The organism is Rhodococcus sp. G6(2025), assembly GCF_058628105.1.
The window spans coordinates 622,634-725,000 of sequence record NZ_CP179750.1 but is presented as its reverse complement, the minus strand read 5'-3'; the positions used below and the strand labels follow the sequence as shown (position 1 = coordinate 725,000).

At 67.7% G+C, this 102,367-nt stretch carries 92 protein-coding genes, 1 tRNA gene and 2 pseudogenes (2 of these 95 cut by a window edge); 41 read left to right on the top strand and 54 right to left on the bottom strand.

Annotated features, from left to right (window positions below):
• The 4 genes from ACLIVD_RS03510 to ACLIVD_RS03495 all read right to left on the bottom strand — a co-directional run.
• Window positions 1-1,002, bottom strand: the 5' portion of a protein-coding gene (locus tag ACLIVD_RS03510) for a DNA polymerase III subunit delta' (RefSeq protein WP_280782883.1). 213 nt of this gene lie to the left of the window's left edge; 1,002 of the gene's 1,215 nt are visible here — the first part of the coding sequence; the start codon lies at window positions 1,000-1,002; its stop codon lies off the left edge, out of view.
• A gap of 52 nt (window positions 1,003-1,054) precedes the next feature.
• Window positions 1,055-3,976 (bottom strand): type I DNA topoisomerase, encoded by a 2,922-nt coding sequence (topA, locus tag ACLIVD_RS03505; protein WP_283354206.1) that lies wholly within the window; start codon window positions 3,974-3,976, stop codon window positions 1,055-1,057.
• A 137-nt stretch (window positions 3,977-4,113) separates the two neighbouring features.
• A complete protein-coding gene (locus ACLIVD_RS03500; RefSeq protein WP_491931959.1) occupies window positions 4,114-4,698 on the bottom strand; it encodes a hypothetical protein in 585 nt (194 codons plus the stop codon).
• Between the two features lie 141 nt (window positions 4,699-4,839).
• Window positions 4,840-5,043 carry a cold-shock protein gene (locus ACLIVD_RS03495; RefSeq protein WP_005248460.1) on the bottom strand — a complete coding sequence of 68 codons (204 nt, stop codon included), beginning with the start codon at window positions 5,041-5,043 and terminating at the stop codon, window positions 4,840-4,842.
• 397 nt (window positions 5,044-5,440) lie between these two features.
• Here ACLIVD_RS03495 and ACLIVD_RS03490 point away from each other — a divergent pair, with 397 nt between their 5' ends.
• Window positions 5,441-7,804: a DEAD/DEAH box helicase gene (locus ACLIVD_RS03490; RefSeq protein ID WP_491931958.1), complete on the top strand. Its 2,364-nt coding sequence runs from the start codon at window positions 5,441-5,443 to the stop codon at window positions 7,802-7,804.
• Window positions 7,805-7,808: 4 nt separating this feature from the next.
• Here ACLIVD_RS03490 and ACLIVD_RS03485 read toward each other — a convergent pair whose 3' ends face one another.
• Both ACLIVD_RS03485 and ACLIVD_RS03480 read right to left on the bottom strand, forming a co-directional pair.
• Window positions 7,809-8,591, bottom strand: a complete 783-nt coding sequence (locus ACLIVD_RS03485; RefSeq protein WP_491931957.1) for a CoA-transferase subunit beta — start codon at window positions 8,589-8,591, stop codon at window positions 7,809-7,811.
• Window positions 8,588-9,508 carry a CoA transferase subunit A gene (locus ACLIVD_RS03480; protein WP_005248463.1) on the bottom strand — a complete coding sequence of 307 codons (921 nt, stop codon included), beginning with the start codon at window positions 9,506-9,508 and terminating at the stop codon, window positions 8,588-8,590. The genes ACLIVD_RS03485 and ACLIVD_RS03480 overlap by 4 nt, the downstream gene beginning before the upstream one ends.
• A gap of 110 nt (window positions 9,509-9,618) precedes the next feature.
• Here ACLIVD_RS03480 and ACLIVD_RS03475 point away from each other — a divergent pair, with 110 nt between their 5' ends.
• On the top strand, window positions 9,619-10,515 hold the full coding sequence (locus ACLIVD_RS03475; protein WP_280782888.1) for a LysR family transcriptional regulator: 897 nt from the start codon (window positions 9,619-9,621) through the stop codon (window positions 10,513-10,515).
• 9 nt (window positions 10,516-10,524) lie between these two features.
• On the opposite strand, the gene ACLIVD_RS03470 is transcribed toward ACLIVD_RS03475, so the two are convergent.
• From ACLIVD_RS03470 to ssd, 8 genes are all read right to left on the bottom strand, one after another.
• Window positions 10,525-11,934 carry an MFS transporter gene (locus ACLIVD_RS03470; RefSeq protein WP_105421745.1) on the bottom strand — a complete coding sequence of 470 codons (1,410 nt, stop codon included), beginning with the start codon at window positions 11,932-11,934 and terminating at the stop codon, window positions 10,525-10,527.
• Window positions 11,935-12,123: 189 nt separating this feature from the next.
• Window positions 12,124-12,480 carry an Rv3654c family TadE-like protein gene (locus tag ACLIVD_RS03465; RefSeq protein WP_491931956.1) on the bottom strand — a complete coding sequence of 119 codons (357 nt, stop codon included), beginning with the start codon at window positions 12,478-12,480 and terminating at the stop codon, window positions 12,124-12,126.
• A complete protein-coding gene (locus tag ACLIVD_RS03460) occupies window positions 12,477-12,851 on the bottom strand; it encodes a TadE family type IV pilus minor pilin (RefSeq protein ID WP_491931955.1) in 375 nt (124 codons plus the stop codon). The genes ACLIVD_RS03465 and ACLIVD_RS03460 overlap by 4 nt, the downstream gene beginning before the upstream one ends.
• Entirely contained in the window at window positions 12,851-13,069 is a 219-nt protein-coding gene (locus tag ACLIVD_RS03455; protein WP_105421752.1) for a DUF4244 domain-containing protein, read from the bottom strand. Before ACLIVD_RS03455 ends, ACLIVD_RS03460 begins: the two co-directional genes overlap by 1 nt.
• Before the next feature lie 57 nt (window positions 13,070-13,126).
• Entirely contained in the window at window positions 13,127-13,717 is a 591-nt protein-coding gene (locus tag ACLIVD_RS03450; RefSeq protein WP_477956298.1) for a type II secretion system F family protein, read from the bottom strand.
• On the bottom strand, window positions 13,714-14,505 hold the full coding sequence (locus ACLIVD_RS03445; RefSeq protein ID WP_491931953.1) for a type II secretion system F family protein: 792 nt from the start codon (window positions 14,503-14,505) through the stop codon (window positions 13,714-13,716). The genes ACLIVD_RS03450 and ACLIVD_RS03445 overlap by 4 nt, the downstream gene beginning before the upstream one ends.
• Window positions 14,502-15,704, bottom strand: a complete 1,203-nt coding sequence (locus ACLIVD_RS03440) for a TadA family conjugal transfer-associated ATPase (RefSeq protein ID WP_491931952.1) — start codon at window positions 15,702-15,704, stop codon at window positions 14,502-14,504. The genes ACLIVD_RS03445 and ACLIVD_RS03440 overlap by 4 nt, the downstream gene beginning before the upstream one ends.
• Window positions 15,701-16,786 carry a septum site-determining protein Ssd gene (gene ssd / locus ACLIVD_RS03435; RefSeq protein WP_491931951.1) on the bottom strand — a complete coding sequence of 362 codons (1,086 nt, stop codon included), beginning with the start codon at window positions 16,784-16,786 and terminating at the stop codon, window positions 15,701-15,703. Before ssd ends, ACLIVD_RS03440 begins: the two co-directional genes overlap by 4 nt.
• Before the next feature lie 381 nt (window positions 16,787-17,167).
• Between ssd and ACLIVD_RS03430 the strand changes: the two genes are divergently transcribed.
• A complete protein-coding gene (locus ACLIVD_RS03430; RefSeq protein WP_009477389.1) occupies window positions 17,168-18,004 on the top strand; it encodes an HAD-IB family hydrolase in 837 nt (278 codons plus the stop codon).
• Window positions 18,005-18,417: 413 nt separating this feature from the next.
• On the opposite strand, the gene ACLIVD_RS03425 is transcribed toward ACLIVD_RS03430, so the two are convergent.
• The 5 genes from ACLIVD_RS03425 to ACLIVD_RS03405 all read right to left on the bottom strand — a co-directional run bounded on the left by ACLIVD_RS03425 (window position 18,418) and on the right by ACLIVD_RS03405 (window position 24,575).
• The gene (locus ACLIVD_RS03425) at window positions 18,418-19,167 is read right to left on the bottom strand and encodes an oxidoreductase (RefSeq protein WP_283332837.1); all 750 of its coding nucleotides are present in this window, start codon (window positions 19,165-19,167) and stop codon (window positions 18,418-18,420) included.
• A 31-nt stretch (window positions 19,168-19,198) separates the two neighbouring features.
• Complete coding sequence (locus ACLIVD_RS03420) at window positions 19,199-20,944, bottom strand: dipeptide ABC transporter ATP-binding protein (RefSeq protein WP_283354200.1); 1,746 nt, start codon at window positions 20,942-20,944, stop codon at window positions 19,199-19,201.
• A complete protein-coding gene (locus tag ACLIVD_RS03415) occupies window positions 20,941-21,915 on the bottom strand; it encodes an ABC transporter permease (protein ID WP_491931950.1) in 975 nt (324 codons plus the stop codon). Before ACLIVD_RS03415 ends, ACLIVD_RS03420 begins: the two co-directional genes overlap by 4 nt.
• The gene (locus ACLIVD_RS03410; RefSeq protein ID WP_280782898.1) at window positions 21,908-22,834 is read right to left on the bottom strand and encodes an ABC transporter permease; all 927 of its coding nucleotides are present in this window, start codon (window positions 22,832-22,834) and stop codon (window positions 21,908-21,910) included. The genes ACLIVD_RS03415 and ACLIVD_RS03410 overlap by 8 nt, the downstream gene beginning before the upstream one ends.
• A 124-nt stretch (window positions 22,835-22,958) precedes the next feature.
• Window positions 22,959-24,575, bottom strand: coding sequence for a peptide ABC transporter substrate-binding protein (locus ACLIVD_RS03405; RefSeq protein ID WP_491931949.1), 1,617 nt, complete (start codon window positions 24,573-24,575; stop codon window positions 22,959-22,961).
• Window positions 24,576-24,891: 316 nt separating this feature from the next.
• Here ACLIVD_RS03405 and acs point away from each other — a divergent pair, with 316 nt between their 5' ends.
• Window positions 24,892-26,856: an acetate--CoA ligase gene (acs, locus tag ACLIVD_RS03400; RefSeq protein WP_283332835.1), complete on the top strand. Its 1,965-nt coding sequence runs from the start codon at window positions 24,892-24,894 to the stop codon at window positions 26,854-26,856.
• Window positions 26,857-26,907: 51 nt separating this feature from the next.
• Here the strand turns inward: acs and ACLIVD_RS03395 are convergent, their stop codons facing one another.
• Entirely contained in the window at window positions 26,908-28,725 is a 1,818-nt protein-coding gene (locus tag ACLIVD_RS03395) for an adenylate/guanylate cyclase domain-containing protein (RefSeq protein WP_283354196.1), read from the bottom strand.
• 67 nt (window positions 28,726-28,792) lie between these two features.
• Window positions 28,793-30,178 (bottom strand): MFS transporter, encoded by a 1,386-nt coding sequence (locus tag ACLIVD_RS03390; protein ID WP_283332833.1) that lies wholly within the window; start codon window positions 30,176-30,178, stop codon window positions 28,793-28,795.
• Between the two features lie 176 nt (window positions 30,179-30,354).
• On the opposite strand from ACLIVD_RS03390, the gene nhaA reads away from it, so the two are divergent.
• From nhaA to ACLIVD_RS03375, 3 genes are read left to right on the top strand one after another with little or no spacing between them, the layout of a single operon-like run.
• Window positions 30,355-31,590: a Na+/H+ antiporter NhaA gene (gene nhaA / locus ACLIVD_RS03385; protein ID WP_283354195.1), complete on the top strand. Its 1,236-nt coding sequence runs from the start codon at window positions 30,355-30,357 to the stop codon at window positions 31,588-31,590.
• A complete protein-coding gene (locus ACLIVD_RS03380) occupies window positions 31,587-32,111 on the top strand; it encodes a phage holin family protein (RefSeq protein WP_280782904.1) in 525 nt (174 codons plus the stop codon). The genes nhaA and ACLIVD_RS03380 overlap by 4 nt, the downstream gene beginning before the upstream one ends.
• Before the next feature lie 9 nt (window positions 32,112-32,120).
• On the top strand, window positions 32,121-33,059 hold the full coding sequence (locus ACLIVD_RS03375) for an alpha/beta fold hydrolase (protein WP_283354194.1): 939 nt from the start codon (window positions 32,121-32,123) through the stop codon (window positions 33,057-33,059).
• Between the two features lie 7 nt (window positions 33,060-33,066).
• On the opposite strand, the gene marP is transcribed toward ACLIVD_RS03375, so the two are convergent.
• The 4 genes from marP to nth are packed head-to-tail and all read right to left on the bottom strand — an operon-like array spanning window position 33,067 to window position 36,532.
• Window positions 33,067-34,257, bottom strand: a complete 1,191-nt coding sequence (gene marP, locus ACLIVD_RS03370; RefSeq protein ID WP_283332829.1) for an acid resistance serine protease MarP — start codon at window positions 34,255-34,257, stop codon at window positions 33,067-33,069.
• Window positions 34,254-35,015 (bottom strand): NUDIX hydrolase, encoded by a 762-nt coding sequence (locus ACLIVD_RS03365; RefSeq protein ID WP_283332828.1) that lies wholly within the window; start codon window positions 35,013-35,015, stop codon window positions 34,254-34,256. Before ACLIVD_RS03365 ends, marP begins: the two co-directional genes overlap by 4 nt.
• The gene (locus ACLIVD_RS03360; RefSeq protein ID WP_280782908.1) at window positions 35,012-35,674 is read right to left on the bottom strand and encodes a TlpA family protein disulfide reductase; all 663 of its coding nucleotides are present in this window, start codon (window positions 35,672-35,674) and stop codon (window positions 35,012-35,014) included. The genes ACLIVD_RS03365 and ACLIVD_RS03360 overlap by 4 nt, the downstream gene beginning before the upstream one ends.
• A 12-nt stretch (window positions 35,675-35,686) precedes the next feature.
• Window positions 35,687-36,532, bottom strand: coding sequence for an endonuclease III (nth, locus tag ACLIVD_RS03355; RefSeq protein ID WP_011596762.1), 846 nt, complete (start codon window positions 36,530-36,532; stop codon window positions 35,687-35,689).
• A gap of 21 nt (window positions 36,533-36,553) precedes the next feature.
• On the opposite strand from nth, the gene ACLIVD_RS03350 reads away from it, so the two are divergent.
• Together ACLIVD_RS03350 and ACLIVD_RS03345 are read left to right on the top strand one after the other, a co-directional pair.
• Entirely contained in the window at window positions 36,554-36,826 is a 273-nt protein-coding gene (locus ACLIVD_RS03350; protein WP_005248489.1) for a hypothetical protein, read from the top strand.
• Between the two features lie 219 nt (window positions 36,827-37,045).
• Complete coding sequence (locus ACLIVD_RS03345) at window positions 37,046-37,720, top strand: Crp/Fnr family transcriptional regulator (protein ID WP_005256089.1); 675 nt, start codon at window positions 37,046-37,048, stop codon at window positions 37,718-37,720.
• A 64-nt stretch (window positions 37,721-37,784) separates the two neighbouring features.
• Here ACLIVD_RS03345 and ACLIVD_RS03340 read toward each other — a convergent pair whose 3' ends face one another.
• Genes ACLIVD_RS03340 through sp36 form a run of 3 tightly spaced genes read right to left on the bottom strand, consistent with a single transcriptional unit; the run spans window position 37,785 to window position 39,227 of the window.
• Entirely contained in the window at window positions 37,785-38,576 is a 792-nt protein-coding gene (locus tag ACLIVD_RS03340) for an MBL fold metallo-hydrolase (RefSeq protein ID WP_491931948.1), read from the bottom strand.
• 4 nt (window positions 38,577-38,580) lie between these two features.
• Window positions 38,581-39,057: a RidA family protein gene (locus ACLIVD_RS03335; protein WP_009477371.1), complete on the bottom strand. Its 477-nt coding sequence runs from the start codon at window positions 39,055-39,057 to the stop codon at window positions 38,581-38,583.
• A 5-nt stretch (window positions 39,058-39,062) separates the two neighbouring features.
• Window positions 39,063-39,227, bottom strand: coding sequence for a Sp36 family protein (gene sp36, locus ACLIVD_RS03330; protein WP_005248493.1), 165 nt, complete (start codon window positions 39,225-39,227; stop codon window positions 39,063-39,065).
• A gap of 54 nt (window positions 39,228-39,281) precedes the next feature.
• Here sp36 and bagA point away from each other — a divergent pair, with 54 nt between their 5' ends.
• Entirely contained in the window at window positions 39,282-40,298 is a 1,017-nt protein-coding gene (bagA, locus tag ACLIVD_RS03325) for an ATPase BagA (protein ID WP_283332826.1), read from the top strand.
• Window positions 40,295-41,434: an ATPase BagB gene (bagB, locus tag ACLIVD_RS03320; RefSeq protein ID WP_105421794.1), complete on the top strand. Its 1,140-nt coding sequence runs from the start codon at window positions 40,295-40,297 to the stop codon at window positions 41,432-41,434. The genes bagA and bagB overlap by 4 nt, the downstream gene beginning before the upstream one ends.
• Before the next feature lie 63 nt (window positions 41,435-41,497).
• Here bagB and ACLIVD_RS03315 read toward each other — a convergent pair whose 3' ends face one another.
• The gene (locus ACLIVD_RS03315; RefSeq protein ID WP_005248496.1) at window positions 41,498-41,821 is read right to left on the bottom strand and encodes a WhiB family transcriptional regulator; all 324 of its coding nucleotides are present in this window, start codon (window positions 41,819-41,821) and stop codon (window positions 41,498-41,500) included.
• Between the two features lie 258 nt (window positions 41,822-42,079).
• On the opposite strand from ACLIVD_RS03315, the gene ACLIVD_RS03310 reads away from it, so the two are divergent.
• Window positions 42,080-44,425: a penicillin-binding protein gene (locus ACLIVD_RS03310; RefSeq protein WP_491931947.1), complete on the top strand. Its 2,346-nt coding sequence runs from the start codon at window positions 42,080-42,082 to the stop codon at window positions 44,423-44,425.
• A gap of 54 nt (window positions 44,426-44,479) precedes the next feature.
• Here ACLIVD_RS03310 and ACLIVD_RS03305 read toward each other — a convergent pair whose 3' ends face one another.
• Window positions 44,480-44,947, bottom strand: coding sequence for a GatB/YqeY domain-containing protein (locus tag ACLIVD_RS03305; protein WP_005248498.1), 468 nt, complete (start codon window positions 44,945-44,947; stop codon window positions 44,480-44,482).
• Window positions 44,948-45,014: 67 nt separating this feature from the next.
• On the opposite strand from ACLIVD_RS03305, the gene ACLIVD_RS03300 reads away from it, so the two are divergent.
• The 3 genes from ACLIVD_RS03300 to ACLIVD_RS03290 all read left to right on the top strand — a co-directional run bounded on the left by ACLIVD_RS03300 (window position 45,015) and on the right by ACLIVD_RS03290 (window position 47,250).
• Window positions 45,015-45,986, top strand: coding sequence for a metallophosphoesterase (locus ACLIVD_RS03300; protein WP_280782912.1), 972 nt, complete (start codon window positions 45,015-45,017; stop codon window positions 45,984-45,986).
• Window positions 45,987-46,040: 54 nt separating this feature from the next.
• Window positions 46,041-46,114 (top strand) — tRNA-Pro (locus ACLIVD_RS03295).
• 128 nt (window positions 46,115-46,242) lie between these two features.
• Complete coding sequence (locus tag ACLIVD_RS03290; protein ID WP_491931946.1) at window positions 46,243-47,250, top strand: ABC transporter substrate-binding protein; 1,008 nt, start codon at window positions 46,243-46,245, stop codon at window positions 47,248-47,250.
• Between the two features lies 1 nt (window position 47,251).
• Here the strand turns inward: ACLIVD_RS03290 and ACLIVD_RS03285 are convergent, their stop codons facing one another.
• From ACLIVD_RS03285 to ACLIVD_RS03275, 3 genes are all read right to left on the bottom strand, one after another.
• On the bottom strand, window positions 47,252-48,055 hold the full coding sequence (locus ACLIVD_RS03285) for a metal-dependent hydrolase (RefSeq protein ID WP_280782914.1): 804 nt from the start codon (window positions 48,053-48,055) through the stop codon (window positions 47,252-47,254).
• A 307-nt stretch (window positions 48,056-48,362) separates the two neighbouring features.
• Entirely contained in the window at window positions 48,363-49,832 is a 1,470-nt protein-coding gene (locus ACLIVD_RS03280) for a catalase (protein ID WP_491931945.1), read from the bottom strand.
• Between the two features lie 55 nt (window positions 49,833-49,887).
• Window positions 49,888-50,346 (bottom strand): Fur family transcriptional regulator, encoded by a 459-nt coding sequence (locus tag ACLIVD_RS03275; RefSeq protein ID WP_005256074.1) that lies wholly within the window; start codon window positions 50,344-50,346, stop codon window positions 49,888-49,890.
• Between the two features lie 93 nt (window positions 50,347-50,439).
• On the opposite strand from ACLIVD_RS03275, the gene ACLIVD_RS03270 reads away from it, so the two are divergent.
• A complete protein-coding gene (locus ACLIVD_RS03270; RefSeq protein WP_105421809.1) occupies window positions 50,440-50,751 on the top strand; it encodes an ArsR/SmtB family transcription factor in 312 nt (103 codons plus the stop codon).
• Window positions 50,748-51,170: an SRPBCC family protein gene (locus ACLIVD_RS03265; protein WP_280782918.1), complete on the top strand. Its 423-nt coding sequence runs from the start codon at window positions 50,748-50,750 to the stop codon at window positions 51,168-51,170. The genes ACLIVD_RS03270 and ACLIVD_RS03265 overlap by 4 nt, the downstream gene beginning before the upstream one ends.
• 5 nt (window positions 51,171-51,175) lie before the next feature.
• On the opposite strand, the gene ACLIVD_RS03260 is transcribed toward ACLIVD_RS03265, so the two are convergent.
• From ACLIVD_RS03260 to ACLIVD_RS03240, 5 genes are all read right to left on the bottom strand, one after another.
• Entirely contained in the window at window positions 51,176-51,820 is a 645-nt protein-coding gene (locus ACLIVD_RS03260) for a hypothetical protein (protein WP_491931944.1), read from the bottom strand.
• Window positions 51,804-53,516: an FAD-dependent oxidoreductase gene (locus tag ACLIVD_RS03255; RefSeq protein WP_491931943.1), complete on the bottom strand. Its 1,713-nt coding sequence runs from the start codon at window positions 53,514-53,516 to the stop codon at window positions 51,804-51,806. Before ACLIVD_RS03255 ends, ACLIVD_RS03260 begins: the two co-directional genes overlap by 17 nt.
• Window positions 53,513-55,003, bottom strand: coding sequence for a flavin-containing monooxygenase (locus tag ACLIVD_RS03250; protein ID WP_491931942.1), 1,491 nt, complete (start codon window positions 55,001-55,003; stop codon window positions 53,513-53,515). Before ACLIVD_RS03250 ends, ACLIVD_RS03255 begins: the two co-directional genes overlap by 4 nt.
• Window positions 55,000-55,593: a TetR/AcrR family transcriptional regulator gene (locus tag ACLIVD_RS03245; RefSeq protein ID WP_491931941.1), complete on the bottom strand. Its 594-nt coding sequence runs from the start codon at window positions 55,591-55,593 to the stop codon at window positions 55,000-55,002. The genes ACLIVD_RS03250 and ACLIVD_RS03245 overlap by 4 nt, the downstream gene beginning before the upstream one ends.
• 92 nt (window positions 55,594-55,685) lie before the next feature.
• Window positions 55,686-57,512, bottom strand: coding sequence for a multicopper oxidase family protein (locus ACLIVD_RS03240; protein ID WP_491931940.1), 1,827 nt, complete (start codon window positions 57,510-57,512; stop codon window positions 55,686-55,688).
• A gap of 100 nt (window positions 57,513-57,612) precedes the next feature.
• Here ACLIVD_RS03240 and ACLIVD_RS03235 point away from each other — a divergent pair, with 100 nt between their 5' ends.
• Both ACLIVD_RS03235 and ACLIVD_RS03230 read left to right on the top strand, forming a co-directional pair.
• On the top strand, window positions 57,613-58,551 hold the full coding sequence (locus ACLIVD_RS03235) for a formylglycine-generating enzyme family protein (protein WP_280782925.1): 939 nt from the start codon (window positions 57,613-57,615) through the stop codon (window positions 58,549-58,551).
• Window positions 58,552-58,632: 81 nt separating this feature from the next.
• Window positions 58,633-59,538 carry a hypothetical protein gene (locus tag ACLIVD_RS03230; RefSeq protein WP_491931939.1) on the top strand — a complete coding sequence of 302 codons (906 nt, stop codon included), beginning with the start codon at window positions 58,633-58,635 and terminating at the stop codon, window positions 59,536-59,538.
• Here the strand turns inward: ACLIVD_RS03230 and ACLIVD_RS03225 are convergent.
• From ACLIVD_RS03225 to ACLIVD_RS03205, 5 genes are all read right to left on the bottom strand, one after another.
• Window positions 59,485-60,150, bottom strand: coding sequence for a GAP family protein (locus tag ACLIVD_RS03225; RefSeq protein ID WP_491931938.1), 666 nt, complete (start codon window positions 60,148-60,150; stop codon window positions 59,485-59,487). The genes ACLIVD_RS03230 and ACLIVD_RS03225 overlap by 54 nt on opposite strands.
• A gap of 94 nt (window positions 60,151-60,244) precedes the next feature.
• Window positions 60,245-61,363, bottom strand: coding sequence for an alpha/beta hydrolase family protein (locus ACLIVD_RS03220; RefSeq protein ID WP_283332815.1), 1,119 nt, complete (start codon window positions 61,361-61,363; stop codon window positions 60,245-60,247).
• 79 nt (window positions 61,364-61,442) lie between these two features.
• Window positions 61,443-62,474 carry an aspartate-semialdehyde dehydrogenase gene (locus ACLIVD_RS03215; RefSeq protein ID WP_011596739.1) on the bottom strand — a complete coding sequence of 344 codons (1,032 nt, stop codon included), beginning with the start codon at window positions 62,472-62,474 and terminating at the stop codon, window positions 61,443-61,445.
• Between the two features lie 3 nt (window positions 62,475-62,477).
• Complete coding sequence (locus ACLIVD_RS03210; RefSeq protein WP_012691385.1) at window positions 62,478-63,743, bottom strand: aspartate kinase; 1,266 nt, start codon at window positions 63,741-63,743, stop codon at window positions 62,478-62,480.
• 95 nt (window positions 63,744-63,838) lie between these two features.
• Entirely contained in the window at window positions 63,839-64,810 is a 972-nt protein-coding gene (locus ACLIVD_RS03205) for a hypothetical protein (protein ID WP_283332814.1), read from the bottom strand.
• A 299-nt stretch (window positions 64,811-65,109) separates the two neighbouring features.
• Between ACLIVD_RS03205 and ACLIVD_RS03200 the strand changes: the two genes are divergently transcribed.
• Window positions 65,110-66,096, top strand: a complete 987-nt coding sequence (locus ACLIVD_RS03200) for a DUF2254 family protein (RefSeq protein ID WP_283332813.1) — start codon at window positions 65,110-65,112, stop codon at window positions 66,094-66,096.
• Between the two features lie 57 nt (window positions 66,097-66,153).
• On the opposite strand, the gene ACLIVD_RS03195 is transcribed toward ACLIVD_RS03200, so the two are convergent.
• The 3 genes from ACLIVD_RS03195 to ACLIVD_RS03185 form a co-directional block, all read right to left on the bottom strand.
• Window positions 66,154-67,491: a DUF1254 domain-containing protein gene (locus ACLIVD_RS03195; RefSeq protein ID WP_491931937.1), complete on the bottom strand. Its 1,338-nt coding sequence runs from the start codon at window positions 67,489-67,491 to the stop codon at window positions 66,154-66,156.
• A gap of 86 nt (window positions 67,492-67,577) precedes the next feature.
• A complete protein-coding gene (locus ACLIVD_RS03190) occupies window positions 67,578-69,272 on the bottom strand; it encodes a SulP family inorganic anion transporter (protein ID WP_283332810.1) in 1,695 nt (564 codons plus the stop codon).
• 12 nt (window positions 69,273-69,284) lie between these two features.
• The gene (locus tag ACLIVD_RS03185; protein ID WP_491931936.1) at window positions 69,285-69,707 is read right to left on the bottom strand and encodes a DUF7144 family membrane protein; all 423 of its coding nucleotides are present in this window, start codon (window positions 69,705-69,707) and stop codon (window positions 69,285-69,287) included.
• 172 nt (window positions 69,708-69,879) lie between these two features.
• Here ACLIVD_RS03185 and ACLIVD_RS03180 point away from each other — a divergent pair, with 172 nt between their 5' ends.
• Window positions 69,880-71,004: an AI-2E family transporter gene (locus ACLIVD_RS03180; RefSeq protein ID WP_491931935.1), complete on the top strand. Its 1,125-nt coding sequence runs from the start codon at window positions 69,880-69,882 to the stop codon at window positions 71,002-71,004.
• The gene (locus tag ACLIVD_RS03175) at window positions 71,001-72,809 is read left to right on the top strand and encodes an alkyl/aryl-sulfatase (protein ID WP_491931934.1); all 1,809 of its coding nucleotides are present in this window, start codon (window positions 71,001-71,003) and stop codon (window positions 72,807-72,809) included. Before ACLIVD_RS03180 ends, ACLIVD_RS03175 begins: the two co-directional genes overlap by 4 nt.
• A gap of 181 nt (window positions 72,810-72,990) precedes the next feature.
• Here ACLIVD_RS03175 and ACLIVD_RS03170 read toward each other — a convergent pair.
• A pseudogene (locus ACLIVD_RS03170) lies at window positions 72,991-74,019 on the bottom strand (acyl-CoA dehydrogenase family protein).
• Window positions 74,020-74,407: 388 nt separating this feature from the next.
• On the opposite strand from ACLIVD_RS03170, the gene ACLIVD_RS03165 reads away from it, so the two are divergent.
• From ACLIVD_RS03165 to ACLIVD_RS03155, 3 genes are all read left to right on the top strand, one after another.
• Window positions 74,408-76,960 (top strand): winged helix-turn-helix domain-containing protein, encoded by a 2,553-nt coding sequence (locus tag ACLIVD_RS03165; protein ID WP_491931933.1) that lies wholly within the window; start codon window positions 74,408-74,410, stop codon window positions 76,958-76,960.
• 90 nt (window positions 76,961-77,050) lie between these two features.
• Window positions 77,051-77,299, top strand: coding sequence for a DUF8691 family protein (locus tag ACLIVD_RS03160; protein WP_005253439.1), 249 nt, complete (start codon window positions 77,051-77,053; stop codon window positions 77,297-77,299).
• A gap of 52 nt (window positions 77,300-77,351) precedes the next feature.
• Entirely contained in the window at window positions 77,352-79,160 is a 1,809-nt protein-coding gene (locus tag ACLIVD_RS03155) for a serine/threonine-protein kinase PknD (RefSeq protein WP_491931932.1), read from the top strand.
• Window positions 79,161-79,170: 10 nt separating this feature from the next.
• Here the strand turns inward: ACLIVD_RS03155 and ACLIVD_RS03150 are convergent, their stop codons facing one another.
• Together ACLIVD_RS03150 and ACLIVD_RS03145 are read right to left on the bottom strand one after the other, a co-directional pair.
• On the bottom strand, window positions 79,171-79,506 hold the full coding sequence (locus ACLIVD_RS03150) for a WhiB family transcriptional regulator (RefSeq protein WP_005253437.1): 336 nt from the start codon (window positions 79,504-79,506) through the stop codon (window positions 79,171-79,173).
• Window positions 79,491-80,495: an ROK family glucokinase gene (locus tag ACLIVD_RS03145; protein ID WP_477952566.1), complete on the bottom strand. Its 1,005-nt coding sequence runs from the start codon at window positions 80,493-80,495 to the stop codon at window positions 79,491-79,493. Before ACLIVD_RS03145 ends, ACLIVD_RS03150 begins: the two co-directional genes overlap by 16 nt.
• 229 nt (window positions 80,496-80,724) lie before the next feature.
• Here ACLIVD_RS03145 and ACLIVD_RS03140 point away from each other — a divergent pair, with 229 nt between their 5' ends.
• A complete protein-coding gene (locus tag ACLIVD_RS03140) occupies window positions 80,725-81,807 on the top strand; it encodes an ABC transporter ATP-binding protein (protein ID WP_283332801.1) in 1,083 nt (360 codons plus the stop codon).
• Window positions 81,808-81,809: 2 nt separating this feature from the next.
• On the opposite strand, the gene ACLIVD_RS03135 is transcribed toward ACLIVD_RS03140, so the two are convergent.
• Window positions 81,810-82,826 carry a LacI family DNA-binding transcriptional regulator gene (locus ACLIVD_RS03135; RefSeq protein ID WP_283332800.1) on the bottom strand — a complete coding sequence of 339 codons (1,017 nt, stop codon included), beginning with the start codon at window positions 82,824-82,826 and terminating at the stop codon, window positions 81,810-81,812.
• Window positions 82,827-83,008: 182 nt separating this feature from the next.
• Here ACLIVD_RS03135 and ACLIVD_RS03130 point away from each other — a divergent pair, with 182 nt between their 5' ends.
• Genes ACLIVD_RS03130 through ACLIVD_RS03115 form a run of 4 tightly spaced genes read left to right on the top strand, consistent with a single transcriptional unit; the run spans window position 83,009 to window position 87,897 of the window.
• Window positions 83,009-84,694: a glycoside hydrolase family 13 protein gene (locus ACLIVD_RS03130; RefSeq protein WP_491931931.1), complete on the top strand. Its 1,686-nt coding sequence runs from the start codon at window positions 83,009-83,011 to the stop codon at window positions 84,692-84,694.
• Window positions 84,691-85,956 carry an ABC transporter substrate-binding protein gene (locus ACLIVD_RS03125; protein WP_491931930.1) on the top strand — a complete coding sequence of 422 codons (1,266 nt, stop codon included), beginning with the start codon at window positions 84,691-84,693 and terminating at the stop codon, window positions 85,954-85,956. Before ACLIVD_RS03130 ends, ACLIVD_RS03125 begins: the two co-directional genes overlap by 4 nt.
• A 12-nt stretch (window positions 85,957-85,968) precedes the next feature.
• Window positions 85,969-87,006 carry a carbohydrate ABC transporter permease gene (locus ACLIVD_RS03120; protein ID WP_491931929.1) on the top strand — a complete coding sequence of 346 codons (1,038 nt, stop codon included), beginning with the start codon at window positions 85,969-85,971 and terminating at the stop codon, window positions 87,004-87,006.
• Between the two features lie 3 nt (window positions 87,007-87,009).
• On the top strand, window positions 87,010-87,897 hold the full coding sequence (locus ACLIVD_RS03115) for a carbohydrate ABC transporter permease (RefSeq protein ID WP_005562109.1): 888 nt from the start codon (window positions 87,010-87,012) through the stop codon (window positions 87,895-87,897).
• Window positions 87,898-87,953: 56 nt separating this feature from the next.
• Here the strand turns inward: ACLIVD_RS03115 and ACLIVD_RS03110 are convergent, their stop codons facing one another.
• Window positions 87,954-88,910 (bottom strand): AraC family transcriptional regulator, encoded by a 957-nt coding sequence (locus tag ACLIVD_RS03110; protein WP_283332855.1) that lies wholly within the window; start codon window positions 88,908-88,910, stop codon window positions 87,954-87,956.
• A gap of 192 nt (window positions 88,911-89,102) precedes the next feature.
• On the opposite strand from ACLIVD_RS03110, the gene ACLIVD_RS03105 reads away from it, so the two are divergent.
• The 3 genes and pseudogenes from ACLIVD_RS03105 (at window position 89,103) to ACLIVD_RS03095 (ending at window position 92,317) form a co-directional block, all read left to right on the top strand.
• Window positions 89,103-90,563 (top strand): flavin-containing monooxygenase, encoded by a 1,461-nt coding sequence (locus ACLIVD_RS03105; RefSeq protein WP_491931928.1) that lies wholly within the window; start codon window positions 89,103-89,105, stop codon window positions 90,561-90,563.
• A pseudogene (locus tag ACLIVD_RS03100) lies at window positions 90,560-91,490 on the top strand (alpha/beta hydrolase). Before ACLIVD_RS03105 ends, ACLIVD_RS03100 begins: the two are co-directional and overlap by 4 nt.
• The gene (locus ACLIVD_RS03095; protein WP_283332791.1) at window positions 91,487-92,317 is read left to right on the top strand and encodes an SDR family NAD(P)-dependent oxidoreductase; all 831 of its coding nucleotides are present in this window, start codon (window positions 91,487-91,489) and stop codon (window positions 92,315-92,317) included. Before ACLIVD_RS03100 ends, ACLIVD_RS03095 begins: the two are co-directional and overlap by 4 nt.
• 18 nt (window positions 92,318-92,335) lie before the next feature.
• On the opposite strand, the gene ACLIVD_RS03090 is transcribed toward ACLIVD_RS03095, so the two are convergent.
• Both ACLIVD_RS03090 and ACLIVD_RS03085 read right to left on the bottom strand, forming a co-directional pair.
• Entirely contained in the window at window positions 92,336-92,665 is a 330-nt protein-coding gene (locus ACLIVD_RS03090; RefSeq protein ID WP_317570831.1) for an SHOCT domain-containing protein, read from the bottom strand.
• 16 nt (window positions 92,666-92,681) lie between these two features.
• Window positions 92,682-93,131 (bottom strand): DUF6325 family protein, encoded by a 450-nt coding sequence (locus ACLIVD_RS03085; RefSeq protein ID WP_283332789.1) that lies wholly within the window; start codon window positions 93,129-93,131, stop codon window positions 92,682-92,684.
• 264 nt (window positions 93,132-93,395) lie between these two features.
• On the opposite strand from ACLIVD_RS03085, the gene ACLIVD_RS03080 reads away from it, so the two are divergent.
• From ACLIVD_RS03080 to ACLIVD_RS03055, 6 genes are all read left to right on the top strand, one after another.
• A complete protein-coding gene (locus ACLIVD_RS03080) occupies window positions 93,396-95,042 on the top strand; it encodes an MFS transporter (RefSeq protein WP_283332788.1) in 1,647 nt (548 codons plus the stop codon).
• 39 nt (window positions 95,043-95,081) lie between these two features.
• A complete protein-coding gene (locus ACLIVD_RS03075; RefSeq protein WP_283332787.1) occupies window positions 95,082-96,290 on the top strand; it encodes a low temperature requirement protein A in 1,209 nt (402 codons plus the stop codon).
• Window positions 96,291-96,406: 116 nt separating this feature from the next.
• A complete protein-coding gene (locus ACLIVD_RS03070) occupies window positions 96,407-97,657 on the top strand; it encodes a molybdopterin-dependent oxidoreductase (RefSeq protein WP_491931927.1) in 1,251 nt (416 codons plus the stop codon).
• Window position 97,658: 1 nt separating this feature from the next.
• Window positions 97,659-98,171, top strand: a complete 513-nt coding sequence (locus ACLIVD_RS03065; RefSeq protein WP_283332785.1) for a hypothetical protein — start codon at window positions 97,659-97,661, stop codon at window positions 98,169-98,171.
• On the top strand, window positions 98,168-98,827 hold the full coding sequence (locus ACLIVD_RS03060; RefSeq protein WP_491931926.1) for a methyltransferase domain-containing protein: 660 nt from the start codon (window positions 98,168-98,170) through the stop codon (window positions 98,825-98,827). Before ACLIVD_RS03065 ends, ACLIVD_RS03060 begins: the two co-directional genes overlap by 4 nt.
• An 86-nt stretch (window positions 98,828-98,913) precedes the next feature.
• Window positions 98,914-99,582, top strand: a complete 669-nt coding sequence (locus ACLIVD_RS03055) for a hypothetical protein (RefSeq protein WP_283332783.1) — start codon at window positions 98,914-98,916, stop codon at window positions 99,580-99,582.
• A 38-nt stretch (window positions 99,583-99,620) separates the two neighbouring features.
• On the opposite strand, the gene ACLIVD_RS03050 is transcribed toward ACLIVD_RS03055, so the two are convergent.
• Entirely contained in the window at window positions 99,621-101,033 is a 1,413-nt protein-coding gene (locus tag ACLIVD_RS03050) for a hypothetical protein (RefSeq protein WP_491931925.1), read from the bottom strand.
• A gap of 20 nt (window positions 101,034-101,053) precedes the next feature.
• Between ACLIVD_RS03050 and ACLIVD_RS03045 the strand changes: the two genes are divergently transcribed.
• Together ACLIVD_RS03045 and ACLIVD_RS03040 are read left to right on the top strand one after the other, a co-directional pair.
• Window positions 101,054-101,860 (top strand): S-methyl-5'-thioadenosine phosphorylase, encoded by an 807-nt coding sequence (locus tag ACLIVD_RS03045; protein ID WP_491931924.1) that lies wholly within the window; start codon window positions 101,054-101,056, stop codon window positions 101,858-101,860.
• Window positions 101,857-102,367 carry the 5' end (the start) of an NAD-dependent epimerase/dehydratase family protein gene (locus tag ACLIVD_RS03040; protein ID WP_491931923.1) on the top strand. Its footprint extends 557 nt past the window's final position, so the window shows 511 of its 1,068 coding nt (coding positions 1-511); the start codon lies at window positions 101,857-101,859; its stop codon lies off the right edge, out of view. The genes ACLIVD_RS03045 and ACLIVD_RS03040 overlap by 4 nt, the downstream gene beginning before the upstream one ends.

The following is a 102,367-nucleotide window of genomic DNA, read 5'->3' as shown; positions in this document are numbered from 1 at the left end:
TTTCCATGCGACGGCGAGCGCGTCGCGGTAGAGACCGGCCAGATCGATCAATGCACGGTCGAGTGCGTCACGGCCCGTGCGAGTGGCCCTGGACTTCTGGCGCTTCTCGAGATCCTTCAGCACGCCGGCCGAGCCTCGCAGAGCTCCGGCAGCACCCTTGCCGGTGCCGCCCGCCCCCAGCGCGGTGCGCAACTCCTCGGTCTCCTGCTCGTCCCTGGACGCGCTCATCTCCTTCGCCTCCGCATCGGCCGAACGCACCAGTTCCTCCGCCGCGGCGAACGCGGTGGCGGGTCGCAGTGCCGCGACAGCGAGATCCAGAGCGTCCTTACGACGCACTTTGGCATTGAGATCTGTCGCAAGACGTCGGGCGCGCCCGACGTGACCGCCGCTGATCGAGGCTGCCAGTCGCGCATCGGCGGGATCCAGGCCGTCCCGCTCGCGCAGGACCTTGGCGATGGAATCAGCCGACGGGGTCACGAGATGGACGTGCCGGCAGCGCGACCGCAGCGTCACGGAGATGTCCTGCGGGTCGACGGAGGGCGCACACAACAGGAACACGGTGCGATCCGGCGGCTCCTCCACCACTTTCAGGAGGGCGTTGGCCGCCCCCTCGGTGAGCCGGTCCGCGTCCTCGACGACCACGATCTGCCAGCGCCCGGTGCTCGGCCGTCGGGCGGCGGTCTGCACGATGGCGCGCATCTCCTTGACGCTGATGCTCAGGCCCTCGGGGACGACCTGCCGGACGTCGCCGTGGGTACCGGCCATCGCTGTGGTGCAGGCGTGGCAGACGCCGCAGCCCGGAACGCCGTCGCTGGTGCATTGGAGTGCTGCGGCGAAACACTGCGCGGCCACCGACCTACCCGATCCGGGCGGGCCGGTGAACAGCCACGAATGCGTCATCGAGGAGCCCATCGCACCGACTCCGCGACGGGCCGCGGTCGCCGCGGCCGTCAGCTCGGCCTCGACGTCCTCTTGGCCCACCAACCGGTCGAATACCGTCACCGCGCCAGCCTAACCGGCACATGCGACAGCACGACCGGCCCGAGGTACCGGCTCACGCCTTCTTGTCCGCTGCCTTCTTCGAGGCCGCCTTCTTGGCCGGCGCCTTCTTGGCGGCGGTCTTCTTTGCCGCCTTCTTGGCCGGCGCCTTCTTCGCGGTCGCCTTCTTCTTGACGGGACCGCGGGCACGCCGATCCGCCAGCAGTTCCGAAGCGCGGGCGTCGGTGATGGACTCCACCTCGTCGCCCTTGCGGAGGCTGGCGTTGGTTTCACCGTCGGTCACGTACGGCCCGAACCGGCCGTCCTTGATCACCATCGGCTTCTCGCTGACCGCGTCGACGCCCAGCTCACGCAGCGGCGGGGTGGCCGCGGCCTGACGACCGCGGCGCTTGGGCTCCGCGTAGATCTTCAGAGCCTCGTCGAGGGTCACCGTGAACATCTGGTCCTCGGTGGCGAGGGACCGCGAATCCGTCCCCTTCTTCAGGTACGGGCCGTAGCGACCGTTCTGCGCGGTGATCTCTTCCTTGGACTCCGGATCGACACCCACGACGCGCGGCAGCGACAGCAGCTTGAGGGCGTCGTCGAGGGTCACCGTAGCCAGGTCCATCGACTTGAGCAGCGAACCCGTCCGTGGCTTCGGACCGGTGGCCTTCTTCGCCGCCGCCTTCTTCGCGGGCGCCTTCTTGGCAGCTGTCTTCGTCTTGGTCGTCCCGTCGCCGGATTCGTCCGTCACCGGCACCACTGCCGGTTCGGGCTCCGGTTCCGGCTCGGGAAGGATCTCGGTGACGTAGGGGCCGAAGCGGCCTTCCTTCGCGACGATCTCGTGGCCGGTGAGCGGGTCGACGCCCAGCTTGCGACCCTCCTGCGGCGTCGAGAACAGCTTCTCCGCGTACTCCGGTGTCAGCTCGTCCGGCGGAAGGTCGTCGGGCAGGTTGGCCCGCTGGGAGATGAGGTCGCCCTCGGGATCGTCCGGGTTCTGGACCATCCGCTCGAGGTACGGACCGAACCGTCCGACGCGGACGTGCACTTCCCGTCCCTCGGCGTCGTCGAAGAGCCTGATCGAGTTGACCTCGCGAGCGTCGATCTCCTCGAGGTTGACGCCGACCATCTTCTTCAGGCCGCCCTCACGGGCAACCGAACCCTCGGCGCCGTGATCGCCGCCGAAGTAGAAACTGCTCAGCCAGTTGCCGCGCTGTTCCCGGCCACCGGCGATCGCGTCGAGGTCGTCTTCCATCCCGGCGGTGAAGTCGAAGTCGACCAACCGCCCGAAGTGCATCTCGAGGAGACCGATGACGGCGAACGCCACCCAGGACGGGACCAGCGCGCTGCCGCGTTTGTAGACGTATCCGCGATCGAGAATGGTCTTGATGATCGACGAATAGGTGGACGGGCGGCCGATGCCCAGCTCTTCGAGGGTCTTGATCAGGCTCGCCTCGGTGTAGCGGGCGGGCGGGTTGGTGGTGTGGCCGTCGGGGTCGAGCTTGGTGGCGGTGACCGCCTGGCCCTCGACGAGCACCGGCAGGCGCGACTCGGCGTCGTCGGACTGGCCGCCGGCCTCCTCGTCGACGCTCTCCACGTAGGCCTTCAGGAATCCGGCGAACGTGATGGTGCGGCCCGAGGAGGAGAAGGTGCATTCCTCGCCGGTGCCCGCGGTTCCGGTGATCCGCAGGGTCAGCGTCGTGCCCCGCGCGTCCGCCATCTGCGACGCCACGGTCCGCTGCCAGATCAGCTCGTACAGGCGGAACTCGTCGGTGTCGAGGCGGGAGTGCAGCTGACCAGGGGTCTGGAACACGTCACCGGCCGGGCGGATGGCCTCGTGCGCCTCCTGCGCGTTCTTGACCTTGCGCGTGTACTGGCGCGGTGTGTCGTGCACATACTCGGCGCCGTACAACTCGGTGGCCTGCGCGCGGGCGGCAGCGATCGCCGACGACGACAAGGTCGTCGAGTCGGTACGCATGTAAGTGATGTAGCCGTTCTCGTACAGCCGCTGCGCGATGCGCATGGTCCGCTCGGACGTGAAGCGGAGCTTGCGGCCCGCCTCCTGCTGCAACGTCGACGTCATGAACGGCGCGTACGGCTTGCGGGTGTACGGCTTGCTCTCGGCGGAGGAGACGGTGAGGTCGACACCGGCGAGGGACTCGGCCAGACGCTGCGCCCGCGCCTCGTCCAGAACCGTGACGGTGCTCGTCTTCAGCTGGCCGTCCGCGCCGAAGTCGCGGCCGGTGGCCACCCGGGAGCCGTCGACGCTCACCAGACGCGCCCCGAAACTGCGGGGGCTGGCCTCGGCGCCGGCGTCGAGGGTGGCGGAGATGTCCCAGTAGGACGCCGAACGGAAGGCCATCCGCTCGCGTTCGCGCTGCACGATGACGCGGGTGGCGACGGATTGCACGCGGCCCGCCGACAGCCTCGGCATGACCTTCTTCCACAGCACGGGGCTGACCTCGTAGCCGTACAGACGGTCGAGGATGCGGCGGGTCTCCTGAGCGTCGACCAAGTCGGTGTCGAGTTCACGGGTGTCCTCGGCCGCGGCGCGGATGGCCGGCTCGGTGATCTCGTGGAAGACCATCCGGCGAACCGGGATCTTCGGCTTGAGCGTCTCGAGGAGGTGCCAGGCGATCGCTTCGCCCTCGCGGTCGGGGTCGGTGGCCAGGAAGAGTTCGTCGGCGTCCTTGAGGAGACTCTTCAGCTCCGTGACCTTGGACTTCTTCTCCGGACTGACCACGTAGAGCGGTTCGAAATCATGGTCGACGTTGACGCCGAGCCGCGCCCACGACTCACCCTTGTACTTGGCCGGGACGTCTGCGGCTCCGCGCGGAAGGTCACGAATGTGGCCGACCGACGCCTCGACGACATAGTTCTTTCCGAGGTACGGGGCGATCTTGCGGGCCTTGGTCGGCGACTCGACGATCACGAGGCGGCGAGGCTGGCCGGACGCTCCCGCCGCACCCTGTGCACTGCCGTTGTCCCCTTTAGCCACCTGTAGCCCGAGCCTTCCTGAAGTCGATCGCTGCCACTCGACAGTTGTGCAGACAAACCCTTTTATACCCGGTTCGCCTATTACTAGAGTGACATACCCGGAACCCATCCTCGCAGATCAGTACCGTCTACGCGGCTCTACACGTGGGGCCAACCGGTACGGTCGTCCAAATTTCCGGGCGCCTCGCCGATGCTCTCGACGAGTCTGCCGAGCCTACGCCGACCCGAGATTCGGAGCCCCGGACCGGAGCCACGGGTGCCGATCAGCGTCGGCGCGATGCCCGCTCTCATCAATGCCTGAGCCAACGGCGCGTAGGTATCCGGGGCGTGCGGATCGAGTCCGAGGACGAACCGTTCCCTCTCTGCTTCGCTCCTGCCCGACGCGAGAGCCCACACCCTCAGCTGACGCCCCGACGGCACCCAGCCGGAGGGCACCGCCTTGACCGCTCCCCTCGTCCACTGGTCCGCGAGCGGCCGCAAGTCGACGACCGACGCGGTGCGGACCAGAGGGCTTCCCTCGTCGCTGCGCGTGATCTCGACCTCGAGTCCGGCCTCGGTGATCAACTCCGCAATCGCCTCTGCCCGCCACTGCGCGTCGACCACGATCGAGATGCGCGCACGCCCGGCCGATGTGACCACCTGCCCCGTCGCGGCGAGAAGACCGCACAGATCGGTGACTGCCGGCGGCATCGCCTCCGCGGAGAAGAAGGAGAGCTGGCTCACTGAAGTACCCCCTTATGCCACGGCACCGTTGCCGTGAAAACGACTCGTCCCCCACCGCCTCAGGCGATGGGGGACGAATCAGACGCGGTCACGAGGACCCCGCCTATCTGATTTACGTGTTCACGAATGTGAACGGCAGAATCAGACTGCGCGAACGCCGGTAGCCTGGGGGCCCTTGGTGCCCTGGCCGACCTCGAACTCCACGCGCTGGTTCTCCTCGAGGGTGCGGAAGCCGCTGCCCTGGATCTCGGAGTAGTGAACGAAGACGTCAGCGGAGCCGTCTTCGGGTGCGATGAAGCCGAAGCCCTTTTCCGCGTTGAACCACTTCACAGTGCCCTGTGCCATGCTTTTCCTTCTCTTTCTAACCACCGGATTCGGCGGACAGCACATACAGTCCGCCGGGCCGGTTCCGACCGCTGTACTTCTAGATTTCCCCCTCAGGAAAAGCAGAGCACCGCGTTCGCAACATCGATCCTGCGAGCGTTCACTCTTTCAAGCCTACGAACACAGAAGCTGCGACCAGTTGTAGTCAACCATGAACTCCGCGAACGCAACAGTCGAAATCCGAACAATTCACACAAAAAGTTGATCTTGTAGCGAACAGGCACGAAACAGTGGATTGACGCGGGGGGCACGACACCCCGGGCGACAGCCCCGGAGAGGCACTCGTTATCATCAAATGCGCAGGTCGTGGCGGTGGGGAAGCTACTCGCCCGTCCCCTACGACAGCCCGGAGACATCAGTGAGCACACCGTTTTCACCACGTGACGACAGTGGAAATACGGGCGAAACATACGGCCGGGCGCTGCTGAACCGAGTCCTCGAGGGCGTTCCCCGAGACGAAAACCCGCTCACTTTCGCCGCCGAAATGCCTGCCCGGACTTCTCAGCTGTCGGAATGGCCCGCGTGGGCGCACCCGAGCGTCGTCCGGGCCATGCAGGAGAACGGGATCCCCCGTCCCTGGACGCACCAGGCCGCCGCCGCCGACCTGGCACATCACGGGACGAACGTCGTGGTGTCGACCGGCACCGCCTCGGGCAAGTCCCTGGCCTACCAGCTTCCGGTACTCACCACTCTGGCAACGGATCCGCGGGCTACCGCCCTTTACCTCTCGCCGACCAAGGCGCTGGGAGCAGACCAGCTGCGGGCCGTGACCTCGCTCATCGACTCGGAAGTCCTGGACGCCGGGGACGACCTCCGGGGCGTGTGCCCGTGCGTGTTCGACGGCGACACCCCACTCGAAGTGCGGCACTGGGCACGGGAGAACTCGCGGTGGCTCTTCACGAACCCCGACATGCTGCACATCTCCCTCCTCCGGACCCATCAGCGATGGGCGCACTTCTTCCGGAACCTGGCCTACGTGGTGATCGACGAATGCCACTCCTACCGTGGTGTCTTCGGCTCGAATGTCGCGCTCGTGCTGCGGCGGCTCCGGCGCATCGCGGCACGGTACGGCGCCGAACCCGTCTTCGTCCTCGCGTCCGCGACGACGGCGGACCCCGGGGCGGCGGCGTCACGGCTGATCGGAGCGCCCTGCGCCGAGGTAGTGGAAGACGGTTCACCACACGGTCCCCGGACGGTCGCGCTGTGGGAACCCCCGCTCATGCGGGAGGTCACCGGGGAGAACGGAAGCCCCGTTCGACGGCCCGCCGGTTCGGAGGCCGCGCGCATCATGGCCGACCTGATGGTCGAGGGGGCCCGCACGCTCACCTTCGTGCGCTCCCGTAGGGGCGCGGAACTGACCGCGATGGCGACCAAACGCCTACTCGGGGAGATCGATCCCGAACTCTCGTCGCGAGTCGCGTCGTATCGAGCCGGGTACCTCGCCGAGGATCGGCGTGAGCTCGAGACCGCACTCGCGGACGGCACACTACTGGGGGCGGCGACGACGAATGCGCTGGAACTCGGCGTCGACATCGCCGGCCTCGACGCCGTCGTGGTCGCCGGGTTCCCCGGCACGGTGGCGTCGTTCTGGCAGCAGGGAGGCCGGTCCGGGCGACGAGGCGAAGGATCGCTCGTAGTCCTGGTCGCGCGTGACGACCCTCTCGACACCTACCTCGTCCACCACCCGTCCGCGCTGCTCGACAAACCCGTCGAGGCGACCGTCACGGACCCGAGCAATCCGTACGTCCTCGGCCCGCAGTTGCTCTGCGCGGCAATGGAACTACCACTGTCCGACGCCGAGGCCGAGGCGTTCGGGGCGATCGACGTTCTCGGAAAGCTGGCCGAGCAAGGCCTGATCCGCCGGCGGGCACACGGCTGGTTCGTCACCGCCGGCACAAATCCTCATGGCGCAGTGGATATCCGGGGTGGAATCGGAACCCAGGTGGCAATTGTCGTGTCGGAATCCGGACGCATGCTCGGAACTGTCGACACGGGCCGCGCTCCCGCCACGGCACATCCCGGCGCCGTCCACATCCATCAGGGTGAGTCGTACGTCGTCGACGAACTCGACCTCGACCAGGGACTCGCCCTGGTGCACGCGGAGGACCCGGACTGGACGACGTCGGCCCGCGAGACCACCGAGATCACCGTCACCTCGGTGCTCGAGCAGAAGCAGTTCGGCGACGTCGAGGTGGCGCTCGTCGAGGTGGAGGTGACCCATCAGGTGATCGGGTACCTGCGACGGCTGCCTTCGGGCGAGGTCCTCGACGCGGTCGAACTGGACATGCCGAAGCAGACCCTCCCCACCCGCGCCGTGATGTACACCGTCACCCCGGAACTTCTGGTGCGGGCCGGTGTTCCGGCCGACCGCGTGCCCGGTTCGCTCCACGCCGCCGAACATGCCGCGATCGGGCTCCTGCCGCTCGTCGCGGTGTGCGATCGAGGCGACATCGGCGGCGTCTCGACGGCGGTGCACGCCGACACCGGACTTCCCACCGTGTTCGTCTACGACGGTCATGCAGGCGGCGCCGGATTCGCCGACCGGGGTCACGCCGAACTCACCCGATGGCTCGGCGCGACCCGGGAAGCGATCGAATCGTGCGAATGCACGTCAGGGTGCCCGTCCTGCGTGTACTCACCGAAGTGCGGAAACGGCAACGACCCCCTCGACAAGGACGGCGCGATCCGGGTCCTGACGGCGGTACTGGACTCGCTCGGCTGACGGGTCAGCGCAGATACAGCCGAACCTTGTCGATCACATCGCGGAGCAGGTGAATCTCCATGCGGGTCGGCGGGGCGGTGACGGTGAGATCGTCCGCGACCTTCAGCTCCCAGCCGGTCTGGGCTCGCACGTCGTCGACGGTGACCCCCTCGTGCACGCTGACCAGTTCGAGTTCGTCGAACGGGCCCTGCCGCGACAGCACCCCGAGGTTCGTGAACACCTTCGTCACCCCTCGGCCACGAGGCATGATCCCGTCACCTTCAGCCCGGGCCCGGACGGGACTCGGCGACGTGCAGAAGTCGAGTTCCGCGGGGAAAGCGCTGGGGTCGTGTCGGCGCATCACCACGAAGATCTCGCCGGCGTTGGGCATGATCTCCACGGCGCCACCGGCACCGGGCAACCGGACCGTCGGCTTGCCCCAGTCTCCGATGATGCTGGTGTTGAGGCTGCCGTACCGGTCGATCTGGGCCGCGCCGAGGAATCCGACGTCGACGTTGCCGCCCTGCAGCACGTAGCCGAACAACGCTGACATCGACACCACCGACTCCGCGCCCGACACGACGACCGAGTCGGCGATGCCCTCGGCCATCGCGGCGGGGTGGGCGCCGCACACTCCCGATTCGTAGATCAATTCGACGTCCGGGTTACTTGTCCTCTTGGCGAGATCGACGGCGAGAGTCGGCAAGCCGACGCCGGCGAAGACGCGCCCCTTCCCGGCGAGTTCGCGGGCGGCGACGGACACGATGATCTCCGTCGCCGAGACCGCTCCGAGTGGTGCTGTGCTCATTTCCGGCTCCCGTAGTCGACTGGTTCGGAGAATCGAGGCTCGACGGCGAGGTCGTTCCAGTAGTCGCCGCCGAGTTTGTCCAGGTACTCGTCGTGATTCGCGGTGCCATGGATCCACTCCTTCAGCCACGCCTGCAGGAGTGCGGAGTCCTTGCTGATCGCGGTCCAGCGTCGGTAGAACGCGCAGTCCCGGTCGTAGTAGCCCTGCACGTAGGACGGATGCGCCCCGCGCGGACAGACGACGACGGCATCGACCGCGTGAGAAGGGATCAGCGTGCGGCTGGGGTCGGAGCGGACGACCTCGTCGTCGACGATCTCCTCGACGACCACGATCGCCTTCCCCGCGGCGTACACCGCTTCCTGCTGAACCCCGGAGATACCCCAGATCTGCACGTTGCCGTGACGGTCGGCGCGCTGCGCGTGAACGATGGTGACGTCCGGGTTCAGCGGAGGCACGACGTACACGGTGCCCTCCCCGTAGGGATCGTCGACGAGTCGAATTCGCGGGTTGAGCCGCGGAAGGTCGCTTCCGGCATAGGAGCGCAGCGGAAAGAACGGGAGGCGCGCGGCGCCCGCCTGATAGCGGCAGACCATTCCGTAGTGGCTGTACTCCTCGACCTCGAGGGCAACCGGATCGTGGTGCTCGATACGGCGTCGCAACTCGTGCAGGGATCCGGCGGATCCGCTCGCGAAGAACGAGGCCACGAGCTTGGTGACACAACCGGCGGCCACGAGTTGATCCGACACGATGTCGGGCGTCATCCGGCACAGCGTGAGGTTCTGCCGCTGCTGCCGGATGATCTCGTGGGCGGCCGCGAACGAGATGAGATGCGAGAAGCCCTCGAGGCACACGGTCATGCCGTCTTCGACGTACGTTCCTATGGCTTCCGCCATGCTGACCACTTTGCTCATCGCCATGCCCTTCTCCGGGACGACGGGACGTCGCCTCGGGACCTTCCCCACCGGATTACCGCCGTTTGACTCAATAGTGTTGACAAATCTGTTGCCGGAACTGCAATAGTTCTCCCGTGGAGATTTCTCAGATCACTGCCTTTCTCGCGGTCGCCGAGGAGTTGCACTTCGGCCGCGCCGCACAGCGCCTGCACTCGGCCCAGCCGCCGCTGAGCCGCACGATTCGGCAACTGGAAAAGCAGCTCGGGGCAACTCTTTTCGAAAGAAACACGCGGAACGTGCGGTTGACCTCCGCCGGTGAGGCACTGCTCGGCCCGGCACGCGAGATCCTGGACGCCTGCCGGCTCGCGGAAATCGCCGTCGCCGCCGCCGGGCGCGGACAGGTCGGCCGGGTCCGCATCGGCTTCGCCGGAGTCTCGTCCCACCTGCTCATCGGGCGGTGGGCGAAACTCGTCCGGCACACCCATCCGGGTATCGAATTCGTTCTGGACAGTTCCGCTTTCGCGAGCGAAGCACTGAACAAGCTCCTCGACGGAACCCTCGACATCGGTCTGGTCCGGTGGATCTTCACCCCGCCGGGCATCGCGTCTCGCGTCATCCTCAACGAGGAATTCGTGGTGGCCCTGCCCACCGACCACCCGCTCGCGGGCAGGGACGGCGTTCGCATCGAGGAACTGGCCACCGAGCCGTGGGTGACGCTGCCCGCCGATCCCGGATCGGCGCTGCGCGACTCCCTGCAGAGGGCGGCCCACGACGCCGGTTTCACGCCCCGGATCGTGCAGAGCGCCCCGGACTCGATGGCGTTGATGGCGTTGGTGTCCGCGGAGGTCGGCTGCGCGTTGACCGTCTCCTCCGTGGCCGAGAACGTGAACAACCCGGATGTCGTGTTCCTCCCGCTGGTCGGCGGTCCCAGCACCCTGCAACTGCGGATCGCGTGGCGAGCGGACGACGACAACGCCGCCTTGCGGGAAGTCCTCCGGCTGTCCGAGGAGGCATTGCCCACGCCAGAATGACCTGCGCGGTCAGGTGTGGGCTGTCGCACGGGCCTGCCCTGCACTGGGAGCGGTGTCCACCGCATCGTCCTCATCGATGTCGAGCTGCAGTTCGTCCGCGTCGGATTGCTCCGCGGTCGACAACCGGCGCGCGTCGAATCCGGTCCGGTTCAGCAACAACAGCGTGCAGACCAGGGAGACGGCGGCATAGCCGGCCGACACGAACGCAACGCCGACGATGTTTCCGGACGAGTTGAGCATCCACTGCGCCAGCACCGGGGTGCCGCCGCCGACGACCAGCGAACACAGCTGGTAGGCCGCGGAAAGACCGGTGTAGCGGATGTTGGCGGGGAAGGCACGCGCGAGCACTCCGGCGATGGCGCCGTAGAACATCGAGTGCGGAATGGTCGCGAGGCACATCGCGACGACGGCAATGGCGAAGTTCTCGGTCCGGATCGCGAAGAACATTGCCGGCATCAGGACGAACTCGGGAATCACCATGATGCACATGGCTTTCCGCATGTCGATCCGGGACACCAGGACGGCGCCGAACGGCTGCACGATGAACTGGACCACGAGGGCGATGGCGATGGCGCCGAGGAACGTGCCCCGGTCGTAGCCGAGTTCGCTGGTGGCCCAGGACAACGCGAAGGTGTTCTTGAAGTACGTCACCTGGGCCAGGGGCAGCGCGCCTGCACCGAGGAGGACGAGGACCCAATGCTTGCGCAGCACCTCACCGATCGGCAGTGCGACGGTCTTCTTGCGCTTCAGCACGGTCTTCATCGCGTCCGACTCTTCGAGCTTGAGACGGATGATCATGCCGACGATCACCAGGGCCGCGGAGATCAGGAACGGGATGCGCCAGCCGTAGAGCACGAACGCCGGGGTGGGCATGGCGGAGAGCAGGAAGAACGCCATCGTCGCCAGGAGGTTTCCGGCGGGCGACCCCTGCTGGGCGAACGCCGAGTACAGAATCCCCTTCCCCTTGGGTGCGTTCTCACTGGCGATCAGGACAGCCCCGCCCCATTCACCGCCCACTGCCACACCCTGGACGACCCGGAGGAACACCAGGGCAGCGGGCGCCCATATTCCGATCTGCGCGTAGGAGGGCAGGAGTCCGATTCCGACGGTGGCGGTGCCCATCATCATGAGCGTGATGACCAGCGTGTTCTTCCGACCGATCTTGTCGCCGAGATGGCCGAAGACGATGCCGCCGATGGGACGGGCGAGGAACCCGGCCCACAACGTGACGAACGCGAGGAGCGTTCCCATGCCCGCCGGCAGGGTGTCGGAGAAGAACACCTGACCGAAGACCAGCGCCGACGCAGTGCCGTAGATGTAGAAGTCGTACCACTCGATCGTGGTGCCGATGAACGAGGCGATACCCGCCCTCCGCGCCTTTGTCTCTGCCTCGGTCCGCTTCGGTGGTGCCGTGGTCATGTAATGCCCTCTCTCGCCAAAGGGAGTGGTGTGGATGAAAACCAGCTCGCATCAGTGAGACTCGCATCACAGGATCCATGCCGTCCAATACTTCCTGAGCGGCGGATTATTCCGAATCTGGTCATAGTTGCCGAAACCTCCGACACGCTGGCGTGATGCGAGTCACCGGCCCGCCTCTTCGCTTCGATGTCACTCCGCGGGACCTGCCCTCGCCACGGCGCGGGCATCCCGGACACCCAGCGAGGACAGAAGCACGGGTGCGGTGACCGCGACCTCGACGTCCCAGTCGTCGACCTCACAGGACACGACTTCGGTGCGCATTCGCCCCGCGACCTCCCGGGCCGCGGCACACGCCGCGTCGGTGCCGCGGTCCAGCCCGACGGCCGCGGCGAGGGCGGCCAGATCTGCGGCGGACTGCGCCCGGTGCCGCACCGACACCGCCGAGCCGACGTGCACCAGCATCGCCGTGAGCACCACCAGCGCCGCGAGCGCACAGCACGCCGTCACGGTCACGGAACCGCGATCGTCGCTGATCCCCGAACTCACCGCCCTCCCCCGCTCCACCCCGGCACCGTGGGTTCGAGAACCGCCACCGCCTCCGCGGAGATGTTCACGAGCGGAAGGAGTGGACTGCGTGCCCGCACGGTCGCGACGACGAACTCCCCCTCGGTTCGGACCGACACGTCGGCGCCGTCGGGTGCCACCTTCGCCGCCGTGGAGATCGCCGACTCGCGATCTCCACGGGCAGCGAGCCGTGCTGCCTCGCGGGCCGAGTCGACGCACCGGACGTGCAGTGTCGCCGCGGTGATCGCGCCGACACACAGCGCGACCACCGCCACGATCGACGCGATCGCGATGGCAGCCTCGACCGTCACGCCGCCGGCCTCGGACCGGCGCAGGTTCTCGGCAGCACTCATCACACCGCGGTGTTCAGCGCTTTGTCGATGATGTTCGTCAACGCCGTGACGATGCTGTCGCCGGTGACGACCGAATACAGCACGGCGCCGAAGGCCGCGGCCGCGATGGTGCCGATGGCGTACTCCGCCGTCGACATGCCGTCCTCGTCCGTCGCGAGCAGCGTCAAGCGAGCGGTCAATGCTCGAACTTCCGCCAAGGCCCGGATTCCGTGTCCCATGGTGTTCCCCCTTCAGAGTGTCCGGCGCAGCGGTTCTGCGCCGGAAGTGTCGATGTGTCACAACAGCCCGCCGTCCAACACCCGCGAGGCAAGCCCGACGACGACCGGGATGATGCCGAGGCAGATGAATGCCGGCAGGAAGCACAGCCCGAGGGGGCCACTGATCAGCACGCCTGCGCGTTCGGCCGACGCCGCCGCCAGATGCTCGACCTGGATCCGGCCGTCGGCGGCAAGTTCCGTCATGGAACCGGCGAGCGACGATCCCGATGCGGCCGACCGGCGCGCCATGCGGGCAAGGGATTCGGTGGCCGGGTCCGACGCGGCCGCCTCCCACGCGGTCGCCGCATCCGCCCCCAGCGACAGCAGGTCCGCGGCACGGCGCAGCGATTCCGCCAGCGGCGCCGGCGCCGTCCGCGACACGGCCTGCGCCGCGGTCGCGACGGGCAGTCCGGCGCGCAGACACGCTGCCAGGAGGTCGAAGGTCGCGGCGGTCGCGAGCGGGTCCTCGCGGCGCGTGGTGTCGTCGACCGCGGACGCCGCATCACCCGGGCCGCGACCGCCGTTGCCGCGCAGTCGCTGTACCGGCGCTCTGGGTGCGGGCAACACCAGCACGGCGCAGGCGAGGAGAAGTACCGCGCACCAGATCATCCCGTCACACGTCCGGTAATCCGGTCGGTCCACAACAGGCCCGCGCACACCAGCCCCGCACCGAGCAGCAACAGGATTCCGCCCACACCACCGCCGAACAGCACCGTCAGAGGGGCCGCCCCCATCATCTGGCCGAGACCGACACCCAGCAGCGGCAGCCCGGCGAGTACGGTCGCCGTCGCCCTCGCGCCGGCCAGCGAGGCCTCCGTTCGCTGACGGAAGCGGCTGCGTCCCAACAGGTCCGTCCGTGCAGCCTCGAGCAGTTCCGCCAGTGCGAGACCGTGCGCGTCGGCCACCGCCCAGATATCGGCGATCCGCCCCAACTCGGTACCGACACGGGAGTCCGCGATCCGGAACCCGTCCGCGGCCGATCCTCCGAGCCGCGAGCGCGCCGACGCGGCCCGGAATGCCGCCGCCACACTGCCTGCCGACTCGTCGGCCGCCGTCTGGCATGCGGCAGCCGGATGGGCACCCACCCGAAGTTCCGCCGTCACCACCTCGAGACTCGACAGTACGACACGTAGATCGGCATCCTTCGCTTTCGCCGCCCTGCGTCGCGCCGACCTGAAACGCACAGTTGCACAGACGATCGTCGCGGCGAGGACCGCGCAGAGCCCGCCCACTTCGTACACGATCGGAATGCCGGCGAGCGCCGCCGGAACCACCCAGGGCAGACGCAACCGGCGACGGAGACCTTCCCTGCCCGTCACCGCGAGCAACCGGGGCCGCGATCTCGCGGACGGCACCGCCAGCACCGCGCAGGCGAGGACCACCAGACCGGCGATCACGACGGCACCACCGTCCCCGAGTCCACCGGTCCACGCCGAGAACACAAGTGGCGGAGCCGGTCCACCGCCGGACCCTCACCCGTGTCGTGGCTCCAGGCGGGCACGATCGTGACGCGCCCGTGTTCGTCGCGAGTGACGACACCGATCTGCGTCAGCCGCCGCGCCCCGCTCGACGACCGGTGGACGTGCAGGACCACCTGCACGGCGGCGGCCAGTTGACTGTGCAGCGCCGCGCGGTCCATTCCGCCCAGTGCCGCAAGCGCTTCGAGCCGTGCCGGAACCTCCTCGGGCGAGTTGGCGTGCACCGTTCCGGCACCGCCGTCGTGACCTGTGTTGAGCGCCGTCAGCAGGTCGACGACCTCGGCGCCGCGAACCTCGCCGACGACGATCCGGTCGGGTCGCATACGCAGTGATTGCCGGACGAGGTCCCGGACGGTGACCTCACCCACGCCCTCGACGTTGGGTGCCCTGGCCACGAGCCGGACCACGTGCGGGTGCGTCGGCGCCAACTCCGCGGCATCCTCCACGCACACGATCCGTTCCGCCGGGTCCACCGCCCCCAGCAATGCGGCCAGTAGCGTGGTCTTGCCTGCGCCGGTGCCGCCGGTGACCAGGAAGGCGAGCCGTGCCTGCACGATCGTCATCAGCAGGTCGTGGGCTTCCGCGGCCACGGCACCGCCCGCGACGAGCGCGCCGAGCCCCTGGGTGGCCGGGCGCAGCACCCGCAGCGACAGGCAAGTACCGCCCTGGGCCACGGGAGCGAGGACGGCATGCAGCCGCACACCGAACGAACCGTTCCCGACGTCCCGCAACCTTCCGTCGACCCACGGCTGAGCGTCGTCGAGGCGGCGTCCGGCGGACAGCGCGAGCCGTTGCGCGAGCCGGCGCACCGCCGCCTCGTCGGTGAACCGGACGGCTGCGCGTTCGAGCCCGCGGCCTCGATCGACCCACACACGGTCGGGCGCGGTGACGAGCACGTCCGCGACTCCCGGTTCCGTCAGCAACGACTCGAGTGGGCCGGCGCCGGTGAGTTCGGTCATGAGCACCCGCAGCGCCCCGAGCAGATCGGTGTCGCCGAGCACGCCACCGGACTCGGTGCGGATGGCAGCGGCGACGGTCGCCGGCGTCGGCTCGCCGGACGTGTGCGCGAGACGTTCGCGCACCCGGTCGAGGAGATCGGGTGTGACGAGGGAGCTCATGCCGCCCACTCCCGCGACCGCGGTCTGCTGCCGACCGTGTCGAGGACCGCCTCGGCCGCGGCGCCCAGCGGGGAGCGCCTGCCCGGCCTCAGTCCGCCGTGTTCGAGCATTCCGGTGAGCGCGCGCTCGGCGCGCATCGACGCGATCAGCGGCAGGTCGAGAACCTCCGCGACGTCGGCGCCGCGGAGCCCACCGGGTGCCGGGCCGCGGACCACGAGTCCCTGGTTGGGGTTCCTCTCGGTGATCCACTGCGACACCTTTCCCGCGGCGATGCAGGCCCGGACGGTCGCGGGCACGACGAGAACCACCAGATCGGCGAGTTCGAGGACGGTTTCCGTGACCGGGCCGGGGAACCGCGACACGTCGCACACGACCAGATCGCCGGCATGGCGGCCGGCATCGGTGACCGCACGGACCGCGGCGGCTGTCGGTCCGGCGCCGTGCCCCGTCCTGCTGCAGGCGAGCACCCGCAGCCGCTCGCCGCGGGCGGGGAGGGCGTCCCGGAGCGCGGACGAGGAGATCCGGCCGCCCTCGATCGACAGACCCGACCATCGCAGTCCGGGCACGTCCTCGATGCCCAGCAGTACGTCGAGGCCGGACCCCCACGAGTCGGTGTCGAGCAGAAGGGCCGGCTGCGGCCGCGACGCGGCGGTGAGGGCGGTGGCCGCTGCCAGCGTGGAGGCGCCCGCACCGCCGCATCCGCCGACGACGGCGACGACGGTGCCGTCCGCGTCGGGACGCTGGGGTTGCTCGCCGAGCACGGCGACCAGCGCGGACTCGTCCTCGGGTACTGCGAGCACGTGTTCCGCCCCGACCGCGGTGGCGATCCGCCACTCGTCGATGCCCGGCGGCCCGTCGCACAGCAGCACCACCCGGCGCCGGCGTGGGAGCCGGTTGCGGCACGCGGCGGCTGCGCGTGCGTCGAGCACGACGATCGGGGCGCTTCCCCAGACGTGCCGGGCGTCGGCGACGTCGACCTCGTTCAGCGCCCGGTCGGCCGCTGCCGCCACGCGCCTGATGCTGTGCAGCAATGCCGGGTCGTCGACCAGAACCAGCACTTCACCCCCGCCTTCTGCGTCCATGCAGCGAGCGTGCCCGCTGCCGGAGACTGCCGGAAGGGGCTCGGCTCGAACTGTGGACAACTTCGGCCCTGTGGATAGAAACTGGTACCAGCGCACCAATTTCACGGGTTCGAGCCGAGGAGTGCGGTAGACCCGCCGCAGACAGAGGACGACCCTCGCCAGGGGGGGAGGAGGCGAGGGTCGTCAGTGTTCAGCCCCGGGGGGTCGGGCTGAACATCGTCCGGATCAAATCCGGACATCAGCAATACTACACCTCCCCCGATCAGTATTTGCAAGTTCAACTGTTGAACGTTCCGTCGTGTCGATAGTGCCGAAAGACCCTTCCTCGGCCCCTTCGTACGAGCCCCCACCCCACTCGAAGTCCGCATATCCTTGGAAATTGTGACCGCGAAGCCACAGAGAAGTGCCAAGACAGGTCGACACACCGAGACAGGTCGGGTTGCCGCATTCTTCGACCTCGACAAGACGATCATCGCGAAATCCAGCACCCTCGCGTTCAGCAGACCGTTCTTCGACCAGGGCCTGATCAACCGCCGATCGGTTCTCAAGAGCAGTTACGCGCAGTTTCTGTTCCTGCTGTCGGGCGCGGACCACGATCAGATGGAGCGGATGCGCGCCTACCTCACGAGCATGTGCGCGGGCTGGAACGTGGACCAGGTCCGGTCCGTGGTCGCCGAAACCCTCCACGACATCGTGGACCCTCTGGTGTTCGCGGAGGCCGCCGACCTCATCGCGGACCACAAGTTGCGGGGCCACGACGTCATCGTGGTGTCGGCGTCGGGCGAGGAGGTGGTGGCGCCGATCGCCGAAGCTCTCGGGGCCACGCGCAGCACCGCCACCCGCATGGCGGTCGCGGACGGGCTCTACACCGGCGAGGTGGAGTTCTACTGCTACGGCGAAGGCAAAGTGGACGCGATGCGGCAACTGGCCGACGAATACCACTACGACCTGTCGGCATGCTACGCCTACTCCGACTCCGTGACCGATCTCCCGATGCTGACCGCAGTCGGCCACCCGACGGCGGTCAACCCGGACCGGGCTTTACGGAAGGCTGCGGCCGGAAACGGTTGGCCCATATTGACTTTCTCGAATCCGGTCTCCCTCCGGGCACGCCTCCAGGCGCCGTCCGCGACCACCGTCGTGACCACGGCGGCGGTGAGCGTCGGGGCCCTGGTCGCGGGCGCGTTCACGTATGGAGTGTTGCGCCGCAAGCGCTGACCGCCGCAACCCGCGACACGGTCACAAACCGAATTTGATACTTGCTGTGAGGGGGGTCACGGGGTACAAAGGAGTTACGGAAGAACGGAAGGCCAAGGTCGACCCAGAAGAGAAGGATCGATCTCCCGACCAGGATTCCCAGCACGGGCACTAGGTACCCACGCGAAGCATAAGCCACTATAAGGGCAGAAGCGTTGTGGGCCTGCGAGACTCGAGTCTTCACCGGCAAGGACCCTGCACAGGTTGCAAGGACGACCCGACGATATTCGGACTCTCGCCGAGGCCACCCACACAACCCACCTTGCACGCTTGGTAACCGGTTGTCCGTGCTAACGGGCGGCGAAGTCGACACCAGTCGGCAGCGCCGCCCGTTTCACATGTTCGGGAACTTGTTGCAGCGCAGGGTATTTCGACTAACTCGTCGCGGCCTCCGCGATCGACGTGGCCTCCCGGGCTCCGGCCTCCAGAGCGCCACAGCAGAGGACGACCCAGCTGCCGACACCCTCCGGCTCGCCCGACGCGAACGCGGCCGCCCCGTTGCGGTACGCCTGCTGCCGGCGCAACCAGCTGACCTCCGGGACCCCGAGATTGTGGGGATCGAGCCCGCTCGCCACGGAAACCAGGCGTGACGCGGCGCGCGCGACGATACCGTCGCCGACCCCGAACGGCTTCAGCGTCAACAATTCCCCGTGCACCACGGCCGCCAGAACCGGCGCGGGCGCAGCCGTTCCCCCCGTCACGAGCTGGGCGAGACCGTCGAGCCGCTCCGCGACGCCGGACCCGGCACGCGGCCTGCCGAGCAATTCCTGATCCTCCACGAGGTCGGCCGCGGCCAGCAGATGAAGCCGCGCGAGGGCCTGCAGCGGTGCCCGCTGCCAGGTGGACTGCAGAAGTGTGAGGGCGTCACCGTCGAGGGCCTGCCCGACCCGCAGCGCCCCCGACAGAATCGGGTCGCCTGCCTCGCCGGGCGCGGGCAACTCGGTGCTGCCGCCGTCCAGCGACGCCGAGGCGCGGGCCGCCCGGACCGCCGCCTCGGCCGCCGTGGTCGGCCAGCCGCGCCGGTTGGTCTTGTGGCGGTGAACCGCACCGAGCGCGTCGCGCGCACGGTCCGCGGCTTCGCGGACGCCGGGAAGGTCGACGAGGGGCTGCAACGGGTCGCTCACGTACCGGAACGCTACCCGGCGCCGTCCCGGGTCAGGCGCCGAGCCGGATCGATCCGCCGGGAATCGCGTCCAGCAGCTTCCGTGTGTACTCCTCCTTCGGTGATGTGAAGACCTCGTCCGTGGTCGCTTTCTCCACGATCGCGCCGGTGGACATGACGAGCACGTCGTCGGCGATCTGCCGCACCACCGCCAGGTCGTGGGTGATGAACAGGTACGTCAGCCCCAGCTCCGCCTGCAGGTCGTTCAGCAGGGTCAGGATCTGGTCCTGGACCAGCACGTCGAGCGCCGACACCGCCTCGTCGCACACCACCATCTCCGGCTGCAGCGCCAGCGCCCGGGCGATCGCCACCCGCTGCCGCTGGCCACCGGACAGCTCGTTCGGGAACCTCCGCATCACCGAAGCCGGCAGGGCCACCTTGTCCAGCAGGTCGCGTACCCGCGCTTCCCGCTCCGCCTTCGTCCCCACCTTGTGGGTGCGGAGGGGCTCCTCGACGGTGCGGAAGATCGAGTACATCGGGTCGAGCGTGCCGTACGGATTCTGGAAGATCGGCTGCACCCGGCGGCGGAACGCAAGCGTCTCCCGGCGGTCCAGCGTCGCGACGTCCTTGCCGTCGAACACGACATTCCCCGACGTCGGCGCGAGAAGTCCGAGGACCATCTGCGCGACCGTCGACTTGCCCGACCCCGACTCGCCGACGATGGCCGTGGTCGTTCCACGTCGGACCGCGAACGAGACGTCGTCGACCGCGGTGAAGTCGGTGGACTTCCGTAGCCCGTGCCGGATCTTGAACACCTTGGTCAGCCCGGTGGCGACGACCACGTCGTCGGTGGCCTTGCCGAACTCGACGCCGATCTCGCCGTGCTGTTCGGCCTCGCCGACCACCTCGAGGGCGTGCTCCCGGATGTCCGCCCGGGCCAGCGAAGAACTCCGGCGTTGCGACGCCAGCGACGGCGCCGCGGCCACCAGCTTCCGGGTGTACGGGTGGCGCGGCCGCTGCAGGATCTCCAGCGCCGGCCCTGCCTCGACCACCCGCCCCTTGCTCATGACGATCAGGTGCTCGGCCCGCTCGGCGGCCAGGCCGAGGTCGTGGGTGATGAGGAGCACCGCGGTGCCCAGCTCGTTGGTGAGACCGTCCAGATGGTCGAGGATCTGGCGTTGGACCGTGACGTCGAGTGCCGACGTGGGCTCGTCCGCGATCAGCAGTTGCGGGCGGGCCGACAGTCCGATGGCGATGAGGGCGCGCTGCCGCATGCCGCCGGAGAACTCGTGCGGATACTGGCCCAGGCGGTCCTCCGCGTCGGCGAGTCCGGCCTCCTCGAGCAGCTCGGCGGCACGCGCCTTCGCGGCCTTGCCCTTCGCGATCCCGTTGGCTTCCAACGCCTCCTCGATCTGGAAGCCGACCTTCCACACCGGGTTGAGGTTGGACATCGGGTCCTGCGGGACGAGGCCGATCTTCTGACCGCGCAGCGCGACGAACTCGCGCTCGGACGCCTCCGCGAGGTCCTGCCCCTCGAACAGGATCCGGCCGCCGGTCACCTTTCCCGTCCCGGGCAGCAGGTTGATGATCGCGTGCGCGGTCGTGGACTTGCCCGAACCGGACTCGCCGACGATCGCCACCGTCTGCCCCGGATACACCGTGAGGCTGACACCGCGCACTGCGGGCACGAGCCCGGAATGCGACTGGAACGACACTTCCAGGTCCCGGATCTCGAGCAGCGGCACCTCGTCGGCCGAATTCTGTGTTCCGGCTGGTTCGTTCGTGGACACCCCGCTCACCTCTTCCTGGCCTTGGGATCGAGCGCGTCCCGCAGAGCGTCGCCCATCATGATGAACCCGAGCACCGTGATCGCCAGCGCGATCGCCGGATAGAACAGGATCGGCGACCCCTGACGCAGCGTGACCTGGGCGGTGCTGATGTCTCCGCCCCACGAGATCTCGGTGGACGGCAGACCGATACCGAGGAACGACAGCGTCGCCTCGGCCACGATGTAGATGCCGAGCGAGATGGTCGCGATCACGATGATCGGGGCGAGGGAGTTGGGCAGCACGTGCCGGACGAGGGTGCGCATGTTCGACACCCCGAGCGCCCGCGACGCCATCACGTAGTCGTTGTTCTTCGCCGAGATCACCGAGCCGCGAGCGATTCTCGCCATCTGAGGCCAGCCGAACAGGGCGAGGACGACGATCAGCGTCCAGATGGTGCGGTTGGCGAACAGTTGCATCAGGACGATCGCGGCGAGGATGAGCGGGATGCCGAAGAAGATATCGGCGACCCGGGACAGCAGCGAGTCGGCCCAGCCGCCGTAGTACCCGGCGACCGCACCGAACACCACGCCCACGACGAGCACGACCGACGTGACCCCGACACCCACCAGCACCGACGCCCGCGCCCCGTAGATCGTGCGGGAATAGATGTCGCAGCCCTGCTTGTCGAATCCGAACCAGTGCCCCGACGACGGCCCCTGCATGCTGAACGCGAGATCGCAGAACCTGGGATCGGTGCCGGTGAACAGACCGGGGAAAGCCGCAACGGCGATCACCACCACGATGATCACCGTGGCGACCAGGAACAGCGGACGTTTGCGGAGGTCCCGCCACGCATCCGACCACATGCTCGTCGGCGGCTGGTCGATGTGGACGGCGTCGGTCTCTCCCGGCGCCGCCACTTCTTCGGGTGCCACGAAATGCGCCTGCCGGGTCTTCCGGTCGCCCGTCCGGGGCGACTCGTTCTCCACTTTCTCAGACATAGCGAATCCTCGGGTCGAGCGCGGCGTACAGGAGGTCGACGAGCAGGTTGGCGAGCAGATAGATGACGATCAGCACCGTCACGAAGGACACCACCGTCGGCGCCTCACCGCGGGTGACCGCCTGATAGATCGTGCCGCCGACACCGTTGATGTTGAAGATGCCCTCCGTGACGATCGCACCGCCCATCAGGGTGGCGAGGTCGGCGCCGAGGAACGTGACCACCGGGATCAGCGAGTTCCGCAGCACGTGCACCTGCACCACACGGCGCCGCGAAAGGCCCTTGGCCGTCGCGGTTCTCACGTAGTCGGCGGTGAGGTTCTCGGCGACCGACGTACGGGTGAGCCGGAGTACGTACGCGAACGACACCGACCCGAGGACGAACGCGGGCAGCAGCAGATTCTTGAAACTGGTGTTGCCCCCGACCGTCGGCGGCACCAGCCCCCATTTCACGCCGACGAAGAACTGGGCCAGGAAACCGATGACGAAGATCGGGATCGCGATGATCACCAGGCTCACGAGGAGGACGGAACTGTCGAAGATGCCGCCCTTGCGGAGTCCGGCCCACAGGCCGAAGCCGACCCCGAAGATCCCCTCGATGGCGAGTGCCATCAGGGACAACTTGATGGTGATCGGGAATGCCTGCGCCAGAACCTCACTGACGGGGCGGCCGGAGAAGGACGTACCGAAGTCGAGGGTGAAAATGCCCTTCAGATACAGGAGGTACTGCGTCAGGAACGGCTCGTCGAGGTGGTATCGCTCACGGAGTTGGGCCGCCACCGCGGGGCTGAGTGCCTTGTCGCCGGCCAGCGCGGCGATCGGGTCTCCGGGCAGCAGGAACACCATCGCGTAGATCAGGAACGTGGCCCCGAGGAACACGGGGATCATCTGGAGCAAACGGCGACCGACGTACCAGAGCATCGGATCACCTCCTATTCGTCGGGAGCAGTGACGTCAGGAATCCGTAGCCTCGGCTCGTACTCCCGGGTGGGGCCGCGAACTGACAGCTCGCGGCCCCACCCGTCGTCGAAGAATCTCCGGTGCGTCAGTTCTTCTCGATGTCGGAGTACATCGGGATGCCCTTCCAATCGATGACCACGTTCGACACGTTCTCCGACCAGCCGCTGGCGGCGTTGCGGTACCACGTCGGGACGGCGGGCAGGTCGCGTAGGAGCACTTCCTGCGCCTGGTTCAGCAGTTCCTGGGCCTTGTCGGGATCGACCTCACCCGCGGAGGCACGCAGCAGCCGGTCGAACTCGGGGTTCGAGTAGTCGCCGTCGTTGGAGCTGCCGCCGGTCTGGTAGTTCTGCGCGAGGAAGCCGTACTGCTGCGGGTAGTCGCCCTGCCACCCCGAACGGAACGCGCTGGGGATGGTGCGGTTGGTGGCCTCGGTACGGATCTGCGCGAAAGTGGGGTACTCCTTGCCCTTCGCATCGATACCGAGGGTATTGCGGATGTTGTTGGCGGTGGCGTCGACCCATTCCTTGTGGCCGCCGTCGCCGTTATACGCGATCTCGAAACTGCCCGACCACGGGGCGATGGCGTCGGCCTGGGCCCACAGCCTCTTCGCCGCCTCCGGGTCGTACTTCAGGTTGCCGTTGCCGACGAGCGAATCCGACCAGCCCTCGATGGCGGGGCTGGTGAAGTCGAGCGCGGGGGTGCGGGTGTTGTTGTAGATCTGCTGGGTGATCTGGTCGCGGTTGATCGCCATCGAGATGGCCTGGCGGCGCAGCGTGCCCTCCTCACCGCTGAAGTGCGGCAGCCGGCCCGGGATCGTGAACGTCTCGATGGTCGCGGACGGCTGGTTCACGGTGCGGCCCGGCAGGTCGGTCTCGAACGTGGTCACCGCGCTCGGCGGCACCTGGTCGAGGACGTCGACGTTGCCCGCGAGCAGATCCGTGTACGCCGTGTCGAGGCTGTTGTACATGACGAAGTCGACGCCGGCGTTCTTCGGCTTACGGTTGCCGTTGTAGTCGGGGTTCACGACGGTGTCGATCCGGACGTTGTGCTGCCACGCTCCGGGGCCGGACATCATGTACGGACCGTTGCCGACGGGATTCTCACCGAACGCCGCCATGTCCTGGTACGCCACCGCAGGCAACGGGTAGTACGCGGCGAACCCGAGGCGGTCCGGGAAGGCCGACTCGGGCTGTTTCAGTTCGATCGTGAACGTGGAGTCGTCGACCACCTTCAGTCCCGACATGGTCTGCACCGTCGGGTTCTCGGCGGCCACCTCGTCGTAGCCCTGGATCGGGTCGAAGAAGGACGCTTGGATCTGCGCATTCGTGGACAGCGCGCCGTAATTCCAGGCGTCGACGAAGGAGGCCGCCGTGACCGGCGTGCCGTCCGTGAACGTCCAGCCGTCCTTCAGCTTCACGGTGAAGTTCTTGCCGTCCGTCGTCTCGATCGACTCGGCGACCTCGTTGTTCACCCCGCCGTCGGAGTCGTAGGAGACGAGCCCCGCGAACAGTGAGTCGACGACGCGGCCGCCCTGATTCTCGCTCGTATTGGTGGGAATCAACGGATTCTGCGGTTCACTTGCCCAGGCGTTGACGATTCCGCTACCACCCCCGCTCGTCGAATCACCGGACGAGCAGGCGGACAGGATCCCTGCTGCCAGGCCGACCGCCACAACGGCGGTTGCCACACGTGTGATGCGCAAAGCGTTCCTCCCAGATCTGCGTGGTTCCGGGCAGCGGCTCCGGGCGCAGCCCGAATGATGGGATGACGATAAGTCAAGGTTTCAATCTGTGTAGCCACGACGGGCGAAACTCGTGCAATCGGCACCTGATCGAAACATCGTGGGCGCAGGGGTCTCCACTCGTCGCACCCGATCGCCGTCCGTCGCGTCCAGTCGACCGATCGTCGCAGAATATGGGCATGCAACCCTCTGCAACGGTGCGCTCGGGAGACCATGTGACTACCCTCACACGTGCTAGAAGTGCCGAATTCGAGACTGGAAAGAAGGCCGGGCCACAATGACCAGTGCAGCACAGGCGAGCGGAGCGACGGAGAAGTCGGAACATTCTGATTCCGTCCCGCAGGTGTATCCGCCGAGCCCCGAGTTCACCGCCACGGCGAACGCCGGCCCCGAGCTTCAGGCTGCCGCCGACGAAGACCGTCTCGCATTCTGGGCGAAGCAGGCCGAGCGCCTGCACTGGCACGCCCCCTTCTCCGAGGTCCTCGACTGGTCCGACGCCCCCGTCGCGAAGTGGTTCGTGAACGGACGGCTCAACGTCGCCTACAACTGCGTCGACCGCCACGTCCTCGCCGGCAACGGCGACCGCGTCGCCATCCACTTCGAGGGCGAACCGGGCGACACCCGCGACCTGACCTACAACGACCTGCTCGCCGAAGTCAGCAAGGCCGCCAACACCTTCAGCGACCTCGGACTCGTCGCCGGCGACCGCGTCGCGATCTACATGCCGATGATCCCCGAGGCCATCGTCACCATGCTCGCCTGCGCCCGCCTCGGCCTGACCCACTCGGTGGTGTTCGCCGGCTTCTCCGCCAGCGCCCTGCGCTCACGCATCGACGACGCCGAAGCCAAGCTCGTCGTCACCGTCGACGGACAGTGGCGCCGCGGCCAGGCCGCACCCCTCAAGCCCGCCGTCGACGAAGCGGTGGACGGCGCCGAGTCCGTCAAGCACGTGCTCGTCGTCAAGCGCACCGGCATCGACGTCGACACCACCGAGGGTCGTGACCTGTGGTGGCACGAGACCGTCGAGAAGGCGGAGGGCACCCATCAGGCGCAGCCGTTCGACTCCGAGCACCCGCTGTTCATCCTGTACACCTCCGGCACCACCGGAAAGCCCAAGGGCATCATCCACACCTCCGGCGGCTACCTCACCCAGGCGTCGTACACCCACCACAACGTCTTCGACCACAAGGCCGGGCAGGACGTGTACTGGTGCACCGCCGACATCGGCTGGGTCACCGGCCACAGCTACATCGTCTACGGGCCACTCTCGAACGGCGTCACCCAGGTGGTCTACGAGGGCACCCCGAACTCCCCCGACGAACACCGCCACTTCCAGATCATCGAGAAATACCGCGTCAGCATCTACTACACCGCACCCACCCTGGTGCGCACCTTCATGAAGTGGGGCCGCGACATTCCCGACGCCCACGACCTGTCCTCGATCCGGCTCCTCGGCTCGGTCGGCGAACCGATCAACCCCGAGGCCTGGAAGTGGTTCCGCGAGGTGATCGGCGGAAACACGGCCCCGATCGTCGACACCTGGTGGCAGACCGAGACCGGCGCGATCATGATCTCCCCGCTTCCCGGGATCACCGCCACCAAACCCGGATCCGCGATGGCACCCCTGCCCGGCATCTCCGCGAAGATCGTCGACGACGACGCCAACGAACTCGGCGCCGGCGGCTCCGGCTACCTCGTGCTCGACAAGCCGTGGCCGGCGATGCTCCGCGGCATCTGGGGCGACATGGACCGCTACCGCGAAACCTACTGGTCCCGCTACCCCGAGCAGGGCTGGTACTTCGCCGGCGACGGCGCCAAGTACGACGAGGACGGCGCCCTGTGGGTGCTCGGCCGCGTCGACGACGTCATGAACGTCTCCGGACACCGCATCTCCACCTCCGAGGTCGAATCCGCCCTCGTCGGGCACCACGGTGTCGCCGAGGCCGCCGTCGTCGGCGCCGCCGACGAGACCACCGGCCAGGGCATCGTCGCGTTCGTCATCCTCCGCGAGGGCGTCGAGAACACCGGCGACACCCTCATCGCCGAACTCAAGGCCGAAGTGTCCCGGGAGATCAGCCCGATCGCCAAGCCCCGCCAGATCACGATCGTCCCCGAACTCCCCAAGACGAGGTCGGGCAAGATCATGCGACGCCTGCTCAAGGACATCGCCGAAGGCCGCGACCTCGGCGACACCTCCACGCTCGTCGACCCCAAGGTCTTCGACGCGATCCGCGGCAAGTAGGGCGCTCCGCGCCCCGTGAGTGGTTGACGAGTCCCTGCACTCCTCAACCACTCACGGGCGGCGAAGCCGCCACAGCGTCTGCTCCTCGCCGATACCCTTCAGACCGGTCGTGAAGACGTCGCACCGGTAGTCCGATTCCGCCAGCAACGGCGCCACCTCCGGGTCGTCGTGAACGGCCCGGGACAGGACGATGTCGCCGCCCGCCGCACACCCCTGCACCCGCGCCGCCAAGTTGACGGTCGCGCCGAAGTAGTCGATCCGGCCGTCGTTGTCGATCATCACGGCGGGCCCCTGATGCAGCCCGACCTTCAACGCCACCGAGTCGTCGTCACCGAGGTGCCCGCGACGGAAATCGTCCCAGCCGGACTGCATCGACGCCGCCGCCGACCAGGCCTCCCTCGCATCGGCGAACGTCGCCATCACCGCGTCGCCCATCTGCTTCACCACCCCGCCGTTCTCGCGCACCACGGCGTCACGCAGGTAGCGGAAATGGCTCTGCACGAACGCGAACGCCCGGACGTCCCCGATGCGCTCGTACAGGGCGGTCGAACCGCTCAGATCCGTGAACAGCACCGCCAGGTTCGCTATCCCGATCTCGTCGCCGGGCGCCACCCCCTGATCCGGGAACAGGTCCTGGAAACCGTCGAGCGACGTGACGAGCGCGCCGGTCGCCGCGGCGTCCTTCCACCGCTCCCGCTCGACCACCACCAGCGCCTCGCCGGGGAGCCGGTTGTCGACCTCCAGCCGGATCGCCCCGCCGATGTCGGGCGAACCAAGCACCCGGAGTTCGCCGGGCCCGCACTCGACCCGCAGCGTTCCACCGGCAGAGCCGACCTCGCAAGCCACCGGGGCACCCACCTGATAGCACCGGAGCCGCAACCATCCCGGGTCGACTTCGAGCCGCTCGGAACGCTGCTCGCCCGGCTCGAGCCGCAACTGCGCCACCGCCGACGGGGAATTCGCCGGACCACCGATGCAGTACCGGGCCCGCTCCGCCCGGCGGACGGCCGGGTTGACGTCGAAGCGGATCTCCACCGACCGTGCCAGGTCGGTGTCGAAGGCAATGTCGCAGGTGTCGCAGTGGACGCGGCTCGCCAGTTGTCGAATCCGGCCGGCGTCCTCGCGGACCGTCCGGCAGACCGGACACAGCACGCTCCAGCTCAGGTCCAGCAGGCCGCAGTCCGCGGCGTGGAGGAAGACGTACAGCAGTTGCATCCGATCGACACCCCAGCGGTCCGCCAGCTCGAACGGTCGCATGCCCGTCACCTCCAGGTCGGACGCGGTCCGCAGGTGGGATTCCAAGCGCCCGATCAGGTTCGGGGCATCGTGCGATCGGGACAGCTGTGCCGTGCGGAGTTCCAGCCGGCCGGCGTCGAGTTGCTCCGGCGGCGGCAGCGCGGGCACGGCATGCGTCTGCGGGTCGCGGATGTGGAGTTCCAACGCCCGCGCGAGCGCCACCGTCTTCCGGATGCCCGTGCGCGCCAGCAGGGTTCGCGCCACGATCGCCCCGAACCAGGTACGCGGGACGATCCGGGCGAACACCTCGACGTCGGTCCCGTCGGCGGCCGGGCGAAGCCGGACACCCGTGGAGACCTCCGCGAGCGGACCGCGGGAGAACCGACGAAGGACCTGGTAGAAGCGGCCCTCGATCCACTCGAACGGGAACTCCTCGTACCGCACCCGCCGCCCGTACGAACGGGTCTCCGCCGAATAGTGTCCCTTGCGCCGCCGGTCCAGCATCGGAGCGAAGTGCACCGGTGACAGATCGATGTTGCGGTTGAGCCGATCGGTATCGGCGAGGAACGACCACAGATCCTGCTTCGGCAGCCGGATCCGGGCCGTCCTGGACAGCAGCACGGCTTTCGCCATGCAAGAACTATAGGCGTAGCCCGTGCGCCTTTCTGGTAGTTGGAACAACCAGAAAGGCGCACGGGGACTACGCCCCTACGTCGTCGAGCGACTGGTCGCGCGTCTCGCGCATGACGAGCAGCGCGACGAACGTGAGTGCGGCGGCGATCAGCAGGTAGATGCCAACCCAGCCGACGCCGTACGACGTGGCGAGCCAGGTGGCGATGAACGGCGCGACGGCGGCACCGAGGATGCTGGCGGTGTTGTAGGCGATCCCCGAACCCGTGTAGCGCACGTTGGTCGGGAACAACTCCGGCAGAACGGCGCTCATCGGTCCGAAGGTCATGCCCATCAACAACATTCCGATGGCCAGGAATACGAGCATGCGGGCGTTGCCCATGCCCTCCTGGTTCAGCATGACACCGAACGTGAGCCCGAAGACCATGATGAGTCCGGTGATCGTGAGCAGCGTGATGCGGCGACCGAAGCGGTCGGCCAGCCACCCCGAGACGGGGACGGCGGCCGCGAAGAACAGGACCGCAATCAGCTGGAGGACGAGGAAGTCGGTGTAGTGGAAGCCGGCTCCGGTGCCGCCCTGGGCGGGGGTCTTGCCGGTGCCGTAGCTGAGCACCCAGGTGGTCATGATGTAGAAGAGCGTGTACGTGGCGAGCATGACGAACGTGCCGATGATCAGCTGACGCCAGCTGGTCTTGAACACCTCGGCCAGCGGGGTCTTCACCTTCTCGCCCCGCGCGACCGCGCGGGCGAACACGGGTGTCTCCTCGAGCTTCAGCCGCACGTACAGGCCGATCATCACCATGATCGCGCTGAGCAGGAATGGGATACGCCAGCCCCAGGTCAGGAATGCGCCGTCCAGGTCGGGGGTGCTGTTGTCGTGGTCCAGGAACAGCGTGATGATCAGGAACAGACCGTTGGCGAGGAAGAACCCGATGGGTGCGCCGAGCTGCGGCCACATGGCTGCCCAGGCCCGCTTGCCCTTCTGTGCGGTCTCGGTCGCGAGCAACGCCGCGCCACTCCACTCACCGCCCAGCCCCAGACCCTGGCAGAAGCGCATCAACGCCAGCAGGGCGGGCGCGACGAGGCCGATCTGGTGGTACGTCGGCAGCAATCCGATCACGAATGTGGCGATGCCCATGGTGAGGAGGGAGCCGACGAGCGTCGTCTTGCGTCCGATGCGGTCGCCGAAGTGGCCGAACAGGATCGAGCCGAGTGGCCGGGCGACGAAGGCGAGACCGAACGTGGCAAGTGATGCCAGCAGGGCGGTGGTGCCGTTTCCCTTGGGGAAGAACAGGTGTGGGAACACCGACACGGCCGCGGTGGCATAGATGTAGAAGTCGTAGAACTCGATGGATGTTCCCACCATGCTCGCGACGACGATCCGGCTTCTGGGTACGCCGGCGACGGTGGCCCCGCCGTCCGGTTCTGGCTTCGACGTATCGACGGCACTGCTCACTCGACTTACTCCTGCACGATGCTATTTCAACTATTGGGACGAGAGTCCATTTCTTAGGAATTGAACACCTCGTGTCTTTCGCTTGGCAAATTGGATAAGCTCTTCTCGGTGCGCCGGGAAGTCTGGTCGGCAGAGCATTTGCCGTACCCGGACCACATCGAAAGCGAGCGCCCCCGGTGACCCAGCCCCTCCGCTCCGAACTCTCCCGCTACCTCCGCACCGAGACGGTCGGCGGTTCGATCCTGCTGATCGCCGCGGCGATCGCCCTCGTGTGGGCGAACTCCCCCGTCTCGGATTCGTACTTCGCACTGCGCGACTGGCAGATCGGCCCAGAGGCACTCCACCTGAATCTGACGGTCGGGACGTGGGCGCAGGACGGGCTGCTGGCGGTCTTCTTCTTCGTCGCCGGCCTCGAACTGAAGCGGGAAATGGTGGTGGGCGAACTCGCCGACCGCAAACGTGCCCTGCTCCCGATCATCGCGGCCTGCGGCGGTGTGGTCGTGCCCGCGATCATCGCCGCGACGATCGGCGCCGGCACACCCGGCATGGAACGGGGCTGGGCGATCCCGGTCGCCACCGACATCGCGTTCGCATTGGGTGTGCTGGCGCTGACCGGGTCTCGCATCCCGGCCAGCGCCCGGGTGTTCCTGCTCAGCCTGGCCGTCGTCGACGACCTCCTCGCGATCGTGCTCATCGCGGTCCTGTTCACCAGCTCGATCGCCCTGCTGTGGCTGCTGGGCGCAGTCGTGTGCCTGGCCGTCTACGCGTTCGCCCAGCACCGGCGCATCACCACCCCGCTGCTCTACGTTCCACTCGCACTGCTCACCTGGTACTGCATGCACGACGCCGGAATCCACGCCACCCTCGCCGGTGTCGCTCTCGGCCTCCTCACCCGGGTCCGGCGCGACCCCGGCGAGCGTGAATCCCCGGCCTCCCGCCTCGAGCACCGCATCCAGCCGCTGTCGGCGGGCGTCTGCGTCCCGGTGTTCGCCCTGTTCGCGTCCGGCGTGGCCCTGAGCAGCGAGCTCCTCGGGCAGCTGTTCACCAACCCCATCTCGCAGTCCGTGATCGCGGGGCTCCTCGTCGGCAAGACCGTCGGCATCTTCGGCATCTCCTGGCTCGCGATCCGCCTGGGTATCGCGAAGAAGCCGCGAGCACTGGGGTTCCGGGACATGTTTGCCCTCTCAGTGCTCGGTGCGATCGGGTTCACCGTTAGCCTTCTCGTAGCGGATCTCGCGCTTGCGGGAATCGGTGACGGCAGCGAGGCCGAAATAGCTAAGGTCGCGGTGCTCGTGACATCGTTGACAGCGTCGCTGATCGGATCAGCGTTACTGTGGCGACGCGGTCGGGCCCATGCGGCCCGGAAGGATGACTCGGAAGTGCAAGAGCTACCTGGAGGGGTCGACAAGTGAGCATCACTCACGGCAAGGGAGACAGCCCGCGATACACGGGAGACGGGGTGCCGAACACGGTGTCGTCGATCCCGCTCACGGACGTAGACGCTCAGACACCCGGCGAGGCGAGCCTCGGCACGCTGGTCAAGCATGCGACCGCACAGGTGTCCACCCTGTTCCGGGCCGAGGTCGAGCTCGCCAAGGCCGAGGTCACCGGTGAGGTCAAGAAGGGCCTGCAGGGCAGCCTGTTCTTCATCCTCGCGTTCACCGTGCTGCTGTTCAGCTCGTTTTTCTTCTTCTTCTTCCTCGCCGAACTCCTCGACGTGTGGATCGCGCGCTGGCTGGCGTTCCTGATCGTCTTCCTGATCATGGTCGTGGTGACGGCGGTCCTAGCGCTGCTCGGTTATCTGCGGGTACGCAAACTCCGCGCACCCGAGAAGACCATCGACTCGCTGAAGCAGGCCAAGACGGTCCTTCCGACGTCGTACTCGGACGCGGAAGCCCATCTCGCGTCGTCCAGCGGACGTCACGCGCGGTAACTCGCTCCTGTGGCACCACCCGATCCGTCTACCGTCCGTTTCGACGGCCCCTGGATTCATCGCGACATCCATGCCAACGGAATCCGCTTCCACACCGTCGAGGTCGGCGCATCCGCACCGGATGCGCCCCTCGTCGTCCTGCTGCACGGATTCGCGGACTTCTGGTGGTCGTGGCGCCATCAGCTGACCGCGCTGTCCGCGGAGGGATACCGGGCCGTCGCCGTCGACCTCCGCGGCTACGGCGATTCCGACAAACCGCCGCGCGGCTACGACGGGTGGACGCTGGCCGGCGACATCGCCGGCCTCATCCGGGCGATGGGCTACGGCGAGGCAACCCTCGTCGGGCACGCCGACGGCGGCCTCGTCTGCTGGGCCACGGCCGTTCTCCACGCTCGCCTCGTCCGGTCGATCGCACTGGTCAGCTCGCCGCATCCCGTCGCGCTCAAGCAGGCCGTCCTCCACGACCGCTACCAGCGCAAGGCCCTGCTGCCCTCGTTCGTCTCCTGCCAGGTGCCGTGGCGTCCCGAACGTCACCTCACCCGGGACAACGGGTCGGAGGTCGAACGGTTGATCCGCGAACGCTCCGGCCCGGCCTGGACGGAGAACCCGGAGTTCGACGTCGTGATGTCACGGATGCGCTCAGCGATCCAGATTCCCGGGACCGCGCACTGCACCCTGGAGTATCAGCGGTGGGCGTTCCGCAGCCAGTTCCGGCCGGACGGCAGCCGGTTCATGGCGTCGATGGATCAGAAACTGCGGATCCCGGTCCTGCACCTCCACGGCGACCTCGACCCGTACGTGCTCGCGGACACCGTGCGCCGCAGCCACCGCTTCGCGCCCACCCAGCAGATGCAGACGGTCCCCGGTGTCGGCCACTACGCGCACTGGGAAGCCCCCGAACGCGTCAACGCCGCCCTGCTGGATCTCGTCGCACCCCGCACGGTCTGACCGACCGTCAGAGGATGCACGCCCCGGTGTCCACGGCGACGGACGCCCCGGACGCCGCCTGCAGCTGACGCGACACCTCGACGGCGGTGAGCACGAACCCGGTGTCGCTGTTGTCGACGGCGGCGCCGAACACCACCCCGAGCACCCGGCCGTCGCTGTCGACGAGCGGCCCGCCCGAGTTGCCCTGCCGAATGGAACCGCGGACCGTGTACACCTCACGCTGGACCGTTCCCGCCCGGTAGATGTCGGGACCACTGAGGTCCAGGATCTCCCGGACACGCGCGGCGCTGGCCGTGTACGGCCCGCCGCCCGGGTAGCCGAGCACCAGGGCGTTGTCGCCGGTCTGTGCAGGCTCGGGCGCGAAGTTCAGAACGGGGGCGTCCAGTCCGGGCACCTCGAGCACCGCGACGTCGGCGGACGGGTCGAACAGCACGACCTCCGCGTCCATCGGCCCGTTCGCGGTGTCGACGACGATCCCCGCCGTGCCCGCGACCACGTGGGCGTTGGTCATCACCCGGTCGGGGGCAACGACGAAACCGGATCCCTCGAGCGCGCGCTGACAACTAGGGGCCACACCCCGGATCCGCAGGACGCTCGACTGCAGCGAGGACGCGACGGGGCTCTGCAGGACGCTGGCGTCCGGCGGGTCGACGGTCGTGATGGGGGTGCGCCCGAACGGCCCGATGACGTCGGGAAGCCCGGACGTGTCGAGCAGGGCGGTGAACTCGGTGGGCAGTTGCCGCATCCAGGCGGGCGCGATGTTGTCGACCGTTTCGAGGACACTCGACCCGCGCACCGCCGCCGCCAGCTGAGGCTGGGATGAGGACGTGAGCGGGATCGCCAGCAGCCACGCCGCGACGAACACCGCGACGGCCTGCACGCAGGCGCCGATCACGCTGTCGACGGACCGCGCGACCGGACTGTGCATACTTCCCCGCGCGGCGCGGCCGAGGACCATGCCCGCGACTTCTCCGACAATGACCAGCACCACGATCAGGGCGATACCGACCAGCACGCGACCGCGGCCCTCGTCCACGTGCACCAGCACGTGCGGGGCGATCAGGATGCCCGCCACCGCACCGAGCACGACCCCGATGAAGGCGAGCACCGACGCCACCGCACCCTGCCGCCAGCCGGACGTCGCGGCGACGAAGGCGATCAGCACGATCGCCAGGTCGATCCAGTGCGAGCCCGTCATCGCTCGGCCGCCGGCCGGCCGTGACCGTGGGTCAGATGGTCGTCGTCCAGATCGTTGTCGAGTTCGGCGAGGACGGTGTCGAGGTCGCGGATGTCGTGGCGGTCCCACTCCTGTTCCCAGCCGGAGACCGCGAACAGAGCGGCCAGGATGCCGGCCGTGAAACCCCACACGAGCATGCCGTCGACGGCGAACGCGGGCCCCTGGTAGCCGGCCGGGTGACGCACCTGGAACCGGTTCCGCGGATCGATCAGGGTGTGCACGGGCACCCGGGCGACACGTTCGGCCTCCGCGGGATCGACCACGCCGACAGCGCTGGGCCTCTCCCAGTACGCCAGGACGGGAGTGACGTCGAAACCGGACGGCGGGATGAAGATCTCCTCGAGCACGGCAAGCGGGCGGACACCGGAGGGGTCGAGTCCCGTCTCCTCCTGCGCCTCCCGCAGCGCGGTGGCGATGGGGCCCTCGTCGCCGGGATCGCTGGCGCCGCCGGGGAATGCCACCTGGCCGCTGTGCTGCCGCATCGTGGACGCACGCTGGGTGAGCAGGATGTCGGCGTCGGCGGGCAGGCCTCCCGACATCAGCGGGTCCGCCTCGACGGGGCCGCCGAACAACACGAGCACCGCCGCCTCACGGGTGGTCGCGCCGCGGGGTGCGCGCCGATCGAGGACGGGGTTGATCTTGTGCGGGTCGGCCGGGGTCCGGTGCACGACGCGACGCAGCCAGGGCGGAACGGCGACACCGTCCACGGAGTTCGTCATGCCGCCACCCCCAGGTTCTGTTCGACGGCGTCCGCGATCTCGTCGACGCTGCGGAACGGCTGCGGCAGGACCTTGGCCACCGTGCCGTCCGGCCGGATCAGCACCGAGACGGGCAGGACGGGCGGGGCTCCGACCGCGGCGCGGACACGCCCGTCGGCGTCCTGCACACCGGGCAGGGTGACGGAGTAATCGACGAGCCGGGACAGCGCGCTGGACTCGTTGGGATCGGTGTGCACCGTAAGCACGGTAACCGCGTCACCCGCACGATCCGAAAACTGCTGCATAAAGGGCAGCTCCTCGGCGCAGGGGCCGCACCAATAGGCCCACAGATTCAGCAGCGCCGGTTTACCACCGAGCGCGGCTGCCAGATCCACCTGGCTGCCGTCGCCCACGCATTCCAGTGTGATGCCGGACAGGACCGCACCCGGCGACGGCTCGGACGTGGCCGTCGCGGCGGGGCACGATGCCAACCCCGCCTGCGTCCTCAGTGCCGCGAGCGCGTCGGGATCGGCGCTCACCGCCGTCGGGGTGCTACCACCCGAACCGAACCGATCCTGGTACGACGGCATCTCCGCGTCGTCGCCCCGCGGCCAGATCGCGACGACGAGAGCCACCACGACCACGAGGGCGGCCAGACTCCACCGCGCTGCGCTAGACACTCGTATCTACCCTCACCTGCCGGCCAGACGCAGCAGATGCTCCGTCTCCGGTCCACGAACCAGTTCTGCGGCGACGTCCGGGTCGATCGGACCGAGCCCGTACGACGGACAGTCCTTGGCGAGTACACACACCCCGCAGGCGGGCTTGCGGGCATGGCAGACACGCCTGCCGTGGAAGATCACCCGGTGCGAGAGCAGCGTCCACTCCTTGCGCTCGATCAGGGCGCCGATCGCGTGCTCGACCTTGACCGGGTCTTCCTCCTCGGTCCACTTCCAGCGTCGGACGAGCCTCCCGAAGTGGGTGTCGACGGTGATTCCGGGCACATCGAACGCGTTGCCGAGGATCACGTTGGCCGTCTTCCGGCCGATCCCGGGGAGCGTCACGAGGTCCTTCAGGTTGCCGGGGACCTCGCCGTCGAACCGTTCGAGCAGAGCCTGCCCGAGCCCGATCAGAGAATTCGTCTTGTTTCGGTAGAAACCCGTGGACCGGATGTACTCCTCGAGTTCGGTGCGTTCGGCCTCCGCGTACGCCTTGGCGTCGGGATAGCGGGCGAACAGCGCCGGCGTCACCATGTTCACCCGCACGTCAGTGCACTGTGCGGAGAGGATGGTCGCGACGGCGAGGTCGAGTGGGGTGGTGAAGTCGAGCTCGCAGTAGACGTGCGGGAAGGCCTCGGCGAGCCGCCGGTTCATTCTCCGGGCGCGCCGGACGAGTCCGAGCCGGGTTTCGTCCTGCTTCGCGGCCCGCGAACGGGTGCGTCCACGCACTTCGGAGCCGTCGCTGGGGGTCGCATGCACGGGATCAACTCTACGGATACCCGACCGATCCGAATCGCCGCTGTGTCGCTTCTGAGACATTTGCAGTGTTTACTTCCCGGTATGCAAGGTCTCGCTGTGGTCCTCTTCCCAGTGCTGCTGATGCTGTTTGCGCTGGCAATGGAGCGGGTGGAGTTCAGACTCCGCCGGCTCACGGTTCGTCAGCAAGAGGTGGAAGAGTTCCTCGACCAGGCAAGTCACGACGAAGTGGCCACCCTGGCCCACGAAGGTTTTCCCCACGCATTGGCACGCTTCCATCGACGGCGCAAGGGTCGGTCGGGCTTCGAATCCGACGACGCCGCCGTCACCGAAGTGGGCTCGCGGCGCGCCAGCTGAGCGCTGGAAAGCCCCCGAAACAGCACACCGCAGGACGCATCCCCCGGTTAACTTTTGCGACTTCCGTGGTATCGGTCACTCAGACCGAGCCGTCTCAACGTAGACTTCAGAGCCGTACCTGTTGCACAGCGACACGCCGCGGATCACCGGGGCATCGTCGACATGCAGCAAATCGCGCACAATATGCATACAGACGAACAATATTCCCAAGGAGCGCACGTGGACGACGTCCTGGCAAGAGCCGGCATCTTCCAAGGAGTCGAGCCCTCAGCGGTAGCGGCGCTGACCAAGCAGCTGCAGCCCGTCGACTTCCCCCGCGGACATGTCATCTTCAACGAAGGTGAGCCCGGTGACCGCCTGTACATCATCGTTTCGGGCAAGGTGAAGATCGGTCGCCGCTCGCCGGACGGCCGTGAGAACCTGCTGACGATCATGGGCCCGTCCGACATGTTCGGTGAGCTGTCCATCTTCGACCCGGGCCCGCGTACGTCCACCGCCACGACGGTCACCGAGGTCCGCGCCGTCAGCATGGACCGCGAAGCGCTCAAGGCGTGGATCGACCACCGCCCCGAGATCGCCGAACAGCTCCTGCGGGTGCTCGCGCGCCGTCTGCGTCGTACCAACAACAACCTGGCCGACCTCATCTTCACGGACGTCCCCGGTCGTGTCGCCAAGGCGTTGCTGCAGCTCGCGCAGCGGTTCGGCACCCAGGAGGCGGGCTCGCTCCGCGTCACGCACGACCTCACGCAGGAAGAGATCGCCCAGCTCGTCGGCGCTTCCCGTGAGACCGTCAACAAGGCGCTCGCCGACTTCGCGCACCGCGGGTGGCTGCGCCTCGAAGGCAAGAGCGTGCTGATCTCCGACTCCGAGCGCCTGGCACGTCGCGCGCGGTAGTTCCCGCACCTACGACTGCGGCCACCCCCTCACATCGAGGCGGTGGCCGCAGTCGTTTCAGTGGTTAGTCGTGGCTGCGCAGGTACGCGAGCTGCACGTTGACGGACTTCTCCGCCACCGGCCACAACTTGGGGTCGACGTCGGAGTAGACGTGCTCGACCACCTCGCGAACGGTGGGTGTGCCCCCGAGTGCCTCGATCGCGGCCCGCACCTGGTCGAGCCGCTCCTCGCGATGATCGAGGTACTGCTGCGCGACGACGTTCAGTTCGGGCAGTTCGGGTCCGTGGCCGGGCATGATCCAGTGTCCGGTTCCGAGGTCCAGCAGGCGGCGCAGCGACGACAGATAGTCGCCGAGGTCGCCGTCCGTGTCGTCGAGCACCGTGGTGCCGCGGCCGAGGATCGTGTCGCCGGTGAGGACGGTGCCCTCGCCTTCCACGGTGAAGGACACCGAATCCTTCGTGTGGCCGGGCGTGGCGATCACCGTGAGGGTGAGCCCCGCGACGTCGATGGTCTCGCCGTCCACGAGGGTTTCGCCGCCGCCGCGGAGAAATTCGGGGTCCACCGAACGCACGGGCGCGCCGGTGAGTTCGAAGAACCGCTGCACTCCCCCGGTGTGGTCGAAATGACGGTGAGTGATCAGCGTCAGTGCGACCGGTCCGAGTGCCGCGACGCGGGCGAGATGCTCCTCGTCGGCGTCACCCGGGTCGACCACCACACACTCGTCCCGGCCCGGCGCACGCAGAATCCACGTGTTGGTTCCGTCGAGCGTCATCATGCCGGGATTGTTCTCGAGCATCACCGAGACGATCGGGGTGACCTCCCGCACCTGGGCGTAGGCCGGATGGGCAAGAGTCATGGCACTACGACTCCGGCTGCACTTCGGCGATCAGTTCCACCTCGACGGGGGCGCCGAGCGGCAGTTCCGCGACGCCGACGGCCGAACGCGCGTGGGCACCCGCGTCCCCGAACACCTCGCCGAGGAATTCCGAAGCGCCGTTCACCACACCGGGCTGACCGGTGAATCCCTCGGCGGACGCGACGAATCCGACGACCTTCACGATCCGCACCACCGAGTCGATGCCGACGAGCGCGTCGACCGCCGCCAGCGCGTTGAGTGCGCAGGCCCGGGCCGCGGCCTTGGCGTCTTCGTCCGACACGCCGGCGCCGAGCTTGCCCGCGATCGTCAGCTTGCCCTCGACGATCGGCAGCTGCCCCGACGTGTAGACGTAGTTGCCGGTGCGCACGGCGGGCACGTAGGCGGCCACCGGCGGAACGACGGACGGCAGCGTGATGCCGAGTTCGGCGAGGCGCGCGGACCAGTTCTGTGTCTCTGCCACGGCCGTCAGCCCTTCGGACGCTTCAGGTACGCGACGTGCTGCTCACCGGTGGGCCCGGGCAGAACCGTCACCAGTTCCCAGCCGTCGGTGCCCCACTGGTCGAGGATCTGCTTGGTCGCATGTGTGAGCAGCGGAACGGTGGCGTACTCCCAGGAAGTCAATTCACTCATGCCGGTGAGCCTATCCCCCGCACATCCCGGCTCCCAGACTTATAGGCTCGACCCGTGGTTGCATCCCCAGACCAGCTCACCCCGACGTGGCCCGAGAAGGCCGCGCAGGCCCGGCTGCACTTCGTCTCCGGAAAGGGCGGCACCGGAAAGTCCACGGTGGCCGCCGCGTTGGCTCTCGCGCTGGCCGAGGGTGGGCGTCGCGTGCTGCTGGTGGAAGTCGAGGGCCGGCAGGGGATCGCCCAGCTCTTCGACGTGCCCCCGCTGCCGCCGCAGGAGACGAAAGTCGCGGCCGCCGAGGGTGGCGGGGAGGTCATGGCGCTGGCCATCGACATCGAGACCGCGTTCCTCGAATACCTCGAGATGTTCTACAACCTCGGTTTCGCCGGCCGCGCGATGCGCAAGTTCGGCGCCATCGAGTTCGCCACCACCATCGCACCCGGGCTTCGGGACGTGCTGCTGACCGGCAAGATCAAGGAATGTGTCGTCCGCACCGACAAGTCCGGCAAGCGGGTGTACGACGCCGTCGTCGTCGACGCCCCACCGACCGGGCGGATCGGCAACTTCCTCGACGTGACGAAGGCGATGGCGGACCTCGCGAAGGGCGGGCCGGTGCGTTCGCAGAGTGAGGGCGTGGTGCGCCTGCTGCATTCCGACGAGACCGTCGTCCACCTCGTGACGCTGCTCGAGGCGCTTCCGGTGCAGGAGACCACCGACGCCGCAGAGGAACTGGCCCGCGCCGATCTGCGACTGGGCACCATCGTGGTCAACCGCACCAGCCCGCAGTTCCTGCCCGCCGAGACGCTGGCCGACGCCGCGAAGGGCCGCATCGACGCCGAGGCCATCCGGGCCGGACTGCAGAAGAGCGGGATCACCCTCGACGAAGACGATTTCGCCGGGTTGCTCACCGAGACGATCGAGCACGCGTCCGTCCTCGAAGCGCAGGAGGAGAGTGCCGGAGCACTCAGCGAAGTGGACGGGGCGCGGTTGCATCTGCCGTCCCTCGCCGACGGTGTCGACCTGGGCGGACTGTACGAACTCGCCGAATATCTGACGGAACAGGGTGTCCGATGACCCAGACAACTGAACACGAGCGTCGCCGCACCGCCTCCGCTCTCGATGTCGCGGGGATTCTGGCGAACAGGACCACACGGATCGTCGTGTGCTGCGGCGCCGGTGGCGTCGGCAAGACCACCACGGCCGCGTCGCTGGCACTGCGTGCGGCGGAGCAGGGGCGAAAGGTGGTCGTGCTGACCATCGACCCGGCGCGCCGGCTCGCGCAGGCGCTCGGCGTCGCGGAACTCGACAACACGCCGCAACCCGTGCAGCTCGGACCGGACGCGACAGGCGAACTGCACGCGATGATGCTCAACATGCGTCGCACGTTCGACGAGATGGTGATCGAGCACTCCACACCGGAGAAGGCGGAGCAGATTCTCGCGAACCCCTTCTATCAGACCGTCGCCACCTCGTTCTCGGGAACGCAGGAGTACATGGCGATGGAGAAGCTGGGGCAGCTGGCCTCCAGCGACAAGTGGGACCTGGTGATCGTCGACACCCCGCCGTCCCGCAACGCTCTGGACTTCCTCGACGCACCCCAGCGCCTGGGCGCGTTCCTCGACGGTCGCATGATCCGGCTGCTCACCGCGCCGGGCCGCGGTCTCACCCGGCTCGTCACCGGTGCGATGGGCCTGGCGCTGCGCGGCGTCTCCACCATCGTGGGCAGTCAGATGCTGTCGGACGCCTCGAGTTTCGTGCAGTCACTGGACTCGATGTTCGGCGGTTTCCGGGAAAGAGCCACGCGCACTTACGAATTGCTCCGGCAGCCGGGAACGAAGTTTCTGGTGATCGCGGCCGCGGAGCCGGATGCGCTGCGGGAGGCGGCGTTCTTCGTCGACCGGCTCGCAGGCGACGAAATGCCGCTCGCGGGCCTCGTCCTGAATCGGACGCACCCCACTCTCAGTTCCCTGTCGGCCGATCATGCGGTCACTGCCGCCGACCAACTCGGGGACCAAGACCCCCTCACCGCCGCTGTGCTGCGAATCCACGCCCATCGGGCGGTGATCGCCAAGCGTGAGGTCCAACTGCTGAGCCGGTTCACGGCCGCCCACCCTCGGGTGCCGATCGTCGGCGTGCCCTCGCTGCCGTTCGAGGTGTCGGACCTCGAGGCGTTGAGAGCGGTAGGTGACCAGCTCACCCGCACGAGCTGATCAGCTCGCTGCCGGAGAACCGGTCACCCGCCTGTGCCTGTCTGCGATTCCGAGCCTCGAATTTCAGACAGCGGATTGGTGCTGCCGCTGAGCTTCGAAGAAGTCGGACCATGATTCCACCTCGGGGTGCTGCTTGAGCAGCGCCCGGCGCTGACGTTCCGTCATGCCACCCCACACGCCGAACTCGACACGATTGTCGAGAGCATCGGCTCCGCACTGCATCAATACCGGGCAATGCCGGCAAATGGTTGCGGCCTTGCGCTGTGCTGCGCCGCGTACAAAAAGTTGGTCGGGATCGACTTCCCGGCAACGAGCCTGGGTGACCCAGGCGATTCGCGCTTCTGCTTGCTCGACGTCCAGACGGCTGGTTGGGGTGGTCATGTGCATTCGTTTCCCCTCTTCGAGTCTGCACCCCCCGGCACCTAGCACGCCGAGGCTGCACCACATAAGCGATGGGGTGTTATCTCCATCACACTGTTCCAACAATTTAGGTAAAGAAACCGCAACGCGCAAGACGAAGAACACGCTTTTTTGGTACGCCCGTCCATACCCCGTGCTCAGGGCATTTTCCGGGCCGAATTCTGCGCCCAACCAGCGCACCCACAGACCCCACGTAGTCTGTAGATCGTGTCGATTGCAAAAACAGTGGGGAAGCTCGCAGGATCCTCCGCCTTGGCAGGAGTGCTCCTCGCCGGCGTGATGTTTCCGCTCGCCGGAGGGTTCGGTTACGCCTCCAACAGGGCGGCTGACACCGTCGACAACGTCTCGGCCGAACTGGTCGAGGGAACGGTTCCCGCGGTCTCGACGATGGTCGACTCGGCGGGCAATCCCATCGCGTGGCTGTACGACCAGCGGCGCTTCGAAGTGCCCAGCGACAAGATCTCCAACGAGATGAAGCTCGCCATCGTCTCCGTCGAGGACCGCCGGTTCCCCGAACACAAGGGCGTCGACTGGCAGGGCACGATGCGCGCCTTCCTGACTAACACCACGAGCGGTGAGGTGCAGCAGGGCGCGTCCACCCTCGACCAGCAGTATGTGAAGAACTACCAGCTGCTCGTCGTGGCCAAGACCGACGCCGAACGCCGGGCCGCGATCGAGACGACGCCCGCCCGCAAGATCCGCGAGATCCGGATGGCGCTGACGCTCGACAAGGAACTCACCAAGGACGAGATCCTCACCCGTTACCTGAACCTGGTTCCGTTCGGCAACGCCTCGTTCGGCATCCAGGACGCCGCACAGACCTACTTCGGCATCGACGCGTCCGAACTGAACACTCAGCAGTCCGCGATGCTCGCGGGCATGGTGCAGTCGAGTTCGGCACTGAACCCGTACACGAACCCCGAGGGCGTCCTCGAACGACGCAACGTGGTTCTCGACACGATGATCTCGAACATTCCCGAGCGGGCCGCCGAACTGCGGGAGCTCAAAGGGACCCCTCTCGGTGTGCTGCCCGAGCCCAACCGGCTGCCCCGCGGGTGCATCGCCGCCGGCGACCGCGGCTTCTTCTGCGACTACGCCCTGCAGTATCTGGCCAACGCCGGCATCAGCCGCGAGCAGATCGACAAGGGCGGCTACCTGATCAAGACGACGCTCGACCCCGCGGTCCAGGCGTCGACCAAGGCGGCGCTCAGCGCGAACGCCAGCCCGGAACTCGACGGCATCGCGAACGTCATGAACGTCGTCCAGCCCGGCCAGGATTCGCACCGGATCCTCGCGATGGGCAGTAGCCGCACGTATGGTCTCGACGCGAACGCCAACGAGACCGTGCAGGCGCAGCCGTACTCACTGGCCGGTCACGGCGCCGGGTCCATCTTCAAGATCTTCACAACCGCCGCCGCCATGGAGAAGGGCCTCGGCACGAACGCCATCCTGGACGTGCCCGGCCGGTTCGAGGCCCGGGGCATGGGTAGCGGCGGTGCACGAGGCTGCCCTGCGTCCACGTACTGCGTCGAGAACGCAGGCAAGTACCCCGCGGCCCTGTCGGTGACGGACGCGCTGGCACAGTCGCCCAACACCGCGTTCGTCAAGCTGATCCAGGCCACCGGCGTCGCCCCCACCGTCGACATGGCGGTGCGGCTGGGTCTGCGCTCGTACGCCCAGCCCGGCACGTCGGGATTCGACGACCGCAGCATGGCCGACTTCCAGAAGGATCAGAACCTGGGGTCGTTCACCCTCGGGCCCACCTGGATCAATCCCCTGGAACTGTCGAATGTCGCGGCGACGCTCGCCTCGCACGGCAAGTGGTGCCCGCCCACCCCCATCGATTCGGTGTTCGACCGTGAAGGCAAGCCCGTCTCGGTCACCCAGCAGGCCTGCGAGCAGGTGGTCGAACCCGGCCTCGCCGACACGCTCACCAACGCCATGAGCAAGGACGACAAGCCCGGCGGTACGTCCGCCGGGGCGGCGGGCAGCGTCGGCTGGACGCTCCCGATGGCAGGCAAGACGGGTACCACGGAATCCCACATGTCCTCGGGCTTCCTCGGATTCACCAACAACTTCGCCGCCGCCGTCTACGTGTTCGGTGACTCGCCGACGCCGGGTGAGATCTGCTCGGCCCCGCTGCGGCCGTGTGGCGACGGCAACCTGTTCGGTGGAAACGAACCGGCGCGGACCTGGTATGCGGCGATGAACCCCATCGCCAACAACTTCGGGCCGACGACGCTGCCGCCGGTCGACCAGAAGTACGCGCGGGGTTCGCAGAACGGTCAGGTTCCGGACGTCACCGGACTGAGCCAGTCGGCCGCGACGTCCCGTCTGCAGGGAGCGGGGTTCACCGTGAACGCGGTCACCACCGCGTCGCAGGCGGCCAAGGGGACGGTCACGAGCGCATCGCCGTCCGGTTCGGCCATTCCGGGATCGACCATCACGATCTACGTCAGCGACGGATCGGTGAAGGCCGCTCCCCCGCAGGCGCCGGCTCAGGGGATCCCCGTTCCGCCCATCCAGCTGCCCGGCCTGCCGCCGATCCAGCTGCCGCCCATACCCCGGTAACCGCCGGTGAGTGGGGAAGTGTGGCGACGCACGCTTTCCCACTCACCTGGGGAGTCAGAGGCGGGACTTCACCGCGTGCGAGAGCCGCGAACCGTCCGCCTTGCCGCCCGCGAGTGCGCCGGCAGCCTTCATGACCTGACCCATCTGACGCATGCCGGGACGTTCACCGATTTCCTCGGCCACCTGAGCGATCGCGGTGTCCACGACGTCGACCAGTTCCGCGTCGGTCAGCGGCGTCGGGAGGTACTCGTCGATGATCTGCGCCTCGGCCCGCTCCTGCGCCGCCAGCTCACCTCGACCGTTCTCGGTGTAGATCTCGGCGGACTCGCCGCGCTTCTTCGACTCCTTCGCGAGGACCTTCAGCACCTCGTCGTCGGTGAGTTCGCGGGCTTCCTTGCCGGAGACCTCTTCGGTCTGCACGGCGGCCATCAGCATGCGGATGGTGGCGGTGCGCAGCGAATCCTTGGCCTTCATGGCGGCCGTCATGTCGGAGCGCAGTCTTGCTTTCAGTGAATCTGGCATGGGCGAAACGCTACGCGCCCCGATTCGTCCACTGCATCTCGATTGCGCTCATCAGTATCCTGGAAGAGTGTCTGACGAGTTCCGTGCCAACCTGACCCGCGCCGCCCTGGGTACAGCGGGTGCCGCCGCCCTCGGCATCGGCTACGCCTCGCTCATCGAGCGCAATGCGTTCGCGCTGCGTGAGGTCACGATGCCGGTACTCGAACCCGGGTCGTCGACGCTCCGCGTGCTGCACATCAGCGACCTGCACATGATGCCCGGACAGCGGCTGAAACAGAACTGGCTGCGGGAACTGGACAACCTCGACCCCGACCTCGTCGTGAACACCGGCGACAACCTGTCGCACCAGCGGGCGGTGCCCGCAGTGGTCCAGGCGCTGGGGAATCTGCTCGCCCGCCCCGGACTGTTCGTCTTCGGCAGCAACGACTACTTCGCGCCCAAGCCGAAGAACCCGCTCAAGTACTTCCGCAAGGAACACAAGCGTGTCCTCGGCGAGCCGCTGCCGTGGGGCGACCTGCGGGCCGCGTTCACCGAGCGCGGCTGGTTCGACGTCACGCACGTCCGCCGCGACCTCGAGGTGTCGGGTGTCCGGATCGCGTCGGCGGGTGTCGACGATCCGCACCTCAAGCGCGATCGGTACGACACGATCGCCGGTCCGCCCAATCCGCTGGCCGATCTCCGGCTGGGCATCACCCACTCGCCCGAGCCGCGGGTGCTCGACCGGTTCGCGGACGACGGCTACGACCTCGTCCTGGCGGGCCACACGCACGGCGGTCAGCTGTGCCTGCCGTTCTACGGCGCGCTGGTCACCAACTGCGACATCGACCGTTCGCGGGTGAAGGGTCCGTCCAAGTGGGGTGCGCACACCCAGCTGCACGTGTCCGCGGGGATCGGGACGTCGCCGTGGGCGCCCGCCCGCTTCTGCTGCCGCCCCGAGGCGACGCTCCTGACGTTGGTTCCGGCTCAGCGCGGCGGCGCGGACGCCGACGCCGCGCGCGGTCGCACCGAGTCGTCGGAGAGCACCGTTATACGCAACTGACCAGGGGATTTAATGGTGACTGGTTGGGTAATGTAAGCTAGCCGAGGTTCAACACGGGGTGTGGCGCAGCTTGGTAGCGCGCTTCGTTCGGGACGAAGAGGTCGTGGGTTCAAATCCCGCCACCCCGACAGTGTGAGACACCGAGAAGAGGCCTTGACCGGTTCGCCGGTCAGGGCCTCTTCTGCGTGGTGGGGGCGTTTTCCGGTCGCAGCGACCCCGCGACCACCCGTCCGAAACCTCAGGCTAGCCTCACCTCATGTCTTCGAGGCTCTACGTACGCGCCGGGCTGGTCGCCCTGGCCACCGTCATTCTCGCCGCCTGCGGCACCACCGACACCGGGTCGCCCGCCGGCAACGCCGACGTCGCCACCGGCGGCCGCCTGTTCGCCACGGCGGATGCCGAGACCGCCAAGCTCGGCACCGACGCCGAACCGGGCGTCTTCCCCCGGACCATCACCCACGCGCTCGGCGAGACCGTCATCGAGAAGAAGCCCGAACGGGTGATCGTCCTCGACGGCGGTGAGCTGGACGACGTGCTGTCCCTGGGAATCACGCCCGTCGGGCTGGCCAGCCCGGAGAGCGCGGCCGGTCAGCCGTCCTACCTCGCCGACCAGCTGGCCGGGGTGCCGGACGTCGGGACCACCAACAACCTGAACCTCGAGGCGATCTCCGCGCTGCAGCCCGATCTGATCCTGGGCAGCAAGCTGCGCGCCGACAAGCTGTACCCGCAGCTGTCGTCCATCGCACCGACCGTGTTCGGCATCCGCCCCGGTTTCCCGTGGAAGGAGAACTTCCTGCTGGTCGCAGACGCCCTCGGTGAGGAGACCAAGGCGGAGGAGGTACTCAACGCCTATCAGGCCCGCGCCGACGAGGTCCGGGAGTCCATCACGGGCGAGCCGACGATCTCGCTGGTCCGGTTCATGTCCGGCAAGATCCGCCTGTACGGCAACCTGTCGTTCATCGGTGTCATCCTGAAAGACGTCGGACTTCCGCGTCCGACGGTGCAGAACGTCGACGAACTCGCCGTCGAGGTGAGTCAGGAGACGATCGGTGAGGCGAACGCCGACCGGATCTTCTACTCCAGCTACGGCGCGCCCGAGACCACCGACGAGTCGACCGTGGTCGGCGGCCCGCTGTGGAATCAGATGCAGGCGGTGAAGGACGGCAAGGCCGTGCACGTGAGCGACGAGACCTGGTTCCTCGCGCTGGGGCCCACCGGGGCGATGATTGTCCTCGACGACCTCGAGAACATGCTCGCGGCCTGAGTCACTGCGGGGCGGGCATGAACGCGTCGTAGATTGCCTGTGGCGCACCGTCGATGGCCCAGATGACCATGAGTCCGACGGCCACCGTGAGGGCGGGCCCGAGCACGACCTTCTCGAAGGGCCCGCCTGCCCGGATGGACAGGAACGACGGGAGCCGGAACTCCCACCACCGTTCCTTGCCGAGCGTGAGGAACGGCGCGAGGAAGGGGACGCCCTCCTTGGTGATGGCGTCCCCGAGGCAGTGGGTAACGCAGCCGAGCGCCACCGCGACTCCGAGTCCGGTGGAACCGGCCTCGGTGGGATACGACTGCCAGGTGAGCGCGGACAGCACCGCCGCGACCGCCGAAACCGCCAGCCAGCCTTTTTCTTTGGCCAGCTCCCCGGCCAGCCCTCGGAGCGCGAGCCCGAGGCAGACGAACAGTGTCGCGATGATGGCCGGCTTGCCGAACTGGACGACCAGCGCGGACACCCCGGCCCCGATACCGGCGGCGAACAGGGCCGTGTGGGTGAGCGTGCGGTGCCCGCCGCGCCGCTTGCCGTCGCGTTTGCCCTTGGTGACGGTGTAGAAACCCAGCGACACCGCATCGACGCCCTTCGCGACGACGCTGCTGACCGGACCGAACGAGCGCGAGACCGTGGACTGGCTCGTGTCCAGATCCGGGAGAAGCGCCGCTCCGGCGCACACCGCCGCGAACGTGAAGGTCTCGGCGGTCGACGTGGGCCCACCCCAGTCGAGCGGCAGCAGATCCGCCACCGCCAGACCGACAGCCGCACCGGACATTGCATGGGTGGGACCCATCACCATGGAACACAGCACCTTTCGACCCCGACTCGGGACACGGTCATCCGAGCCGGTGTCCTGACACCGCCCAACCTAGCAACAACATCCGACACACCCGTCACACGGCCGTGAGTACTTGTTAACCGCGGGCGGTTAACAAGTACTCACGGGGGCGAAGCGCAGTGGCGTCCGTCCCCGCCGAAGGTGGATGATGGAAGTGCGGTGCGTGCAGTCGGGCGGAGGAGGGTCGTCGTGGAAACTGTGATCGTGTTCGTTCTCGCCGTGCTGATCTATTGGTGGGGCCTGCTCTGAGCCTGCCCCACCAACGACATCAGTTCTGGCTCTGCCCTTCCCGGACACCGATTTCCACTCGCTTGCCCAGGTCGGGGTCGACGCTCTTCCAGTAGTCGAAGACCCGCAGCAGAACCGGTTCGCTGACGCCGCCGAGTGCGTGGCCGACGATGTTGTCGACCAGGCGGTCGCGTTCGTCGTCGCTCAGGACCTCACGGACGAGCGTGCCCGCCTGCGTGAAATCGCCGTCCTCGGCGTGCTCGACGTAGCCGGCTCGCACGGACTCGCCGTCGAACGCCCACTGTCCCTCGTCGCCCGCGAGCGATGCGTCGGCGTGCGGGCCGCCGTAGGAGTTCGGCGCGTACACGGGGGTCTCGGGCGAATTGGTGGCGTACCGCATCGCACCGTCCTGCGAGTACGAGTTCACCCGGTTCTTGGGCGCGTTGACCGGCAGCTGCGCGTAGTTGGCGCCGATGCGGTACCGGTGCGCGTCCGCGTAGGAGAAGACCCGTCCCAGCAGCATCTTGTCGGGCGAGAAGCCGATTCCCGGAACGACATTCGACGGCTCGAACGAGGCCTGCTCGATCTGCGCGAAGAAGTTGTCGGGGTTCCGGTTGAGGGTCCACTTGCCGACCTCGATCAGCGGGTAGTCCTTCTGCGACCACACCTTGGTGAGGTCGAACGGGTTGAACCGGTAGCCCTCGGCCTCGTCGACGGGCATGACCTGGACCTTCAGCGTCCAGCTGGGGAACTCGCCGCGGGCGATCGTGTCGTACAGGTCGGCGCGGTGATGGTCGGGGTCGTTGCCTGCGAGGGTGTCGGCCTCGTCCTGGGTGAGGAACTCGATGCCCTGATCGGTCTTGAAGTGGTACTTGACCCAGAACCGTTCGCCTTCGGCGTTGACCCACTGGTACGTGTGCGAGCCGAAACCGTCCATGTGACGCCACGTCTTCGGGATTCCGCGGTCACCCATCAGCCAGGTCACCTGGTGAGCGGACTCGGGCCGCAGCGTCCAGAAGTCCCACTGCATGTTGTGGTCGCGCAGACCGGATCCCGGCAGTCGCTTCTGCGAGTGGATGAAGTCGGGGAACTTGATCGGGTCCTTGATGAAGAAGACGGGCGTGTTGTTGCCGACGAGGTCGTAGTTGCCGTCCTCGGTGTAGAACTTCACAGCGAATCCGCGCGGGTCACGCCAGGTGTCGGGGCTGCCCTGCTCGCCGGCGACGGTGGAGAAGCGCACCAGCGACTCGGTCCTGGCGCCGGGCTGGAACAGCTTTGCCTTCGTGTAGCGGCTCACGTCGTGGGTGACGACCAGTTCGCCGAACGCGCCGCCGCCCTTGGCATGGACGACGCGCTCCGGGACACGTTCCCGGTTGAACTGGGCGAGCTTCTCGATCAGGTAGTGGTCGTGCAGCAGGATGGGGCCCTGTGTGCCCGCTGTGAGGGATTCGTTGTCGCTGGCGACGGGAATTCCGAAGTTGTTGGTGGTGGCGCGCTGTGTTTCAGGCATGGCAAAGCCTCCAGGTTGCATCGGGTGAGGGTGAAGCAGTGGGGACGGAGTGGGTTCAGGACAGGGCTGCTGCCGACCCGGTTCCGCTCTGCGCGCCGGTCTGGCACTGCGAGCAGAGCCCCCAGAAGACGACCTCGGCCTCGTCGATCTCGAAACCGTGGGCCTGCGACGGGTCGAGGCACGGAGCCTCACCGACGGCGCAGTCCACGTCCACGACGGTCCCGCAACTGCGGCACACGAGGTGGTGGTGGTTGTCTCCGGTACGGGTTTCGAACCGTGCGGGGGATCCCGCGGGCTCGATACGTCTGAGCAGGCCGGCGGCGGTGCACGCCTTGAGGACGTCGTATACCGCCTGGGTGGAGACCGATCCCAGCTCTTCACGAACTACGGCCGCAATGTCGTCGACGTCGGAATGCGGCCGTACGGCAACCGCATTCAACACTGCAACACGTGGTGCAGTGACACGCAGGCCCACCTCGCGCAGCTGCGCTTTGGGATCCGTGTCGTGTCGCATGTGTTCAAGTATCGCTCCTTTTTGGAATTAGTCAAGAAAAGGATGTGTCGGAAATTCTTGACATGTCGGAAATCTCCGACATAAAGTCGCGGCGTGCCCGACGACGACGTCTTCATCGCCCTCGCCAACCCCGTGCGACGGCGCCTGCTGGAAATCCTGATGGACGGCCCCCTCACCGCCGGGGACCTCGCCGGCCGGTTCGACCTCAGCCGGCCCGCGGTGGCAGAGCACCTGCAGGTCCTGCGCCGGGCCGGGCTCGTCCGCGACGAACCGTCCGGACGGCAACGGCACTACCACCTGACCGCCGAGCCGCTCGCCGACGTCGGCGACTGGCTGCACCCGTTCGAGCGGTTCTGGCGTGGCCGCTTGCGCACACTCGCCGAATTCCTCGAGGAGGACTCATGACCGACCGCACCACCACCACGATTTCCGTCGACCAGTTCATCGCCGCGCCACCCGCCAAGGTGTGGCGCGCCCTCACCGAGCCGGAACTGCTCGCCCGCTGGTGGGCCGCGGGCGACATCGCCGCCACTGTCGGGCATCGGTTCCACCTCGACATGCCCGGCTGGGGCGCCGTTCCCTGCGAGGTGGTCGAGGTCGAACCCGAGCGACGCTTCGTCTACACCTTCACCGAGAACTGGACGCTGGTCTGGCGCCTCGTTCCCGAGGGTGCGGGCACCCGCCTGTTCCTCGACCATTCCGGCTTCGACCTCGACGACAAGCGCAGCCGCGACGCTTTCGAGCGGATGGGTCCGGGTTGGCGCGACACCGTGCTGCCCCGTCTCGCCGGCGTGGTCGCGGACATCGGACCGCGACCCGCCTGATCCGGTCAGCGGAGTTGCGCGGGTCCGGTGGTCATCCGGCCGTCCGTGATCACGATGCCGTGGTGTGTGCCGGGCGTCAGCCAGTCACCGAGGGTGGGACCTTCGGCCGTCACGTCCACGCGGGCATACCGGAAATGGCCCCGAAGTCGCGCGGACGCCGTGACGAGGCCGTTGTCGCCGGGTTGAGCGAACCCCAGCGCGCCGGCAATCGGTAGCCGCGGGCCGCGTGGCCGAGTGCTCGTGGTGACGCGCCACGCGTCGGACGACGCCTCGAAGTCGCCGTGCACGTCGCCGTCGAACTCGGCAGGCACCTTCGGCAGGCTCCAGTGCACCCGTCCGCCGTGCACGGAGGGTTCCGAATCCACGGCGATGAACGGGACCGCCATGCGGGGCAGGACGCCGATGCGACGACCGGGCGCGCGGAGCACCGGACTGGCGAGGATTTCCCGGTAGGGGCCGACCGGCGAGTCCAGGTAGTCGACCATCATCGCCAGGGTCAACGGCACGGTGGCGCCGTCGGGTCCGAGCGCGCGGGCGGCCGCGGTGCTGCGGTGCCACCACAGTGTCGCGCGCACCCCCGCCGGCCACGGGGGTGGCGAGCTCTCGGGCCAGTCGGTGCGCTGGGTGGTCGATTCAGGCACGCTCCACATCGACTGTCTCCCTTCGGGTGGCGACCGTCAGCGGGAGCCGCAGCGCACCCGGCGCGTCGGCGGGCACCACCGGATTCCGGGGCGGCGACGGTTCGATACGTACGTATGGCTTGCCCGATTCGGGCCGGACATCGACCTCACCCTTGTTGGGCCACAACGCGAATGCACGCTCGGCCTGGGCGGTGATGGTGAGCGACGGGTTGACGCCGAGGTTCGCGCTCACCACGGAGCCGTCGGCCACGTGCAGACCGTCGTGTCCGTACGCCCGCAGGTAGGGGTCGACAACACCGGTGTCCGGCGAGTCCCCGATGGTGCAACCCCCGAGGAAATGCGCGGTCATCGGAATGTTCACGACGTCGGCGAACGAACCACCGGGGTCTCCCCCGATCCGTTCGGCCACCTTGCGGATGGCCGTGTGACCCTGCGGGATCCACTCGGGCGGCGGATCTCCGGGTCCGGGACGGCTGGTGACCGCGCGACCGAGGCGGCCCTTGCCCTTGGCCAGTTCGAGCGAATTGTCGTCGGTCTGCATCACGAGCGCGATCACGGTGCGTTCCGACCAGTGCCGCACCGACAGGCTGCGCACGAACGCCCCGGGGCGGCGCAACGCGACGCCGACCGTCTTCAGCAGCCGCGGCGTCCTGCCGCCGCCGTCGCTGAGGACGGTCTGCAACAGTCCGATCGCGTTGCTGCCCTTGCCGTACCGCACGGGCTCGATGTGGGTGTGATCGTCCGGGTGGAACGAGGACGTGATGGCCACGCCCTTCGTGAAGTCGGTGGCACGGTCCTTCGCCGTGGCCGCGAGCACCGCCTCCGAGTTGGTGCGCACCACCGATCCCAGCCTCGGCGACAACCGCGGCAGCGCACCGGATTCCTTCATCGCCAGCAGCAGCCGGGCGGTGCCGTACGTGCCTGCGGCGACGACCACCTGGTCGGCGGTGAACGTGTGCTCGCGCTTGCGGATGCCGTCGGTGCGGCGGGTCCGCAGCTCGTAGCCGCCACCCGATCGGGGGCGCAACTCCTTCACCGTCGTCAGCGGATGTATCCGGGCGCCCGACTTCTCGGCGAGGTGGAGGTAATTCTTGACGAGCGTGTTCTTCGCGCCCACCCGGCAACCCGTCATGCAGCTGCCGCACTCGGTGCACCCCGTGCGCTCGGGCCCCTCGCCGCCGAAGAACGGATCGGCCACCCGCGATCCCGGTTCGCCGAAGAAGACGCCCACCGGTGTGGACGTGAACGTCTCACCGGCGCCCATCTCCTCGGCCACCTCACGCATGACGGCGTCGGCGGGGGTGAACGACGGATTGGTCGTCACGCCCAGCATCCGTTTCGCCTGCTCGTAATACGGGGCCAGCTCCGACTGCCAGTCGGTGATGTGCGCCCACTGCTTGTCCTCGAAGAAGCGGCGCGGCGGCTGGTAGAGGGTGTTCGCGTAGTTCAGCGACCCACCCCCGACCCCCGCCCCGGCCATGACCAGGACGTCGGGGAGAAGGTGGATCCGTTGCACGCCGTAGCAGCCCAGCCAGGGTGCCCACAGGTAGCGCCGCAGCCGCCAGCTCGTCTCGGGCAGCTCGTCGTCGGCGAAGCGTCTGCCCGCTTCGAGAACGCCGACCCGGTAGCCCTTCTCGGTCAGCCTGAGCGCGGCGACGCTACCACCGAAACCGGAGCCGACCACGATCACGTCGTAGTGCGTCACGCGACGGTCTCCTTCGCGGCTTTGCGTCGTGAGACGTAGTTCTCCTGATCGAAACGTTGCAGCTGGGAGCGGAACTTCCAGGTGAAGGTCGGCCACTGCACCGAGTTCCGACCCTCGGAGTCGTAGTACCAGCTCGAGCAGCCGCCCTTGTTCCACACGGTGGTCTGCAGTTCGGATTGGATGCGGGTGTTGTACCGGCGCTGCGCCTCCTCGGTGACCTCGAAGGCGGTGATCCCGCTGTCGTGCATCACGTTCAAGGCGTCGGCGATGTACGCGGACTGCGATTCGAGCATGTAGACGATCGAGCTGTGCCCGAGGTTGGTGTTGGGACCGTACATCAGGAACAGGTTGGGAAACCCGGCGACGGTGGTCCCCTTGTACGCACTCGGGCTGCCGTCCCAGTGCTCGGCGAGGGTGCGACCGTTCGCGCCACGCAACGCGTGCGCCACAGGCGGTTCCGTCGGCGTGAAACCGGTCGCGAAGATGATGGTGTCGACCTTGTGCTCGTTACCCACCGCGTCGACGACGCCGTCCGGCGTGACCCCGGCGAGTCCCGCGTCGACGAGCGTGACGTCGGGACGGTCGAGAGTCCGGAGCCAGTCGTTCGACAGCAGCATCCGCTTGCAACCGATGGTGAAGTTCGGTGTGAGCTTCCGGCGCAGTTCGGGATCCCGCACCTGCCGGCGAAGATGCGCCTTGGCCACCATCTCGAATACCGGCAGCAGCCCGGTGGCGTGGGCGAGCACTCCGCCCAGCGCTTCACGGAAGCTGTACACCGAACCGCGGACGGCTTTCTGCACCAACGGCAGTCGACGATAGAGGCTCTTCTCGGAGCCGGACAGTTCGCGGTCGAGACGCGGGATCACCCAGGCGGGCGTGCGCTGGAACACGGTGAGATGCTCGGCTGCGGGCGCGATCTCCGGGACGAACTGCACCGCGGACGCACCAGTGCCGATCACCGCCACGCGCTCACCGGTGAGGTCGTGGTCGTGGTTCCACGTGGCCGAGTGGAACGTGGTGCCGCCGAACGTCTCCAACCCGGGCATGTCCGGGACGCTGGGAGTCGACAGCGCACCGGTCGCGGCCACCACGACGTCGGCCGTCAGCGTTCCGCGGCTCGTCCGAACAGTCCAGATGGCCTCGTCGTCGTCCCAGTGCGCTTCCTGCAGTTCACAATCGGTCACCACCCGGGACCGGACACCGGTGTCGGCCGCGACCTTCTTCAGATAACGGTGGATCTCGGGTTGGCGGGCGAACGTGTGACTCCAGTCGGCACTCGGCGCGAACGAGTACGAGTACAGCGACGTCGGGACGTCGCACGCACATCCCGGGTAGGTGTTGTCTCGCCACGTGCCGCCGACGTCGTCGCCGCGCTCGATGATCAGGACGTCGGCCTGCGGCTGCGTCTGCAGGATGCGCGCCGCCAGTCCCATGCCGGCGAAACCGGCCCCCACGATGAGGGTGTGTACGTGTTGCGGAAGATTCACGACTTCTCCACCTTCGATTCCCACACGGGCAACAGCCGCGCGCGTAGTGACTGTTCGGCCTCGGGGGTGCGGAACAATGCCGACACCGCCAGACCGCGAACCAATTCGATAGTGAGCTCGATGGCGTCGGCGTCGAACCGATCGCCGAACACCGCCGCCGACCCGCGGCGCAGAGCGTCGTTGACCTTCCGCTCGAGCGGAACCGTCGCCTCGTACAGCGCCTGGTCGGTGCGGGCGGCCACCCACAACTCGAGGGCCGCATAGAACAGCGGGCCGGAGAAGGCGTCGGCGAGCACTTCGACGCCGCGGCCGGCATCCACTTCGGTTGCGAGGATCTCCTCCAGCCGCTTGTCCACGAGATGTTCCACGGCGGCCACCACCAGCGACTCCTTGGTCGGGAAATGGTGCAGCTGCGCGCCCCGCGACACCCCCGCCCGCCGGGCGATTCCCTGCGTGGTGGTGCGGGCGTACCCCAGCTCGACCAGGGAGTCGACGGCCGCATCGAGCAGCTTCGTGCGCATCGCCGCGGTCCGCTCGGCCTGCGTGCGGGTCGGTTTGACCACTTCTGTGTCAGGTGTCACACCCAGCACTGTAGGCGGAAAAAAGAAAACAGTCCAGACTGCTTTTAAGTTTCACCTGTGAGTACTTATCAACCGCCCGACGTTAATAAGTACTCACGGGCCTACGGCACCAGTCGGTACCGCAGCATCATGTCGTGGTCCTCGTGGTCGAGCATGTGGCAGTGCCACACGTAGCCCTGCAGGGGATGCGAGGTCTGCTCCATGTGGCCGTGTCCGCCTTCGGAGTGATTCATCGTGTGCGCCGACATCCCGAACGTGGCGTCCGGGTCGAAGCCGAGTTCGTCCGCGGTCGGGAACCGGACGATGATCCGGGTGATCGAGTTCGCGTCCGCGATCACCGTGTCCTTGAACCCCGACTCCCACACCTGCGGCGCCAGGTTCGGCCCGAGCACGAACGGGTCCGCCGACGGCGTCCACCGCATCCCGACCGCGGGCACCGGAACGGCCTGCATCAGGGCGTTCGTGTCGATCGCCTGCCGTCCGATCACCCGGAACGTCACCAGATGCAGGTGGATCGGATGCGGTTCGGGCGTGACGTTGACGATGTTCCACTGCTCGACGGTGCCCTGCCGGGGCATCTCGATGTCGTCGGTCGTATAGCGCAGGTTGTTCAGCGACATCAGCGGGGACGGCTGACCGGGGCCCTGCGCGAGCTGCATCACCGACACGTTGCGCACGACCGACGGCGGCGCGACGGGCGGGAGGACGGCGAGACCACGGCTTCCGCCCCGGAGCGTCTCCGGGACGCCACCGGTGAACCCGGCGGCGGTTCCGACCCGGAACCGGCAGAACCGCGGCATGATCTGCACCCCGCGCTGCGCGACCTGCGCGGGGATCGGCTCGTCGTTGCGCAGTTCCACGGTCGTGCCGGGCGCGAGGGTTCCGAAGTCGACGAGGAGGTCCACCCGCTCGCCGGGTCCCAGCCGGACGTGGTCGGTGGCGACCGGCGCGTCGAGCAGACCGCCCTCGGCGCCGATCACCCAGAACCTCATCCGGTTTTCGAAGAACAGATTCCACACGCTGAACGATGCGGCGTTCACCATCCGCAGGCGGTACAGGCCCCGTGCCACCGACATTTCCGGCCACACCTTGCCGTTCACCACCCCCACGTCACCGGGTGTGGCGGCCTCCCAGCTGCCCTGCGGGTTCAGCGGGTTCGAGCGGACACTCTGCCGTCCGTCGTCGGTGAAGTTCTTGTCCTGCAATATCAGCGGGAGTTCGAATTCGCCCGAGGGCAGACCGAGCGGGTTGCCGCTCCGACCGGTGTCGTACTCGTCGCGCAGCAGGTACATGCCTGCCAGCCCGGCGTAGATGTTGAGCCGGGTGACGCCCATCGCGTGGTCGTGATACCAGAGCGCGCAGGCTTCCTGCCGGTTCGGGAACTCGTGCACCATCCCCTGCCCGGGCCGCAGAGTGTCCTCGGGGTGCCCGTCGAACTCGGGGGGCGTCCGGCCGCCGTGCAGGTGCAGCGACGTCGGCACCTGGGTGCGGTCCTGCTCGCTCACTCCGTGGATCCGCGTGTCGACGTCGGCGGCGAGGGGGTTGCTCGCGATGTCGTTGCGGTAGGTCAGCGAGGTCAGCTCGCCGACGTGGGCTTCGATCGTCGGGCCGAGGTAGTCCATGCCGCCGTAGCCCAGGGCCGGCGACGCGGTCAGATCGGGGTGGAACACGTGCGTCGTGCTGCTGGCGTGCACCTCGACTGCGCTCCCACCCACCATCGGCAACGGCGGCAACTGTTCCCGGAACGGCTGGAGCGGCGGCGAGGAAAAGACGAACGGCCGCAGCGGATCGATCCCGAACGGGTAGGCACTCGCCGATCCCACCCCGACGGCCCCGAGCCCGGCCGTCAGCGCCAGTCCACGAACGAACGACCTACGCGGAATCCGTCGATCCATTCGGAGGAGCCCCCTGCACGGTGAGAACAGCATTGCGAATCGAGTAGCCGACGGTACCGCAACCGTTGCCCCTCTCACCGGGTTTACGGGGCGTCCCTTCGCGCAGCGACCACCCTCGTGCCAGTCTGACTCCATGACCGGTGCAGCTCCGAAGAACATGGAATGGATCCCCGGGGGCACCTTCTGGATGGGTTCGGAGGACTTCTACCCCGAGGAACGCCCCGTCCACCAGGTGACCGTCGACGAATTCTGGATGGACGCGCACCAGGTCACCGTGGCCGAGTTCCGGCGATTCGTGAAGGACACCGGCCACGTCACCACCGCCGAGATAGCCCCCGACCCCGCGCAGTACCCGGGCGCGGATCCGGCTCTGCTCGTGCCCGGTTCGCTCGTATTCACCCCCACACCGGGGCCCGTCCCGCTCGACGACTACACCCGCTGGTGGTCGTTCACACCGGGCGCGGATTGGCGCCACCCTGAGGGTCCGGGCAGCAACGTCGGCGGACGCGAACGCCATCCCGTCACGCACGTGTCGTGGTTCGACGCCCGCGCCTACGCGGAATGGGCGGGCAAGGATCTGCCGACCGAGGCCGAATGGGAGTTCGCCGCCCGCGGCGGGCTGGACCGGAAGCCGTTCGTGTGGGGAGAGGAACACGAACCGGGCGGCAGGCCCGCCGGCAACGTCTGGCAGGGACGGTTCCCGTGGGAGAACCTCCTCGAGGACGGCTTCGCGGGGACGTCGCCGGTCGGCCATTTCCGGCCCAACGGTTACGAACTCAGCGACATGGCCGGCAACGTGTGGGAATGGACCACCGACTACTTCACCACCGATCACTCCGCGAGCGGGAAGAACGTCGCGCCTGCCAGTTCCTGCTGCATTCCCACCAACCCGCGAGTCGAGACGGCGCGCGCGGAGAACCCGGACGAGCCCTACGCGCGCCGCGTGATCAAGGGCGGCTCGCATCTCTGCGCGCCCAACTACTGCCTGCGCTACCGACCCTCGGCCCGGCAGGGTGACACCGAGGAGACGTCGACGTGCCACATCGGGTTCCGGTGCATCATCCGCCCGTGACGGGCGTTCTCACCTGACGCGGATGATGACAAGCGGGCCCGAACGGTGTTCGCTCGAGGTGTGCGGTCGACGAAACTGTCTGTGGCGCTGGCCAGGGAAGCTCTGGCCGCGCGCACCGAAACGGCCAACGGCTGGTTGCAGGGCACACCTCCCGGCCGCACGGTTCGGCGCGTCATCGACGGGCTGATCGAGATCGAGCTCGTCGACCGGTCGATGACGCTCGCCGCCAGGATCTTCACGTCGGTGCTGCCCGTGATGATTGCGGCATCGACGCTGAGCGGTTGGAACGTGACCGCACGCACCATCAAGACCCAGTTCGGCTTCGACCCCACGGAACTGACGACCACGCCCGGCACTGTGGACACCACCAACCCCTCCTTCGCCGCGTTCGGGGTCGTCGGTCTGCTGATGATCGCGATCAGCGGCACGTCCTTCGCGAGGGCCCTCGCCCGGATCTACGCCAAGATCTGGAACGTCCCGTCGATCACCCTTCGAGACGCCTGGCGGTGGCTCGTCGTCCTGTTCGCCGTTGCGCTGTCGGGGACGGCGATCGGCCTGGCCGGCGAGCTCACGAGCATCCGGTTGATCGGTCCACCTCTCGCAGTCGCCGGGGAGTTCGCGGTGTGGATGGCCGTGTGGACCCTCAGCCCGTACCTCCTGACGATGGGCACGCTCAAGGGCCGTGTGCTCTGGGCGACCGGCGCGCTGACCGCCGGCGCGCTCACCGCTCTCCACGTCGGCGGGCGTCTGCTCCTGCCCCGGATCACCGCCGCAGCGCAACACCAGTTCGGGCCGCTCGGCCTGGTGTTCACCGCGATCAGCTGGCTGTTCGTCCTGTCGGTCGTGATCGTGGGGTCCGCGGTGATCGTCAAGGCCATCGCGCTCGACGAGGGTTACGTCGGGCATTACCTGCGGGGACCGGACGCTGTCGCGTCAGAACAATCCGCCGCATCCCTTACCGAGGACGACGGCGCCCATCACGAGTAGCAGCACGCTCATCACCGCGGCGTTGTTGGACTGGAGCCAGACCTTGAGGTTGTCGAGGGTTCCGCGCATCTTGTCGGCTGCGACGGCGTAGGCGATGACCGGGACGAGGACGGTCGATCCGGCCAGCACCGTGTACACGATCAGCGCCACGACCTGCTCGCCGCCGCTCACCCCGGCCGTGCCGATCCCGACGCCCGCGGACACGCAGAGCAGCAGGTTCTTGGGATTGATTGCCGCCAGCGCGAATCCGAGACCGGTGGATTTCACGAAGTTCAGGTCGTCGATGGCCTGCATCCACTTCGGTGGCTCCGCGTGGGCATTGCGGCTTCTCCATTGCCGTCCCGCGAGCAGGAGCAGCAGCACACCCAGAACCACCTTCACCCATGACGCCGTCGCCGACGGACCGTCGGAGTCGGACGTGTCGATGCTGCCGGCGAGGAACATGAAGATGCCCGTCGCAACAAGAATTCCCAGGATCCAGCCGACGCCGAAGCCTGCGCTCGCACCGCCCGCACGCTTCGACAGCAGCATCAGGATGACGGCGATGATCGGTATCGGCGAGATCGCGACACCCACGGCGAGCGGTAACAGTTCTCCGATGACTGAGCCCATGTCCGAACCGTAGGGTCGGGGCGCCGTCTCCGCCTCGCACGTGTCGGGTGAACCGCACGTGAGTGGCAAAGTGTGCTCGGGTACGCGTTGCCACTCACCTGGGGGACAGCACGCGCGCCGCGAACGCGAGGGACTCCGGCATGGAGGCCATCAGTGATTCGCGGTGGTTCTCGGCGGCGAGTTGCTGGTATTCGACGTTCACGCCGTGCTGCTGCATCTCGGCGAGCTGCGCCCATGTCAACGGAATCGGCACCGACGTGTCGGACAGACTGTGCACCACCCGCAGGGGGCGGTCGAACCCGTCGACGGGCACCTGCTGCATCTCCCGGAACAGCGCCCGGAACTGCTCGTTCCACAGGGGCGCCGCGAACAGGTCGCCGACCGAAGTGGGATGGGCGAGCAGGTACCGGCCGAGTTCCCGGCTGCAGGTCACCTTCGCCAGCTCCATCAATTCGATCCCCTTCGGCGACAGATACCGCCGGATGTCGATCTCGGGGCGCTGGTCGTCGATGCCGGCGAGGGTCAGCAACGCATAGTTCACGATTCCGGTTGTCGGCAGAGCCGGAATCGCGGGACCCGCGGCCGGGAAGAGCTGTTCGAGGTGCGTCGGCGCCGCCACGGCGACGGCACCCCGATAGTCGAGTGCGGGTGCCCGGGCGGCGGCCTCGCGGGCGGCGAAGTAGGTCGCGTGCCCGCCCTGCGACAGTCCCGTGACGATCCACCGGTCGCTGAGCACGTCGCCGTAGACGTCGTGGGCGGCCAGGACGATGTCGACGGCGTTCGCGGCGGCGGCAGGGCCGTCGAGGTAGGCATTGACACCGGGCGTGCCGATTCCCGCGTAATCCGTTGCTGCGACGGCGTATCCGGCGGCCAGCCATTGCTCGATCGCGGGCAGTTCGACGTAGTTGAACCCGGCGACGGACGGCGCGCACTGGTCGGCGACCCCGACCGTGCCGTGCGCGTAGGACACCACCGGCCAGCCGCCGACGGGGGGATCACCCCGGGGAAGGAAGATCGATCCGGTCGACTCACCGGTCGCGGTCGCGGTGCGCAGCGTCGAGTAGCGGACCCGGATGCTGTCGCCTGCCTGACCGGGGACTGCGGCGGGTGGAAGTTCGTCCTGCGACAGCAGGATTCCCGGCTGCGCGGACGCCTCGCTCGCACCGGTGAGCAGCAACAGAACCGCCGCCACCGCAGCACCGACGACTCTCATCGGCTCAGTATCCACCCGCAACCGACACGTGAGTGGCAAAGCGTGCGGAAGCACACTTTGCCACTCACGTGGGGGGAGATCAGACCAGCAGTTCGGCGATCTGAATGGTGTTGAGGGCGGCACCCTTACGCAGGTTGTCGCCGGACACGAACAGTGCCAGACCGCGACCCTCGGGGACACCCGGATCCTGACGGATACGCCCGACCAGCGACGGGTCGCTGCCCGCGGCCTGGAGCGGGGTGGGGACGTCCACCAGCTGCACACCGGGAGCCTTCGACAGGAGCTCCTGCGCACGCTCCACCGACAGCGGACGCTCGAATTCGGCGTTGATCGACAGCGAGTGGCCCGTGATCACGGGGACGCGGACGCACGTGCCCGACACCAGCAGGTCGGGCAGGCCGAGGATCTTGCGGCTCTCGTTGCGGAGTTTCTGGTCCTCGTCCGTCTCACCGCTGCCGTCGTCGACGATCGAACCGGCCAGCGGCAGAACGTTGAACGCGATCGGTGCGACGTACTTGTTCGGGGCCGGGAAGTCGACGGCGCTGCCGTCGTGCACCAGCTTCTCCGCGTCGTCGATGACGGCGCGGGCCTGGCCCACCAGCTCCTCGACACCGGCGATTCCACTGCCCGACACGGCCTGGTAGCTCGACACGATGAGACGCTGCAGACCGGCCTCGTCGTGCAGAACCTTCAGCACCGGCATCGCGGCCATCGTGGTGCAGTTGGGGTTGGCGATGATGCCCTTCGGCGGGTTCTTCGCCTGCTCCGGGTTGACCTCGCTGACGACCAGCGGGACGTCGGGGTCCTTGCGGAACGCCGACGAGTTGTCGACGACCGTGGCACCTGCCGCGGCGAACCGCGGGGCCTGCTCACGAGAGAGGGTCGCACCGGCCGAGAACAGGGCGATGTCGATGCCCTTCAGGTCCTCGTCGGACGTCGCGGACGCGTCCTCGACGACGATCTCCTCGCCGCGAAACGGCAGCTTCTTGCCCGCCGACCGCGCGGAAGCGAAGAACCGGACCTTGTCCGCGGGGAAGTTCCGTTCCTCGAGGAGGGTGCGCATGACGATGCCGACCTGTCCGGTGGCACCGACGACAGCGATGGTGGTCATGATCTACCGTCCCGTTCCTGCGTGCACGACGGCTTCTTCGTCGCCGCCGAGCTCGAATGCATCGTGGATCGCCTTCACGGCCTTGTCCAGCTCCACATCCTTGACGAGCACCGAGATGCGGATCTCGGACGTCGAGATGAGGTCGATGTTGACACCGGCCTTTGCGAGAGCCTCACAGAACGTCGCGGTGACGCCCGGGTGGCTCTTCATGCCGGCGCCGACGAGCGACACCTTGCCGATGTGGTCGTCGAACAGCACCTGCGTGAAGCCGATGTCGCCCTGCAGCTTGGTCAGCTTCTCGACGGCGCGCGGGCCGTCGGCGGTGGGCAGGGTGAACGTGATGTCGGTCTTGCCGGTCTCGACCTTCGAGATGTTCTGCAGCACCATGTCGATGTTGATCTCCGCCTCGGCCACCGCGCGGAAGACCTGCGCGGCGTAACCCGGGGTGTCGGGCAGGCCGACGACGGTGATCTTGGACTCGCCGCGATCGTGCGCGACTCCGGTGATGATTGCCTCTTCCACGGGGATGTCCTCCATCGATCCGGACACGATGGTGCCCGGCTTGGTCGTGTATGACGAACGGACGTGCACAGGCACGTTGTATCGGCGGGCGTACTCGACGCAGCGGAGCATGAGCACCTTCGCGCCGCACGCCGCGAGCTCGAGCATCTCCTCGAACGACACCGTCTCGAGACGCTGCGCGTCGGGAACGATGCGCGGGTCGGCGGTGAAGATGCCGTCGACGTCGGTGTAGATCTCGCAGACGTCGGCCTCGAGGGCCGCTGCGAGGGCCACCGCGGTGGTGTCCGAACCGCCGCGCCCGAGGGTCGTCACGTCCTTGCTGTCCTGGCTGACGCCCTGGAACCCGGCGACGAGGACGATCGAGCCCTCGTCGAGCGCATCCCGGACGCGGCCCGGTGTGACGTCGATGATCTTGGCGTTGCCGTGAGCACCGGTGGTGATGACGCCCGCCTGGGAGCCCGTGAACGAACGGGCCTCCGCACCGAGCGAATGAATTGCCATCGCGACGAGAGAATTGGAAATGCGCTCACCGGAGGTCAGCAGCATGTCCATTTCGCGGGCGGGTGGGGCTGGGCACACCTGCTGAGCCAGATCGAGCAGCTCATCAGTGGTGTCCCCCATCGCTGAAACCACGACGACGACATCGTTGCCGGCCTTCTTGGTCTCGACGATCCGTTCAGCCACTCGTCGGATTCTCTCGGCGGTTGCCACCGAGGATCCGCCGTACTTCTGGACGACGAGAGCCACGCGTTTCTACCTCCAGGTCGATGAATCTGTACTGGTCCAGCTGTCGAGCTTACCGGCGGAGTCCAATCTGATCCCGGGTGAGTCCGTTCGGACGCCTATCCGAACGCCGTGTTCACGGCGTCCGCGACCCTCGCCACGGCCGCGCAGTTCGGCCCGTGAACAGTGACGACTGCACCCGCGTGACCGAGCCTGCGGGTGAACTCGTCGACGCCCGCTCCGGGCCGTGTGATGTCGATCGGCTCGCCCATCGGGCTCGTCCACCGGCATCGGTCGCCGACCGTCTCCGGCTCGGCGGGAACGGGTGGTCGGTTTTCCTTGACCGGCGACATCGTGAACGACACGGTCACCTCACTCCCGGGCACCCGATTCGGGTTCGGAAACAGCACGCAGTCGAACGGGGTGGGCGGCGATTCCGGGTCGACGACGCGTCCGCCCGCCGTGGTTCCCAGCACGTCGAGTACTTCACACGGGTCGTGGACCGCGAGCGCCACTTGATGCGCGGACGAGGCGTCACGAGTGGGCAGTCCCGACCGCATCCTGTCGATCGCCGCGTCCAGCACCGCGTCGGCGAGCGGGCAGGCGTCCTGGCCGGCGACGGTTCCGGCGCGGACGGTGGCCAGCTGCCGTTCCACCTGTTCCTGGTCGATTCCGAGGTTCAGCCGGAAGACGCGCTCACACGTCCCGCGGGTCGGGTCGGCGCCCGCACCGCGGTAGACGGTCACCCCGTCGACCGTCTCCGGCCGGGTCAGCGCCGCGTCGGACAGCATCGACGGAAGCAGGGACAACTCCACGTAGGTGGTCGCGCCGCCGGGCCCGGCCATCAACGCCGAACACACCGGCAGTTGCACGGCGGACCCGTACTGCTGGACCGTCCCGGCACCCCGCACCACGGCCACGTCGAGCAGTCCGCACGGATCGGCGTCGCGGAGCGCGTCCTCGACGTGGATGTGCCGTTGCTGCCCGGGGCTCAGTTCCTGCAGCGGAGAAGCCCCCGCAGTCCCCGACACGCTGTGCGCGCACCCGGACGTGATCACGGCGCACAGGAGCGCTGCGGCAACTTTCTTCACTCGATCCCCCCTCGAATCGGCACGAACACTACCGCCGACTCGGGATCATCGGAGGGAGGAAGGGGCGCCGTGAACAGAGCAGCCGAGTTCCCCCGGTCCGGATCGGATTCGCGACCGATTCTGCGCGCACTGCGCCGCCGCCCACCGTTGCGATTGGGGCTCGTCCAGCTCGGCTATCTGTTCGGCGGTTTTCTCCTCGGCCTCGCGCTCCCCACCCTCGACATCGGTCCCCGGACAAGTGGCACCAGCAGGGCACCCTGCTGTTCACTCTCGCCGGCGCCGTCATCACGCTGGCGAGCGTGGTGTTCTCGCTGCTGTTCCTCGTGGGTCAGTTCGGCGCCACGACGCTGACCCCGCGATTGACGCTGTTCCGCGACGACCCGCTGGTGTGGAACTCCTTCGGGATCTTCCTGGGTTTCTTCGTCTTCGCGACCACGGCGGGCCTGGTCGTCAACCAGAAGGACGCGGTGCCGGTGGCGATCCCGGTGGCGGCCGTGATCCTCACGGTCGTCGCACTCGCCGTCATGCGGATCCTGCAACTGCATGCGTTCCGCTCGATCCAGCTCGCACCGACACTCGCCGACGTCACCGCCCGCGGCGAAGCGGTGCTCGCCACCCTCTACGGCACGGAACCGGCGGGATCGGAAAGGTCGGGCGGTCCGGGCGGTGCCGTCGTCCGGTGGACCGGCACCGGCGGGATGCTGTGTCAGATCGACCTGCCGAAGCTGGCGCACCTCGCGCGCGAAGCGGATGTCCTGGTGCGGATGCGGGTCCGTGTGGGTGACGCCCTGATCCCCGGATCAGTCGTCATGAGCGTCGACGGCGCTGCCGGATTCGACAGCCGCGCGATGCTGGGATGCCTGGACGTGCGGATCGACCGGTCCTTCGACCAGGATCCGATGCTGGCGTTCCGCATCGTCGACGACATCGCCCTGCGCGCGTTGTCACCGGCTGTCAACGATCCCGCGACCGCCGCCCAGGCCGTCGACTGCGTGGGAACTCTGTTGTCGAGGATCAGTCACCGACCGGTCGACGTCGGCGACGTCGCGGACACGGAGGGAGAACTGCGCGTCGTCGTGCTCCTTCCCGACTGGGACGACTACGTGTCGGCGGCGTTCGACGAGATCGCCGACGCCGCCCGGCACCAGCCGTTCGTCGCCCGCCACCTCCTGCAGACCATCGACTCACTGATCGGTTCCGCCCCCGCGCACCGGCAGTCCGCGCTGGAACGACGCAGCGCCTGGGTCCGCGCACACTGCGACCTGCCGCCGACGTTCAGGTCGTGACCGGTGGTGTCTCGTGCCGGGCAGCGTCGTACGACGTTCGATCAGCTGCGCCCCTGATCAACTGGTCTTCACGAAGGGCGGGATCTCGAACGTTCCGTCGAACACCTCCGGCTTGGGGCTGTACATCCGGAGCAGCGGCCGGAACCCGACTGCCGGTGTCGGCAGCCAGTTGGCGCGGGCCACCGGATCGGCCGGGGCGTCCGCGCTGAGCGTGATGGTCAGCGAACCGTCGTCCGCGAACACCAGTCCCGGCGTGCGGTCACCGATCGAGTAGCGGTCGATCGGATTGTCGACGAGGTAGAAGTCCGGGAGGTCGTACATGGTGATCGACCAGAACGCGTCGACCGGTGGGGTCGGCGCGAACGTGAGTGTGTAGGTGTGATCGCCGGACAGTTCGTTGCCTTCGCTGTCGTGGTAGATCGGCGCATATGCGGCCTCGTAACCGTGGTTTCCCCACAGCCCCGCCATCGCGGCGCCGGCCCGCAGTCCCAGCGCCTTCGAGCGGTCCTCGATCCGCCAGTCGGGTGAGTCGAGGGTGCCGATCTCGAAGAAGTCGTCGTTGTAGTCGAAGGCGTGGTACATCAACTGCCAGCCGTTGACCACCTCGCTTCCTGCACCCGATTTCAGTGCGGCGACCAGTGACTGGTGCCCGGCCTCGGCACCGGCCGTGAGCACGGCCGCGAGGTCCGGCGGCGCTTCGAGGTACGGCGACGGCCCGGTCTCGAGCAACCCGAGCGGGGCGAACGCCTGTTGTGCGACGAGGTCCTGCGCGGCGGGTGGGTACGCCTGCGAGTACACCCGCAGCTTCTCCCAGAACTGAAGTTCCACGGGGACGTTCGGGTCGGGGACCGGCAGGCCCTCCGCCGGTTCCTGCTCGCCGACGGGTTCCAACGTGAGGGCCGACTGCAGTCGCTTCACCCGCTCCAGGTCGGCCTCGCCGTCGCAGGCCCACCGGCCGATGACGGTGCCCACCGCGGTGGGAAACGCGATCTGCGTCGCGCCGTCGGGGACCTCACCGGACCACCCGGGACCGGTCAACAGGTAACGGCCGGCCGCCGTTCCCGTCGCACGTTTGCCGACGTACGCGAAGTTGTCGGTCCACGCATCGACGAATTGCAGCACGTAGTACGCCCCACCGGCGTCGGGGACTCGCAGCAACTGCGGTCCGTGGCCGAGATCGATCTGGGCGATCGAATAGATGGTGTCGTTGTTGACCGAGACGAACGTGTCCTGCGGCCCGGCGAGTGTGCGGGCGTGGCTGAATTTGTTGAAGGGTCCCGCGTCGAGGCTCCCCATCCCCTCCGACACGAAGCGGTTCACCTGGTCGAGGTCGAACACCAGCGGAAAACCGTACATCCACGCCTTCGCGGCGAGTTCCTGCAATCCTGTGCTCACGACTGTCTCCTGTCATGGGCGGCTCCGCCGCCCGTGCGCCTTTGTGGTAGCTGCAGCAACCACAAAGGCGCACGGGTGCGGAGCGCCTACTGTCGGTGCGGTTCTGCGAGAGCCTCTCGCACGGTCGGATAGAGGCCGACGGGGGTCGCGCCCGAACCCGAGGTTCGTATCGTGTCCCGGAACTGCCCGATGTCCCGCGCCACACGTAGCTCTATTCCCCGGCGCGCGAGCACATCCCGTAACTGCACGAGCATCTGAGCGGCACTGACGTCGACGAACGGCGACGTCTCGGCGTCGAGGACCACCACTCGCGTGTCGTCGGTGCACATGTCCTCGATGCGGTCCTTGACGTGATCGGCGTTCGCGAAGAACAGTCCCGCCTCGACGCGCACCACGACCACGTGCGGTGTGGTCGGGAGGTCGGGGTGACGCTCGGCGTCCACCCACAGCGACCCTTCCTTCGCGAGCGCCGCGACGTGGGGACGCGACGCCCGGTAGAGCAGCAGCAGCATCGACACGCCGATGCCGATGACGAGTCCGGGCAGGGTGTCGAACAGGAGCACGCCCACCATCGCGGCGAGGGCGGCCGCGAAATCGGCTCGCGCGGCGTATCCGTAGATGCTGCCGAGCCTTTCGGTCCACACCCCGTAGAGCCGGCGCAGCGCGGAGATGTCGACGAGTTCGATGACGGCGGCGATGACCACCGCGGCGAGCGTCGCCTCGGGGAGTTTCTCGAACAGTCCGGTGAGGAACAGCAGGGTCACCACGGTGAGGACCGCGACGACGAGACCGCTGACCTGCGATTTGGCGCCGGCCCCGCCGTTGACCGCCGTCTTGGAGAGGCTGCCGTTCACCACCATCCCCGAGCACAGCCCGGAGCCGAGATTGGCTGTTCCGAGGCCGAGGAGTTCCCGGTTGGCGTCCACCTCGTAGCCCTCTTTCGCGGCGTATGTCTTCGCGGCACCGAGCCCTTCCGCGAACCCGATGAGCAGCACGCCCACTGCGGGGCCGAGAAGGTCGATGTAGTCGTCGAAGCCGACACCGTCCGGCAGTCCCACCGACGGCAGACCGGAGTCGATGTGACCAACGATGTCGACACCTCGACCGTCCAAACCGAACACGGCGACCGCGGCGATACCGAGGAGGACGGCCAGCAGCGAACCGGGGACGAGCGGCAGCCACCGTGTGAATCCGAGAACCACGACGAGACTGAGCACACCGACGACGAGTGTGCCCCAGTCGATGTCGCCCAGGTGGCTGACGACTCCCCAGGCCTGTTCGAAGAAATTGCCGTGCTCCTTCTCCACGCCGAGGAGGGCAGGAACCTGCCCGATGATGATGGTCAGAGCCAGCCCCACGATGAAGCCCTTCAGCACCGGCTCCGAGATGAACGACGCGATGAAGCCCAGACGGAGGAGCCCCGCGAGCAGCCCGGCGATGCCGGTGGCAATCGCCAGCACTGCTGTCAGGGCCGCGTACTTGCCGCCGTCCGCCCCGGCGAGCGGCGCGACGATGGCAGCCGACAGGGCGGCCGTCGCCGACATCGGCCCCACCACCAGATGCCGGGAACTGCCGGCCGCCGCGTAAAGGATCAGGGCGGGTATCGCCGCGTACAGACCGACGACAGGGGGGACTCCCGCGATGGTCGCGTAGGCCAGGGCCTCCGGGACCAGCACGGCCCACACGGTCAGGCCCGCGATCACGTCGGGCCTGACCCATCCTTTTTGATACTCCTGCAGCGAGCCGAACACCGGCCAGGTGCCGGTCGCGGAACTCACCACGTCGTCATCGTCCTAGTCCCTGGCGGTGTCCCAGGTGGTGACCGCCCAGATCACGACGACGTCGAGCGCGATGATCAGAATCGACCACAGCGGGTAATAGGGCAGCCAGAGGAAGTTCGCGAGGATCGACAGCGCGGCGATGCAGACTGCCACGACACGGGCCCAGGTGGCGCCCGTCATGAGGCCGATCGCGCTGATGACCAGAACGACACCCAGAACGATGTGGATCCATCCCCACGCGGTGGTGTCGAACTGGTAGGTGTACTCGACGCCGACGACCAGCAGGTCGTCGGAGGCGACGGCGGCGATGCCCTGGAAGAACGAGATCACGCCGACGGTCAGCAGCAATATCGCCGCTGCCAGCGACGTTCCCGCGGCAAAGCCCTGTTTGACAGGGCTGGTGGTCCTGGACTCCGGATGTGTCGTCATGTCCATGCCCTTCTCGAAAGGATGTGCTCGAACAGTGGAATCCTGCGACTTCGCGATGGCATCGGCATCATCCGCGCCGGGTGATCCTCATCTGCAACGGATGATGTGTCGTCGTCGGCCGGGTGCAACAGTCGATTCGGGGCACCCCGGTTGGCCGATTGTTGCGAAGGGACACGCGATGACCGATCCGCAGGACGTATCCGGCGCGGCGCCGGATTCTCAGTGGTCGATGCCGCGGGGCCTGATCGTGATCCTCGGCCTGGCCGCGCTCGTCGTCACCGTGGCGGGGATCCAGGTGGCCGCGTCGATAGTCGGCCCGATCTTCCTCGCGCTCATGCTGACCGTCGCGGTCCATCCGCTGCCCGAATGGCTTCACCGAAAGGGTCTCCCGACCTGGCTCGCCACGATCGCGGCGATCCTGGTCGTCAACAGCATCATTCTCGTCCTCGTGCTGTCGCTGGCCCTGTCGGTCGCCCAGCTCGCCACGCTCCTACCGGAGTACGCGGACGACTTCACCGCCCTCATCGATGACGCCCAGAGCTTCCTGAACAGCAACGGCGTGAACTCGACCGATTCCCAGACCCTGCTCTCCCAGGTGGATTACGGCAAGGTCTTCGGCTTCGTGGAGGCGATCCTGCAGGCAATGCTGGGCGTCTTCTCGAATCTGCTGTTCGTCCTCGCCCTTCTGCTGTTCATGGCCGTCGACGGAAGTTCCTACGGTGCGCGGATGCGGATCGTCACGCAGATGCGTCCCGACATCGCCACCGCTCTCACGTCGTTCTCGGCCGGGACCCGCACGTACCTGATCGTGTCCACCGTGTTCGGGCTGATCGTCGCCGTCATCGACACCGGGGCACTGTGGGCGCTGGGAATTCCGCTGCCGATCCTGTGGGGACTGCTGTCGTTCATCACCAACTACATCCCGAACGTCGGGTTCATCCTGGGGCTGGTTCCGCCGGCCCTGCTCGCACTGCTCCAGGGCGGTCCGGGACTGATGCTGACGGTCATCGTCGTGTACAGCGTCATCAACGTCATCATCCAGTCGGTGATCCAGCCGAAGTTCGTCGGTGACGCGGTGGGCCTGTCCGTGACGTTCACGTTCCTGTCGTTGGTGTTCTGGGCGTGGATCCTCGGGCCGCTCGGCGCGATCCTGGCAATCCCGTTGTCGTTGATGGCGAAGGCGCTGCTGATCGACATCGACCCGTCCACGCGTTGGGTGAACACGATTCTCAGCAGCGCTCCCACTCCCCCTGCACCGGTTCCTGCCCCCTCCCCACCGCGACACGAGAAGGAAGAATCATGACACCCGATTTCTCGGACACCACCGATTTCGAGGACGCCGACCGCGGTTTCGTCGACCGTCTCGACCCCTGCACCGTCACGAGTGGGGACGGTCGCGTGGTGTGGGACATGCAGGAGTATTCGTTCCTGAACGGTGACTGCCCGGACACCGCCGACCCGAGCCTGTGGCGTCAGTCGCAACTGTGCGCGAAGAACGGTCTGTACGAAGTCACCGAGGGCATCTACCAGCTACGCGGAATCGACCTGTCCAACATGACGATCGTCGAGGGCGAGACGGGTGTCCTGGTGATCGACCCGCTGATCTCGCAGGAAACGGCGGCCGCCGCGCTTGCGCTGTACCGGAAGAACCGTGGCGACCGGCCCGTCACCGGAGTCATCTATACGCACTCCCACATCGATCACTTCGGTGGTGTCGTCGGCGTTCTTCCGGACGGTCGCGGCGACGTCCCGATCCTCGCCCCCGAAGGTTTCCTCGAACACGCGGTCTCCGAGAACGTCTATGCCGGAACGGCAATGGGCCGGCGCGCCACCTACATGTACGGACCGCTGCTCCCCAAGGGCCCGCGCGGGCACCTCGGGGCGGGGCTCGGAACGAACACCTCGGCGGGTCGACCCGGACTGATCCCACCGACCGTCGACATCACCCACACCGGCCAGGAGGAGACCGTCGACGGCATCCGGATCGTCTTCCAGGTGACACCCGGAACGGAGGCGCCCGCCGAGATGAACTTCCTGTTCCCCGACCACCGGGCACTGTGCATGGCGGAGAACGCCACCCACAATCTGCACAATCTCCTCACGCTGCGGGGCGCGCTGGTCCGGGACCCCCGCGCCTGGTCGCGGTACCTCGACCAGGCGATCGAGATGTTCGACGGCGGCTACGACGTCGCTTTCGCCTCCCACCACTGGCCGACGTGGGGTCGCGACCGGGTGGTGACATTCCTGTCGCAGCAGCGCGACCTGTACCAGTACCTGCACGACCAGACCCTGCGGATGCTCAACACCGGGATGACGGGAATCGAAATCGCGGAGGACTTCCCACTACCGCCTGCCCTCGAATCCTCCTGGCACGCACGCGGTTACTACGGCTCGGTGAGCCACAACGTGAAGGCGATCTACCAGCGGTACATGGGCTGGTTCGACGGCAACCCGACGTCGCTGTGGCAGCACCCACCGGAGAACGCGGCCACGCGGTACGTCGAATGCATGGGCGGTCAGGACGAGGTCCGGGCCAAGGCGCAACGGTATTTCGACGACGGCGACTTCCGGTTCGCCGCCGAACTCTCGAAGCATGCGGTGTTCGCCGACCCGTCGGACAGCGACGCGAAAGAACTGCTCGCCCGCACGTACGAACAACTCGGATTCGGTGCGGAGAACGCGACGTGGCGCAACTTCTACCTCACGGGTGCACTCGAACTGCGCGGCGGCATCGTCGCCCCGCCGCTCAGCGACCTCGGCGCAGACATGCTGAGCGCACTCACGATCGAGCAGATCTTCGACTCCGTCGCCCTCCGCATCAACGGCCCACGTGCCTGGGACAAGTCCCTCGTCGCGGAGTGGCACTTCACCGAACCCGAAGCGCACTACCGGACGACGCTGTCCAACGGTGCGCTCATCCAGACGGTCGCGCCGAGGACCACGACGCAACCGGACGTCTCACTGACCCTGACGAAGATGCAGTTGCTCGGACTGTTCGCCGGCAAGGGACTGGAGGGCATCGAGGTGACGGGTGACCCGTCGAAGCTCCTTGTCCTCACGGAACTTCTCGACGCACCCGACAGCGCGTTCCCGATCGTCACGCCGTAGGCGCTTCGCGCCCGTGCGCCTTTTTGGTAGCTGGGACAACCAGAAAGGCGCACGGGCGGCGAAGCCGCCTACCCGTCTGTGATGAGCGCCCACAGGCCCCGTCCCCGGCGATCTGTGGCGAAGACCTGGTCGAGCACGCGTGCGAACTCCCGCATCTCGGTGTCGGTTGCCGGTCCGGTCATCAGCGCATCCCCAATCCCCGCGCGATGACACCGCGCAGAATCTCACTCGTACCCCCTCGCAGTGTGAACCCGGGGCGCTGCATCACGCCGGCACGGACCAGTTCGGCGAACCGTTCGCTGCCTGCCTCCGGTTCGCCGGGCAGTTCCTCGACGAGGTCCGCGATATCACCTTCGGCTTCGTGCCGAGGACCTTCACCACTGAAGCACCGAGTTCGGCGTCGTCACCACGCCCCAGTGCCTCCGACACCGCACGGGACATGTGATGGAGTCCGAAGGTCCGGGCGACGAGCGCTCCGATGCGGGCATCGGCCGGTTGCCGTCCCTCCCCGATTTCCTCGGCCATCGCGGCGAGGATCGGGAACGTGGACATGAACCGTTCCGGGCCACTGCGTTCGAACCCGAGTTCGGACGTGACCTGCTTCCAGCCTTCGCCGATGCGGCCGAGCACCAACTCGTCCGGCACGAACACGTCGTCGAGGATCACCTCGTTGAAATGGTGGTCGCCCGACATCGACAGGAGGTGGGCGCCGGACGTCCACAATTTGGTCCCGGTGATCCGCCAGCCGCCGTCGACCCGGACCGCTTTCGTGCGGACGCTCGCGAGGTCGGAGCCCGATTCCGGTTCGCTCATTCCGATCGCCCAGCTGATCTCGCCGCCCGCGATTCCGGGGAGGAACCGCTGCTTTTGTTCCTCGGTGCCGTAGGTGAGCAGCGACGGTGCGGCCTGCCGGTCCGCGACCCACTGTGCGGCGACGGGCGCGCCGACGGCCAGCAGTTCTTCGGTGACGACGAACCGCTCCATGAACGTGCGGCCCTGCCCTCCGTACTCCGCCGGGATCGTCATGCCCAGCCAGCAGCGGGCTGCGAGGGCCTCCGTGAAGTCCGGATTCCACCGGGTGAGCCAGTGTCCACACCGGGTGTGAACACGCCGGCGTCGATCTGCTCGCCAGGAACGCTCGCACCTCGGCCCGCAACGCGTCGAGTTCATGATCGGGTGGGCCCGCGGCCGGCACCACTTGTGTGTGCATGCTGTCTACTTCCGTCGACGAGTGTGTCGAATGCTTCCGCAGGCTCACGCCTGCAACGCGGCTTTAGCCAATTTTCTCAGGTCCCCGCGGAGTGACGGACTCCGAATCGGGTGCACGATCGCGATGACGAAGTAGTCCGAACACCATCACGACAGCGTGGCGTTCCCGTTCGGTAAAACACGTTCACCCACACAAAACAACGCATTCTCGCTAAAATCGTCCCACCGGCCCACTGCGTCGGGGATTGGCGTTTGTCGAAGATCGTTTCTCGGTGCAGCGAGAATTGGGGGTCGGCGTGACGGCAGCACCTCTCGGCGAATTTCATCTGAGCACTCGAATACCTACGAGTGCAGGGGGTCGGACGGTTACCCGGACCCGCTTGCACACCATGCTCACCGAAGCGCTCACCGACGACGCCCATCCCTGCCCGGTGGCGCTCGTCTGCGCACCGGCCGGGTCGGGAAAGACGCGGGCCGTGGCCGACTGGGCGCGGGAACTGCTCGCCGCGGGCGACGCTCCGACCATTGCGTGGCTCACGATCGAGGAGCGGCACAACGACCTCGACGTCGTCCACCGGGCGATCCTCCGCTCACTCACCGACACCGGGAATCCTCGCGTGCAGAAAGCATGCGCCGGGCTCGATTCCGAGGCATCGGACCTCGGCGCGCAGTTGTCGGCCGCGTTGCACGAACTCGGCGAGAACATCTGGATGGTCATCGACGACGCCCACCTCCTCCGCGACACCGACGTACTCACCGACCTCGAGTCGTTCATGCGCTGGCAACCTCCGATGCTGCGAACGGTCATCATCGGACGGTTCGAGCCGCCGCTGGCATTGCAGCGACTTCGCCTGGACGGCAAGCTGTTCACGCTCTCGGCCAAGAATCTCGCCTTCACGTCCGACGAGGCGGCCGAGATGCTCGACGAACACGACGTCGTGCTGAGCGCGGACGATCTCGACGCGCTGATGGATCGCACGGAAGGCTGGGCTGCCGGAATTCGTTTGGCGGGAATGTCTTTGGAAGGACATCCGGATCCGAGCCGGTTGATCGCCGAGTTCACGGGCGACCGCCGGGCGGTCGCCGATTATCTCATCGAAGAGGTCCTCGCCGGCCAGACCGACGAGATGCGCGAGTTCCTCCTGCGCACGTCCGTACCGGCCTCGTTCACAGTCGAACTCGCGGAGAAGCTCACAGGCTGCACGGATGCGCACGGCAACATCGACTGGCTCGAACACCACAATTTTCTGATCAGCCGAATCACGGACAGCCCCACGCACTATCGTTACCATCCGCTGCTGCGGAGCTATCTGCGAGCGGAGATCAGCCGGATCGGGCACGTCGAAGTCGAGCATCTCGAATTGACGGCCGCCCACTGGCACGACGAATTCGGGGACGCGCTGCTCGCACTCGAACACGCGGTGAACTCCGGTGATCACGACGAGATCGTGGCGCTGCTCGCCCGGACTTCGCTGGCCCTGATCGTCGGAGGTCATGGAGAGGCCGTCGACCGGCTCCTCACCCGGGCACCCCGATCTTCGCAGGACCACCCGTCGGCGCGGCTCATCCGCGCCGCCGCGGCGCTCGCATCGGGCAACATCCCGGTGGCCACGTCCACCCTCGAGCTTCTCGACCGCAGGCGGTCGGGGTTGCTGGTGGACGGTGCCGCCGAGTCCCGGTTACACCTGCTGCTCCGCGAATCGCTCCGAGTGCAGACAGCGATCGGCACCGGCGACATCGAGACCGCCCTGAACCGGCTGCGCAGCGTGGGTGTCGGATCGAGCGGCGATCCCGACCTCGACGCGTTCGTCCTGCTCCAGGAAGGGCGCGCGCTGCTGTTCCTCGGGCGGAACGACGAGTCGGAGGTCGTGCTCGGGAAGTCACTGGCCCACGCTCGACTCGGCGATGCGCCGCTGGGCGTCATGTACTGCCTGGGAACTCTCGGCGGCGTCGCGATGTCGCGGGGAGACGTGGTGCGGGCGTCCGCACTGGCCGACGAGGCACTGGCGATCGGCCGGACCCATTCCGCAACGGGCGATCCGACATTCCAGCTGGCGAAGCTCATCGACTCCTGGTGCCGCTACATTCGGATGGACCCCGATGCCGCACGTCTCGCCGCCGAGTCCGCCGAGGCGCTGCGTCGCGCAAATACCGAAACGGCGGGTTTCGCCGACGGCGCCGCCACCCTGTTCGGTCTCGACGAGACCGGAAACCGGCACAGTTCGGTGACGACGCTGCACGCGGAGAGCCCCGTGTCGTCCTCGTTGCCGGTTCCGCCCGGCATCCGGGCGGTGTTGCTGCCTGCCATCCAGTACGCCTATCTGTTCGCCGGCGAGACGGGGTGGGCGCACGAGCTGGCGTCCGAGACGCATGCCCTCCTCGGACCCACCGGCGACACAGCCGTCGTCGAGGCGATCGTCCATCTGCACCTCCATCGCCTCGACCTGGCACGTAAGACACTCCAACCCGTCCTGGACGGTGAACTGGAGTGCGCGGCGGGAACCAACCTGATCGCGGCATGGCTCGTCGACGCGTCGATCGCGCTTGCCCGCAAACATGATTCACGAGCCCACAGCGCGCTCACCGAGGCGTTGCGTCTCGCCGAACCGCAGTCGGCGTTGCGCCCGTTCCACGACTGCGGACCGCAGATCCGGGAACTACTCGTGCGGAGCACTGGCCGGTTCGGTGTCCTCGAACCCTTCGCGGAGAGGCTCCGAGCGTCGTTCCCGCGGTCGGAGAGTGCTGCGTCCGACATGTTGACTCCCCGCGAACTGGAACTCCTCGTGGAACTTCCGTCGTGGCGGACCGCCGAGCAGATCGCCGCAGATCTGTGCGTGTCGGTGAACACCGTGAAGACCCACCTGCGCGGGATCTACCGCAAGCTCGGCGTCACCTCCCGCCGCGACGCCATCGCCGCCGCGCAACACAACGGCTTGCTCTGAGCCGGTTCACCACTTGCGGGTGAGGCGCGTTGCCGTTTCGTCGGTCACCCTGAAATCTACGGCTGACCGAGTTCTGGAACGACGATGCGAATGAAGGAGCCCGCCGTGGTGCGTCCTGAATCGAACTGGCCCGGCAAGGTCAGGTACGCCTTCCTGATCAGCGGCGCCCTGTCCGATCGGGTGCTGGCCGCGTTCCCCGAGTTGGACGTCTCGGACGTCACGACCGGCGACACCACGCTCTACGGCCCGGTCGACAGCCCGACAGATCTCCGGGGCATGCTGGCACGCTTCGACGCGCTGGGACTGACCGTCATCGAGATGCGGCGGCTACCGGACTGACCCGGCGTCGGGGTTCAATGGATGGAGGGCCCAGGGAGGCGGTGAAGCCGATGTGAGCGGCGAGTTCGAACCGGGCACGGTGTTTGCCGGCTACGTGATCGAACGGGTTCTGGGACGAGGCGGCATGGGTACCGTCTACCTCGCCCAGCATCCCAACCTGCCGCGCAAGATCGCCCTCAAACTGCTCGACACGTCGTGGACGAACGACGACTACGTCCGGTCACGCTTCGAATCGGAAGCAGACCACGCCGCGCATCTCGATCATCCCAACATCGTCACCGTCCACGACCGCGGCCGCGAAGGCGGCAGGTTGTGGATCGCGATGCAGTACGTTCCCGGCAGCGACGCCAGGAAAGCGCTCGGCTCCGGCGCCCTGGACGTCGAACGCGCCGTGCACATCGTCAGCGAGACAGGGAAGGCACTCGACCACGCCCACGAGGCCGGGATTCTGCACCGCGACGTGAAGCCGGCGAACATCCTGCTCGCGCCGGGCGACCCCGAACGGGTCCTGCTCACCGATTTCGGCACCGCCAAGGCCCTGGACGAAACACATCAGCTGACCCGCACCGGGATGTTGGTGGCGACCCTGCACTACGCCGCGCCCGAGCAGATCGAGGGCGAGAAACTCGACCATCGCGTCGACATCTACGCGTTGGGCTGCACCTTCTTCCACCTGCTCACCAACGAACCGCCGTACCCCGGCAACACCGCGTCCTCGGTGATGCACGGCCATCTGAACGGACCGATTCCCCAGCCGAGCGTGGTGCGCCCCGGGCTGCCCACCGGTGTCGATGCGGTCGTCGCGCGCGCCATGGCCAAGAACCGCGAAGATCGCTACTCGACCTGTCGTGAGTTCAGCGACGCCATCCGCGCGATCGAGTGGACCGGGCCCGGCCACGTGACCCGGCCTGCTGCCCTGGCCGACCCCGCCGCGACCACCCGCGCGAGCGGCCCGGACGTGACCCGCCCCGACACCGAGCCGGGTGCGGCGCCCACGAAACCGGCAACGGTCGGGGGGCGGCGGACGCGCCGGGTGCTCGCCGCGCTGCTGGCCGGCGTCCTCGTCCTCGTCGTCGCGGCCGTCGCCTATGTCGCCTGGCCGGGAGAGGAGTCGACGAGCGCACAGGTCGAGCTCCCGCTGACCGGTCTACAGGGTCCGGCCGGGCTCACGGTCTCGGGCACCGGAGACCTGTACATCGCCGACAGCGCGGCCAAACAGGTCCTGAAAGTGAGCGCCGGGACGTACGAGCAGACAGTTCTTCCCTTCACGGGACTCGAGGTTCCGCAGGGAGTCGCGGTTAGTGCGTCCGGCGACGTGTACGTCTCCGATCTGGTGACCAACACCGTGACGATGCTGCACGGCAGCACCCAGGTGCCAATGCCGTTCGCCGGTCTCGACCAGCCGTTCGGAATTGCACTCGGGCCGGACGCCACGCTGTATGTCGCCGATACCCTGAACAATCGGGTGATGTCGCTGCACGACGTCACCGCGGCTCCCGTCGCGGTGCCGCTGACGGTGATCGGCCCGTTCGCCGTCGCCGTCAGTGAACACGGGGATCTCTACGTCGGCACGCCCAACAAGGTTCTCGCGTGGAACGCCGCCACCCATGCCCAGAGCTATCTGCCGTTCACCGACCTCCAGAGCGTCGGTGGTGTCGCGGTCGACGACGAGGGAACCGTGTACGCCATCGATCAGAACCACAATCGCGTTCTGCGGCTGGCCGCTGGTTCGGACGAGCAGGAGGTTCTCCCGTTCTCCGGGCTGGACCAGCCGGAGGGGATCGCCGTGTCGAGCCGAGGCGACGTGTACGTCGCGGACACCGACAACAGCAGAGTGGTCATGCTGCCCGCCGGAAGCTGACCGCTCGCCCTCAGGCCTGGCGCGCCAGATCGAAGCCGAAGGATTCCGCGACGGCCTCGTCCACCCGGCCGTGGTGATTGGCGAGCAGTTCTTCACGCTCGTTCGCGGAGAGTCCACCCCAGATGCCGTACGGCTCACCGACACTGAGCGCATGCTCCCGGCACTGCACCAGCACGGGGCATCCGCGGCAGATCATCTTGGCGCGGAAGTCCCGCATCTCGCGAGCCCGGCCACGTTCGCGGTCGGGGTGGAAGAACGTGGACGACTCATAGCCGCGGCACGCGGCGTCCCTCTGCCAGTCCCACACCTCGGCGACCGGAATGGGAAGACTCAACCGATTGGACATTGCACTCCTCCAGATACTCGTGAGCCGTTGTGTGCGAGCCCGAGAACTCGTTCCCGGGCCAGATCGGCGGCGCCGACGATGCCGACGTTCGCGCCGAGTTCAGCCAGTCGCACCTCGGCGACCGGTCGGTGTGCGCGTCCGGTGAGACGGTTCTCGAACGCGGCGGCGGCGGGACCGCGCAGCAGTTCGCCCGCCTCGCACACTCCCCCGCCGATGATGAACAGGTCGGGGTCGAAGAACGCCGCGATGTCCGCCATGCCGTGCCCCAGCCAGGAACCGATCACCCGGAAACACTCGAGCGCGGCGGCGTCACCCTCCTGCGCGGCCGCGGTGATGTGCAGGCCCGTGATGGCGTCCGCCCGTCCGCCGGCGCGGGTCAGGAGGTCGGCGGCGAAACCGGGCGAGACGTTCGCCAGATCCTGCGCTTCGCGGACGAGCGCCCGCCCACTGGCGTAACGCTCCCAGCAGCCGTGGTTGCCGCAACCGCATCGGCGACCGTGCGGTTCGACGTTGAGATGCCCGAATTCCGCGGCCACACCGAACTTGCCGCGATGGAGCACGCCGTCGACGACGATGCCGCCGCCGATCCCGGTTCCGACCGTGAGCACGACGACGGTCTGCCCCGTCCGCCCGGCCCCGAAACGCGCCTCGCCCCATGCCGCGGCGTTGGCGTCGTTCTCGACCACCGTCGGCAGTCCGCACGCCGCTTCGACCACCTCACCGAGAGGCTCGTTGCGCCAGGCCAGATTCGGGGCGAAGAGCACGGTGCTCAGGTCCGCGGCGACGAAGCCGGCCGCGCCGATGCCGACCGCCTGCACCGGGTGGGTGTCCGCCAGTTCGCGGACGAGTTCGGCGATGACGTTCTCGACACGGCGCGCATCGTGGGACGGGGTGTCACGACGCACCATCCGGTGGATGACTCCTTCGGTGTCGACCACGCCGGCTGCGATCTTCGTGCCACCCACGTCGATGCCAATTGTCAGAGCCATGTCTCGTGTCCTCTTCAAATCTGCGAGTGAGGGGTGTCACGCTGACAGTAGAGGACCTTTGGATTTTCATCAATACACACTTCCGTCTTTTCGAGAACAAAGCCTGCTCGCCTCCAAGTGGACAAGCACTGTGATCTAGGCCATAGTTCTTCCTCGTCGGTACCTGCCGACACACCCCTAACACTCGGATCGTCCGGCACGTTCCTGCCGGTGGAGGGATTCATTTCTCATGGCAACAATCACGTACGACCGCGCGACCAGGCTCTTTCCCGGCTCGGACGTCCCCGCGGTCGATCAACTCGACCTGCACATCGAGGACGGCGAGTTCCTCGTCCTCGTCGGCCCGTCCGGCTGCGGCAAATCCACCTCGCTGCGAATGCTCGCCGGACTCGAGGACGTCGACGGCGGGCAGATCCTGATCGGCGGCCGCGACGTCACGCATTCCGAACCCAAGGACCGCGACATCGCGATGGTCTTCCAGAACTACGCGCTGTATCCCCACATGACCGTCGCGGAGAACATGGGCTTCGCCCTCAAACTCGCGGGTACCGACAAGTCCGAAATCCGCAGGCGCGTGGGGGAAGCCGCCGACATGCTCGACCTCGGCGCCTACCTGGACCGCAAACCCAAGGCCCTCTCCGGCGGCCAGCGACAGCGGGTGGCGATGGGCCGCGCCATCGTCCGGCAACCCCAGGTATTCCTGATGGACGAGCCGCTGTCGAACCTCGACGCGAAACTCCGGGTGCAGACCCGCACCCAGATCGCCCAACTCCAGCGCCGACTCGGCACCACCACCGTCTACGTCACCCACGACCAGGTCGAGGCCATGACGATGGGCGACCGGGTCGCCGTCCTCAAGGGCGGCGTGCTGCAGCAGTGCGCGTCCCCCCGCGAGCTCTACCGCCGGCCCGCGAACGTCTTCGTCGCGGGATTCATGGGTTCACCGTCGATGAACCTGTTCACCGTGCCCGTCACCGACGGCGGGGTGCAGATCGGCGACCAGCTGGTTCCCGTTCCCCGCGACGCCCTCACCGCGGCGGGCGGGCGTGAGGTGATCTTCGGGATCCGGCCCGAGCATGTCGAGATCGCCGACTCCGGCGGACTGAAACTCGAGATCGACGTCGTCGAGGAACTCGGCTCCGAGGCATTCGTGTTCGGCCGCACCACGGTCAACGGCCGGGTCGAGAGCCTGGTCGCACGGGTCGACTGGCGGAACCCACCCGAAAAGGGCCAGGTCGTGCACGTCCGCGTCGACGAGGCACACGCGCACCTCTTCGCCACCGACGCGGCGGGCGAGCGTCTCGTGCGCTGACGTCAGAGTTCCGGAGGGCGGGCGGTCGAGCCCCGAACCACCAGGTGGGTCGGGAGCACGACCGCCCGTTCCGCAGGTTCCCGTCCGCTGAGTAGTTCCACGACCACCCGGCCGGCCGCCGCGCCCTGTTCCCCGACCGGCTGCCGCACCGTGGTCAGGTCTGCCAGCTCGGCCGTCGGGTGATCGTCGATCCCGATCACCGACATCCCGGCCGGAACGGGAACCCCCGCACGTCGCAGCGTGCGCAACGCTCCGACGGCGACCTCGTCGGAATGGCAGAACACTGCGGTGGGCACCTCGGCACGGCTGAGCAGCAGTTCCATGCCGCGCTCACCGCCCTCGATTCCCCAGGGAACTGTCGCCGTGCAGTCGTCGTCGAGTCCGGCGTCGGCGAGAGCGGCATGGAACCCCGCCACCCGGGCGATGTCGCCCTCCCAGTACTGACCCTCCGGGTCCACGGTGCGGATCATTCCGATCCGGGTGTGGCCGATCCTGATCAGGTGCCCGACGGCCTGACGCGCGGCCAGCTCGTCGTCGATCCGGACGGACGGGAACTCGCCGGCGTGCGCGCCGATGACGACCACGGTCACATCCATCTCCTCGAGCCGCGCCCGCTCCGGCCCGGTGAGAGGAAACGCCACGGCGATGACGGCATCGACCTTGCGGCGCAAGGGAAGCCGTTCGAAGAACGATTCGCGCTGGGACGACTCCTCGAGGCAGTACAGCAACACGTCCAGGTCCGCGGCGCGGAGTTCGTGTTCGATGCCGGCGAGAATCCGCGAGTAGAACCAGGCGTCGATCCACGGCACCACGACGGCCACCCGGCCCGTCGCGCCACCCGACAGCTTCGACGCCTCGGGTGAGATGACGTACGCCAACTCGTCGGCGGCCCTCTGAATTCGCAATCGGGTCGCCTCGGAGACGCCGCGTTCGCCGCGCAACGCGCGCGAGACGGTGGCGATCGAGACGCCGGTGCGGCGCGCGACGTCGGCCATGTTGACGGACTGCTTGGGGATCACGTTCCCACAGTAAGCGAGCAACGCAAATATTTGCGTTGAATCCTCACAGAATCCGTGGCGCTGAAGTGCGCAAAAGAAATCTCACTGCTCGAGTTGACAGGCCCCTGTGACGTGCCTCACGCTCTTTACGCAAACGTTTACGCATCACATTCCCCCATCCCATCCCCCACCGAGGAGATTCGATGACCCAGTCCGTGGAGTCGACCGCAACCACCGTCGCGAGCCGGCACCCAGAAGCCTGGTGGAAGACGGCCGTCGTCTACCAGGTCTACATCCGCAGCTTCGCCGACGGGAACGGCGACGGCATCGGCGACCTCACCGGCTTGCGTTCCAAGCTGCCCTACCTCGCCGACCTCGGCGTCGACGCCGTGTGGATCAATCCCTGGTACCCGTCGCCGATGGCGGACGCCGGCTACGACGTGGCCGATTTCCGTGACATCGAGCCGTCGTACGGCACGCTCGCGGAGGGGGAGGCGTTCATCGCCGAGGCCCACGAGCTGGGGATCCGCGTGATCCTCGACATCGTGCCCAACCACACCTCCAGCGAGCACCGCTGGTTCGAGGCCGCCCTCCGCGACGAGCCCGGGGCACGCGACCGGTACATCTTCCGCCCGGGCCGCGGTCCGGCGGGCGCCGAGCCGCCCAACGACTGGCAGAGCGCATTCGGCGGTCCCGCATGGAGCCGCCTGGACACCGGCGAGTGGTACCTGCACCTGTTCGCTCCCGCCCAGCCCGACCTCAACTGGGAGCACCCCGAGGTCCGGGCGGAGTTCGAGGACATCCTGCGCTTCTGGTTCGACAAGGGCGTCGACGGCTTCCGGATCGACGTCGCCCACGGCCTGGCCAAGGATCCCGCACTCCCCGATGCCGGTGAGCGCCTTCCCGGTTCGCAGCACACCGACCCCCACCCCGCGTGGGATCAGGATGCCGTCCACGAGGTGTACCGGGGCTGGCGGGCCGTCGCCAACACCTACGCCGACCGCGTCTTCGTCGCCGAGGCCTGGGTGCCCGGCAACGACCGCCTGGCCCGGTACCTGCGGCCCGACGAGCTGCACACCGCGTTCCAGTTCGACTTCCTGCGCGCCCCGTGGCGTTCTGTGAGCATCCGCGCCGTGATCGACGACGCGCTCGAGCAGGCGGCCACCGTCGGCGCACCCGCCACGTGGGTGCTCTCCAACCACGACGTTCCCCGCACCGTCACCCGCTACTCGCGCTCACAGCCCGACCACCTGGTCGAAACCGACTGGGAGCGGGCCCGCTGGGCGCTCGAGGAACCGAACCACGAACTGGGTCGGCGTCGTGCCCGCGCGGCCGCGCTGCTGCAGCTGGCGTTGCCGGGCACCGCATACATCTACCAGGGCGAGGAACTCGGACTGGAAGAGGTCGAGGACCTTCCCGACGAGGTCCGGCAGGATCCGACGTGGTTCCAGACCGGTTTCACCGACCGCGGCCGGGACGGCTGCCGAGTTCCGATCCCGTGGTCGAACGACGCAGTGCCGTACGGCTTCTCCCCGTTCGACGCGGAGGAGGACACGTGGCTTCCGCAGCCGGGGCACTGGGCCCCGCACACCGCGGAAGCGCAGGCCGGCCACCCCGAGTCGTTCCTCACGCTGTACCGCGAGGCGCTCGAACTGCGACGAGAATTCTTCGACACCCCGCATGCCGTCGAGTGGCTCGACACTCCCCGCGACGTGCTCGCGTTCGCCCGCGGCGCAGTGCAGTGCTGGGTGAACACCGGCGCCGAACCGATCACACTGCCCGAAGGACTGACCGTCGTACTCGGTTCGGTCGCCGACATCACCGGCGGAGTTCTCCCGTCCGACGCCGCGGTGTGGCTGTCGGAACCGGGCGCGGGTGAATCACGATGAAGCGCGTCGCCGCCTGCGCGGTGGCCGTCGGCGTCCTGTTCGCGGCGACGTCCTGCGCCGATCAGGGCCTCGACGCCGCCGCGCAGGCGGAGAAGGAGAACCTCGACGGCCGCGGACCCATCACCTACGTGCAGGGCAAGGACAACTCGAACGTCATCCGGCCGCTGATCGACGAGTGGAACGCCACCCATCCCGGGGAGAAGGTGACGTTCAAGGAACAGTCCGACCAGGCAGACCAGCAGCACGAGGACCTGGTGCAGCACTTCCAGTCCCGCGACTCCGGGTACGACGTCGCCGTCGTCGACGTCGTGTGGACCGCCGAATTCGCGGCCCGCGGATGGCTGCAACCGCTCGAGGGCCCGATGGCGATCGACACGTCCGGGCTGCTCCCCGCGACGGTCGCGGGGGCCACGTACGGGGACGTCCTGTACGCGGCCCCGCAGACCAGTGACGGCGCCCTGCTCTACTACCGCACCGACCTGGTGGATCATCCGCCTGCCACCTGGGACGAACTCCTCGGCGCGTGCGGGACGGCACAGCACGCCGGAATCGGCTGCTACGCCGGGCAGTACGCCAAGTACGAGGGGCTGACCGTCAACGCGTCCGAGGCCATCAACACCGCGGGCGGGTCGATCCTCGGACCGGACGGCGTGACCCCGACGATGACCACCCCGCAAGCCAAGGCGGGCCTCCAATCGCTCGTCGACGCCTACCGTTCGGGTGCCATCCCCCGCGAGTCCGTCACTTTCCAGGAGGAGCAGGCGCGGCAGGCGTTCCAGAGCGGCGACCTGCTGTTCATGCGCAACTGGCCGTACGCGTACAGCCTGATGGACGGTCAGGGCAGTTCCGCGGTGTCGGGCAAGTTCGCGGTGGCGCCGCTGCCGGGGAAGAGCGGACCCGGTCACTCGACACTCGGCGGGCACAGCGCCGCGATCAACGTGTACTCCGAGCACAAGGCGACCGCCTCGGACTTCCTGAAGTTCTTCCTGGAGAAGAAGTCACAGGCGTTCTTCCTGTCGCAGGGATCGCTCGCCCCCGTCCGCGCCGACGTCTACGACGACCCGGAACTGATCGAGCAGTACCCGTACCTCCCCACGTTGAAGACGTCGATCGAGAACGCCGTGACCCGGCCGGTCACCCCGTTCTATCCCGCGGTCACCCGGGCCGTGCAGAACAACGCCTACGCCGCGATCAAAGGCGAGAAGACGGTGGACCAGGCCGCCGCCGACATCCAGTCCGCGATCGCCGCGGCCGGGTCCTAGAGGAGACAGCCGATGACCGTTCACGAACTCTCACTCGAGAAGACGCCCGCTCCCCCACGTCGGGACGGCGTGAGATCCGGCGAACCGCAGGGCGCGCGACCGCGGAAGGGCCGCAGCAAGGCGGCGATGTTCCTGATCCTGCCGACCATGATCCTGCTGGGCATCGTCGTTCTGTACCCGGTGGTCAGCGCCATGGTGATGTCGCTGTTCAAGGACCCGACGATCGATCCCGCCACCGGCAAGTTCGTCGACCAGGGTTTCGCGGGTCTGTCGAATTACACGCACTGGCTCTTCCAGCGGTGCACCGACACGACCGGAGCGTCGGTGTCCTGCCCCGGCGGCACGCTGGGGTCGCTGTTCTGGCAGTCGATGTGGGTCACCGTGTTCTTCACCGTCGTCACCGTTGCCATCGAGGTCGCGCTGGGACTGTGGTTCGCCACCATCATGAACCGGGCGTTCCGCGGTCGGGCACTGCTGCGCACCAGCATCCTCGTGGCGTGGGCGATCCCGACCGCCGTCACCGCGAAGCTGTGGTACTTCGTCTTCGCCTACGACGGCATCGCCAACAAACTGCTCGGCACGGAGATCCTGTGGACCGGTGACACGTGGCCCGCCCGGTTCGCCGTCGTGATCGCCGACGCCTGGAAGACCACACCGTTCGTGGCGTTGCTGATCCTCGCCGGACTGCAGATGGTGCCCGCCGAGGTGTACGAGGCGGCGCGGATGGACGGCGCCAATGCGTGGCAACGGTTCCGGTCGATCACATTGCCCCTCATCAAGCCGGCCATTCTGGTGGCGGTCCTCTTCCGGGTGCTCGACGTCCTGCGGATCTACGACCTCCCGGCGATCCTCACCGGCGGCGGTGGCGGCGACGGCACCGCCACCACCACGCTGTCGATCCTGGTGATCGACCAGATGCGCCAAGGTTTCAACAGCGCGTCCGCCCTCTCCACGATCACGTTCCTGTTCATCTTCGCCGTCGCCTACGTACTGGTGAAGGTGATGGGCGTCAACGTGATCGACACCCAAGAGCAGCAGCGAAAGGCCTGATCCATGTCCACAGCAGTCGTCACACCGGGGATCCCCCGTGCCGCGGTGGCACGCCGGCGCCGGGCACCGTCGCTCGCCTCCATCCGCACCTACCTGGGCCTGGCGGTGATCGTCGTCTGGGGTCTGGCCCCGGTCTACTGGATGGTGGTCACCGCCTTCCGCCACTCCGACTACACGTTCGACACCACCCCGTGGCCCACCCACGTCACGCTGGAGAATTTCGCGAGCGTGTTCTCGACGGAGGCGGGCAACCACTTCGCCAGGGCACTCGTCAACAGCACGATCATCGGCGCCGTCACCACCGCGATCGGTCTGGTCGTCGGAGTCGGCACCGCGTACGCGCTGGCGCGACTGCAGTTCCGGGGAAAGCACGTCGTCCTCGGAATCATCCTGGCGGCGTCGATGTTCCCGGGTGTCGCCGTCCTGACACCGCTGTTCCAACTGTTCACGTCGATGGGCTGGTTCGGCACGTACCAGGCGCTGATCATCCCGAACATCTCGTTCGTGCTGCCCCTCACCATCTACACCCTCACCGCGTTCTTCAAGGAACTGCCGTGGGAACTCGAGGAGGCCGCCCGAATCGACGGGGCCAGCAGGCGGCAGGCCTTCCGAATGGTGTTGCTGCCCTTGGCCGCGCCGGGACTGTTCACCACCGCGATCCTCGCGTTCATCGCGTCGTGGAACGAATACCTGATCTCCAGTCAGCTGTCCAACGACGTGACCCAGCCGGCCACCGTCGCCATCGCACAATTCGCGGGCAGCAAGCCGCACGAGGAGCCGTTCACGTCCGTGATGGCAGCGGGAACGGTCGTGACCATCCCGCTCGTCATCATCGTGCTGCTGTTGCAGCGGCGCATCGTGTCCGGCCTCACCGCCGGCGGCGTCAAGTAGCCCGTGCGGCTCCGCCGCCCGTGAGTACTTATTAACCGCCCGCGGTTAATAAGTACTCACGGGTGCAGGTCGGCCCGGTACTGCCTCGGCGTCTTCCCGAACCACCGCCTGCAGGAACGGTTGAGGGTGCTCTGTTCGGTATAGCCGAGCAGTCCCGCGATCTGGCCGAGATGAAATCCCGGTTCGGCGAGGTATCTCGCCGCCTGGGCGCGACGTTCCCGTTCGATGAGGTCCTGGCATCGCACACCCTCCTCGGCCAGCCGCCGTTGCAGCGTGCGCGGATGCATCGACAGTTGGTCGGAGATGGCCTCAGCGCTGCAGTGGCCGGTGGGCAGCAGACGCCGGGCCAACTCGGCCACGCGTTCGGACAGCGCCGCGGTGCTCGGCAGGTAATGCGTTTCCAGGTATTTCGTGGCGATGCGCCGGGTCTCCGGATCTGCGCTGTCGATCCGCCGGTCCGCCAGGACTCGGGGCAGTTCGAACCCGCACCACGTCTGACCGAACAGGACGGGGCAGTCCAGCGCGCCGCGGTAGGCGGCGTCCGACCCGAGTTGGTCGTGCACGAACGAGATCAGCGAGGGACGCGCATCCGGGCCGCCGAGTAGCCGAAGGATGCGGACGCCGTTGGCCATCGCCAGCTCGTATCCCTGAGGCAGATAGGGCAGCGACGGTTCCGTCATCTCGTAGACGAACCGGACGTCGCCTGCGGTGCGCGGCTCAACGGTCAGCTTCAGGGCGGGCGAGTGCACGTAGAAGTAGCGAGCGATCGCCTCGAATGCGCCGTGCACGGTCTGGGCGTTCCGCGCGATCACGGCGACGGGCCCGAGGATGTCCAGGCCCTGCCAGTGCGAGAGCCGGAGCCCGAAGTCCGGGCAGCCCAGGTCGGCGGCGCCGGCCTCCAGCACGTGCACGACCGCCTCGAACGACACGAACGCGTCCTCCTCGTGCTCGACTCCCGGTGGAATGTGGAAGCGCGCGAGGGACGACTCCGGGTCGGCGCCCAGCTCCCGCATCAGGTCGCCGTACCCCCAGAGGTTCGTGGCCCGGATCAGACTTCCCACGGGGTCAACTCTCTCCTCTCGCCGGAAACGATGTCGGGAAATGCTAAAAGCATGTCCGAAAGTGTCAAGACCTGTGACGTGGCACACAGTCATTCTGTTTGTACCCCATCCTGCGAATCCAGCAGGCAGAAGCGCGAGGAAGCCATGAGCACGACACATTTCGACGTTCTGATCATCGGTGCCGGACTGTCCGGCATCGGAACGGCCTGCCAGGTGACGGCCGAGTTCCCCCACAAGAGCATCGCGGTGCTGGAGCGCCGCGAGCGGCTGGGCGGTACGTGGGACCTGTTCCGCTACCCCGGTATTCGTTCCGACTCCGACATGTTCACGTTCGGCTACAAGTTCCGGCCGTGGCGTGACTCGAAGGTGCTCGCGGACGGTGCGTCGATCCGCCGGTACATCGCGGACACCGCGCGGGAGTTCGGCATCGAGGACAAGATCCGCTACGGCCTGAAGATCGTCGGGGCGGACTGGTCGACAGCCGAGGAACGCTGGAAGGTGACCGCCCTGCACGAGGCGACCGGCGACATCCGCACCTACACCTGCGGGTATCTGGTCAGCTGCACCGGCTACTACGACTACGACGCCGGCCACCTGCCGGACTTCCCGGGCACGGACCGATTCCGGGGCCGGTGCGTCCACCCACAGCAGTGGCCGGAGGACCTCGACTACACCGGTAAGAAGGTCGTCGTGATCGGCAGCGGCGCCACCGCCGTCACGCTGGTCCCGTCGATGGCCGGCGATGCAGAGCACGTGACCATGCTGCAACGCTCGCCGTCGTACATCTTCTCGATCCCCGCCCTCGACAAGATCTCCGAGGTGCTGGGCCGATTCCTGCCCGCCGAGTGGGTGTATTCGTTCGGCCGCAAGCGCAACATCGCCCTCCAGCGCGGGCTGTACCTGGCGTGCCGACGGTGGCCGCGGCAAATGCGCCGATTCCTGCTCTGGCAGGTGCGACGACGCCTCGGCCCCGGATTCGACATGAGCCACTTCACGCCGAACTACATGCCGTGGGACGAGCGCCTCTGCGCGGTGCCGGACGCGGACCTCTTCACCGCGCTGTCGTCGGGAGACGCGTCGATCGTCACCGATCACATCGACACGTTCACCGAGAAGGGCATCCTGCTGAAGTCGGGCCTGGAATTGGAGGCGGACGTCGTCGTCACCGCCACCGGCCTGAAGATCCAGATGCTCGGCGGAATGGAACTCTCCGTGGACGGGCAGCCCCGTCCGCTGCACGGTCAGATGACCTACAAGGGCGTGCTCGTCGAGGGAATCCCCAACCTGGCATGGGTTTTCGGCTACACCAACGCGCCGTGGACCCTGAAGTCCGATATCGCGGGCGCCTACCTGTGCCGGCTCCTCCGGTACATGGACGAGGTCGGTCACACCGTCGCGACGCCCCGCGACGTCGAGAACTCCGCGATGGACATCGGCATGCTCGATCAGTTGCAGTCCGGGTACGTGCAGCGCGGTAAGGACGTCATGCCCCGCCAGGGGTCCGCGGAGCCGTGGAAGGTTCTCATGCACTACGAGAAGGACTCCACGATGCTCCTCGACGACCCTGTTCACGACGGAATTCTGCAGTTCGGCGCGCCGGCATGAGGAACGTCAGCCGAGGTGCCATCCGGGCCTGCCTGCGCAGCGCACGCCCCCTGTTCGCGTCCCACCGCGTGCCCGTCGGGGCGAAGCGCCTCATGGTCGAAATGGTGACGGCCGCCGCCCGCCCGCCTCGTGGCACCCGGGTTCGAGCGCGACACGGTCGCCGGCGTCCCCGTCGTGCGGGTGCGGCCGGCGCACACCACCGGGGGGACGCTGATCTACCTCCACGGTGGCGGATACGCCCTCGGAAGCGCGAAGGGGTACCGCGGCCTGGTCGCGCACCTCGCCGCAGCCGCCGGGACGACGGCGGTGATCCCCGACTACTCACGCTCGCCGGAATCCCGCTACCCGATTGCCCTCGAGGAAATGGTCGCGGTCTACTCCCGGCTACTCGACGACGGCCTCGACGCGGACACCACCGTCGTCGCGGGGGATTCCGCCGGCGGCGGACTGACGCTGGCGCTCGCGACGGCACTGCGTGACCGCGGCCTCCCCGCCCCGGCCGCACTCGGCCTGATCTGCCCGTGGGCCGACCTCGCGATCGACGTCGACCGGTCGCGACCGGTGCTGCGCGATCCCCTGATCCTGCCGTCCATGACGGCCGAATGGGCCCCGCGCTATGCCGGACAGCACGATCCGAGATCGCCCGGCATCTCCCCGGTGTACGGCGACATGACAGGTCTGCCGCCGATCGTCATGCACACGGCCGGCGACGATCCGATCTCCGTCGACGCGGAGAAGATCGAAGCAGCCGTCGCCGCTGCGGCGGGCGTCCTCCACCATCGCCGGTTCGACGACCTGTGGCACGACTTCCACCTCCAGGTCAGCCTCCTCGCCGAGGCACGCGAGGCGGTCACCGACCTCGGCGCGGCACTGCGCCGTCACATCCAGGAAATTCACCCCGACACAGCAAAGGTTGCATCCACATGAGCACGTTCGAAGGAAAAGTCGCCGTCGTCACCGGAGCAGGATCCGGCATCGGCCGGGCCCTCGCCCTCGATCTCGCGAAGAGGGGCGCAAGGCTCGCCCTCTCCGACGTCGATACCGTCGGACTCGCCGACACCGTCCGCCAGGCCAAGGCGCTGGGCGCGGAGGTCAGGTCCGACCGAATCGACGTCGCCGAACGGGAAGAGATGCTGGAATACGCAGACTCCGTCGTCGCAACGTTCGGCACGGTCCACCAGGTCTACAACAACGCCGGCATCGGCTACAACGGCAACGTCGAGAAGTCCAAGTTCAAGGACATCGAGCGGATCATCGACGTCGACTTCTGGGGCGTCGTCAACGGGACCAAAGCCTTTCTGCCACATCTGATCGCGTCCGGCGACGGGCACGTCGTCAACATCTCGAGCCTGTTCGGGCTGATCGCCGTGCCGGGCCAGAGCGCCTACAACGCCGCGAAATTCGCCGTGCGCGGCTTCACCGAGTCGCTGCGGCAGGAGATGCTGATCGCCAAGCACCCCGTCGAGGTGACCTGCGTGCATCCCGGAGGCATCAAGACCGCCGTGGCCCGCAACGCCACTGTCGCCGAGGACGAGGACGCACAGACCTTCGCGGACTTTTTCGACAAGCGGCTGGCCCTGCACTCGCCGGAGATGGCCGCGAAGTCGATCCTCGACGGAGTCCGCAAGGGGAAAGCCCGGGTGATCATCGGCTGGGAGGCGAAGGCCCTCGACGTGCTGGCCCGCGTCATCGGGTCGTCGTATCAGCGGGTGGTCGCCACCGGCTTCGCGACCTTCATGCCGTGGATGAAGTAGGCGACTGCCGGGGTCGTCCTAGGACGCCAGGATCTTCGCCTTCTCGGCGCTGAATTCGGCTTCGGTGAGCACACCTTGGGCTCTGAGTTCTCCGAGATCCTTCAGCGCGGCGATCCGGTCGACGCTGCCTCCGCCCGAGGAGGGGGTGGGGGCGGCCTGCGGCGGGGGTGCCTGGGAGTAGGCCGGGGCCTCGTTCTGCGGGGCTTGCGGTTGCTGCTGCGGTTGCTGCTGCGGTTGCTCTTTCGCCGCCCACCGCTGGCCCTGACGTCGAGACACTCGATTCGACACGGACGTCGCGGTTCCGGCGATGACGGCGGTGCGGGCGATCCCGCGGAGAAGTCCAGGCATGGTGTTGTCCTCGGTTTCAGCTTCTGGCTTCGAGAGCGTCGAGTGACGCCAGGATGCCCTGTACAGGGATGCGGCCCGACGCCACGAGTTGCGCTCCGCTGCGACGCAGGGCGGTTGCGAGCGGTGCGGCCCAAGTGTTCTCGTAGACCAGTACCGCAGCCGAAGCACCTGGCTCGAGTACGGATCCGGCGTCGGCGATGTCCGTCAGGTCGAGCAGGCCGGTCGAGGCCTCGGCGAAGAGCGACACATCTATATCGCCCACGAGTCCGACGTCGACGACGTCGATCGCCACGACGGAGCCGTCCGTTTCCTTGCGAAGGAAGACCAGGTCGAGCACTCGCACGGTGCCCTGCTCGACGAGTTCGCGGAGGATCGCCAGCGCTGATCCGTCCGGTCTTCGGTCGGCAGGGAACTCCACCACGAGATAATCGATGGGCCCGCTATCCTCCGGGTCGATATCGTTCACCGGAAAACCTCTCTTCGTACATGCCGAGGGGATCCGCGGATGTCACCCCGGATCAGGGCTCGGTCACAATAATCCGGGATCCCCCACGAGAATTCCGGCCATTCTCCGAGCATAATCCGGTTCGAGACCGTCTCACGAGCTTTCACCCTGTTCGGATGATTTTCGGGGCGTGCCTCCATGCGACGCTGAGACCGACCTTCCCCAGCGGCAGCTCACGGAAGTGTTCACCGGAGCGAGCCTCGAGATGCCCCAGGAAAGGCCGTCGTGAGTTCAGGCAAAGAGTCGGTCGCGGTCGCCGGGTCCGGTCTGGTGCTCACGGTGCTGGCGTCCAGCCAGTTTCTGATGACATTGGACAGTTCCGTGATGAACGTGTCCATGGCGACGGTCGCGTCGGATCTCGGGACCACGATCACCGGCATCCAGACGGCCATCACGTTGTACACGCTCGTCATGGCGACGCTGATGATCACCGGCGGCAAGATCGGCACCATCATCGGTCGGCGCAAGGCGTTCGCACTCGGCCTGATCGTCTACGGCGCGGGCTCGCTCACCACGGCGCTGTCCCCCAACCTGGCGGTGCTGCTGATCGGATGGTCCCTGTTGGAAGGGATCGGCGCCGCGCTGATCATGCCCGCGATCGTCGCCCTCGTCGCGGCGAACTTCGCGGCCGAAAGGCGTCCCGCCGCCTACGGTCTGGTGGCCGCGGCGGGTGCGATGGCAGTTGCCGCCGGACCCCTCATCGGCGGTGCGGTGACCACGTTCGCGTCGTGGCGGTATGTCTTCGCCGGCGAGGTGGTGATCGTCCTCCTCATCCTGCTGGTGCTCCGACGCATCAACGACGTTCCACCGGCGAAGGTGCGCCTCGACCTGGTCGGATCGGCGCTGTCGGTGGTGAGCCTCGGGATGATCGTGTTCGGCGTCCTCCGCTCGAGCGAGTGGGGCTGGGTGCAGGCCAAGCCCGGCGGCACCGCGATCGCGGGACTGTCGCCGGTCGTGTGGCTGGTGCTGGGTGGTCTCCTGGTGCTCTACGGGTTCCTGCGGTGGGAAGCCCATCTCGCCGACACCGGCGGCGAGCCGCTGATCGACCCCCGGCTGCTGCGGAACCGTCAACTCGCCGGCGGGCTCAGCATGTTCTTCGCCCAGTTCACCGTCCAAGCGGGCGTGTTCTTCACCGTCCCCCTGTTCCTGTCCGTGGTGCTCGAACTCGACGCGCTCCAGACCGGGATCCGGCTCATCCCGCTGTCCGTGGCACTGCTGCTGGCCGCTGCCGGGATCCCCAAACTCCGGCCCGAGGCCAACCCGCGCAGGGTGGTCCGGTTCGGTCTGGCGTCCATGATCGTCGGCATCCTGTTCCTCGTGGCCGGGATGGACCCCGGGGCCAACGCCGGCGTTGTGGCCGTTCCGATGCTGCTGATGGGGCTCGGACTCGGTGCACTGGCCTCCCAACTCGGCGCCGTCACGGTCTCGGCCGTCCCCGACTCGCAGAGCGCCGAGGTCGGCGGGCTGCAGAACACCGCCACCAACCTCGGCGCGTCCCTGGGGACGGCGCTCATCGGATCGGTGCTCATCGCGACCCTGAGCACCTCGATCGTCGCGGGGATCCAAGCCGATCCCGACGTTCCGCAGTCGGTCCAAGAGCGGGCGACCACCGAACTGGCGAGCGGTGTCCCGTTCCTCTCCGACACTCAACTGGCGGCGGCCCTGGAGGAGGCGTCGGTCCCCGACGCCACCGCCCAGGACATCCTCGACATCAATTCCGACGCGCGACTCGAGGCACTCCAGGTGGCGTACGCCGTCACCGCACTGCTCGCCATCGCGGCGTTGTTCTTCACCGGGCGGATCCCCCGCACCCCCGTCGGCTCCCCCGAACGAAAGGCTGCGCCCGACCCCACTGACCGCCGCAGTTCGTAGGACTTTGCCGCGTCGCCGTCCGGTGGCAGCATTCTCTCCGTGACTTTCGCCCATCGTTTGCGTCCCCGCCTCGTCGAAGAACGAGCGTCGGTGTCGCCGCTCGAGCTGTTCTTCGACCTCGTCTTCGTGTTCGCCCTCACCCGCGTCACCGATCTGATGGCCGAGGACCCCACCGGGGTGAACCTGCTGCGCGGCGCACTGGTGATGGCCGTCCTGTGGTGGAGCTGGGTGGGGTACGCCTGGCTCTGCAACCTCGTACGCGCCGACGAGGGCATCGTGCGGGTGGTGATGTTCGGCGCGATGGGCGCCATGTTCATCACTGCTCTGACGATCCCCGAGGCGTTCGACGATCTGACCGGCGGACTCGACGGCCCCGTCATCTTCGCCCTCGGTTACTTCGTCGTCCGCCTGCTGCACCTGGTGATGTTCTGGGTGATCAGCCGCACCGACCCCCAGCTGCGCGGTCAGGTGCTGCGGTTCGCGCCGAGCATGGTCACCGGCACCGTGTTCCTGCTCATCGCGTCGCAGCTCACCGGCACGGCGCAGACCGTGATGTGGATCCTCGCCCTCGCCGGCGACTACATCGGCACACTGATCGGCGGCACCGACTGGCGGTTGCGGTCGATCAGCCACTTCGCCGAACGACACGGCCTCATCATCATCGTCGCGCTCGGTGAGTCGATCGTGTCGATCGGCATCGGCGTCGCGAGCCTGCCGATCTCCTGGGCGATCATCGTCGCCTCGCTGCTGGGACTCGCGGTGTCGGGGCTGCTGTGGTGGTCGTACTTCGACGTCACGTCACTGGCCGTCGAGCACGCCTTCGAGAAGGCAACCGGTGCGCGTCAGATCAAGATCGCCCGCAACTGCTACAGCTTCCTGCACCTGCCGATGGTGATCGGGATCGTGATGCTGTCGCTCGGCCTGAAGAAGATCCTGTCGTACGTCGGCGACGGCAACCATCACCGGCTCACCGACCCGCTGTACGGCTGGCCGCTGATCGCACTGTTCGGTGGGGCGGCGCTGTACCTCCTCGCGCTGGTCGCGTTCAAGGCCTACGCGACGAGGTCGGTCACCGTGCCGCGCGTCGTGACGGCGGTCGTCCTGATCGCGCTCCTCCCCGTCGTCTGGCACATCCCGGCCCTCGCCACCCTCGGCGTGCTCACCGCGGTCCTGCTCGCGATGATCGGATACGAAATGGTCCGGTACGACCAGCCCCGCGACGAGATCCGGCACGGCGCGCACCCGTGAGTACTTATTAACCTCCCGCGGTTAATAAGTACTCACGGGGGAAGCAGTCCTGCACGGCGGCGGCACCGAATTACCTCTGAGGCTCGAGATGATCGAGCCGGAGGGATTGATACACCATGACCGACCACTCTCGCGGCCCACGATTACGCAGTCCACTGCGCGGACCGTGGCTGACCTCGGTATTCGGCCTCGTTCTGCTGATCGGACTTCCGGTCGTCATCGTCACGGGGTTGCTCTCGTACATCGCGTACGGTCCGCAGTTCGGGCAGGCCCGTCCCGGCGACGTCGGGTGGCTGCACCTTCCGTACTTCGCGTGGCCCACCCGGCCGTCGTGGTTGTACCGGCTCACGCAGGGGCTGCATGTCGGGCTCGGACTGGTCCTGGTGCCGATCGTGCTCGCCAAGCTGTGGTCGGTGATCCCGAAACTGTTCGTGTTTCCGCCGGTGCGGTCGCCGGCGCAGGCGCTCGAACGTCTGTCGCTGATCGCCCTGGTCGGCGGTGCGCTGTTCGAGATCATCACCGGGGTGCTGAACATCCAGTACGACTACATCTTCGGCTTCGACTTCTACACGGCGCACTACTGGGGCGCGTGGGTCTTCATCGCCGGGTTCGTGACGCACACGATCCTGAAGGTGCCGTTGATGGTGAGGTCGCTGCGTTCCCGGTCGTTCCGTGAAGTGCTGCGCACCTCCCGCGCGGACACGCGCCCCGAACCGCCGGACGAGAACGGCCTCGTGGCCGAAGACCCCACCTCGCCCACGATCAGCCGCCGCGGCGCCCTCGCCCTGGTCGGTGGCGGCGCCGCACTGGTCGCCGTCCTGTCGGTCGGGCAGACCACCGGCGGGTTCCTGCGCAATGCCGCGCTGCTTCTCCCCCGCGGCCGCTCGTACGGCGACGGTCCCAACGACTTTCAGATCAACCGCACCGCCGCAGCCGCGCAGATCACCCCGGAGCAGACCGGCGACACCTGGCGGCTCTCGGTGACAGGTGGCGCGGAACCCGTGCAGCTGAGCCGAAGTCAGCTGCGCGCCATGCCGTCGCACACCGCGTCCCTTCCGATCGCGTGCGTCGAGGGATGGTCCACCACCGAGACGTGGACGGGTGTGCGACTGCGTGACCTCGCGGACGCCGCCGGGGTGACCGCGTTCGCGTCGGCGAAGGTGACGTCGCTGGAACGATCCGGGGCGTTCAACCAGGCGGTGCTCACATCCGATCAGGTGCTCGACGCGGACGCCCTGCTCGCCCTCGAGGTCAACGGCGCGGACCTGTCCCTCGACCACGGCTACCCCGCCCGGATCATCGTTCCCGCCCTGCCCGGCGTCCACAACACCAAATGGGTGCAGGCCATCGAATTCCGGGAGGCGTGAGATGCGCCGATTCGCCCGCTTCTACGGCGCCAACCCGCTGCATCTGCTGGCCGTACTGTTCACGTTCGCCCTCGCCGGATATGCGGTGGCGGTGGTCGGTCCGCAGAATCTGTGGAATCAGGACGTGTGGTGGAAGTCGATCGCCGTGTGGTTCCTCGGCGCGGTGATCGCGCACGACCTCGTGCTGTTTCCGCTGTACGCGCTCGCGGACCGGTCCCTGACGTCCGGGCTGAACGCGATGCGGGGCAGGAGAACTCCACGACCGCGGTCGGTTTCGGCACTCAACTACATTCGCGTGCCGGCGCTCGCGTCCGGTCTGACGCTGCTGCTGTTCCTGCCGGGGATCATCGAGCAGGGCGCCGACGCGTATCTCGCTGCGACGGGGCTGACGCAGGAACCCTTCCTCGAACGCTGGCTGCTGCTCACCGCCGCGTTCTTCGCGGTGTCCGCCGTCGCCTACGCCATGCGACTCGCGTTGTCCCGCAGGACTGGTGACACGGTGAGCGCCCCATGAGGAGAACCGACGTCTCCACGGACCTCCTGATGCGCCGCGCGTCCGCGGGTCTCCCGTGCTGGGTGCGCGACGCACGGGGGACGCGTCGCCCCCTGCCGGTGGGCCGGTGGATGGGCGGGGACGCATCCACCCTCTCCGATCGGATCGCGGACCGCGTGATGCTCACCGGGTGTCACGGCGCCACCGTGGACCTCGGATGCGGACCGGGCCGCCTCACCGCGGCGCTCGTCTCGGCCGGTGTCTCGGCGCTGGGGGTCGACTCGTCCTTCACAGCAGTCCAACTCACGATCCGCCGCGGCGGCCTCGCGCTGCACCGCGACCTCTTCGCGCCGCTTCCGCGGTCCGGACATTGGGACCGGGTGCTGCTCGCCGACGGCAACATCGGCATCGGCGGAGAGCCGGTGCGGATACTGAGCCGCGCGCGAGACCTGTTGCAACCACACGGAATTGTCATCGCCGAGGTGGATCCGCCGACCACGACAGGAGTTCGTCACGAACTACTGCGCTGGGAGACGGAGCATCTGGCCGGAGAATGGTTCGCCTGGGCGAGTGTGGGTGTCGCGGCGGTGTCCGGGGTCGCCCGCGCCGCCGGACTGAGCGTGATCGATGTTCTGCAGCACGCGAATCGGTACTTCGTGCGGATGGAATGGGCGTAAAGAGCTCCCATCCGCCGGCGAGGTCGCACCGAATACCTAGTGAACATTCACCCACCCCCTTCCTCCGGAAAGGCTGTTTGATCATCATGTCGAACTATCGAAAAGCACTCGTAGCGGCGGCCATCGGCACCCTGGCCCTGACCCCGCTCGCGGCGTGTTCGAGCAACGACTCGAATGCGTCGTCGAATGTGAGCACAGCAGCATCCACGCAACCCGCACCCGTCGCCCAGGTCGACAACCTGACCGGGGTGAGTACCGCCGTCGCACTGGATTCCGGCTTCACCGGTGCCCTGACGACGCTCGGCCTCACACCCGGAGTGGTGGGTACGGCGGCCCTCGCCGACGGATCGGTCAGCTTCCCGATCACCGGCGGCAACGTGAAGTACTGGGAGCCGGGCACGGTCGACCCCTACGTACAGGGCGAGATCATGCACGACGGCAGCGGATTGTCGCTGGCGGCGCCCGGCACCGTCGTCGAACTCACCGATTTCGCGATCGACCCGGGCACGTCGCTTCTCACCGGCGACGTGAGCGTCAACGGTGCGTCCGCGGCCACCGATGCGGTGTTGTTCGATCTCAACGGCCGCACGTTGAAGCCGCTGCAGACAGGCCCGAACGACACCGCGATCCTGCAGGGTACCGAGGTCAAGATCTCGGAGGACGCGGCCGGACTGCTGAACGAGACGTTCAAGACCGACGCCGTGAAGCCGGGGTTGCTGGTCGGAATCGCCACCATCACGATCGCGACCAAGTGACCGTCTGCCCCCGAACGGCACCTCGGATGCGCCGGCCGTCACCAGTTCGTGAACAGCAGATGGTTGACGGTCAGCGCACCGGCGGCCTGCACCGCGAGCCAGAACCGATGGCTTCCGCGCGGCAGGAGTGCGGGGGCGGCGAGAAGCCACACTTCGAACGGCAACCAGATCCGCTCGGTCTCCGCCTTGCTCAACGCGCTCAGATCGGCGATCACCACCGCCGCCAGCGCGGAGAGCACGAGGACGGGAACCGGCGACAGCGCCCGCACCCGCGACCAGGCGAACGCCCGGGGCAGTGCGGCGGGCACCGCCAACCCCACCGCGCAGACGAGCGACGCGAAGTTGGCCCAGCCCCAATAGGCGAAGGGACGATCCGACGCGATGCCCTGGTAGTACCGGTCCTGCACCAGCTGGTAGCCGTCGAACCACCAGAATCCGTACAGCGTGAACACGGCCGCCACCGCGAGCGCACCGGCCAGGGCGCCGACCAGCGGGCGGGCCGTGCGCGCGATCATCAGAACGGCGACCGCCGGGATCGCCATCAGCGTGAGCCCGTAGCTGAGGTAGACACCGAAGCCGAGCAACACACCCGCCGCCACCGCGACGAGCGCGGGCACCGGGACGGTACGAGTCGCCGCGAGGGCCAGCAGGGCGATGCCCCACGCGACCACGCCGGCGAACAGCGCGTCCGCCGACACCGCCACCCAGATCGCGGTGGGTGCGAGGACGAGGAACGGGGCCGCGCGCCGAGCCATGGCCTCGTCACCGAGCGCACGGACGGCGACGATCACCGCGGCGCCGGCGCTGGATCCGACCGCGACGCACAGCGCGGACGCCCAGGCGCCGCCGTCGAGTCCGATCCGGTCGAGCCAGACGAACGTCAGGAGCGCACCGGGCGGATGCCCGGACACGTGGGTGGTCCACGAATCGGGCTGCAGGTCCAGGATTCTGTCTGCGAAACCACGCAGCGTCGCCGGGATGTCCGTGACACCAGGAACCTCGTGGAGATACTCGTCGGTCGAGGTCAGGCGCCCGGCGAACCCACGCTGCCAGCCGTCGACCAGCGCGAGCGCCATCGCCCACAGGGCGGACACGAGCCACACTCCCACCGTGAGACGACGCCACGCCAACGTCTGCGCCAGGCCCGGCCCCCACAACACGACCGCCGCCGCGACGGCGACGGCGACCGGCGTCCCCCACCCGACGTGCACGTCGCGGAACCCGAACAGCGGCGCGGCGTCCGCGAAGTCCCGCACACTCTCCGCGGTGCGGTGGACGATGGGGGTGATCGTCTCGTTTCCCAGGCGCGGGACGACGAACGCGACCACCACCAGGATCAGGGCGAGTGCGGCGCCCACGACGTCGCGGTACCGGAAATTCCGCTCCTCGGCGCGCTGCGGGGATCCGATGACGTCATCTCCTTCGGCGAAAGTCGCACTCGCGCCCAGCATAACGACGGAGGATTGACTGCATGACCGCAATGAGTGCACGCGAACCGGCCCGCGCGGACGTCGCCGTGATCGGCGGGAGCGGCTTCTACTCGTTCTTCGACGAGGACGCCGCGGAAGTCACGATCGACACTCCGTACGGCAACCCCAGCGCCCCGATCACGGTCGGCGACGTGGAGGGCAGGCGGGTGGCGTTCCTCCCCCGCCACGGCGCCCGGCACGAATTCGCGCCCCACACCATCCCGTACCGCGCGAACCTGTGGGCGCTGCGCACACTGGGCGCGCGGCAGGTGTTCGCACCCTGCGCCGCCGGGAGCCTCACCCCGGACCTCGGACCGGGCTCGATGGTCGTGCCGGACCAGTTGGTCGATCGCACCAGCGGCCGCACGCAGACCTTCTTCGACGGAGGCGGCGTGCACGTTCAGTTCGCCGACCCGTACTGCTCGGACCTGCGCAAGGCCGCCGCCCGGCCGGGCACCGTGGAGGGCGGTGTGCTGGTGGTGGTCGAGGGCCCGCGCTTCTCGACCAGGGCGGAAAGCGTGTGGTTCGCCCGGCAGGGCTGGACCCTCGTCAACATGACGGGCCACCCCGAGGCGGTCCTCGCCCGGGAACTCGAGATGTGCTACGCCACCATCGCTTTGGTCACCGACCTCGATGCGGGAATCGAGGCCGGCGCCGGGGTACGCGCAGTGGACGTGTTCGCCGAGTTCCAGCGCAATCTCGGGTCCTTGAAGACGCTGGTGCGGTCCGCGATCGCCGCCGCCCCCGAGGGCCCCTGCGAAGCCTGTCGCGTCCACGAGGGTGTGACACTGCCGATCGAGTTACCATGACGGGAACACGCGTACTGCTCACGGGTGCAGCAGGATTCATCGGCGGTCACGTCCACGTCGCGCTGATCGAAGCCGGTCACGACGTCGTGGCCGTGGACGCTCTGCTCCCGTCCGCGCACGGTGCCGACGTCGAACCACCGGACGGTGTGCGACGGGCCGACGTCCGCGACCGTCCCGCTCTGATCGAACTGCTGAGGGGTGTGGACGTCGTGTGTCATCAGGCCGCCGTCGTCGGCGCCGGTGTGGATGTGCGTGATGCCCCGGCCTACGCCAGTCACAACGATCTCGGTACGGCGACGCTGCTCGCCGCGATGCACGAATCGGGTTGCGAGACGCTGATACTCGCGTCGTCGATGGTCGTCTACGGAGAAGGCCGGTACCGCAACGGGCGGGGCGAGTTCGTGGAACCGGCTGCCCGCCGGACCGAGGACCTGGCGGCGGGAATCTTCGACGAGACAGATCCAGACACGGGGAAGCCCCTGGAGTGGGCCCTCGTGGAGGAGAACT

Bases quoted from the DNA above. Each gene is read 5' to 3' on its own strand.
- ACLIVD_RS03240 (WP_491931940.1), bottom strand. From the start codon at position 57,512: ATGCTGTTCTCACCGTGCAGGGGGCTCCTCCGAATGGATCGACGGATT.
- ACLIVD_RS03070 (WP_491931927.1), top strand. From the start codon at position 96,407: ATGACCGACCACTCTCGCGGCCCACGATTACGCAGTCCACTGCGCGGA.
- ACLIVD_RS03065 (WP_283332785.1), top strand. From the start codon at position 97,659: ATGCGCCGATTCGCCCGCTTCTACGGCGCCAACCCGCTGCATCTGCTG.
- ACLIVD_RS03470 (WP_105421745.1), bottom strand. From the start codon at position 11,934: ATGACCACGGCACCACCGAAGCGGACCGAGGCAGAGACAAAGGCGCGG.
- ACLIVD_RS03050 (WP_491931925.1), bottom strand. From the start codon at position 101,033: ATGCTGGGCGCGAGTGCGACTTTCGCCGAAGGAGATGACGTCATCGGA.
- ACLIVD_RS03460 (WP_491931955.1), bottom strand. From the start codon at position 12,851: ATGAGTGCTGCCGAGAACCTGCGCCGGTCCGAGGCCGGCGGCGTGACG.
- ACLIVD_RS03150 (WP_005253437.1), bottom strand. From the start codon at position 79,506: ATGTCCAATCGGTTGAGTCTTCCCATTCCGGTCGCCGAGGTGTGGGAC.
- ACLIVD_RS03055 (WP_283332783.1), top strand. From the start codon at position 98,914: ATGTCGAACTATCGAAAAGCACTCGTAGCGGCGGCCATCGGCACCCTG.
- marP (WP_283332829.1), bottom strand. From the start codon at position 34,257: ATGACGGGCTCGCACTGGATCGACCTGGCGATCGTGCTGATCGCCTTC.
- ACLIVD_RS03090 (WP_317570831.1), bottom strand. From the start codon at position 92,665: ATGCCTGGACTTCTCCGCGGGATCGCCCGCACCGCCGTCATCGCCGGA.
- ACLIVD_RS03115 (WP_005562109.1), top strand. From the start codon at position 87,010: ATGTCCACAGCAGTCGTCACACCGGGGATCCCCCGTGCCGCGGTGGCA.
- ACLIVD_RS03410 (WP_280782898.1), bottom strand. From the start codon at position 22,834: ATGCTCTGGTACGTCGGTCGCCGTTTGCTCCAGATGATCCCCGTGTTC.
- ACLIVD_RS03235 (WP_280782925.1), top strand. From the start codon at position 57,613: ATGACCGGTGCAGCTCCGAAGAACATGGAATGGATCCCCGGGGGCACC.
- ACLIVD_RS03160 (WP_005253439.1), top strand. From the start codon at position 77,051: ATGAAGGAGCCCGCCGTGGTGCGTCCTGAATCGAACTGGCCCGGCAAG.
- ACLIVD_RS03395 (WP_283354196.1), bottom strand. From the start codon at position 28,725: ATGGCGAAAGCCGTGCTGCTGTCCAGGACGGCCCGGATCCGGCTGCCG.
- ACLIVD_RS03305 (WP_005248498.1), bottom strand. From the start codon at position 44,947: ATGCCAGATTCACTGAAAGCAAGACTGCGCTCCGACATGACGGCCGCC.
- ACLIVD_RS03280 (WP_491931945.1), bottom strand. From the start codon at position 49,832: ATGCCTGAAACACAGCGCGCCACCACCAACAACTTCGGAATTCCCGTC.
- ACLIVD_RS03220 (WP_283332815.1), bottom strand. From the start codon at position 61,363: ATGAGAGTCGTCGGTGCTGCGGTGGCGGCGGTTCTGTTGCTGCTCACC.
- ACLIVD_RS03275 (WP_005256074.1), bottom strand. From the start codon at position 50,346: ATGCGACACGACACGGATCCCAAAGCGCAGCTGCGCGAGGTGGGCCTG.
- ACLIVD_RS03105 (WP_491931928.1), top strand. From the start codon at position 89,103: ATGAGCACGACACATTTCGACGTTCTGATCATCGGTGCCGGACTGTCC.
- ACLIVD_RS03485 (WP_491931957.1), bottom strand. From the start codon at position 8,591: ATGAGCACAGCACCACTCGGAGCGGTCTCGGCGACGGAGATCATCGTG.
- ACLIVD_RS03185 (WP_491931936.1), bottom strand. From the start codon at position 69,707: ATGGACATGACGACACATCCGGAGTCCAGGACCACCAGCCCTGTCAAA.
- ACLIVD_RS03225 (WP_491931938.1), bottom strand. From the start codon at position 60,150: ATGGGCTCAGTCATCGGAGAACTGTTACCGCTCGCCGTGGGTGTCGCG.
- ssd (WP_491931951.1), bottom strand. From the start codon at position 16,786: ATGGACGCAGAAGGCGGGGGTGAAGTGCTGGTTCTGGTCGACGACCCG.
- ACLIVD_RS03045 (WP_491931924.1), top strand. From the start codon at position 101,054: ATGACCGCAATGAGTGCACGCGAACCGGCCCGCGCGGACGTCGCCGTG.
- ACLIVD_RS03290 (WP_491931946.1), top strand. From the start codon at position 46,243: ATGTCTTCGAGGCTCTACGTACGCGCCGGGCTGGTCGCCCTGGCCACC.
- acs (WP_283332835.1), top strand. From the start codon at position 24,892: ATGACCAGTGCAGCACAGGCGAGCGGAGCGACGGAGAAGTCGGAACAT.
- ACLIVD_RS03110 (WP_283332855.1), bottom strand. From the start codon at position 88,910: ATGCGGGAGCTGGGCGCCGACCCGGAGTCGTCCCTCGCGCGCTTCCAC.
- sp36 (WP_005248493.1), bottom strand. From the start codon at position 39,227: ATGAGTGAATTGACTTCCTGGGAGTACGCCACCGTTCCGCTGCTCACA.
- ACLIVD_RS03120 (WP_491931929.1), top strand. From the start codon at position 85,969: ATGACCGTTCACGAACTCTCACTCGAGAAGACGCCCGCTCCCCCACGT.
- ACLIVD_RS03365 (WP_283332828.1), bottom strand. From the start codon at position 35,015: ATGACGAACTCCGTGGACGGTGTCGCCGTTCCGCCCTGGCTGCGTCGC.
- ACLIVD_RS03440 (WP_491931952.1), bottom strand. From the start codon at position 15,704: ATGAGCTCCCTCGTCACACCCGATCTCCTCGACCGGGTGCGCGAACGT.
- ACLIVD_RS03415 (WP_491931950.1), bottom strand. From the start codon at position 21,915: ATGTCTGAGAAAGTGGAGAACGAGTCGCCCCGGACGGGCGACCGGAAG.
- ACLIVD_RS03145 (WP_477952566.1), bottom strand. From the start codon at position 80,495: ATGGCTCTGACAATTGGCATCGACGTGGGTGGCACGAAGATCGCAGCC.
- ACLIVD_RS03165 (WP_491931933.1), top strand. From the start codon at position 74,408: ATGCTCACCGAAGCGCTCACCGACGACGCCCATCCCTGCCCGGTGGCG.
- ACLIVD_RS03495 (WP_005248460.1), bottom strand. From the start codon at position 5,043: ATGGCACAGGGCACTGTGAAGTGGTTCAACGCGGAAAAGGGCTTCGGC.
- ACLIVD_RS03140 (WP_283332801.1), top strand. From the start codon at position 80,725: ATGGCAACAATCACGTACGACCGCGCGACCAGGCTCTTTCCCGGCTCG.
- ACLIVD_RS03265 (WP_280782918.1), top strand. From the start codon at position 50,748: ATGACCGACCGCACCACCACCACGATTTCCGTCGACCAGTTCATCGCC.
- ACLIVD_RS03130 (WP_491931931.1), top strand. From the start codon at position 83,009: ATGACCCAGTCCGTGGAGTCGACCGCAACCACCGTCGCGAGCCGGCAC.
- ACLIVD_RS03215 (WP_011596739.1), bottom strand. From the start codon at position 62,474: ATGACCACCATCGCTGTCGTCGGTGCCACCGGACAGGTCGGCATCGTC.
- ACLIVD_RS03060 (WP_491931926.1), top strand. From the start codon at position 98,168: ATGAGGAGAACCGACGTCTCCACGGACCTCCTGATGCGCCGCGCGTCC.
- ACLIVD_RS03260 (WP_491931944.1), bottom strand. From the start codon at position 51,820: ATGTGGAGCGTGCCTGAATCGACCACCCAGCGCACCGACTGGCCCGAG.
- ACLIVD_RS03315 (WP_005248496.1), bottom strand. From the start codon at position 41,821: ATGCACATGACCACCCCAACCAGCCGTCTGGACGTCGAGCAAGCAGAA.
- ACLIVD_RS03175 (WP_491931934.1), top strand. From the start codon at position 71,001: ATGACACCCGATTTCTCGGACACCACCGATTTCGAGGACGCCGACCGC.
- bagB (WP_105421794.1), top strand. From the start codon at position 40,295: ATGACCCAGACAACTGAACACGAGCGTCGCCGCACCGCCTCCGCTCTC.
- ACLIVD_RS03180 (WP_491931935.1), top strand. From the start codon at position 69,880: ATGACCGATCCGCAGGACGTATCCGGCGCGGCGCCGGATTCTCAGTGG.
- ACLIVD_RS03480 (WP_005248463.1), bottom strand. From the start codon at position 9,508: ATGGCGATGAGCAAAGTGGTCAGCATGGCGGAAGCCATAGGAACGTAC.
- ACLIVD_RS03455 (WP_105421752.1), bottom strand. From the start codon at position 13,069: ATGGGACACGGAATCCGGGCCTTGGCGGAAGTTCGAGCATTGACCGCT.
- ACLIVD_RS03095 (WP_283332791.1), top strand. From the start codon at position 91,487: ATGAGCACGTTCGAAGGAAAAGTCGCCGTCGTCACCGGAGCAGGATCC.
- ACLIVD_RS03350 (WP_005248489.1), top strand. From the start codon at position 36,554: ATGCAAGGTCTCGCTGTGGTCCTCTTCCCAGTGCTGCTGATGCTGTTT.
- ACLIVD_RS03125 (WP_491931930.1), top strand. From the start codon at position 84,691: ATGAAGCGCGTCGCCGCCTGCGCGGTGGCCGTCGGCGTCCTGTTCGCG.
- ACLIVD_RS03340 (WP_491931948.1), bottom strand. From the start codon at position 38,576: ATGACTCTTGCCCATCCGGCCTACGCCCAGGTGCGGGAGGTCACCCCG.
- ACLIVD_RS03285 (WP_280782914.1), bottom strand. From the start codon at position 48,055: ATGGTGATGGGTCCCACCCATGCAATGTCCGGTGCGGCTGTCGGTCTG.
- ACLIVD_RS03450 (WP_477956298.1), bottom strand. From the start codon at position 13,717: ATGATCTGGTGCGCGGTACTTCTCCTCGCCTGCGCCGTGCTGGTGTTG.
- nth (WP_011596762.1), bottom strand. From the start codon at position 36,532: ATGTCTCAGAAGCGACACAGCGGCGATTCGGATCGGTCGGGTATCCGT.